At 55.3% G+C, this 85,481-nt stretch carries 79 protein-coding genes, 2 tRNA genes, 1 pseudogene and 1 riboswitch; of the genes and pseudogenes, 57 read left to right on the plus strand and 25 right to left on the minus strand.

Translation table 11 applies throughout. The features are described 5' to 3' along the window. The 9 genes and pseudogenes from ACN0V1_RS17475 to ACN0V1_RS17515 all read left to right on the plus strand — a co-directional run. Positions 1-741, plus strand: a pseudogene (locus tag ACN0V1_RS17475) (NADH-quinone oxidoreductase subunit G); the annotation flags it as partial. An 11-nt stretch (positions 742-752) separates the two neighbouring features. Next, a complete protein-coding gene (nuoH, locus tag ACN0V1_RS17480; RefSeq protein ID WP_417546223.1) occupies positions 753-1,697 on the plus strand; it encodes an NADH-quinone oxidoreductase subunit NuoH in 945 nt (314 codons plus the stop codon). Positions 1,698-1,773: 76 nt separating this feature from the next. Beyond that, positions 1,774-2,313 carry an NADH-quinone oxidoreductase subunit NuoI gene (gene nuoI, locus ACN0V1_RS17485; protein ID WP_417546224.1) on the plus strand — a complete coding sequence of 180 codons (540 nt, stop codon included), beginning with the start codon at positions 1,774-1,776 and terminating at the stop codon, positions 2,311-2,313. Between the two features lie 28 nt (positions 2,314-2,341). Next, positions 2,342-2,866, plus strand: a complete 525-nt coding sequence (gene nuoJ / locus ACN0V1_RS17490) for an NADH-quinone oxidoreductase subunit J (RefSeq protein ID WP_417546225.1) — start codon at positions 2,342-2,344, stop codon at positions 2,864-2,866. Beyond that, complete coding sequence (nuoK, locus tag ACN0V1_RS17495) at positions 2,863-3,171, plus strand: NADH-quinone oxidoreductase subunit NuoK (protein WP_417546226.1); 309 nt, start codon at positions 2,863-2,865, stop codon at positions 3,169-3,171. The genes nuoJ and nuoK overlap by 4 nt, the downstream gene beginning before the upstream one ends. Then, complete coding sequence (gene nuoL, locus ACN0V1_RS17500) at positions 3,171-5,072, plus strand: NADH-quinone oxidoreductase subunit L (protein WP_417546227.1); 1,902 nt, start codon at positions 3,171-3,173, stop codon at positions 5,070-5,072. The genes nuoK and nuoL overlap by 1 nt, the downstream gene beginning before the upstream one ends. Positions 5,073-5,109: 37 nt before the next feature. Then, the gene (gene nuoM / locus ACN0V1_RS17505) at positions 5,110-6,681 is read left to right on the plus strand and encodes an NADH-quinone oxidoreductase subunit M (RefSeq protein ID WP_417546228.1); all 1,572 of its coding nucleotides are present in this window, start codon (positions 5,110-5,112) and stop codon (positions 6,679-6,681) included. Then, a complete protein-coding gene (gene nuoN, locus ACN0V1_RS17510; protein ID WP_417546229.1) occupies positions 6,681-8,111 on the plus strand; it encodes an NADH-quinone oxidoreductase subunit NuoN in 1,431 nt (476 codons plus the stop codon). The genes nuoM and nuoN overlap by 1 nt, the downstream gene beginning before the upstream one ends. A gap of 74 nt (positions 8,112-8,185) precedes the next feature. Next, the gene (locus tag ACN0V1_RS17515; protein WP_417546230.1) at positions 8,186-8,737 is read left to right on the plus strand and encodes a hemerythrin domain-containing protein; all 552 of its coding nucleotides are present in this window, start codon (positions 8,186-8,188) and stop codon (positions 8,735-8,737) included. Positions 8,738-8,745: 8 nt separating this feature from the next. Here ACN0V1_RS17515 and ACN0V1_RS17520 read toward each other — a convergent pair whose 3' ends face one another. After that, a complete protein-coding gene (locus tag ACN0V1_RS17520; RefSeq protein ID WP_417546231.1) occupies positions 8,746-9,636 on the minus strand; it encodes a LysR substrate-binding domain-containing protein in 891 nt (296 codons plus the stop codon). A 114-nt stretch (positions 9,637-9,750) separates the two neighbouring features. On the opposite strand from ACN0V1_RS17520, the gene ACN0V1_RS17525 reads away from it, so the two are divergent. Continuing rightward, positions 9,751-10,677 (plus strand): DMT family transporter, encoded by a 927-nt coding sequence (locus tag ACN0V1_RS17525; RefSeq protein WP_417546232.1) that lies wholly within the window; start codon positions 9,751-9,753, stop codon positions 10,675-10,677. An 84-nt stretch (positions 10,678-10,761) separates the two neighbouring features. Then, the gene (locus ACN0V1_RS17530; protein ID WP_417546291.1) at positions 10,762-11,949 is read left to right on the plus strand and encodes an MFS transporter; all 1,188 of its coding nucleotides are present in this window, start codon (positions 10,762-10,764) and stop codon (positions 11,947-11,949) included. On the opposite strand, the gene ACN0V1_RS17535 is transcribed toward ACN0V1_RS17530, so the two are convergent. Continuing rightward, positions 11,942-12,421 carry an Lrp/AsnC family transcriptional regulator gene (locus ACN0V1_RS17535; RefSeq protein ID WP_417546233.1) on the minus strand — a complete coding sequence of 160 codons (480 nt, stop codon included), beginning with the start codon at positions 12,419-12,421 and terminating at the stop codon, positions 11,942-11,944. The genes ACN0V1_RS17530 and ACN0V1_RS17535 overlap by 8 nt on opposite strands. Positions 12,422-12,579: 158 nt before the next feature. Here ACN0V1_RS17535 and ACN0V1_RS17540 point away from each other — a divergent pair, with 158 nt between their 5' ends. The 3 genes from ACN0V1_RS17540 to ACN0V1_RS17550 all read left to right on the plus strand — a co-directional run bounded on the left by ACN0V1_RS17540 (position 12,580) and on the right by ACN0V1_RS17550 (position 18,754). Continuing rightward, the gene (locus ACN0V1_RS17540; RefSeq protein WP_417546234.1) at positions 12,580-16,101 is read left to right on the plus strand and encodes an indolepyruvate ferredoxin oxidoreductase family protein; all 3,522 of its coding nucleotides are present in this window, start codon (positions 12,580-12,582) and stop codon (positions 16,099-16,101) included. Next, positions 16,094-17,275 carry an aromatic amino acid transaminase gene (locus ACN0V1_RS17545; RefSeq protein WP_417546235.1) on the plus strand — a complete coding sequence of 394 codons (1,182 nt, stop codon included), beginning with the start codon at positions 16,094-16,096 and terminating at the stop codon, positions 17,273-17,275. The genes ACN0V1_RS17540 and ACN0V1_RS17545 overlap by 8 nt, the downstream gene beginning before the upstream one ends. A 96-nt stretch (positions 17,276-17,371) precedes the next feature. Beyond that, entirely contained in the window at positions 17,372-18,754 is a 1,383-nt protein-coding gene (locus tag ACN0V1_RS17550; protein WP_417546236.1) for a sodium-dependent transporter, read from the plus strand. Here the strand turns inward: ACN0V1_RS17550 and ACN0V1_RS17555 are convergent. Together ACN0V1_RS17555 and ACN0V1_RS17560 are read right to left on the minus strand one after the other, a co-directional pair. After that, positions 18,739-19,578, minus strand: a complete 840-nt coding sequence (locus ACN0V1_RS17555) for an SDR family oxidoreductase (RefSeq protein ID WP_417546237.1) — start codon at positions 19,576-19,578, stop codon at positions 18,739-18,741. The two genes, ACN0V1_RS17550 and ACN0V1_RS17555, sit on opposite strands and share 16 nt — an antisense overlap. 161 nt (positions 19,579-19,739) lie before the next feature. Continuing rightward, on the minus strand, positions 19,740-20,144 hold the full coding sequence (locus tag ACN0V1_RS17560; protein ID WP_291952092.1) for a hypothetical protein: 405 nt from the start codon (positions 20,142-20,144) through the stop codon (positions 19,740-19,742). Positions 20,145-20,339: 195 nt separating this feature from the next. On the opposite strand from ACN0V1_RS17560, the gene ACN0V1_RS17565 reads away from it, so the two are divergent. Beyond that, on the plus strand, positions 20,340-20,648 hold the full coding sequence (locus ACN0V1_RS17565; protein ID WP_417546238.1) for a hypothetical protein: 309 nt from the start codon (positions 20,340-20,342) through the stop codon (positions 20,646-20,648). 272 nt (positions 20,649-20,920) lie between these two features. On the opposite strand, the gene ACN0V1_RS17570 is transcribed toward ACN0V1_RS17565, so the two are convergent. Continuing rightward, positions 20,921-21,121 carry a CsbD family protein gene (locus ACN0V1_RS17570; RefSeq protein ID WP_144776218.1) on the minus strand — a complete coding sequence of 67 codons (201 nt, stop codon included), beginning with the start codon at positions 21,119-21,121 and terminating at the stop codon, positions 20,921-20,923. Positions 21,122-21,314: 193 nt separating this feature from the next. Here ACN0V1_RS17570 and ACN0V1_RS17575 point away from each other — a divergent pair, with 193 nt between their 5' ends. The 3 genes from ACN0V1_RS17575 (at position 21,315) to ACN0V1_RS17585 (ending at position 24,239) form a co-directional block, all read left to right on the plus strand. Next, on the plus strand, positions 21,315-21,833 hold the full coding sequence (locus ACN0V1_RS17575) for a hypothetical protein (RefSeq protein ID WP_417546239.1): 519 nt from the start codon (positions 21,315-21,317) through the stop codon (positions 21,831-21,833). 589 nt (positions 21,834-22,422) lie between these two features. Continuing rightward, positions 22,423-23,760, plus strand: a complete 1,338-nt coding sequence (locus tag ACN0V1_RS17580; RefSeq protein WP_417546240.1) for a sigma-54-dependent transcriptional regulator — start codon at positions 22,423-22,425, stop codon at positions 23,758-23,760. A 188-nt stretch (positions 23,761-23,948) separates the two neighbouring features. Continuing rightward, the gene (locus ACN0V1_RS17585; protein WP_417546241.1) at positions 23,949-24,239 is read left to right on the plus strand and encodes a PRC-barrel domain-containing protein; all 291 of its coding nucleotides are present in this window, start codon (positions 23,949-23,951) and stop codon (positions 24,237-24,239) included. 71 nt (positions 24,240-24,310) lie between these two features. Here the strand turns inward: ACN0V1_RS17585 and ACN0V1_RS17590 are convergent, their stop codons facing one another. After that, positions 24,311-24,580, minus strand: coding sequence for a hypothetical protein (locus ACN0V1_RS17590; RefSeq protein WP_417546242.1), 270 nt, complete (start codon positions 24,578-24,580; stop codon positions 24,311-24,313). A gap of 192 nt (positions 24,581-24,772) precedes the next feature. On the opposite strand from ACN0V1_RS17590, the gene ACN0V1_RS17595 reads away from it, so the two are divergent. The 4 genes from ACN0V1_RS17595 (at position 24,773) to ACN0V1_RS17610 (ending at position 28,797) form a co-directional block, all read left to right on the plus strand. Continuing rightward, on the plus strand, positions 24,773-27,517 hold the full coding sequence (locus ACN0V1_RS17595) for an intermembrane phospholipid transport protein YdbH family protein (RefSeq protein WP_417546243.1): 2,745 nt from the start codon (positions 24,773-24,775) through the stop codon (positions 27,515-27,517). A 24-nt stretch (positions 27,518-27,541) separates the two neighbouring features. Beyond that, positions 27,542-27,757, plus strand: a complete 216-nt coding sequence (locus tag ACN0V1_RS17600) for a YnbE family lipoprotein (RefSeq protein WP_417546244.1) — start codon at positions 27,542-27,544, stop codon at positions 27,755-27,757. Positions 27,758-27,801: 44 nt separating this feature from the next. Continuing rightward, on the plus strand, positions 27,802-28,146 hold the full coding sequence (locus tag ACN0V1_RS17605) for a YdbL family protein (RefSeq protein ID WP_417546245.1): 345 nt from the start codon (positions 27,802-27,804) through the stop codon (positions 28,144-28,146). A 105-nt stretch (positions 28,147-28,251) separates the two neighbouring features. Further along, positions 28,252-28,797 carry a DUF5610 domain-containing protein gene (locus tag ACN0V1_RS17610; RefSeq protein ID WP_417546246.1) on the plus strand — a complete coding sequence of 182 codons (546 nt, stop codon included), beginning with the start codon at positions 28,252-28,254 and terminating at the stop codon, positions 28,795-28,797. On the opposite strand, the gene ACN0V1_RS17615 is transcribed toward ACN0V1_RS17610, so the two are convergent. The 4 genes from ACN0V1_RS17615 to ACN0V1_RS17630 all read right to left on the minus strand — a co-directional run bounded on the left by ACN0V1_RS17615 (position 28,794) and on the right by ACN0V1_RS17630 (position 31,311). Next, positions 28,794-29,639 (minus strand): PA2778 family cysteine peptidase, encoded by an 846-nt coding sequence (locus ACN0V1_RS17615; protein ID WP_417546247.1) that lies wholly within the window; start codon positions 29,637-29,639, stop codon positions 28,794-28,796. The two genes, ACN0V1_RS17610 and ACN0V1_RS17615, sit on opposite strands and share 4 nt — an antisense overlap. Before the next feature lie 11 nt (positions 29,640-29,650). After that, positions 29,651-30,052: a PA2779 family protein gene (locus tag ACN0V1_RS17620; protein ID WP_417546248.1), complete on the minus strand. Its 402-nt coding sequence runs from the start codon at positions 30,050-30,052 to the stop codon at positions 29,651-29,653. Between the two features lie 118 nt (positions 30,053-30,170). Then, positions 30,171-30,884 carry a succinate dehydrogenase iron-sulfur subunit gene (locus ACN0V1_RS17625; RefSeq protein ID WP_417546249.1) on the minus strand — a complete coding sequence of 238 codons (714 nt, stop codon included), beginning with the start codon at positions 30,882-30,884 and terminating at the stop codon, positions 30,171-30,173. A 154-nt stretch (positions 30,885-31,038) separates the two neighbouring features. Then, positions 31,039-31,311 carry a hypothetical protein gene (locus ACN0V1_RS17630; protein ID WP_417546250.1) on the minus strand — a complete coding sequence of 91 codons (273 nt, stop codon included), beginning with the start codon at positions 31,309-31,311 and terminating at the stop codon, positions 31,039-31,041. 817 nt (positions 31,312-32,128) lie between these two features. On the opposite strand from ACN0V1_RS17630, the gene ACN0V1_RS17635 reads away from it, so the two are divergent. The 4 genes from ACN0V1_RS17635 (at position 32,129) to ACN0V1_RS17650 (ending at position 35,995) form a co-directional block, all read left to right on the plus strand. Beyond that, on the plus strand, positions 32,129-32,407 hold the full coding sequence (locus ACN0V1_RS17635; protein ID WP_417546292.1) for a helix-turn-helix transcriptional regulator: 279 nt from the start codon (positions 32,129-32,131) through the stop codon (positions 32,405-32,407). 78 nt (positions 32,408-32,485) lie between these two features. Next, positions 32,486-34,471 (plus strand): putative bifunctional diguanylate cyclase/phosphodiesterase, encoded by a 1,986-nt coding sequence (locus ACN0V1_RS17640; protein WP_417546251.1) that lies wholly within the window; start codon positions 32,486-32,488, stop codon positions 34,469-34,471. Then, positions 34,468-35,610 (plus strand): L-lactate dehydrogenase, encoded by a 1,143-nt coding sequence (locus ACN0V1_RS17645; protein ID WP_417546252.1) that lies wholly within the window; start codon positions 34,468-34,470, stop codon positions 35,608-35,610. The genes ACN0V1_RS17640 and ACN0V1_RS17645 overlap by 4 nt, the downstream gene beginning before the upstream one ends. Before the next feature lie 19 nt (positions 35,611-35,629). Continuing rightward, positions 35,630-35,995: a DUF488 domain-containing protein gene (locus ACN0V1_RS17650; RefSeq protein WP_417546253.1), complete on the plus strand. Its 366-nt coding sequence runs from the start codon at positions 35,630-35,632 to the stop codon at positions 35,993-35,995. Here ACN0V1_RS17650 and ACN0V1_RS17655 read toward each other — a convergent pair. Then, positions 35,990-37,186 (minus strand): trans-sulfuration enzyme family protein, encoded by a 1,197-nt coding sequence (locus ACN0V1_RS17655; protein ID WP_417546254.1) that lies wholly within the window; start codon positions 37,184-37,186, stop codon positions 35,990-35,992. The two genes, ACN0V1_RS17650 and ACN0V1_RS17655, sit on opposite strands and share 6 nt — an antisense overlap. A 233-nt stretch (positions 37,187-37,419) precedes the next feature. On the opposite strand from ACN0V1_RS17655, the gene ACN0V1_RS17660 reads away from it, so the two are divergent. Continuing rightward, entirely contained in the window at positions 37,420-38,334 is a 915-nt protein-coding gene (locus ACN0V1_RS17660) for an AEC family transporter (RefSeq protein WP_417546255.1), read from the plus strand. On the opposite strand, the gene ACN0V1_RS17665 is transcribed toward ACN0V1_RS17660, so the two are convergent. Continuing rightward, positions 38,311-39,258 (minus strand): zinc ABC transporter substrate-binding protein, encoded by a 948-nt coding sequence (locus ACN0V1_RS17665; protein WP_417546256.1) that lies wholly within the window; start codon positions 39,256-39,258, stop codon positions 38,311-38,313. The two genes, ACN0V1_RS17660 and ACN0V1_RS17665, sit on opposite strands and share 24 nt — an antisense overlap. A 183-nt stretch (positions 39,259-39,441) precedes the next feature. Between ACN0V1_RS17665 and gltX the strand changes: the two genes are divergently transcribed. From gltX to ACN0V1_RS17680, 3 genes are all read left to right on the plus strand, one after another. Further along, positions 39,442-40,923, plus strand: a complete 1,482-nt coding sequence (gltX, locus tag ACN0V1_RS17670) for a glutamate--tRNA ligase (protein WP_417546257.1) — start codon at positions 39,442-39,444, stop codon at positions 40,921-40,923. A 114-nt stretch (positions 40,924-41,037) separates the two neighbouring features. Beyond that, a tRNA-Ala gene (locus ACN0V1_RS17675) sits at positions 41,038-41,113 on the plus strand. A gap of 8 nt (positions 41,114-41,121) precedes the next feature. Next, a tRNA-Glu gene (locus ACN0V1_RS17680) sits at positions 41,122-41,197 on the plus strand. Between the two features lie 231 nt (positions 41,198-41,428). Here the strand turns inward: ACN0V1_RS17680 and ACN0V1_RS17685 are convergent. Further along, entirely contained in the window at positions 41,429-42,280 is an 852-nt protein-coding gene (locus tag ACN0V1_RS17685; protein WP_417546258.1) for a 6-carboxytetrahydropterin synthase, read from the minus strand. A gap of 74 nt (positions 42,281-42,354) precedes the next feature. Between ACN0V1_RS17685 and ACN0V1_RS17690 the strand changes: the two genes are divergently transcribed. Next, on the plus strand, positions 42,355-43,065 hold the full coding sequence (locus ACN0V1_RS17690) for a nucleotidyltransferase family protein (protein ID WP_417546259.1): 711 nt from the start codon (positions 42,355-42,357) through the stop codon (positions 43,063-43,065). Here ACN0V1_RS17690 and ACN0V1_RS17695 read toward each other — a convergent pair. Both ACN0V1_RS17695 and ACN0V1_RS17700 read right to left on the minus strand, forming a co-directional pair. Next, positions 43,025-44,122, minus strand: a complete 1,098-nt coding sequence (locus ACN0V1_RS17695; RefSeq protein WP_417546260.1) for a response regulator — start codon at positions 44,120-44,122, stop codon at positions 43,025-43,027. The genes ACN0V1_RS17690 and ACN0V1_RS17695 overlap by 41 nt on opposite strands. Positions 44,123-44,328: 206 nt before the next feature. Then, complete coding sequence (locus tag ACN0V1_RS17700; protein ID WP_417546261.1) at positions 44,329-44,790, minus strand: hypothetical protein; 462 nt, start codon at positions 44,788-44,790, stop codon at positions 44,329-44,331. Positions 44,791-44,890: 100 nt separating this feature from the next. Here ACN0V1_RS17700 and ACN0V1_RS17705 point away from each other — a divergent pair, with 100 nt between their 5' ends. Beyond that, entirely contained in the window at positions 44,891-47,815 is a 2,925-nt protein-coding gene (locus tag ACN0V1_RS17705) for an insulinase family protein (RefSeq protein ID WP_417546262.1), read from the plus strand. A gap of 53 nt (positions 47,816-47,868) precedes the next feature. Here ACN0V1_RS17705 and ACN0V1_RS17710 read toward each other — a convergent pair whose 3' ends face one another. Beyond that, the gene (locus ACN0V1_RS17710; RefSeq protein WP_417546263.1) at positions 47,869-48,684 is read right to left on the minus strand and encodes a pyruvate, water dikinase regulatory protein; all 816 of its coding nucleotides are present in this window, start codon (positions 48,682-48,684) and stop codon (positions 47,869-47,871) included. A gap of 152 nt (positions 48,685-48,836) precedes the next feature. Here ACN0V1_RS17710 and ppsA point away from each other — a divergent pair, with 152 nt between their 5' ends. Both ppsA and rraA read left to right on the plus strand, forming a co-directional pair. Further along, complete coding sequence (ppsA, locus tag ACN0V1_RS17715) at positions 48,837-51,209, plus strand: phosphoenolpyruvate synthase (RefSeq protein WP_417546264.1); 2,373 nt, start codon at positions 48,837-48,839, stop codon at positions 51,207-51,209. Between the two features lie 31 nt (positions 51,210-51,240). Continuing rightward, entirely contained in the window at positions 51,241-51,720 is a 480-nt protein-coding gene (rraA, locus tag ACN0V1_RS17720; RefSeq protein ID WP_291945442.1) for a ribonuclease E activity regulator RraA, read from the plus strand. Between the two features lie 32 nt (positions 51,721-51,752). On the opposite strand, the gene ACN0V1_RS17725 is transcribed toward rraA, so the two are convergent. From ACN0V1_RS17725 to ACN0V1_RS17735, 3 genes are all read right to left on the minus strand, one after another. Further along, positions 51,753-52,043, minus strand: a complete 291-nt coding sequence (locus ACN0V1_RS17725) for a PilZ domain-containing protein (protein WP_417546265.1) — start codon at positions 52,041-52,043, stop codon at positions 51,753-51,755. Between the two features lie 5 nt (positions 52,044-52,048). Next, entirely contained in the window at positions 52,049-52,720 is a 672-nt protein-coding gene (locus ACN0V1_RS17730; protein WP_417546266.1) for a TIGR04211 family SH3 domain-containing protein, read from the minus strand. Positions 52,721-52,858: 138 nt separating this feature from the next. Continuing rightward, positions 52,859-53,158, minus strand: a complete 300-nt coding sequence (locus ACN0V1_RS17735) for a YciI family protein (protein ID WP_417546267.1) — start codon at positions 53,156-53,158, stop codon at positions 52,859-52,861. Between the two features lie 128 nt (positions 53,159-53,286). On the opposite strand from ACN0V1_RS17735, the gene ACN0V1_RS17740 reads away from it, so the two are divergent. Then, positions 53,287-54,165: a PHP domain-containing protein gene (locus ACN0V1_RS17740; protein WP_417546268.1), complete on the plus strand. Its 879-nt coding sequence runs from the start codon at positions 53,287-53,289 to the stop codon at positions 54,163-54,165. Here ACN0V1_RS17740 and ACN0V1_RS17745 read toward each other — a convergent pair. Then, complete coding sequence (locus ACN0V1_RS17745) at positions 54,162-54,704, minus strand: YecA family protein (RefSeq protein ID WP_417546269.1); 543 nt, start codon at positions 54,702-54,704, stop codon at positions 54,162-54,164. The genes ACN0V1_RS17740 and ACN0V1_RS17745 overlap by 4 nt on opposite strands. Positions 54,705-54,707: 3 nt before the next feature. Beyond that, a complete protein-coding gene (gene rne / locus ACN0V1_RS17750) occupies positions 54,708-57,974 on the minus strand; it encodes a ribonuclease E (protein ID WP_417546270.1) in 3,267 nt (1,088 codons plus the stop codon). Between the two features lie 607 nt (positions 57,975-58,581). On the opposite strand from rne, the gene rluC reads away from it, so the two are divergent. The 3 genes from rluC to ACN0V1_RS17765 are packed head-to-tail and all read left to right on the plus strand — an operon-like array spanning position 58,582 to position 61,358. Continuing rightward, the gene (gene rluC / locus ACN0V1_RS17755; protein WP_417546271.1) at positions 58,582-59,646 is read left to right on the plus strand and encodes a 23S rRNA pseudouridine(955/2504/2580) synthase RluC; all 1,065 of its coding nucleotides are present in this window, start codon (positions 58,582-58,584) and stop codon (positions 59,644-59,646) included. Then, positions 59,646-60,293, plus strand: coding sequence for an HAD family hydrolase (locus ACN0V1_RS17760; RefSeq protein WP_417546272.1), 648 nt, complete (start codon positions 59,646-59,648; stop codon positions 60,291-60,293). Before rluC ends, ACN0V1_RS17760 begins: the two co-directional genes overlap by 1 nt. Before the next feature lie 39 nt (positions 60,294-60,332). After that, a complete protein-coding gene (locus ACN0V1_RS17765) occupies positions 60,333-61,358 on the plus strand; it encodes a S49 family peptidase (protein WP_417546273.1) in 1,026 nt (341 codons plus the stop codon). Between the two features lie 21 nt (positions 61,359-61,379). Here ACN0V1_RS17765 and ACN0V1_RS17770 read toward each other — a convergent pair whose 3' ends face one another. Further along, positions 61,380-61,976, minus strand: a complete 597-nt coding sequence (locus ACN0V1_RS17770) for a Maf family protein (RefSeq protein ID WP_417546274.1) — start codon at positions 61,974-61,976, stop codon at positions 61,380-61,382. Positions 61,977-62,104: 128 nt separating this feature from the next. Here ACN0V1_RS17770 and ACN0V1_RS17775 point away from each other — a divergent pair, with 128 nt between their 5' ends. The 16 genes from ACN0V1_RS17775 to ACN0V1_RS17850 all read left to right on the plus strand — a co-directional run bounded on the left by ACN0V1_RS17775 (position 62,105) and on the right by ACN0V1_RS17850 (position 77,856). Next, positions 62,105-62,659 (plus strand): YceD family protein, encoded by a 555-nt coding sequence (locus ACN0V1_RS17775; RefSeq protein ID WP_291945410.1) that lies wholly within the window; start codon positions 62,105-62,107, stop codon positions 62,657-62,659. Positions 62,660-62,762: 103 nt separating this feature from the next. Then, positions 62,763-62,942, plus strand: a complete 180-nt coding sequence (rpmF, locus tag ACN0V1_RS17780; protein ID WP_417546275.1) for a 50S ribosomal protein L32 — start codon at positions 62,763-62,765, stop codon at positions 62,940-62,942. Between the two features lie 43 nt (positions 62,943-62,985). Beyond that, positions 62,986-63,987: a phosphate acyltransferase PlsX gene (plsX, locus tag ACN0V1_RS17785; RefSeq protein ID WP_291945405.1), complete on the plus strand. Its 1,002-nt coding sequence runs from the start codon at positions 62,986-62,988 to the stop codon at positions 63,985-63,987. A gap of 112 nt (positions 63,988-64,099) precedes the next feature. After that, a complete protein-coding gene (gene fabD / locus ACN0V1_RS17790; RefSeq protein WP_417546276.1) occupies positions 64,100-65,038 on the plus strand; it encodes an ACP S-malonyltransferase in 939 nt (312 codons plus the stop codon). A 27-nt stretch (positions 65,039-65,065) separates the two neighbouring features. Beyond that, positions 65,066-65,809 (plus strand): 3-oxoacyl-ACP reductase FabG, encoded by a 744-nt coding sequence (fabG, locus tag ACN0V1_RS17795; RefSeq protein ID WP_417546277.1) that lies wholly within the window; start codon positions 65,066-65,068, stop codon positions 65,807-65,809. Positions 65,810-65,944: 135 nt separating this feature from the next. Continuing rightward, on the plus strand, positions 65,945-66,178 hold the full coding sequence (acpP, locus tag ACN0V1_RS17800) for an acyl carrier protein (protein WP_012136033.1): 234 nt from the start codon (positions 65,945-65,947) through the stop codon (positions 66,176-66,178). A gap of 140 nt (positions 66,179-66,318) precedes the next feature. Continuing rightward, positions 66,319-67,566, plus strand: coding sequence for a beta-ketoacyl-ACP synthase II (gene fabF / locus ACN0V1_RS17805; protein ID WP_417546278.1), 1,248 nt, complete (start codon positions 66,319-66,321; stop codon positions 67,564-67,566). 6 nt (positions 67,567-67,572) lie between these two features. Continuing rightward, positions 67,573-68,403 carry an aminotransferase class IV gene (locus ACN0V1_RS17810; RefSeq protein ID WP_417546279.1) on the plus strand — a complete coding sequence of 277 codons (831 nt, stop codon included), beginning with the start codon at positions 67,573-67,575 and terminating at the stop codon, positions 68,401-68,403. Between the two features lie 5 nt (positions 68,404-68,408). Then, complete coding sequence (gene mltG / locus ACN0V1_RS17815; RefSeq protein ID WP_417546280.1) at positions 68,409-69,461, plus strand: endolytic transglycosylase MltG; 1,053 nt, start codon at positions 68,409-68,411, stop codon at positions 69,459-69,461. After that, positions 69,458-70,093, plus strand: a complete 636-nt coding sequence (gene tmk, locus ACN0V1_RS17820) for a dTMP kinase (RefSeq protein WP_417546281.1) — start codon at positions 69,458-69,460, stop codon at positions 70,091-70,093. Before mltG ends, tmk begins: the two co-directional genes overlap by 4 nt. Before the next feature lie 38 nt (positions 70,094-70,131). Beyond that, positions 70,132-70,911: an AraC family transcriptional regulator gene (locus ACN0V1_RS17825; protein ID WP_417546293.1), complete on the plus strand. Its 780-nt coding sequence runs from the start codon at positions 70,132-70,134 to the stop codon at positions 70,909-70,911. A 340-nt stretch (positions 70,912-71,251) separates the two neighbouring features. Beyond that, positions 71,252-72,748 (plus strand): sodium/proline symporter PutP, encoded by a 1,497-nt coding sequence (gene putP / locus ACN0V1_RS17830; protein ID WP_417546282.1) that lies wholly within the window; start codon positions 71,252-71,254, stop codon positions 72,746-72,748. A 164-nt stretch (positions 72,749-72,912) separates the two neighbouring features. Further along, entirely contained in the window at positions 72,913-73,920 is a 1,008-nt protein-coding gene (locus ACN0V1_RS17835) for a TAXI family TRAP transporter solute-binding subunit (RefSeq protein ID WP_417546283.1), read from the plus strand. A gap of 2 nt (positions 73,921-73,922) precedes the next feature. Next, positions 73,923-76,097, plus strand: coding sequence for a TRAP transporter permease (locus tag ACN0V1_RS17840; RefSeq protein WP_417546284.1), 2,175 nt, complete (start codon positions 73,923-73,925; stop codon positions 76,095-76,097). Further along, a complete protein-coding gene (locus tag ACN0V1_RS17845; protein WP_417546285.1) occupies positions 76,094-76,840 on the plus strand; it encodes a sulfite exporter TauE/SafE family protein in 747 nt (248 codons plus the stop codon). The genes ACN0V1_RS17840 and ACN0V1_RS17845 overlap by 4 nt, the downstream gene beginning before the upstream one ends. 23 nt (positions 76,841-76,863) lie before the next feature. Further along, a complete protein-coding gene (locus ACN0V1_RS17850) occupies positions 76,864-77,856 on the plus strand; it encodes a zinc-dependent alcohol dehydrogenase family protein (RefSeq protein WP_417546286.1) in 993 nt (330 codons plus the stop codon). Between the two features lie 85 nt (positions 77,857-77,941). Here ACN0V1_RS17850 and acnB read toward each other — a convergent pair whose 3' ends face one another. After that, a complete protein-coding gene (gene acnB / locus ACN0V1_RS17855; RefSeq protein ID WP_417546287.1) occupies positions 77,942-80,536 on the minus strand; it encodes a bifunctional aconitate hydratase 2/2-methylisocitrate dehydratase in 2,595 nt (864 codons plus the stop codon). Positions 80,537-80,751: 215 nt separating this feature from the next. On the opposite strand from acnB, the gene ACN0V1_RS17860 reads away from it, so the two are divergent. Beyond that, the gene (locus ACN0V1_RS17860) at positions 80,752-81,357 is read left to right on the plus strand and encodes a tRNA-(ms[2]io[6]A)-hydroxylase (protein ID WP_417546294.1); all 606 of its coding nucleotides are present in this window, start codon (positions 80,752-80,754) and stop codon (positions 81,355-81,357) included. Between the two features lie 12 nt (positions 81,358-81,369). Here the strand turns inward: ACN0V1_RS17860 and ACN0V1_RS17865 are convergent, their stop codons facing one another. Continuing rightward, positions 81,370-82,254 (minus strand): LysR substrate-binding domain-containing protein, encoded by an 885-nt coding sequence (locus ACN0V1_RS17865; RefSeq protein ID WP_417546295.1) that lies wholly within the window; start codon positions 82,252-82,254, stop codon positions 81,370-81,372. Positions 82,255-82,392: 138 nt separating this feature from the next. On the opposite strand from ACN0V1_RS17865, the gene ACN0V1_RS17870 reads away from it, so the two are divergent. Both ACN0V1_RS17870 and ACN0V1_RS17875 read left to right on the plus strand, forming a co-directional pair. Further along, positions 82,393-83,163, plus strand: a complete 771-nt coding sequence (locus ACN0V1_RS17870; protein WP_417546288.1) for a ferredoxin--NADP reductase — start codon at positions 82,393-82,395, stop codon at positions 83,161-83,163. Positions 83,164-83,281: 118 nt separating this feature from the next. Then, positions 83,282-83,554, plus strand: coding sequence for a hypothetical protein (locus ACN0V1_RS17875; protein ID WP_417546289.1), 273 nt, complete (start codon positions 83,282-83,284; stop codon positions 83,552-83,554). A gap of 277 nt (positions 83,555-83,831) precedes the next feature. Here the strand turns inward: ACN0V1_RS17875 and ACN0V1_RS17880 are convergent, their stop codons facing one another. Next, a complete protein-coding gene (locus tag ACN0V1_RS17880; protein WP_417546290.1) occupies positions 83,832-85,271 on the minus strand; it encodes a sodium:solute symporter family transporter in 1,440 nt (479 codons plus the stop codon). A gap of 101 nt (positions 85,272-85,372) precedes the next feature. Beyond that, positions 85,373-85,481: riboswitch (TPP riboswitch) on the minus strand.

Below are 85,481 nucleotides of genomic sequence, written 5' to 3' on the forward strand. Positions count from 1 at the left end.
CGTGTCGGGGATGTCCCGGCCCTGCCAGCCACCGTTCCCCCCGCCCGGGGGGCGGACTTCCGGGCTGAAGGCGTGAAGCTGGCCCGGGCACCGCACCGCTACAGCGGACGCACCTCAATGCGCGCCAACATCGCGGTGAGCGAACCACGTACTCCCCAAGACCCGGATACAGCCTTCACCTTTTCAATGGAGGGCTACAGCGGCTTCGATCGGCCGCTTCAGGAAGTGCCGTTCGCCTGGGCGCCGGGCTGGAACTCGCATCAGGCCTGGAACAAGTTTACTGATGAAGTGGGCGGACACCTGCGGGCCGGCGATCCTGGTGTGCGTCTGGTTATGCCGCGTCCCGGCGCCTACGATTACGGCCACGATATTCCCGCGGCCTTCGAGCCACGCCAAGACAGCTGGCAATTACTGGTGTTGCCCCGGCTGTTTGGTGGCGAGGAAACGTCTGCCCGCTCTACGCCCATCCAAGAACGGGCGGGCGTGCCAAGTGAGGCGCCGAGTATTGGTTTATCCAGCGACGCTGCCACGCGGCTGGGGCTTGAGTCCGGCGCGTCGCTGACGCTGGTGACCGCCACGGCGCGTCTAACCCTGCCGCTGCGCTGCGACCAGTGCCTGCCGAGCGGCGTGGTGACCCTGCCGGCCGGGCTTTCCAGCGAGGTCAGCAGCGGCGACTGGGCGCGCTTCGAAGTACCGGGTGCAGTGTTGGGCGCTACATCGAGCCATGAGGAGATGCGCTGATGGATATCATCATGGCCATGCTGCAGGCGCTGGTGATTCTGCTGGTAGCGGTGCTGGTAGGTGCGATTCTTACCGTGGTGGAGCGCCGCTTGCTGGGTTGGTGGCAGGATCGCTACGGCCCCAACAGGGTCGGTCCCTTCGGCTCCATGCAATTGATGGCCGACATGATCAAGATCTTCTTCAAGGAAGACTGGATGCCGCCCTTTGCCGATCGGACGATTTTCGTGCTGGCGCCGGCGATTGCCATGGCCTCGCTGCTGCTGTCGTTCATGATTATCCCCATCACTCCGGGCTGGGGCGTGGCGGACTGGAATGTCGGCCTGCTGTTCTTCCTGGCCATGGCCGGCATCAATATCTATTCGGTGCTGCTGGGAGGCTGGTCCAGCGGCAACAAGTACGCGTTGATCGGCGCCATGCGCTCTTCGGCTCAGACCATCTCTTATGAAGTGTTCATGGGCCTGTCGCTGATGGGCGTTGTCGCCATGGCCGGCTCCTTCAACCTGCGCGAGATCGTCAACGCCCAGCAGGAGCTATGGTACATCGTGCCCCAGTTTCTGGGCTTCTGTAACTTTCTTATCGCCGGATTCGCGGTGACTCACCGGCATCCCTTTGATCAGCCGGAGGCAGAGCAGGAGTTGGCGGATGGCTACCACGTAGAATATTCCAGCATGAAATTCGGCATGTTTTTTATCGGCGAATACGTTGGCATGCTGCTGGTTTCGGCGCTGATCGTCACCTTGTTTTTTGGTGGCTGGCACGGGCCAATGCTACCGCCGATTGTCTGGTTTGTCCTGAAAACGTCTTTCTTTTTGATGCTGTTTATTCTGGTGCGGGCCTCACTGCCCCGGCCGCGTTACGACCGGGTGATGACCTTTGGCTGGGTTGTCTGTCTACCGCTGACGCTGATCAACCTGCTGGTGACCGGCGCAGCGATATTGCTTGCCGCGCCGGGCTGAGCGTACTGATCCAGGATACCGGACTGAAACACGGGCAGAGAGCGTTTGAACGGATCGCCAACAAGGAGCAACTGTCATGTACAAGGGGCTTTTGAAAGGTACCTGGTCGCAATTGCGCACCCTGGGCTTGGTTTTTATGCACGGCTTTCGCAAGCGCGAAACCGTCAACTACCCCGAAGAAGACGTCTATCTGTCACCGCGCTATCGCGGGCGCATTGTGCTGACCCGGGATCCGGACGGCGAGGAACGCTGCGTGGCCTGCAACCTGTGCGCCGTGGCCTGTCCAGTGGGTTGTATCTCGCTGCAGAAAGGCGAACGGGAAGACGGCCGTTGGTACCCGGAATTCTTTCGCATCAACTTCTCGCGCTGCATCTTCTGCGGCATGTGCGAAGAGGCGTGCCCGACCTCGGCGATCCAGCTGACTCCGGACTTCGAGATGGGCGAATACCGCCGCCAGGAGTTGGTCTATGAAAAGGATGACCTGCTGATTAGCGGCCCGGGCAAGGACCACAACTACAACTACTACAAAGTGGCGGGCCTGGCCATCGCCGGCAAGGACAAAGGCAAGGGAGAGGTCGAGGAAGCGCCCATCGAGGTCACGACACTGCTTCCCTGACGTTGCTTTTCCGGAAAAGGAGAGGGCTATGGAGTTTGCGTTTTACCTGAGTGGTCTGGTCGCGGTGCTGGCGACTCTGGGCGTTATCTGCAATACCAACCCGGTGCATGGGGTGCTGTATCTGGTGGTGTCGTTGCTGGCAGTGGCCTTGGTGTTCGTTGCTCTGGGCGCGCCCTTTGCTGGGGCACTCGAGGTCATCGTTTACGCTGGAGCGATCATGGTGCTGTTCGTATTTGTGGTGATGATGCTTAACCTGGGCCAGGCGGCGGTCGCGCAAGAGCGCATCTGGCTGCAGCCACGCACCTGGCTGGGGCCATCGCTGCTCGCGGCCGCCTTGCTACTGACGCTGATCGCTACACTGTGGCGCGGTGATGCGGGTATGCTGATGCAGGGTGACATGCTGAGCGCCAAGCAGGTCGGCACGGTTCTGTTCGGCCCTTGGCTGCTGGTGGTAGAACTGAGCGCCATGCTATTGCTGGCGGCGCTGGTTACCGCCACCCATGTAGGGCGCCAGCCAAGGTCTGATTCAAAGACTGGCAAGGAGGCTTCATGAACGGTGTACCCATGGAACACGGCCTGGTGCTGGCGGCGATCCTGTTCACGCTGGGGCTGGCGGGGCTGATGTTCAGGCGCAACATGATCTTCGTGCTGATGAGTCTTGAGATCATGCTCAACGCCGCCGGACTTGCCTTTATCGTTGCCGGTGCGGGTTGGCAGCAGCCGGAAGGTCAGGTCATGTATCTGTTGGTGATCACTCTGGCAGCGGCAGAGGCCAGCGTCGGCCTGGCGCTGTTGATTCAGCTTCAGCGGCGCTCCAAATCGCTGGATATCGATGCGGTCAGCAGGATGCGTGGATAATGGAAATCATGGCGTCACTACCTTCGACGGCGCTGCTGCTGCCGCTAACGTTCCTGCTGCCCTTGGCAGGAACGTTGATTCTGGCCTTTTCCCGGGGCACGTTTGGCTACCGTACCAGTGCCTTGGTGGGGGTAGGCAGCGTGGGGCTCGCGGCTCTGGTCACGGCGTTGCTGGCAATGGGTTTTGTCGATAGCGCTGCTGATGGTCGCCAGACCGCCCCTCAAATCGTCACACTGTGGACCTGGATATCCGTGGGCGAGTTTCAGCCCAGCATCGGGTTGGCCCTGGACGGGCTGTCCCTGACCATGCTCGGCATCATCACCGGCGTGGGCTTTCTGATTCACCTGTTTGCCGCCTGGTACATGCGCGGTGATGAAGGCATCACGCGCTTTTATACCTACATGAACCTGTTCGTGTTCAGCATGGTGCTGCTGGTGCTTGGCGACAATCTGCTGCTGTTGTTTCTGGGCTGGGAAGGGGTCGGCATGTGCAGCTATCTGCTGATCGGCTACTACTATCAAAACAGCGCCAACGGCTGGGCGGGGTTCAAGGCCTTCATTATCACCCGCATCGGCGATGTGTTCCTGGCCATCGGCATATTTCTGCTGTTCGCTAAGCTCGGCACCCTCGACATTGCCGAAATCCTTTCTCTGGCACCGCAGATGTGGCGCGCCGGTGATCCGACGGTAGAGCTTGCGGCATTGTTACTGCTCGGCGGAGCGGTGGGCAAGTCCGCCCAGCTGCCACTGCATACCTGGCTTGCCGACGCCATGGCCGGCCCTACGCCGGTGTCGGCGCTGATCCACGCTGCGACCATGGTTACCGCCGGGGTTTATTTGATCGCGCGCATGCACGGGGTGTTTGAGTTGGCGCCCACGGCGCTTTACCTGACGGGTCTGATCGGCGCTGTGACGCTGCTGATGGCCGGCTTCGCGGCCCTGGCCCAGACCGACATCAAGCGGGTGCTGGCTTATTCCACCATGAGCCAGATTGGCTATATGTTTCTGGCACTGGGCGTTGGCGCCTTCGACGCAGCGATCTTCCACTTGATGATCCATGCTTTCTTCAAGGCATTGCTGTTCCTGTCTGCCGGGGCTGTTATCGTCAGTTGTCATCACGAACAGGACATGCGTCGCCTGGGTGGGCTGTGGCGCACGCTGCCTCTGGCCTACCTGGGTTTTATCGTCGGCGGTGCGGCCCTGATGGCCTTGCCGCTGGTCACTGCGGGCTTCTACAGCAAGGATGAGATTCTCTGGCAGGCGCTGGCGGCAGACCGTCAAGGCTTGATGATCGCCGGTCTGGTTGGCGCTTTCCTGACCTCGTTGTACACCGTGCGGCTGATCATTGGCATTTTCCATGGTGAGATGAAAAGTGATGGCGCCCGTCAGGCGAAGGCGGGGCGAGGCCTGGCCCACGGCCTGCCACTGGTGATCCTCGCGCTGCTCTCGACGCTGTTAGGCGCCTGGATTACGCCGCCGCTGAGCGGGGTGCTGCCTGCCGGCCCCGGCGAGGGCGTGGAAGTGGGACATACCACGCTTGAACTGATCGCTTCGGCCACGGCGTTGATCGGTCTTGGTCTGGGGGCCTGGTTGTTTGTGGTCAGACGCGACTGGCTGGCGCAGATCACTCGGCAGGGAGTTGGTGCCGGGCTGTGGGCCTGGTGGCATCTGGCCTGGGGCTTCGACATGGCTTTCGACTGGCTGCTGGTGCGGCCCTATCGTGGCCTGGTGCGTGTGCTGAAAGGCGATCTGTTCGACGCTTTCTTTCGATTGATTGCCCAAACCCTGCGCGCCATGCATTTCGGGCTTTCCCGAACTCAGACCGGCAAGCTGCGCGACTATGCTGCCACCATGGTGGTAGGGGCTACGCTGATTCTGCTGAGCCTGGTGCTGATGTTTTAGGGAATATGCGAAACCCGGACAAGGAGTTACAACGTTTATGATACTGGTGTGGCTAATTGTGATCCCTTTCATCGGGGGGCTCTTGTGCTGGCAAATGGAGCGGCTTGGCGACAGGCCGACGCGCTGGATCGCACTTGCCACTATGCTGATCGAGTTGTTGATCTCGCTGTGGCTGTGGGTGCGGCTCGATTTCCAGTTGCCGGCGCTCGATGGCACTGCGACCCAGTGGGCGCTGGAGTATCGGGTGACCTGGATCGAGCGTTTTGGTATCGACTTTCATCTTGCCCTGGATGGCCTGTCGCTGGTACTGATCGCCCTGACCGCCTTTCTCGGCGTATTGGCGGTGCTGTGTTCATGGAACGAAATCGTGCGAAGAATTGGCTTCTTCCACCTCAACCTGCTATGGATTCTCGCTGGCGTCACGGGGGTGTTTCTGGCCATCGATCTGTTTCTGTTCTTCTTCTTCTGGGAGCTGATGCTGGTGCCAATGTACTTCCTGATAGCCCTGTGGGGCCATAGCGGTTCAAAGGGCAGAACCCGCATCGGCGCGGCTACCAAGTTCTTCATCTATACCCAGGCCAGCGGGCTGCTGATGCTGGTCTCTATTCTGGGGCTGGTGTTCGCCCACCACGCCAGCACCGGTGAGTATTCTTTCAGTTATCAAGTGCTGTTGGAGACGACGCTGTCGCCCACGCTTTCCCACTGGTTGATGCTGGGGTTCTTTATCGCCTTTGCGGTCAAGTTGCCGGTGGTGCCGCTGCACGGCTGGCTGCCGGATGCCCATGCTCAGGCACCGACTGCCGGCAGTGTGGATCTGGCGGGCATTCTGCTCAAGACCGCCGCCTACGGCATGATGCGTTTTGCCTTGCCGCTGTTTCCAGAAGCCTCTCAAGCATTCGCGCCCATCGCCATGGGGCTTGGGCTAGTCGGTATCTATTACGGTGCGGTGCTGGCCTGCGGGCAGCAGAACGTCAAGCGCTTCATCGCCTATACCAGTATCGCCCACATGGGATTTGTGCTGATCGGAATCTATTCCGGCTCTGCGTTGGCCTTGCAGGGTGTGGTGGTGTTGATGCTGGCTCATGCCTTTTCCGCTGCGGGTTTGTTTATCCTCAGCGGACAGTTGTACGAGCGCCTGCATACCCGGGAGCTTGGCAAGATGGGCGGTCTGTGGAGTCGATTAGGTAGTCTGCCCGGGTTCTGGCTGTTCTTTATAGCCGCATCGCTGGGCATACCGATTACGGCCAACTTCGTCGGTGAGTTCATGGTGCTGTTCGGCACTTTTGCCACGGCACCCTGGGTGGTGGTGATCGCCAGCTTTGGCCTGGTGCTGGCGGCGGTTTATTCGCTGATCCTGATGCAGCGCGTACACTATGGCCCGCCAAGCAGCGAGACACCCCTGAAGGGGCTTGATACCCGCGAGTTTGCCATGATGCTGAGCATCGTTGTCCTGCTGATATGGCTTGGCGTATACCCGCAACCGCTACTTGATACCACAGAAGCCACGATGAGTGAGGTGCATCGGTTGTTTGAGCCCTCCGGCACCGCAGTGTCGGAAGTTCATGCCGGGTCGGATGCAGCCAACACACTCGCGCAGGAGGCCCGCTGATGCCCTTTGCAGCGCTTGTCGCCTATCTGCCCATGATTCTGGTGGCCGCGACGGCGATTGCGGTGATGCTTGGCATCGCCTGGCGCCGCGAACACACCGTAACGGTTGCCGCCAGCACACTGGGTCTGGTGTTGGCGCTGATCGCTCAGGCATTTGCCTGGCGCGTGATTCCCGTCCAGACGCCGCTGCTCGACTTCGATGGCCTCGCAGTATTGGCCGGGCTTTTGATCCTGGCGTCGACCCTGGTCTGCGCAATCCTGTCCCATGCTTACCTCGAGTCCTTTCACGGCGCCCGCGAAGAGTTCTATGTGCTGCTGCTGTGTGCGGCGGTGGGGGGGCTGGTACTGGCGGCGAGTCGGCACCTGGCCAGTCTGTTTATTGGTCTGGAGCTGTTATCCATGCCGCTCTATGGAATGCTGGCCTACGCTTTTCATGAACAACGCTCTTTGGAGGCCGGCATCAAGTATCTGGTTCTTTCCGCCGTTGCCAGCGCTTTTTTATTGTTTGGTATGGCGCTGCTCTATGCGCAGACCGGTGAGTTACGGATCGATGTTCTGATGGCAGGTCTGAATGAGGGTCTGGGCATCTGGGGCCTGGCGGGCATTGGCTTGATGCTGGTGGGGCTGGGTTTCAAGCTTTCGGTGGTGCCGTTTCATTTATGGACTCCGGACGTTTACGAGGGTGGCCCTGGGCCGGCCACGACCTTTCTGGCCACTGCCAGCAAGGTGGCGGTATTCGCATTGTTGCTGCGGCTGATGCTGTCGACGCCAATCGCGCAGGGTGATTGGCTGCGTTGGGTGCTCACCGGGTTGGCGTTGGCCAGCATGCTGGTGGGCAATTTGCTGGCGCTGACCCAGTCTAACCTCAAGCGTATTCTCGGTTACTCGTCTATTGCTCACTTCGGTTATCTCCTTATTGTGTTGGTGGTCGCGGACGGTCTGGCGGCGGAAACGACAGGGGTTTATCTGATAACCTATGTGTTGAGCACACTGGCAGCATTTGGCGTGGTCATCCTGATTTCGAGTAGTGCCGGTGGCGAAGACGCGGCCGCGCTGCACTATTATCGCGGTCTTTTCTGGCGGCGCCCTTATCTGACCGCCGTGCTGACCGTTGCAATGCTATCGCTGGCCGGTATTCCCGCGACCGTAGGCTTCATCGGCAAGTTCTATCTCATTGCCCTGGGGGTTGACGCACAGCGCTGGTGGCTGGTGGGCGGTATTATTCTTGGTAGCGCCATTGGGCTTTACTATTACCTGAGAGTCACAATTACGCTGTTTCTGGTTGCACCGGGAATGCAGCGTCGTGACGCATCGGATGACTGGGGCACGCGGGCCGGGGGACTGGTGGTGCTTGTTGTTGCCGGGTTGGTGATACTGCTGGGGCTTTATCCGATGCCGGTGATCGAGCTTGCCCGAGCTCTGGTATTCTAGTAATGAACGATTCAATATAAAGCCAGGCGGGATAACCACGATATGGTCCATCCACTCGTACAGGAGGTTTTCACATGGCTACACTCAACCAAGTGCGCCACGATCACGCCAATATGGCGCGGTTGCTGCACGTACTCTTGCTCAGGCACGAGTCCCTGGCGCAGGGCGAGCGACCGGACTTTCATCTGATACGCGAGGTTGTGGACTACATCCTCGATTACATGAATGCTTTCGTCAAGCCGCTGGAGCGCCTTTACAGCGAGCATCAGGTGGCCAAAAATTTCAAGGCCGGCGAAGTGGGTCAACAGCTGGCCGAGGATTACCAGGCCTTGCGAGAGCGTTTGGACCTGCTTTCCGAAAATATTGATATGATTTTGCTGGATGCCGTGGTGCCCATGGATCGTTTTGCAGACGATCTCAAAGCTTATCTCGATGCCCATCTCGCTTACTTGCGCGCGGAGCGTGAACTGCTGTTTCCGTTCTTTCGTGAACAGCTGACCGAAGAAGAACAGAACCGACTGCTCAAGATGCTGCCGGATGGCGCACAAGCCAACCTGGCGCGACTTAAAGAGGACTATCCACAGCTGTATGAGGAGTTCAAGGCCGCACCTTCACCTTTTGCCTGAGTGCCTTGTCACGGGCGCCAGGATAGGTCTGGCCGTTCCTCCTCCGTCGACAAATGGCTACGAATCAGCTCGGCCAATTGCTTCGCAGGCTCTGAAGGCCGGCCGGGGGGGCGGTGCAGAGCTATCTCGACGTACTGCAGTGCGGGCATACCGTTGCGCTCATCCAGCACTCTCAATTGGGGTGTGAGCATATTGCGAGTAATGACAGCCACCGCCAACCCTGCTGCGACCACTGGCATCAGGCCGGTCATGGACTGGCTCGAATAGGCCATTCGCCAATCCCGCCCGGCGTTTGTTAATGCCTGTTCGGCAACGTCGCGGAATACATCTGCCCCCGGTGAGTAGAACGCCAGAGGAATCGGGTCGGTCAACGATGGCTGGGCATTGGCGCCGACAGCCCACATCAGAGGCTCACGCCGGATGACTTCACCACCAGGTGAACGCGCCTGGCGTGTCACCACGGCCAGGTCCATGTTTCCTGCCTGCACTTGCTTTACCAACTCAACGCTTGATCGGCAGGTAACCTGCAACTGCACCGCCGGGAACTGCCGGTTGAAGTGAGACAGCACTGAGGTCAGCAAGAAGGCATAATCCTCAGGGATGCCAAGGTTCAGTTCTCCGGAAACCTGGCGTTGTTGCACGTCATCAACAGCTTCGTTGTTGAGTTTCAGTATTTTTCTGGCGTAACCCACCAGCTTCTGGCCTTCGGCCGTAAACCGGATGCGACGCCCATCTTTTTCATGCAGTGGAACGCCGAGCGCTGCTTCCAGACGGTTTAACTGCATGCTCACTGTGGACTGTGTGTAGGCCAGCCTCTCCGCTGCTGCTGTTACAGTTCCGGTATCTGCAATAGTCACCAGGGTCAGGAGCATGTTCAGATCGAGTATCCGGTTTCTCAATGCATCAATCCTTGTGATGTTTACTATCAAAAACAATTGATTTTGTGATGAGTGATTAGTGTATAGCCTGTAGCTGTCGAATCCAATTCACCCACAGCAACAGGAGTTACGACGGTGCGCACATTAACAAGCCCCTCCCGCCCACTTTTTATCAGTATTATCGCCGCGCTTTTTGCCGTTGTGCTCTGGGCAGGTGCGCCCCTGCTGGTGGATATTGCCAGTTCGGTACCGCCGTTCCAGCTCACCACCATTGCGTTAATCAGTGGCGCCATAGTGGCCTTGCCGATGAGCATTCGTAAGCGGCGTAATCGTGGTGACCAAGCGATTCAGGCATCGGTTTCCCTGAAGTGGAAACTGACGATTTATGGTCTGGTGCCGGCTCTGATACTCGGAGCCATCGGTGGCTATCTTTCGGGTGTTGGCATGGCTCCGACTGCAGAAGCCGCACTGATAACTTACACTTGGCCGGTAATGTTTATTGTCATCAGTCAGTGGCTTTTTCATCGGCGGCTCCCGCTTCCTGTTTTGTGTGGCGCCCTCATCGCGTTTTCTGGCGCAGTGGTCTTGCTGTCTCCGGAGGCGGGAGGTGAGGCGTTTTCGCAATACATGGCAGGTTACGCGTTGGCGCTGATGGCGGGTTGCTGCTGGGCTTTGTATTCGTGGATCTGCCAGGCTGCGCCTGTCGCGATTGCACCCTTGATGCCCGGGCTTTTTTTGCTGGCGGCAGTGGGCGCTGCAATTGCTGATATTCTTTCTGGCAGCGCTTTCGGGTTGCCATCAAGCCTTGCGCTTATTGCCGGTGTTGCGCTTGGTGTAGGGCCTTATGGGCTTGCCATGGTGGCATGGGACCTGGCACTCCGTACCGGGCCGGCAGCGCTGGTGGGCAGTCTGGCCTATGGCGTGCCCGTTCTGGCAGCCACCTTTCTGGTGATTGCCGGCGTTGCGGCTCCGGACTGGCGCTTGCCCCTTGCTGCGCTTCTGGTGGTTGCTGGTTCGGTTGTGGCGACCATGAAGCGGAGCAACGACGCTCTGAAATATTGATCCAGAAGTAATAAACTGCGGGTTGGTGGATTCCTCACAGCTGCTGCCCGGTGACCTATTAAACGACCGACCCTGAAAAACGCCCTGAGACGACCGGCTGATGAAGCCGGTCAGAACTTCGTAGCCGTTTGTGTATCGCTCACATTTTGCTTCGTCGTCTACTCGATGCTGCTCGTAACCGTGCCGGTATACGGGCTTGAACTCGGTGCTTCACCGCTGATGCTGGGTGTCATTCTTAGCTCCCAGTATCTGCTTCCCTTTTTACTGGCCATTCCTCTGGGCGGCGTGGTGGCGCGCCACGGAGGCCGGATTACACTGGTGGCCGGCGCGTTCGTGATGACTGCAGGCCTGCTGCTTATGCAGGTGTTGCCCGGCTATTACGGGCTTATCGGCGGCCAGCTTTTAATTGGCCTGGCACACCTTCAGATGGTGTTGTCGGCCCAGACTATCATCTCGTCGTTGGCGACCGGACCTAAACTGGAAAGCTATTTTGGCTGGTATGCCACCTGGTTGTCTGGAGGGCAGGTGGTTGGCCCCTTGCTGGCGGGCGGCTGGATTCATTGGGCAGGCGGCGTCGACAACCTGTTTCTGGTTATGGCCGGCATTGCTTTGCTGGGAGGGCTGTCCGGGATGGCACTGACGGGTGATGCAACGTTAGGCATGTCGGTTACCGGCAAGCAGACCGGGTTTCGGGCTCAGGCTTCGCTGATACGCCACAATAACGGCGTTCAGGTATCCATCGCCATTACCGTGGCGGGTATGTTTGCTCTGGGCGTTTACGGCAGTTACCTGCCCGTTTACCTGGACAGTCTGGAAATGAGCGCGGTGATGATCGGCGTGCTGGTCAGTCTGAGATCGGGCGTTTCCATGGTGATACGGCCGTTTATTCCCCGGATTATTCATACCGTTGGCGGGCGCGAAAAGGCAACAACTCTGGCCCTGTGTACTGTGTCGGTAGGCTTGGCCTGCATGGGGTTCGCAGGCAATGCGCCTGTGATTGCTCTCTTGTCGATTCTGGTGGGGTTGGGAGGTGGGCTCACGCAACCCCTGTCAATGGTGGTTCTGGCTGAGAGTGTGGAGCGGGAACAGAGGTCCGGGGCGCTGGGTATGCGCCTGATGGCCAATCGGGCTGTTCACTTCGTGGCACCGCTTATGTTCGGTGCAATTCTCAGTGTGAGTGGCTTTGGTTTGTCGTTTGGGCTTTCGGGGTTGTTCATAGCCCTCGTTGCCGCTGTACTACTTCGGCTTCAGCGCCAACGCGGAGTTATGTAGCGCCTCCCAGAGGGATTGACTGGGTATTCTTGATCTCCCGCAGCACGAAGTTGGAGTTCACTTGTGCGATGCCTTGCAAGGTGAATATCTTTTGGTTGAGAAAACGGTCGTAGCTGGCCATATTTGGCACAATCACTCGTAATACAAAATCGGCATTGCCGGTCACCGCGAAGCATTGCAGCACCTCCGGGTAACTGCTCACCTGCTGCTCGATCTCCGCAGTGCTGTCTATGGTGTGCCGCTGAAGGGACAGGTTGATCAGTACGCACAACCCCTGGCCGATGCGTTCCGGGGCAAGTTGCGCGCTATAGCCTGTGACGATGCCGGTGTCCTCAAGCGATCTTACCCGCCGCCAGCAGGCTGCTGGTGATAAACCAACCTGCTCTGCCAGATGCTGGTTACTGATTCGGCCATCCCGTTGCAGTATCGCAAGAATGCGCTGGTCGAGTTTATCGAGTCCTACCTGTTTCATTTAGTAACACCTGCTTTTTATCAAAGAATCTTCAGTTCTATTGTCATTTATCAAAGATTCGTGTGCAAACAGTAAAAACTCCCATCCAATAAGCAAGCACCTTGTGCGAACTAACCTCTAGAATTTCGGTCATAAAATCGACAAAAAAGGAGGGCGTCATGTCCACCGACATCTCACAACTCGACAATTACAAGCTTGAAGATCGCTACCTACGGGATTCAGGGCGGGTGTTTCTCACGGGAACCCAGGCGCTGGTGCGCATACCTCTGATGCAGGCTGCGCTGGATCGCAAGCTGGGGCTCAACACGGCCGGGATGGTGAGTGGCTACCGGGGCTCGCCTTTGGGAGCTTACGACCTAGCCCTGTGGCAGGCGCAAAAATATCTTGATGAAAACCGTATTGATTTCGTGCCTGCCATTAACGAGGACCTCGCGGCGACCATCATGCTGGGAACCCAGCAGGTAGAAACCGATGAAGACCGCCAGGTGGATGGCGTATTCGGGATCTGGTACGGCAAAGGCCCTGGTGTTGATCGTGCTGGCGATGCGCTGAAGCATGGCACCACATACGGCAGTTCCCCCCACGGAGGCGTGCTGGTTGTTGCTGGCGACGACCATGGCTGTGTGTCGTCCTCCATGCCCCACCAGTCTGATGTGGCGTTCATGAGCTTTTTCATGCCCACAATCAACCCGGCCAACATTGCTGAGTATCTGGAGTTTGGTCTCTGGGGCATTGCATTGTCTCGTTACAGCGGCTGTTGGGTGGGCTTTAAAGCAGTTTCTGAAACGGTGGAAAGTGCTGCGTCGGTGGAGTTGCCGCCGCTGCCGGATTTCGTCACCCCCGATGATTTCACGCCACCGGAAACCGGCCTTCATTATCGATGGCCGGATCTGCCTGGCCCGCAGCTGGAAACCCGTATTGAACACAAGCTGGCGGCTGTGCAGGCCTTTGCACGCGCCAATCCCATTGATCGCTGCCTGTTCAATAATACCGAGGCGCGCTTCGGCATTGTCACCACCGGTAAGGGCCACCTGGACCTGCTCGAAGCGCTTGATCTGCTGGGCATTGATGAAGATCGGGCCCGTGAGATGGGGCTGGATATCTACAAAGTGGGCCTGGTGTGGCCGATTGAGCGTCGGGGCATTCTGAACTTTGTTCACAACAAGGAAGAAGTGCTGGTTATCGAAGAAAAGCGGGGCATTATCGAGAGCCAGATCAAGGAAGCCATGTCGGAGCCGGATCACCCCGGCGAGGTTCTGATTACCGGTAAACAGGATGAGCTGGGCCGGCCCCTGATTCCCTACGTAGGTGAACTGAGCCCAAAATTAGTAGCCGGTTTTCTGGCCGCTCGCCTTGGTCGCTTCTTCGGTGAGGACTACAACGAACGCCTGATGGCCATCAACAGTATGAGCAATGCTCAGGATCCGGGTGGCGTAAAGCGCCTGCCGTATTTCTGTTCGGGTTGCCCTCACAATACCTCCACCAAAGTGCCGGAAGGCAGTAAAGCTCTGGCCGGGATCGGTTGTCACTTTATGGCGTCCTGGATGGGCCGCAATACGGAATCGCTGATCCAGATGGGTGGTGAAGGGGTCAACTGGATTGGCAAGAGCCGTTACACCGGTAATCCCCACGTGTTCCAGAACCTGGGGGAGGGCACCTATTTCCATTCCGGGTCCATGGCGATTCGCCAGGCGGTCGCGGCCGGCATCAATATTACCTACAAGATTCTGTTCAATGACGCGGTGGCCATGACCGGCGGTCAGCCGGTGGATGGCCAGATTACCGTGCCCATGATTGCGCAGCAGGTCGCAGCCGAGGGCGTGCGCCGGGTTGTGGTGCTCAGTGATGAGCCGGAAAAGTATGATGGCCATAAGAAATTGTTCCCGGATGATGTGAGCTTCCACGACCGCACGGAGCTGGACAAGGTGCAAAGAGAACTGCGCGATATTCCTGGCTGCACGGTACTGATTTATGACCAGACCTGTGCCGCTGAGAAGCGTCGTAGGCGCAAGCGCAACCTGTACCCGGATCCCGCCAAGCGGGCGTTTATCAACCATCATGTATGCGAAGGTTGCGGCGACTGTTCCGTGCAGTCGAACTGCCTTTCTGTGGTGCCACGCCAGACCGAGCTGGGCCGCAAGCGCAAGATTGACCAGTCTTCCTGTAACAAGGATTTCTCCTGCGTCAACGGCTTTTGCCCAAGCTTTGTCACCATTGAGGGTGGCCAGCTGCGCAAATCCCGGGGTATGGATACCGGCTCTGTGCTCACGGGCAAACTGACGGATATTCCGGACCCAGCTCTGCCAGAACTCACAGGCTCATACGATGTGCTGGTGGGTGGCGTTGGTGGCACAGGCGTAGTAACCGTGGGTCAGCTTATTACCATGGCGGCGCACCTTGAGGCTAAAGGTACATCAGTTCTGGATTTCACCGGCTTCGCCCAGAAGGGCGGTACGGTTCTCAGTTACGTTCGCATGGCGCCCTCTCCGGACAAACTGCACCAGGTTCGTATCAGTAACGGCCAGGCAGATGCAGTGATCGCCTGCGATCTGGTGGTTGCGTCCTCCCAGAAGGCGTTGAGCGTTCTGCGCCCGGATCACACTCGCGTGGTCGCCAACGAGGCCGAGCTGCCCACCGGGGATTATGTGCTTTTCCGAGACGCGGACATGCAGTCAGAAAAGCGTCTTGATCTGATCCGTAACGCCGTTGGCGACACCAACTTTGCACGAATGGATGCCAACGGCATTGCCGAGAAGCTGTTGGGCGATACCGTGTTTTCCAACGTGATGATGCTGGGCTTTGCCTGGCAGCGAGGGCTGTTGCCGCTTTCACTGGCTGCGCTGATGAAAGCCATTGAGCTGAATGGTGTTGCAGTCGAGCGCAACAAGGAGGCCTTCGGTTGGGGGCGCATCGCGGCGACTGACGTGAAGGTGATCACCGACCTGCTGAATACCGGCGAGGCGAGAGTAGAAGAAGTGAAAGTGGAACCGGGTCTGGACGAGCTGATTAACGTTCGTCACAAGCATCTGGTGAACTATCAGAACCGTCGCTGGGCCGATCGCTATACGGACATGGTTAAGCAGGTGCGTAAAGCAGAGGACAGTCTGGGTGAGACCAACCAGTTACTGACTCGCGCTGTGGCGCAGCAGTTATACCGGTTTATGGCGTTCAAGGACGAATACGAAGTGGCTCGCCTGTTCGCGGAAACCGACTTCATGAAGGAAGTGAACAACACCTTCGAAGGCGATTTCAAGGTTCACTTCCATCTGGCGCCGCCCATCATGAACCGTGGCACAGACGCCCAGGGACGGCCCAGGAAGCGTCAGTTTGGCCCCTGGATGTTCCGGGTATTCAAGCTGCTGGCAAAATTCCGGGTGCTGCGTGGCACGCCTGTCGATCCGTTCAGCTATTCCGCCGACAGGAAAATGGACCGCGCCCAGCTGAAAGACTACCAGCAACTGGTGGAGCGCATTGTCAGTGAGCTGGATGCCAGCAATTACGACACCTTCCTGCAGCTGGCGGAACTGGCCAGTGAGGTTCGGGGTTATGGTCCGGTGCGTGAGCAGGCTGCCGAAGCTGTTCAGGACAAACATTCACAGCTGATCAAAGCTCTGGATACGGGCCGGCCGACACTGATTCGAACCAGTCAGGCAGAAAACAAGGAGGCAGATCATGTTTGAGGCGCTAAAACAGTTACCTCAGGACCCGATCCTTCACCTGATGCAAGCGTTCCGCGACGATAATCGGCCAGACAAGGTTGATCTAGGGGTTGGGGTCTACAAGGATGGCGCCGGTCATACACCCATCATGGCTGCGGTGCATGAAGCCGAACGGCGCCTGCTTGAAGGTGAAACTTCCAAGAGTTATGTGGGGCCAGCCGGGGCCGCAGGCTTCAATGAGTCCATGGCGCGCCTTATTCTGGGCGACAGCAACAGTCTGATCCGCGATGGCCGCACCTCGGTAATTCAGACACCGGGTGGTTGTGGGGCACTGCGCATGGCAGCTGAGTTTTTGCGGCTGTGCCAGCCGGAGACGACAGTCTGGGTCAGTACCCCCACATGGGCAAACCACATGCCATTGCTGGGCGGCGCCGGCCTGAGCATACGCGAATATCCCTATCTCAATCGCGAGACCTTGACGGTAGATTTCTCCGCCATGCTCGACACCCTGGAAAGTGCCAAAACGGGGGATGTCGTGCTGCTTCACGGATGCTGCCACAACCCCTCCGGCGCTGACCTTACGTTCGATCAATGGCAGGCCGTTACCCAATTGATCCAGCGCAAAGGGCTGTTGCCCTTTGTGGACATGGCGTATCAGGGCCTCGGCGAGGGCCTCGAGGAAGATGCCGCTGGCCTGCGCTATCTGGCAAGCGAGGTGCCAGAGATGATTGTTGCTGCGTCCTGTTCCAAGAATTTTGGCCTGTACCGGGAGCGCACGGGAGCCCTGATGTTGATCTCGGCCACCGAGGCCATTAATAAGGCGGCAACCAGCCAGTTACTGAGCGTTGTTCGTTCTCACTATTCCATGCCGCCGGCACATGGTGCCGCCATCGTCGAAATCATTCTGGGTGACGACGTATTGCGCGCCGAATGGCAGCTTGAGCTGGGCGGCATGTGCGCGCGAATCCTCAGCCTGCGGCATGCTTTTGCAGATGCGCTGGCGCCTGTGGGCGACTTCAGCTTTATCGCACGGCAGCGGGGTATGTTCTCGTTTCTGGGCATAACGCCGGAACAGGTTCGCCGGCTGCGTGAAGAGCACGGAATTTACATGCTGGAAAGCAGCCGGGTGAACGTGGCAGGCCTGAATGACCGTGTATTGCCGCAAGTTGCCAGCGCGATACACAGCGTTATGTAGCGGCCAGTTATCCCTTGAATAGCATTAAATCAGAGCCTCTTTTACAGAGGCTTTACATTATGACGATCCGACAAAAACAACTATTCGGAGAACGCAATGAGTGAGACGGTTCATCCCCACCAGCAGGCCAGTAGCCTCTGGACCTCCAAAATGGCCTTTATTCTGGCCGCAGCCGGCTCGGCCGTCGGGCTTGGCAACATCTGGAAATTCCCCTACATCACCGGTGAAAACGGTGGCGGTGCTTTTGTACTGGTGTACCTCGCCTGTATTTTCCTGATCGGAGTGCCGGTTCTTATTGCAGAGATAATGATTGGTCGCCGGGGTGGTCAAAGCCCCATTGCAACCATGCGCACACTCACCAAAACCGAGGGCACATCCAAAGGCTGGCGTATCATCGGATGGAACGGTGTAGTGGCTTCTTTTCTGGTGCTTTCCTTCTATGCTGTGATCGGGGGCTGGGCGCTGGTTTACATTGGCAAGGCGGCGATCGGGATGTTCGTTGGCGCTGATGCAGAAGCCATCGGTGGGCAGTTCAACAATCTGCTGGCGAATCCCTGGGAATTGCTGCTCTGGCACACGGTCTTTATGGCCATTGTTGTGTTTATCGTTGGCCGTGGCATTCGTTCTGGCCTGGAAAAAGCAGTCAACATGCTAATGCCATTGCTGTTTTTGCTGCTCATAGTAATGGTGTTCTATGCCATGAACAGCGGCAGCTTTGGCCGTGCTGTGAGCTTCATGTTTTCACCGGATTTCAGCCGCCTGACAACCGAAGGCGTTCTGGTCGCACTTGGTCATGCGGCGTTTACGCTCAGTATTGGTATCGGCGTACTGATGGCCTACGGTTCCTACCTGCCCAAAAACATCAACATTGCCAAAACTGCCATGACCATTGCGGTGCTGGACACCAGTGTGGCATTGCTTGCGGGGCTGGCAATTTTCCCTCTGGTGTTTGCCAACGGCCTTGAAGCCGGAGCAGGGCCGGGGTTAATTTTTGTGACCCTGCCGCTGGCCTTCGGTCAGATGGGCGGCGGTATTGTGTTTGGCGCTATCTTCTTTGCGTTGCTGCTGGTGGCGGCCATTACGTCGGCCATCTCCATGTTGGAGCCGGTTGTCGAATGGCTGGAGGAGCACAAGGGCGCAAGCCGCGTCAAAAGCGCCGTGGGCGGCGGGCTTGCTGCCTGGTTTATTGGTATTGGCACAGTGCTGTCCTTCAACCTGTGGAGCGATGTGCATCCCTTGGGCTTCATCGGTTTTTTTGAAGGCAAAACAGTATTCGACCTGCTCGACTTTCTGGTTTCCAACGTCATGATGCCTTTAGGTGGTCTTGCGATTGCACTGTTTGCAGGTTGGGTAATCCGACGCGAAGGGCTTGCTGAGGATATAGGTTTGAAAAGCGGTGCGTTCAAAGCCTTTATGGTGGTGCTGAAGTTTGTAACGCCAGCGGGTATCGCGATTGTGTTCCTTTATAATTTGGTCTGAAACCTGCGGGCTATATTCCTCGAAAGGGTCAGGCTCTTACGGAATTGGTCACGGGTCATGTCATATATTTCACCAGTAAAGAAACTGGCGGCCCTGTAGGCAAGGAGCACGAAAATCGGCGCCACTTCCGCCGGCTGAGCAGTTCGGTCGAAAAGAGTGTTTGCGCCAAAATGTGGGACGTTATCGGTCGGGAAATTGGAAGGTATTAATGGTTTCTTTGCCAGATAAGGCGCAACACCGTTCACTTTAACGCCTCTTCCAAGAGCTTCTTTTGCAAGGGTCGCAGTGAAGTTGGCAAGAGTAGCTTTGGCCGCAGCATACGGCGCGAGACTATTGCTTGGTTTGACGGCCTCAATAGACGTCGTGTTGATGATGCTGCCACCCGGAGGAAGGTGCTTTAATGCTGCGCGACAGAACTCAACTGTATCGGCAATACTGGTGTTTGAAATGCGTTCCAGTTCATCGTCCGCAAGCTCTTCAAGTGCGCTGTAGGTTTGCTGGTAGGCCGTATTGTTTACGAGGATATCGATGTGACCGAAGGTTTCAACGACTTGGCGTATGACATCCTCACAGGCATGGCGCTTGGTTTGATCCATTTTAAGAGCCATCATTGAGGTTCGCGAGTCGCGGATCATGTCCGCCGTCACTGCGGCGTCTGTATATCCCTTCTGGTACGTAAAGGCGATATTTGCGCCTTCTCTTGCGTAAGCTACGGCGATCGCACGCCCTATACCGTTGTCTGCGCCCGTTATAAGAGCGACGCAACCCCTCAGTTTGCCTGAACGTTTGCAGGCGGATTTGCTGTAACCGAATGATGGCTCCATTTTGCCCCCCTGCTATGGAATAGCCTGGCTCTGACTTGGGAGATCAGGCCTGCCGTATCTGCGCAGGCCCTGTGTTTCGTGTCGATAAACCGCGCCATCCAAATACAGGAATTCTGTCGACGCGGGGTAACCGGGACCTACTGACGTGCGAAGACGTTCACTCAATCATCTGCGCTTTCCATATCCATGGGGTCGTAATCCGGCAGCGCCAGCAATTCCTCCTGGCTCATACTGGTGGTTAACGTTTCGCCGTCACTGGACATTGAAAGCGTATCCAGTGGCACGGCCACTTCTTTCATACTGTTTTTGAGGCCGATGACGGCCATGTGCCGACCAGACTTATCTTTTACGATTTCGTCAATATCTCCGATTTCTTCTTTCGAGTCGTTGTGAATGTTCATGCCCTCAAGTTTATCCGGATCCATGGAACTCAACTTACCTTGTGAGCTGTGCTGCTCGCTGGTGGTTGCTTTGTCGTCGGACTTCATCTTTTCGTCATCAGCTGCATATACAACCGAAGCTCCTGCCAAGGCGAGTCCTGCGATTAGTGCTATATAGCTTTTCATAGCTGATCTCCCAAATGGTGTCTGTTTCGTCAGCTGCTTTTGCAAGTTGACGTTATTGGGTAGCAGCAACTTTTGTGCCACACAAATACGGGTCCCGGTATGTTAATAACGTGAAGCGTCGTCGTGGGTGGTACACATCTTGCGCTCAACTTTATGATACCTACGACCAGGACGTTAGCGGAGGTGCAGCTATGTATGAATGTGATGCTTGGGCTATTGGGCTTGATGGTCGGGTTGGCGATCGCTGCGATGCTGGTTACCATCGGTCTGGCCGTGGTTCGATCGAGCCCTATGATGACTTTTATCGCTTTGGGCTTCACATATCCGCTAGTTGCTGTTCTTCTGGCCGGTGCAGTAACCCTGCGGCCGGACCATGGACTATTAATAGAAAAAACGCGTACCACTGCGGATTCAGACTGTTGGGGTGTTGTGGCGCATTGCTCTACCCGGGCGCAACGGCAGCTGGCAAAAACCACTCTCGACCGCTGCCTACAAACGCTTTGAATACAGTAGAAACTGACGGAAATATATCTTCATTTTCATGTTTTGATACAGGTGATTTTGTAAAACTTACAAAGCACCGGGTTATTTTTACACAGAGTAACGATTTGTTGCGCTGATGCTCGCTCTTATATTTACTGTCAGATATTTAAAAGGCGAGAGACGATTTTGATTACTGGGGCGTTAAATAGTGCAGTTTTGCAGTACTTTGAATGCTGCTGTTGCTGGGAGCGATTGCATTTTCGCAATGCCCCCAGCAGCTAGCTGACTGGCAATCAGATATCGCTATCACGCAATTTGTCGAATTCCTGGTCAGCCTCTTCCTTGCTTTTACCGTAGCGTTCCTTCATAACGCCGGCAAACTCCTCCCGTTGGCCGTTTATCCTATCCAGATCATCGTCGGTAAGGTCGCCCCACTTTTGTTGTATCTTTCCTTTCATCTGTTGCCATTTCCCATCTGCAATGTCTTTGTTCATGTCGGTCTCCTGACTTACGATTTACGATCGCCGGCCATATATGCCCGACCGGCTTACTTACACCGAAAGCACTGCCCGTGCCAACTGCTTGCGAGGGTTATGCACCTGGCTGAACTGGTCAATCGCAGCGCGGTACATATTTTGCTGGTCACTTCATATCAGTCACGAATAAAACGTTGATGGAGGTATCCCCATGTTTGAAGACGATGCAGTGTCGGGAGAGCACTATTCCCATAAAATCAGTTCAGAATTCGACAGCCAGGTGGCGGCGTACCGTGCGGCTGAGTCGCTGGAACTCGCTGGGATACCGCATGGGCAAATCCGGGTTATCCAGCCAAACGACCCGGATTTGGCCCGCAAGATTGAGCCTGAAACAAAGGGGATCGCGCAGTCTCTGGTTAAAGCACATGTGACGTTCGGCTTGGCAGGCTTGGTAGCTGGGTTAGTGATCGCCGCGGTGCTGGTTATGGTGGGGCCAGCATTGACGCGATCAAGTCCTGTAATGACGTTTATCGCATTGGGTTTCTTGGGCCCGATACTGGCTCTGCTTCTAGCGGGCGCAGTAGCCCTGCGACCGGATCATGACCGTTTAATAGAAAAAACACGTATGGCCACGGATTCGGGGAAGTGGAGCGTTGTGGCACATTGCTCCACGCGCGAGCAACAGGAGTTGGTAAAAGCCACCATTGGTCATGGTACTCAAACTCTATGACTACGGCAGAGCCCCCCCCCCGACGCAGGTGGCTCTTTTTTTGGTTTTGGCAAAGGTGTTTGTGTAAAAGCTACAAAGTGTCATGTCATTTTTACCGAAACAAGGATCTTTTGCGTTCATGCGCAAAAATATATCCCTCATGCTTTTTTGTAATGTTTTTTCCTGCCCATATCAGCGCGATCTCGCTAATACCTACTATGGTTTGAATGTAGGCATGGTAAGGGCCAAGTCTGGAAGGGCTTAATCTTAACTTGTGAATATGGGGAGGAGCAGTTATGGCTAACGTAAAGGCCGATGGCACCGATCAATGCGCCCATAATGATTGCAGCTGCAAAGTTGCCGATGATAAAAACCACGTAAAAACTGCAGCTGGAATATTTTGTTGCCAGAAATGTTCGGAAGGAAAAGGCTGTAATCATCCAGGGTGTAGCTGTGGCTCGAAAATTGGAAGTTGATTGTCCGCAGTACTGAGCGGGAGCTGTGTCGGCTGGTGAAACATTGGCACTGCTCCTGACCTGCCACTTCGTAAAGTTTGCGAGCGATGGTCTGGTGCTCTCCTTTATCAGGCCACTGGGATAAGGAAAAACCTGTGCCTCATGCATTGGTGGTTGATAATAATCCGGAAAGGCTCACGCAGACTAGTGAGATCTTCAGAGCCCATGACTTTTCCGTTGAATCGGTTAGTGACACCGAGCAAGCGCGAGACATAATTCTCAGCGCGCGTCCCGAAGTGTTGTTGATCAATCTGGATGGAGAAGACGTTAGTAGCCGGGCCAGGCTTCTTACGTTTTTGGCTCACTCCAATGTTGCCGACGTTACCCAGATATTTCTCATGAGCAGCGCTCCTTCTTATGTTCAGGCCGCTGAAGGCATGCGCGTGGGGGCTCGGGATATTTTCGTGTACCCGAGTCAGCTAAATAGGCTGGCGGCGGCGCTCCAACAATATAAACAGGAGATTAGTTGCGAAAATAGCCGCGACAAAACCGTACACCAAAGTGGGCGCGGACTTTTGATCGGAGAGTCTCCGCCGATGGAACACCTGTACAAAACCTTGCGCAAGGTTGCGCCGGCCGACATTTCCGTTTTTTTGAGTGGTGAAAGCGGTACGGGTAAAGATCTGGTTGCCCGTACCATTCATGCACTTTCTCCGCGAAGTCATTGTCCTTTTGTTGCGGTCAACTGTGGAGCAATTGCGCCTGATCTGGCTGAAAGTGAACTGTTTGGCCACGTAAAAGGTGCTTTCACCGGGGCTGCCAGCGCCCATAATGGGCTTTTTAAACAAGCCGAGGGTGGCACGCTGTTTCTCGATGAATTAACTGAGATGAAACAGGATTTGCAGGTAAAATTGTTGCGAGTGCTGGAGTCCCAGACATTTCAGCCTGTGGGCGCAGAGCGGTCGCAATCATGCGATGTCCGCATCATTGCCTCAAGCAACAGAGACCTGAAGGAAGCTATACAGGAAGGTCTGCTTCGCCAGGATCTTTATTATCGCGCAGCCCAGTTTTCATTGGAGGTTCCTCCTTTGCGTGCGCGTGGCGAAGATGTCGTACGTCTGGCTAAGGCATTCCTTTACGAGCAGTGTGAAATCACTAAGATCAAAAAGGAATTTTCTGACGAAGTGTTGGATGTATTCCGCATCTACGGCTGGCCCGGAAACGTACGTGAGTTGCGAAATGTTGTAATAAGAGCTTTTTTGCTGGCGGGTAACGAAATCTCGGTGGACGATTTGCCCGACAATTTTATATCTGAACAGCCCATAGGCATGGACTATCTGCGACTTCCGGTCGGTCGGACACTTGATGATGTGGAGCGGAATATAATAATAGCGACGCTGCGCTACCATAACGGTAACAAGACAATCGCTGCCAAAGAGCTTGGGATCAGTTTGAAAACACTTTACAACCGGCTCAAGGAATACGACATGTAGAGCCGGTCATCCCGGAAAACTGGGCAAAAAATCGTACTTTCCCTCGTTTCGATGTTTAAGCGCGCCGCTTTCTCGTAAGGCCTGTTAGCCCTTGGCTCATAATCTGCATGAAATTTTACACGCAGGGTAGCTGGTGCTGAATAGGGTAGCTGCTGCCGAAAAGTGTCAGAAACAAGCGCGGGAGTGTTATGCCACACAAACTTGCAAGTGTTGAGTTGAGCCGGTTACTCAATAGCGCCGTCAAAAATTGTGAAGGCGAGGTTTTGGGGTACATCCACGACATTGTGCTCAATCCTCATAACGGTCGTATAGAGTACGTCAGGTTGGCGCTTGTTACCCATGAGGTGGATACGGAGAGCTCATCGATAGCAGTTCCCTGGAGCCAGTTCAAATTGGTAAACATCGCAGCGGACATTGAGCTGGATATCAGCCCTGAAGTGTTAAGAGTGTGCGCTAAAGGGCCCGAGGGTACTAATTGACCAGGGTAGTGAGCGTGGACGTTTAAACAGCCCGTTCAAACGTTTCGTAGGAGCGCCGTGTTTCCACGATGTCATGATTTCACGCTTTTTTTCGATGGCCGGGATGGCCGTTCGAACTCGTCCGCCAGTTCCTGCATGGCCTGTTCAAAACTGAACACGGGTTTATTGCCCGGCAATCTTTCGCATTTTTCTGTCGAGAACTCATTAGGGCCACCCATGAGCCGGTATGACTGCCGGGTTGGCAGCCTGGCGGCTTTGAGCATGGTGGCGGAATCCAGCCCGGTTTGCTGGCAATACTCGTTAAACAGCGCGAGTAAGGAGGCTCGGGAGAAGTCCGTCATTGTCCGTGTTCCATGAAATATGTTCTTTCCTTTCTCATAAAGAACATAACGTAAATCAATCCTCCTGCAGAGGCGGTAGACCAAAGGCTAGTCCGGGCGGATGGATGCAGATACTGTAACTGTTTCAGTTATATCAACCAATGTACGGTAGAGCTCACTTAACATCGGTAACGGGTCAGGAGATAGCCCGCAATGCGCATTGCATGGAAACCACTTGGATGGGGCCTGTTTACGGTATTGGTGCTCTCCATACTATTCGGCATTCTGGCTGCCCGCTATCTCTGGAGCGAGGCACTGCAACAGAACGGAATAGAGACACTGGAGTGGCGGGGGCTGGAACTATCGTTCAGTGGCGTGTCTGTGCGTGAACTAAGGCTTACCCAGTCACTGCCGACGAGAGAAATTGCGTTGCATGGCAAGGCGCTGGGCTTTGGGTGGCGGAGCCCTGAATGGGGGGAAGGATGGCTGCCGAAGCTAACGGCATTGACGGCTGGATACCTGGAGCTGGATTGGTACAGAAAACCCGGAGAACAAGCTGCAGGGGAGCAACAACAAGTGAAACCGTGGCCGCCTGAAATTCCCGACTGGCTGCCTTACGAAATGACCATCCAGCAGTTCAAGGTTACTCTGCCGTGTGAGACAGGGCGCTGCCCTCTGGCAGGAAGCTTGTCGATTGCCAGCTCGGAATCTGATTCGGTGCTGGAATCTGGTTCTGCTTCTTCGTCGCTCGCGGTTGCAAATGCCCGCCTTCCCATCAATGCCAATGTGCAGCTTCATCATGAAGACCATCAGATAGGTGTGTTGGCTAACCTTGATGGGGCCTGGGATGGCGATCTGGATTTCTCCGCAGAGCTGGCGATTGATGGTACGCGGTACTTGTCTGTGGAGTCGGGCTACAGCAAACACGGAGCGAATGGCCTGGTGTCTTGGCGCGGCTCAGTGAATATGCCCGATTTGCCCCGGACAGACTGGTTACTGGCCTGGCTGCAAACATGGCAGAGCATTCCCTCCGAGCAGTGGCCGGAGCAGCCGGAGACGGGTTCTGTGGAAGTCAGCTGGCAGTTACAGGGCCCCGGAAATGCAAACTTTCTGGTGCAGGTAGCGGGGAATGTGAAGGTTCAGGCACGAGTGCCTCAGCCCTGGCCTGCGCCCGGGCTGGGAACGATCAGCGGCAATGTGGAGGTCGCTCTGCAAGCCGATCAGGGCCAGTGGCAACCCGAAACCCTGCGGACTGATCTGGAGTTGAGCCATCCGGCGGCGTGGGTCAGGAAGGTGCCGGAGCTGATGCGGCCAAGCTCGCTTATGCTGTCTGTCCGGCCTGCTCAAGCCTTGGCGCCTCTTTCCGCCAGTTCTCCTGCCGTTCAAACAGGCTCAGGGGACGCTCTGCTGCCGCTCAACGTGGAATTGAGCAGCCGCGGCGGCGCAAATGTGTCCATGCGCTCACATCTCGCGGTAACCACCAAAGCGCCATGGATGGTGCAGCTGGGGAAAACCCAATTAACCGCAGCTCTGCCGAAACTGGAGGCGGCCGGCTGGCGACTGACCAAGCCTCGGGTACAGATTGCGCTGACGGGTTCGTTAAACACCACCACTGCGGCACTGAAATTTGGTGAGTCCACGTTTCTTGAGGTTGAAAGGTTAGAGCCGCTTTCCGGGATGACAGCCGGAACGGCAACGGCGAACGAAACGCTGCTCAAAGGCCTGCATGCAGATCTCGGAAAAACGACGTTGAACGCAAACTACAGGGTGGAACAGGGCGAACTCGATAAGTTAAGCCTTGAAGGACCGGTTAGCGTGAAAGCAAAACAGGTCAGGCATCCGCAGTTGTTGCCGCAACCCTGGCAGTTCAGCGGCAGGGTGAACAGCGACCTGGCTCACGCAGATGTTGCAGGTGTGCTCAGGGCCAACGCCGGAACAACGATGAACCTGGATTTGACGTTTCCATACCAGGGGCGTTTGACGCTTGAGGGGAAGATGCAGGTGAGTGGAGAGCGGGAAGCTGAGGCGCTGTCTCGTATTTTCTCAGCCTGGCCACCCCTACTCACGGTATCGGGCGGCACCCTCAGTGCAAACGCTACCTATAGACAACCGCGAAATGGGACGATGGCAGCGGCGGGCAAGCTGGCGTTTGTCGACTGGAGTGGCACCTACGATCGCACAGCATGGAGCAAGATGAACGCTTCCGCTGAGTTTCAACTGGACGGCGATCGCATCAGACTATCCACGCCGGAACTGACCGTAGAGGAAGTGAATCCCGGGCTGCCCGTCGGGCCAGTGCTTCTGGCTGGAACCTACGAAGCGCCCCTGGCGAAACTTGACGCCGGGAAGCTGATTCTGGAGCAGGCCAACTCTGATGCATTGGGAGGCGAGATACACATCCAGCCAGGAAGCTGGGATCTGGCACAGGCGCCGGTGACAATTCCTGTTGAACTCAGGCAGCTCAGTCTTGCGTATCTTTTACAGTTATACCCGACTGAGGGGCTTGCGGGCACCGGAATTCTCAGTGGCACGGTGCCTGTGTTGTTCGACCCGGCTACCGGTATAAGAGTGGAGCGAGGGCGTATTGACGCACTTGAGCCCGGGGGGCGATTGCAGCTGACGGCCGAACGGCTGAAGGCACTCGCCAGCCAGAACGAGTCCATGACGCTGGTGGCACAAGCGCTCGAGGATTTCCGTTACTCGGTTCTGGGTAGCGGTATTGACTATGATGAGAACGGCACTCTGGTGTTGACGCTTCACCTTAAGGGCAGCAGCCCAAAAGTCGGCAAAGGCCAACCCGTGGTGTTGAACATCAATCTGGAGGAGAACATCCCGGCGTTGCTCAGGAGCTTGCAGCTGAGCGGCAGAGTGAGCGATGCCGTGACGGAGAGAGTAAAAAAGCTGTTCAAGAAGCGCGAACGGAATCCTGACGATGAGTCAGGCGACCTGTTAGAGTGAAGGGTAACAAAGGAGTACACCGATATGACGCAATTTGGTTCCAGGTTTTCCCGGCGCGTGTCCGCCCTGTTTGCGGGCCTGGTTATGGGTGGCTTGCTTGTAGCTTGTACCCCGACGGTTCAGGTGGCTGCGCCCAAGGAGCCGATTACCGTGAACCTGAACGTCAAAATTCAGCATGAAATTTACGTGAAGGTTGATAAAGACGTGGACGAACTGTTCAGCGAAAAGGGCCTGTTCTGATTGCCTTGGTGTTTTGTAAATAGCGAATTATTAAGGAGTTGACCATGACATTATTTGCGCGATTCAGTGCCCTGATTTTAGCGTTCTGCCTGGCTCTTCCGGCAATGGCCATGAGCCTGGATGAAGCGAAGAATGCCCTCGAATCTGCCAAAAATCAGGGCCTGGTGGGTGAGACACCCACAGGTTATCTGGCTGCCGTAAGCTCTGATCAGAGAGCTAAAGATATCGTGAGTGCCATCAACGATGCACGCCGCGAAGCTTATAAAGCCATCGCTGAAAAACATGGCATTGCAGTAACCAAGGTAGAGACAGTAGCGGGCCAGAAAGCGGTTGAGAAGACGCCATCCGGCCAGTACATCCGGGTGGATGACCACTGGATCAAAAAGTAGGGCTAATCGGCAGCTGATTGATGGATTTATAACCAATCAATCTTAATGCCGGGTCACAACCCGCCGATAGCCATTACATATAAGCCCTTGCCGGAGGAGAAAGTTATGGTATCGCCAATCATTGGTCGCGGGCCGGGTGTGACAGGTCGAGTGAATATGGGCCCGGCTGAGGTTAGGCCTGCTGGCCGGATAACCGCTGAAGCGCGTGTTGACAAACAGGCTTCTATCCGCACACCAGCGGACGCCATTAATGTTATGCGTGCGCGCATGGAGCAGAGGCTTCAGGAAGCCATGGGCGGCCAAAGCAAAGCCGCATCAGGCGCCGATAAATACGCCACCCAGGCTCAGCCACCTACGGCGTCTGATGTTGCCAGCGTGATTTTGGGATTTGTGCAGAACCGCCTGCAGCAAGAGGCGGATGCCGGAGCAGATGTCGAGAAACTGGCCGGCTTAATGGAGCAGGCCCGAGCTGGAATCGAAAAAGGTTATGCAGAGGCGCGAGAACAGATTGTGGCTTTGGACATGATGAACGAAACCCTTGATGCGGAAATCGACGAAGGCTTCAATCTTATCCAGGATGGCCTTCTGAATCTGGAGAGGCTGTTTTCAGGTAAAGAACCTGAAGTGGATAACCCAACCGAAAACAGTTAATCAGATTCCTTGTGGAGGCCTTGTTTCGATAAGGCCTCTGCCAGGTTGTTCCAGCCGGCATTGATGTCTGGAAACTTCTCTGTCATCGCACGATAGTACGCTTCCGCTTCAGACCACTGGCCTTGTTGATAGGCAATGTTCCCCAAACCGAGTAATGCTGCAGGCTGGTCTGGCCAAGCCTCTGCTGCCGCGCTGTAAGCGGATTTTGCCGCATCTGTCTGCCGAGTTGTTTCCAGGTCGTGGGCAGCCATCAAAAAAGTGAGAGGCTCGGCCGTTGCCGGAATCTGGCCTGGCGGCAGAATAACCCGCGCCCATCGTTTAGAGCGATCCCAGGTTGCCATGAAAACGCTGGCAGGCTGGCGATTACTCTCTTGGGTGCCGGTGTGAAGTATCAGTGTTCCTTTCGCGCTGTCATAGCCAATAACCACTGCAAAATGCCATTGTGGCCACCAGCCAAAACGCAGGTTCTGCAGAACGAGAACCGGGTGACCTGCTCGAACCTCTTTTAAAACGTGCTCCAGTTCGGGCTCCAGCGGATAAACCAGCATCCCGTATTGGCGCGCCGCCGCAACCATTTCAACTTGCAGGGCCCCCTTTCGCTGGGGTAGGTAAACGCGGTCGACCAACTCGTCTGGCGTAGCCTCAACATCCTGTGCATTCAGCATCATGGCCAGTGAAGCCGGACCACACTGATATTGCTCTTGTGGATGAAAGGGTATCTGGTTGAGAGTGGTCGCGTTGAAAGATTCGGGCCAGGGCGGCTGGCTGGCGCAGCCTGAGAGTAGAACTCCCAGGAGCGCGGCCAAACCGGGGCGGTTTGGCTTCAGCCAGAATCCGAGCATGGCGATGCTGTTCAGCGTATGCAGTTAATGAATGGGAAAATATTCGTCGCGCACAGCATGTCAGTAACAATGAAAACCAACAGGAACAGCACGATTATGCCTACAACACCCTCGCCGGCAGGCGCTTGTGCAAGCTGTTGCTTGAAATCAGCCAGTTCGGCGGGTGTAAGGCTTTGGATCCGGTCTTGAACCTCCTGCTCGCCCACGCCCATGTTCGCCAGAGCTGTTTTAACGTCTTCCCGTTCCAGCATGCTCATCAGTGCTTCGCGGTCGATGTCTGCACGCTGTTCAGTCAGTAGCTCGCCGGTGCCGACGATACTTGCAGAGGCCGGAATCGCCCACATTGAACTCAAGATCATAATCAGTGTCATGATCGCTGAAACGGATTGCGTATAGGATCGGATTGCTTGCATCAGGCTACTCCTATTGTTGACCTGTTCGGGTTTGTGTTTATGGGTCAGACGATGGCCAGTGTAGACGTTTGAGCACCAATTGCCGATAAAATCGGATTAATAACCCTTAATACCCTGTTCAGATTTGAGATCGAACCAGCATTGCCTTGATCCGGCCAATTTGTTTCATCGGATTGAGACCCTTGGGGCAATATGCTGTGCAGTTGCCAATTCCCCTGCAGCGGAACACGCTGAACGGGTCTTCCAGTTTAGCCAAACGTTCAGTCGTTGCTGTGTCACGTGAGTCAAGCAGAAATCGATGAGCTTGCAGCAGACCTGCCGGCCCCACGTATTTTTCCGGGTTCCACCACCAGGATGGGCAGGCAGAGGAGCAGCAGGCGCACAGAATGCACTCATACAAGCCATCCAGCTTTGCCCGGTCTTCCGGGCTCTGGAGTCGCTCGATGGCGGGCCTTGGGCTGTCATTGATCAACCAGGGCTGAATGCTTTTGTACTGCTTGAAGAAAAGGGACTGATCGACCACCAGATCACGGATAACCGGCATGCCGGGCAATGGCCGGATGATTAGTGTGCCAGATTTACCAAGAGCGTCAGTCACCCGGGTGATGCAGCCGAGCCCGTTGCGCCCGTTAATGTTCAATCCATCTGAGCCGCAAACGCCCTCGCGGCAGGAGCGACGGAAGGAGAGGGTAGGGTCAAGTGTTTTCAGGTGCTCGAGAACATCCAGTACCATGCGATTGCGGAAACTCGAATCTACTTCTACATCCTGGTCGTGGGGAGCGTTGTCGGTTTCCGGATTGTAGCGATAAAGTCGGACGGTGATTGTAGCCATGGCGAAATCATCCTTTGCTGGTCACAGCCAGCCGCACAGATAATGTTAAGGCATGGGTTTTGATGGGCCCGACCCCTTTAAAGAAGCACTCGAAATAAATCTTCATCAGAAATTCTAGTACATACCGGGGTAGCGTCAAGGCGTAGCATGAGCTTCAGGCAACTTTTGCTCCGGCATTCAATCGCAGCTGCAAGCCATGGCTGTAAAAGACCAGCTTGGGCTTTTGCTCGTGAATCCCCAGGTCCCGCAGCCGCTGAGCCATAGCATGGGAACTTGCGCCAACCGAAGCACGAATGCTGCCCGGCAAGGACGCGCGGCCACCACCTTGAGTAACAACCAGAGTCCTTAGCAGATCTTCTTTGAGTTGGGGGTAAAGTAGGATATCCAGTTGGGGCCCAGGCAGGCGAGGACCGCGTGTTCCACTCACGGTGATAATGTCCTCTTCACCGCCCGGGTCTTTAACGGTGCTGGAGAAATGCAATCCGGACAGAGGTTTCCGCCAGCATGGTAGCAATGTGTTGCTGCACGGGCACACCCGACAGCCATTGAGGCTACCGGGATTCTTGATGTGTTCAGACTTGCCCGGTTCAACACCCAGCCTTTGCGCAAGCCGCCGATAACACATGGCTATCTAAGGGGCCAGGCAGAAAGTAGCTCAGCCATCCCTCGGGTGCGGCAATTTTTAGCATGTTGGTAAGTGCCGGCGACGACTGCCCCGGTGCTTTGTGGACGGCATGGAGCAACCGCGACTGTCGTCTTGTGAGTGGTTCGATCCAGCCAGTCGGCCAGCATGGGTTGATCATCGGTCGCAATCAGGGAGGGGATCATAAAAAAGTACCTGATTTGTTGTTTTTGTCTGTTCAGGTCCAGAGTATGCCTTTAATCACCTTGCGGAAATGCTGAACAGGGTCAATAATTTTAATTTACCGTTATTTCTCACCATGAAAAAAACAATATGGGAGTTCTGAAGTTTGGTGAGCCAGAGCTAGATAGAGCCTTCGATAAAACGATTTGTTCTTGCTCGTGACAGGGCGGCAGCGATTGTTTCGATGCAAGAGTTGGCAAGGGATGAGTTCGAGTTTTCGGAAGGTCCTTACAATACGTTTGAGTTCCCCTTGGAGCAGTGAAGTCGCAAATTGCCCCAGGCAAATCCGGTCACCGCGGCACTGTGTGAGCAGCAATGTTGTGCATTGATAGATCAGCGGCGGAGTTACGCCGGCATACAGACCGTCGTTACTCACTATTTGCAGAACTCCGGAGCGCGCATACTTACTCTGCCAATTATAGCCCGTCATTTCCACATGAGTGAACGAACGCTAAAGCGTCATTTGCAGGCCGAAGGGGTGAGCTTCCGGCAGTTGCTGGAAGACGTCCGAAAAAGCAGGGCTGAGAGTTTGTTGAAGGAAGGGGGAATGAGCATTTCGGAGACCGCAAGCAGCCTGGGGTTCAGCGACGCATCGACATTCTCGCAAGCATTCAAGCGCTGGACGGGAAAGGCGCCCAGCTACCGGGTCAGAAAATGAGATGCATCAAGTGTCGCTTTTGCGTTCATAACCTATGCTGCTAGCACTCTAAAACAATCTTTCGCTGGGCCTTTCAATATGTCTGATGATGACGCCACCGCTTTTGAAATCTTTCCGTGGAACCGGAATTTCGAAACGGGCATCGAGAAGATTGACGAGCAACACCGGGTGCTTGTTGAAATCCTGAACCGGCTCGCCTGGCACTTTGCTTCCAGCACCTCGGAGCTTGAATCTGGACATATTCTTGATGAGCTGCTGTCTTACGCTGCCTATCACTTCAAGGAGGAAGAGGATATCTGGAAAGCGGCGCTCGGTGAGCAGGAAATGGTGAGTAACCATCATGATAGCCATCAACTCTTCTTCGTTCAGATTCAGATGTACCGCTCCAGCGGTGAGCCGGAGGAGAAAGTTATTGGAGATCTGTTCAACTATCTGACCCGATGGCTTGCTTTTCATATTCTGGAATCTGATCGTCGAATGGCGCTTACGGTCAGTGCGGTAAAGCGTGGAACCCCCATTGCCGAAGCCAGAGAAGAAGTGGATGGCCAACTGAGCGGGTCGGTTTCTGTCATGGTTTCGGCTTTGCTGGAGATTTATGGCAAGTTCTCTGCCAGCACCATACAGTTGATGCGTGAAAAAATGGCAAGGCTGGGGGCTGAGGATGAGCTGGCGCGATTGCAGAATGAAAAACTTGATGCTGCACTGCAGCAACAGGCGTCAGACCATGAGAGGCAGCTTCAGTTTCTTGCGTATTCAGATCCTGTCACAGGCCTGATGAACCGTAACGGAATCCTCAGGGAGATCCGACATGTTATGCAACAAAACGATCTGACAGCCGGGTCCGCCGCACTGATCTCCATTGATCTGGATAATTTTCATGATGTAAATGCCCGTTTGGGTGAAGAGGCTGCCGACCGACTGCTTGGTTTACTTGCCAGGCGTTGGAAGGAAGCCATAGCCCATGGTGGGCAGCTCGCCCGGATCAGTGGAGACGAGTTTGTGGTGCTGTTGGCGGATGGCGGGAAAGTTGAGGCCCAGCTAAAGGCCCTGAGGCTAACGGCCGGGCAGCCGTTTACTCTGGGTGGTGGCAGCATTTCCGTAGACTTCACAGCCGGGGTCGTTCTGTTCCCTCATGATGGCGCTGGTGATGCAGATACGGTTCTGCGGCAGGCTGATCACACACTGTTTCGCGCCAAGCAGGAACAAAAGGGTGATTGGCTGTTTCTGGATGCAAACGAACAACGTCTCTCCGCGGAGCGCCAGCAGCTACTGGCTGACATCAGGACAGGGCTTGTAGACAATCAGTTCAGACTGGAGTATCAGCCCAAGGTGGGCATGCGTTCGGGGGACCTGGTTGGTGTGGAAGCGCTTATCCGCTGGGATCATCCGACAAGAGGTTTGCTAAGCCCGATACACTTTTTGCCGATGCTGGAGCATCATCCACTTATTATCGATATTGGTGAGTGGGTCATCGAGCAAGCATTCCGGCAGATGGCGGCCTGGGATACCGAAGGGCTGACTCTCGATGTGGGTGTGAATCTGGCCGCACTGCATCTTCAGCAACCGGGCTTTACGGAAAATCTTGCGGGGATTCTGGCACGCTATCCCCATGTTGCTCCACAACGGCTCGATCTCGAAATACTTGAAACGGCAGCTCTTGGCGAGCTTGATAAGGCAAGCAGAATCATCCGGGACTGCGGGAGCCTTGGCGTAACCTTTTCTCTGGATGATTTTGGAACGGGATACTCTTCGCTGTCATACCTGAAGCAGTTACCGGTGAAAACCCTGAAAATAGATCAGGGTTTTGTGAGGGGCGCACTCTCGAATGGGGATGACATTTCCATTCTCAAAGGTATTATCGGCTTGTCCCATGCATTTGACAGAAAATTGGTTGCGGAGGGTGTGGAGAGCAAGGAGCACGGAGAACTTCTGATCAACCTTGGCTGCTTCGATGCCCAAGGATATGCCATTGCCAAACCGATGAAACCGGAGAAGATAGCAGTCTGGAAAAATAAGTGGCAACCTTACCTTGAATGGTCTGCCCCAGAGCAAGATATCACATGATTACACCTGCCAATACATCCGATAACCGCAAACTTGCCAAAGCCCGATTACCCCGAATGATGTTTGACTACTTTGATGGTGGTGCCTTTTCCGAGCAGACTCTCAGAGAGAACACGGGGGACTTCCAGAACCTGCATTTTCGTCAGCGGGTTATGCGGGATGTCTCCAACGCTTCCGCCGCAACGCAGATACTGGGCCAGGATGCCGCACTGCCGCTGGTACTCGCACCTGTGGGCCTTGCTGGCATGCTTGCGCGGCGGGGCGAGATTCAGGCGGTCCTGGCAGCGCAGAAAAGCGGCGTGCCGTTTTGCCTGAGTACGGTCTCGATCTGTTCACTGGAGGAAGTTGCCCGGGCAACTGGCGCGGCCAACTGGTTTCAGCTTTATGTGCTTAAAGACAGAAGCTACTCCGAGGCCCTGCTCAACCGTGCTCACAAAGCCGGATACTCCACGCTGGTGTTTACGGTGGATCTTCCCAAACTGGGTGTGCGCTACCGGGACGTGCGTAACGGTATGAATGGTGGCCTCTCGCCCTGGGGCAAAATGCAAAAGCTGTCTGATCTTCTTTCCCACCCGCTCTGGCTCTGGGATGTTGCCATCAAGGGCAAACCTCTGACCTTCGGCAACCTCGCCGATGCGGTGCCTTCGGGCCGCAACCCTGAAGATTTCAAAGCCTGGGTGGACCAGCAGTTTGATGCGTCCGTTACCTGGAAGGATCTGGACTGGGTGCGGCAGCATTGGCCAGGCAAGCTGGTGATCAAGGGGATTATGGATCCAGACGACGCCCGTTCTGCGATGGATGTCGGGGCCGACGGCATTGTTGTCTCTAATCACGGCGGACGACAACTGGATGGCGCGCCTTCAACCATCTCGGCGCTGCCGGGCATTGTCGAAGCCGTATCAGGAAAAACCGAGATTCTGTTTGATGGCGGTGTGCAGTCTGGCCAGGACATTGTGCGAGCACTTTGCCTGGGTGCAAACGCTTGTCTGGTGGGACGTGCATGGGCCTATGCGTTGGCGGCAGGTGGCGAGGAGGCCGTCTCCCGAATGCTGGAAAACTTCCGTTACGAGGTAGAGTTGACTCTTGCACTGTTGGGTAAAAATTCGGTAGAACAGTTAACTCCGGATGACCTTATCTGAATGACAAGACGGAGGCTTGATGATGGAAATTCGAATCAAGAGAGCTTACGAGGACGCTGCGCGTTCTGATGGACCACGTATTCTGGTCGACAGAATATGGCCGCGTGGTGTTGCCAAGGAAGATGCCAAACTCGAAACCTGGCTAAAAGGGCTCGCTCCGTCTACCGAACTGCGAAAGTGGTTTGATCATGACCCGGAAAAATGGAACGAATTCCGGCAGCGGTACCTGAAGGAATTGAAAAAAAACGATGCAGCTGAAGATCTGAAAGCGCTGCAGTCGATTGTGAAAGAGCACAAGCGCATAACGCTGGTGTTTGCCGCGAAGGACGCCGAGCACAACAATGCGGCAGCCCTTCGCGACTTCCTCATTAATGGCGATCTATAGCTGGGCCAGAGCCTGCTTCAGGTCTGCGATCAGGTCTTTTGCATCTTCCAACCCAACCGACAGCCGCAGCATACTGTCAGTGATCCCGCGGCGCTCCCGCTCCTTTCGGCTGATGCCGTGGTGGCTGGTGGCGCAGGGTTGGGACACCAGGCTTTCCACGCCCCCCAGACTTGTGGCTAGCAGGAAAATCTGCAGGCTGTCCGCCACTTTCTCGGCCTGTTCCCGATCACCTTTGATCTCCAGAGTCAGCACGCCACCAAACCCATCCATTTGTTGCGCAGCCAAGCTGTGGCCGGGAAAATCAGGTAACCCCGGATAGAGCACTCGTTTGATGGCCGGGTGACTGGCCATTGCCTGGGCAACCGCCATGGCATTGTCGTTATGCTGCCGTACCCGCACCGGCAGGGTTCTGAGGCTGCGAGAGAGCAGGGCGGCGGTCTCCGGCGCCAGAATCTGACCAAGGTTTTTCCGCCATTGGGCAATGGGCTGAATCCGTTCTGCAGATGCCATCACGGCACCGGCGGTAAGGTCGCTGTGGCCTCCGAGATACTTGGTAGCGCTGTGAACGCTGATATCGGCACCCAGCGCCAGTGGACACTGATTTATCGGTGAGGCAAAAGTGTTGTCTACTGCGAAAAAGGCACCTTTGGTATGAGCCCGTTGCGCCAGTTCCCGGATATCCAGTATGCCCAACGTCGGATTGGCCGGTGTTTCACAGTACACCAGCATGCCGGGTTTGTTCAGAGCGTTGGTTAATTGATCGGATTCGTTCTGCAGCAGAAAAGTAACGGGAATGCCCAGAGGTTCCAGGTGCTTGGTCAGCAGTTCTTGCGTGCCACCATAAAGATCACCGACGCAGACAATGCCGTTCCGTCCATGAGCAAACAGGGTGGCCGAAATGGCTGCCATACCAGAGGCAAACGCCAGCGCACTCTCTGAATCTTCAAGGCCGGCCAAGCCTTGCTCAAGCTCTCGGATGGTCGGGTTGCTCCCCCAACGGGTATACAGGTTGCCCGGCGTGCGGCCTTCGATCACATCCTGCAGCGAGGCGGTGTTCGCGAAGCGGTAGGTAGTGGTGTTGTAAACCGGTGAGTAGGGGCTGCCGAGGCTATCCTTATGGCGGCGGTTATGGATGATTCGGGTCGCTTTCCCCTTCTCAGATTTGGGCTCTGGCTTGGGCTCGGATTGCATGGGGTTTCCCTGAGGATGAATGTAGCGTGATGACCGAAGGTGGCAGTGTCGAGGGAATTATTCTGGCAGGCTTGGCTCATCCTGACCACTGGGCGAGTTGATCATCGGCAAGAGGGGTTACGCCTGCGCCGGCCTCAAGACGGCCTATTGGCCATCTGATATGCTCCTCGGTTACCCGGTTAGTCGCCCGGGGCAGTTGTCCATATAGAGTCAATGATACTGGAGTGTTCGATATGCCGGTTATGGTTCAGGCGCTGGTGCCTATTTTTGCGCTGATTGTTTTAGGGTACCTGTTCAGGCGCTGGGAATTTCCTTCGGTTGACTTCTGGCCACAGGCGGAGCGCTTTACCTACTACGTGCTCTTTCCCGCCATGCTGGTGTTCAAGCTCGGCCAGGCCCGGTTGCCGGCTTCCGCCTATGGCGATACTGCCTTGCTTATTGGCTCCATGCTCTTGGCGATGACACTGGTATTAATCGCCGTGCAGTTGTTCTGGCACTGGAGTGGGCCGGTTTTTTCATCGGTTTATCAGGGAGCTATCCGGTTTAACTCATACGTGGGCCTTGCGGCGGGTGGAATGCTGTTGGGTGACGAGGGGTTGTCGCTGACCGCCATCGCTGTTGCGATTATGGTGCCGCTGATAAACCTGTTGTGCATTCTAATGTTTTCTCTCGTGGCAACGGACGGCCCGGTGCGGGTGGGGCCGGTGTTACGTACGATTGCGTCAAACCCTCTTATTATCGGGTCGATTCTCGGGGTTACCTGGAGCTTTTTCGAGATTGACTTCCATCCGCTCCTTGCAGGTACGTTGGAGCCCCTGAGCAACCTGGCGCTGCCGATGGGTTTGATGACAGTTGGCGCCGGGATTCAGCTTAAAGCCCTGCGGGGCGGCTCCGTGCCTTTTATGATGTCGTCTGTCTTGAAGTTGTTGCTGTTTCCGCTGATGGCTGCAGGGCTTGCCATTCTGTTAGGGCTTGATGGCACGCTGGTGCAGGTGTCGATACTTCTGGCCACGCTTCCAACGGCTACATCGGCCTACATCCTTGCCAGACAGTTAGGCGGTGATGCGCCGCTGATGGCGGGCATTATCAGTGGCCAGACGCTTCTGGCCATGGTGTCTATTCCATTAATGCTCAGCATTCTCTGGTAGGCATTTGAGTACGGCATCAGCGATGCTTTGTTGAAAGGCCGCGTAACCACCGTCCACCGTTGTATCAATATCTGTGGCCAGGGGATCCCAGGTGCTGAATGTCACATCCAGGCCCTCGGTTATGGAACGCCACCACTGCCGGTTGAATTGCGGTTCGGTCAACAGGCATGGCTGGTTTGCACCGCGAAGGCTGTTCTGAACCTCCGCAATGTGCCGTGCACCTGGCGACAGTTCCGGGTTGAGTGTCAGCACGCCCTCAACGTTCAGGCCGTAGTGCTCTGCGAATCGGGTGAAGGCGCTGTGATACGCGAACAGGCTGATACCCTGCACGGGCTCCAGTTGCCTGCGGATCTGATCTTCTTTGGCTGAAATGGATGCCCGGAATGTTTCCAGGTTGCGATCCAGAGCCGGCTTGTCTGCACCGCTCAGTTGAGCCAGGGTATCCCGAATGGTTTCTGCCATGGTAAGCGCCATGTGCGGGTCTACCCAGATGTGTGGATCTTCTCCATCTTCGTGATCGTGCCCGTCATCGTCATTGTTTGAGTCAGGTTGATCGTGCTCGTAACCCTCTTTTTCAGACTCTACGGCTTCGGCGTCTTTACGCATAAGTGCTACGGAGCGCTCGCCGAATTCGCTGCCGGTCAAGAGGCGGTTCAGAAATGTCTCCACCTCAGGGCCTACCCAGAAAATGATGTCGGCGCTTTCCAGCGCCCTGCGTTTTGAAGGTGTCATTGAATAATTATGAGGGCTGGAGCCCGGAGGTATCAGGGTACTTGTGTGCATGTCTTCCGTTGCAATCGCCTGCACCAGAAGCTCTAGCGGCTTGATGGAGGTCAGAATACGGGTGTCGGCAAGCGTATTGCTGGCATAGAGAAGGGTGCTGGCGCTCAGGGCTAGAGTGCAAGCTGTTTTGAGGGTGCGCATGGGGCTGAGTCCTGATGTTTGCTTGTAATGTTATAATATAACACTCAGGGCGGCAGAATCGCAAAATCTTGTGGTGCCTCAACGAGCCGGTGTAAATGATACGCTTTGCAATCATGCGAAATAATGCAGGGGCCGGTATAATGCCGGGTTTATCAAACGGCCACCGATTTTCAGGAAGGTTTCATGACTGTACGTACCCGAATTGCTCCATCACCTACCGGTGATCCACACGTTGGTACCGCCTACGTGGCCCTGTTCAACCTGTGTTTTGCCCGGCAGCACGGCGGGCAGTTCATCCTGCGGATTGAAGACACCGATCAGGTCCGCAGCACCGCGGAATCCGAGCAGGACATTCTCAAGGCGCTACGCTGGCTTGGTCTTAATTGGGATGAGGGTCCTGATGTCGGAGGGCCTCACGGGCCATATCGCCAGTCTGAGCGCAAGCATTCATACAGCCAGTACGCGGAAGATCTGGTCACCGCTGGCCACGCTTTTTATTGCTTCCGTACGCCCGAAGAGCTGGATGCCATTCGGGAAGAACGTAAGGCACAAGGTCTGAACCCCGGTATAAAAGGAAATCTGGAGCTTTCTCAAGAAGAGGTCAAGCGCCGTCTGGATGCGAGTGAGCCCTATGTGATTCGCATGAAGGTGCCGGAGGAAGGCACCTGCGAGATCAATGACATGCTTCGCGGCATCATTGAAATCGATTGGGCGCAGGTAGATTGTCAGATCCTGCTTAAATCTGACGGCATGCCCACTTACCACCTCGCTAACGTGGTTGACGACCATTTGATGGAAATCACCCACGTTCTGCGTGGCGAGGAGTGGATCAACTCCGCGCCCAAGCACAAGCTACTGTACGAGTATTTTGGATGGGAAATGCCGGTTCTTTGCCATCTGCCGCTGTTACGCAACCCGGACAAGAGCAAGCTGTCCAAACGCAAGAACCCTACCAGCATTAACTTTTACGAGCGCATGGGCTTTCTGCCGGAAGCGGTAACCAACTACCTTGGCCGTATGGGCTGGTCCATGCCGGATGAGCGTGAAAAGTTCACGCTGGATGAGATGATCTCCAACTTCGATATTCAGCGTGTATCCCTCGGTGGCCCGGTTTTTGATGTGGATAAGCTACGCTGGCTTAACGGCCTTTGGCTACGCGACGAACTCACGGAAGATCAGTTTATCGATCGCTTGCGCCAATGGAGGTTCAACGAAGACGCGCTCAAGGCGCTGGTTCCGCATATCAAGGGCAGGGCAGAGGTGTTCTCCGATGTGGCGCCCATGGCCCAGTTCATGTTCTCGGGCATGCTGGATCTGAAGCCGGAAGACTTTGCGCACAACAAACTGGAAGAAGGTCAGATCAAGCGGGTTCTCCAGTTCACCTTGTGGAAGCTTGAAGCCCAGCGCCACTGGAGCAAGGAAAGCATCTTCGCGGATATCAAGTTTCTGGCCAAAGCCATGGATCTTAAGATGGGCGACTTCATGTTTTCTGTATTTGTTGCTATTGCAGGTACTCCGAACTCCTGGTCGGTTATGGATTCCATGGATATGCTCGGCCCGGATATGACTCGCGCTCGTTTGCGGCAGGCTTTGGAGGTGCTTGGAGGTTTCTCCAAGAAAGAAACCAAGAAAGTGGAGAAAGAATACGCTGCACTGGGTGCTTAATAGCCACTTTGGTGAAGAAGTGAGCGGTCTGGACAGGGAAGTTCGGAAAACTGAAAAAAAGTGCCCCCAAAGGTTGACGCCCATGGGGCGGATCCTTAATATACGCAGCCGTTGGGGGCCATAGCTCAGCTGGGAGAGCGCAACACTGGCAGTGTTGAGGTCGACGGTTCGATCCCGTCTGGCTCCACCAATTTTCTAGTCCCCTTCGTCTAGTGGCCTAGGACTCCGCCCTTTCACGGCGGCAACAGGGGTTCGAACCCCCTAGGGGACGCCAATACGGCTTGACGGTTTAGTCCACCGGATAGCCATCAAAAAAACCGCCTTCGGGCGGTTTTTTTGTGTCTAAATGATTTTCACATCTAGTTGAGTGCCAGAGAGCGTGAGCAGGGCGCCACCTCCCAAAACACGCCGTAAACCCTTCCATGGGGGCTTGGTGTTGCCATCCTTGGCAACACACAGTTTTGGGAGGTGGCGCCCTGCTCACTTGGCCCTGGAGTGGCCGGCATCAACGAGAGGCTATGGCTCCTTTGCCGACACCTTCGTAGGCTTTTACCAGAATCGTGTCCGAAGGAAACTCTGCCTTGAGCTGGTTAGCTATGTGTGCGGCGATCAATTCAACCGTTGTGTCAGTACCCATCATATAAACGCGCTTTTCAGGCAAGGTCAGGGCGAACTCGCCTTGGTTGGCCTCGTACTCGAAGGTTATGTAAGGAACACCATCCTCTTCCACGTGACGGCGCGCTACGTCTTCCTCAGAACCCACATAGATATCCTGCCAAAGCTTGGACCAGGCGCTTTCCAGGTCATAGTCCCGGTGCCCATTTCGATCAATGCGAATAGGTGAACGGTGGCCATGCGCGATGCGCTGGCAGTTTCCCAAGTGCTTTTTCAGGCCGTGAACGTAGTGGTAGTAGGCGCCCTCTATCACGTCTTCACGAAGGTTGATTTCCACCGATGTCACATTTGCCGGCAGTACCGCCATCAGCTCGCGCTCCAGCAGTGCCGCAACCGCCGATGGAACAACCCGCTCTGCAGAAAGCCATACAACGGCTTCATCCGGTGAGCGGTGCACAATGTGGCTGCCGTCGGTCAGGCCCCAGGTGAACGTGTCGGGCGTGTCCTGGTTCCAGGAGAGGCCTTCGTAGCCACGGGGTATGACCAGCCGGTGATCCACGCGCTCATCTATAATGCGCTTGATGGTGCGCTTCACGTTGCTGAAATCGAATACCATGCCCTGGTCATCAAGTTCGCCTTCCAGCACAACGTCGGCAATCCAGCTTTCCCCGACTAACCCACGGGTGGGATCCAGGTAAGCAAAATCAATAACGGTGAGGTTGTCTACAAACAGCTGATTCATCAAATTTCCGGGCGGGTAGGGTTGAATGATGTGGGGATTCTAGCAAAAATCCTGAATGAGTGACCTGTCAGGTAATGGCCTGGGTCGATTCAGGCTATCATTTCTGTTTTCACCTCTTTATCAGGAGTGAAATCATAACCGCCTCTCGTTGTGACAGCGATCAGGAATTTCCGGCACTTGTTCTTGCGGCAGGTGCTTCCAGTCGGTTTGGGCGCCCAAAAGCGCTGTTAACCCTGAGAGCACAGAATGGGCAGAGCTGTACGTTGCTTGATCGTGCAATCGCTCAGGGCAGGCTGCTGAGCCGGGATGTGCGAGTTGTGTGTGGTGCCTGGTACTCGCTGATTCGTTTCCGTTGCCGCGCGCAGCCGGCCCGGTGGGTGCGTGTGGCAGATTGGCACGAGGGTATGGCGGCTTCGTTGGCCGCTGGTATTCGAAGCCTTGGGCCACGTGTGAAAGGTGTATTTGTGCTGGTGGCGGACCAGCCGCTGCTGGACACGGAGGCACTTGGGACTTTTGGCGAAGCGGCGCGATGTTTCCCGACGCAGCCGGCTGCAGCGGACTATGGCCGGCACCCGGGCGTACCGGCGTATCTGCCCCGGGGGCTATGGCCCGAAGCGCTGGCATTGGAAGGTGACCGGGGTGCAGGCCGCTTGCTGGCCAAAGCAGGTGCGACCCGGCTGAACATTCCGGGTGTCCATGACGACATAGACACACCAGAAGATTGGGAGAGGATTCGCCAGGCGGTTAGCCGAAAAGGCCCGCTAACCAGGCAATCCCAAGGCTGAATACTCCAAGACTGACAGCAAGCGCAACCGTATAGATTTTGGAAGACGCTGAGCGCTGCTGGGCCACGAACAGATCAATGGTCCGCTGCGCGATGTCTTCAGCCGTTTCACGGGAAATCTCATGGGCCTGCTGGATGGCTTCAGATTGCAGTGTCTGCCAGAAATCGGTATCGATGGTCTGTACGCTGGTAATGTGGTCTTTGAGTTCGTCCATATGGTTGCTGGTAAAGCCGGTGTTTTGTGATAGCTCCTTTTTCAGGTCTGCCAGCTCGCGGCCCATATGAAGGTTTACCTCAGCCGCCACTTCGTCATGCAGGTTCCGGGTGCGCTCCTCTATCATCCCGCTCATCGCACTTAGGCGCTCTTCAATCATGGTTGCCTGCTTGCCACGCGATTCATCCAGTGCGCGCTTCAGGTGATCGAACTGTTCGTCAAATAACGAACTGAGTAGCTCATGTAGACGATGGTTGACGTGGGTTTTGACGGCGGAACGGGAAATCTGCTCTATCAGGTCACTGGTCAACGGCACGACGCTCGGCGCCGTGCCACCGTTAAGCGCGGGTTCGCCGTCAGGCTGCTCTGGTGACATCTCCACCGCTGCGTTGTCGGGCATATCGGCCAGGTATTCGTCGGTATCCGGTGTCAGGCCGAATTGCGGCGCCTCTGGCAGGGTGCCTCCCTTAACGTCGATCGCCAATTGCTCCAGCGCCAGGCCAAGGCCCTCAGGCTGCGTTGGCTTGGTCAGGATGTTGTAAACCCCGAAATTTGTCGCTTCTTTCGTGAACGATAAGGACTTCTGGGACGTGCACATGATGATCGGTATGCTGGCGGTCTCCGGATTGCCCTTGATGGCCTTAGTGGCTTCCACGCCGTTCATTCCGGGCATCAGGTGGTCCATGAAGATGACGTCCGGATGCTCACGGCTGCCGAGAAACTCCAGGGCCTCTTCGGCAGAGCCGGCCATACTGACGTTCATGTCGAGGTTCTCCAGCAGCTTGCTCAGGGCAAACCGGGCTACCTTGGAGTCATCCACCAGAAGAGCGTTCTTGATCACCATCTAACTACCTCAAGCTGTTACTTCAATCGCGTTGGTTATCGGGTCAGCGTTACCAGCCTTTCAGTTTCGGGCATTGTGTTGCCCTGTAATTCTTGTCCCGATAACACATGCCGGGCTCTGTGGTGCGGGTAGCGGTTTTATCTTACCCAGCGAGAGCTGAGTTATGTATCCAAAAGTGCTTGAACTTGGTGAGAATGCAGGCCAAATCACACTTTAGCGGGAAGTTGATCATGATTGAGCTGCTCCCAGGCCCTCATGTAGACATCGGCCTCGTATTCATAGGGCGATTTGAACGGTGTTAGAACAAAATCAAAGATCAGAAAGAAAAAACCAACCGACGCCCAGGCAATGGCAAGTGTACTGAGTGTTGTAGCCTGCACTTCGGGGTTCGAGTTTACGAAATCCTGGAGTAAAGGAATCAGATCAGACGCGAGGACCACCGGATTGAAGCTGGCCAGCACCAAAGGCACCCAGAAGGCCATGAATACGGGGAAGAAGCCGAAAGACCAGAGCAGACGGCGCGCCAGATAGATAACGACCTCGCGCCGGAAGCGTTGCCGAACCTCCGGGGATTTACGTATGCGCTCAAGGTAACTCCGCCGCTCTGCCCAATAAGCGGCGACTTCGGGAGCCTGTAAGGCTCTTGCTGGGCCTGAAGATGTACTCATGATCCTGGGAGCTACCTTATCGCTGGGGGACGGATACAGGATAACTGATACTACGTGTTACCCTGTCATTCTCCAATTGTTTAACGACAGGATAGTTTGAATGGCTGCAGTGATCGATAACGCAACCCATCCGGCTTTTGAGAAGCTTCGCAGTCACCGGATCGATACGCTTAATCTCGATGTAGAAGAGTATCGCCATAAAAAAACCGGTGCCCGCCATCTCCATCTCGCGGCGGACAACGATGAAAACGTGTTTTTTGTGGCACTCAGAACCTTTCCGATGGATTCGACAGGCGTTGCCCATATTCTTGAACACACGGCTTTATGCGGCAGTGAACGCTACCCGGTTCGCGATCCGTTTTTCATGATGATTCGTCGCTCGTTGAACACGTTCATGAACGCGTTCACCAGCAGTGACTGGACGGCTTATCCCTTCGCGAGCATGAATCGCAAGGATTTTGACAACCTTTTGTCCGTCTATCTGGACTCCGTCTTTTTCTCCAAGCTGGATCCGCTGGATTTTGCTCAGGAAGGACATCGGCTGGAGTTTGAAACGCCGGACGATCCAGGCACCGACCTGGTCTATAAGGGTGTTGTTTACAATGAGATGAAAGGTGCCATGAGCTCGGCTACCTCGCAGCTCTGGCAGAACCTGAGCAGCCATCTGTTCCCGACCACTACCTACCACTACAACAGCGGCGGCGAGCCGGATCATATCGTTGACTTGGGTTACGATGATCTTATTCGTTTCTATCGACACCATTACCACCCCAGCAACGCGATCTTTGCCACCTACGGTAATATTCCGGCCCATGAACACCACGAGCGGTTTGAAGAGCTTGCTCTCAAGCGTTTCGACAAGCTGGATATTGAGCTCCCCGTGCGCGATGAAAAACGCATGTTTGCGCCGGTTCGTGTGGACCAGGGCTACGGCGTGAGTGAAGGTGAAGACATGACCAACAAAACCCACATTGTTGTGGGTTGGCTGCTGGGCCACAGCTTTGATCTTCAGGAAAACCTGGAGGGGCAGTTATTGTCGGCCATATTGCTTGAAAACAGCGCGTCTCCACTGATGCGGGCGCTGGAAACGACGGATATCGGCCAGGCGCCTTCACCCATGTGCGGGCTCGAAGATTCCAATCGGGAAATGACGTTTTTATGCGGTCTTGAGGGCAGTGAGCCAGAGAAACAGAACGATCTGGAAGTACTCATTGAGAGCACGCTTGAGAAAGTGGTCAAGGAGGGCGTCAGCGAGGAACGTCTGGAAGCTATTCTTCATCAGCTTGAACTGCACCAGCGCGAAATTGCCGGAGACAGCTTTCCCTATGGTCTTCAACTGATCATGAGTGCGATTGCTCCCATGGTTCACGGCGGCGACCCGGTTGAGTTGCTCGATCTGGACCCGGTTTTGGCAACCCTGCGGGAGAAAATTCGCGATCCAGAGTTCATCCCCGGCCTTATCCGTCGCAAGCTGCTGGATAACCCGCACCGGGTAACGCTTACGCTGCGTCCGGACGATAAACTGGATGCACGGCGTCAGCAGGCAATCCGCGAATCCCTCGCCAAACGCAAGGCAGAGCTCACCAGCGAAGAAATCGGGCAGATTGTCGATCGCGCCAAAGCGCTGGAAGAGCGCCAGATGCGCAAGGATGACGATTCCATCCTGCCAAAAGTGGACCTGACGGATGTACCGCTGCAAATGCCCGAGCCGGAAGCCCGTTTCGACGGCGATATCTCGGCAACGGTGTTTGCGCGAGGAACCAACGGTCTGATTTACGAGCAGGTGGTATTGCCACTGCCGGCACTAACAGAAGAGGAGCTGTTGTTGCTCCCGTATTACAGCGCGCTGATCTCGGAGGTGGGCTGTGGCGATCTGGACTACCTGCAGATGCAGGATCGAATCTCGGCAGAATCCGGTGGTATTGGCGCCTCGTTTACCGCCAAGGGTCGAATTGATGACGTTCATGATTTGTCTGGTTATATGATCTTCAGCGGCAAGTCGTTAGCACGTAATCGGACGGTGTTGACGAAACTGCTCAGGGACGTTTTCACCAGTGCCCGCTTCGATGAAAAAGATCGCATCCGCGAGATTGTTGCCCAGATCCGCGCCCGCCGTGAGCAGGCTGTAACGGGCAGTGGTCATGCGCTGGCCATGGGTGCCGCGGCTCAGGGTATGAGCCCGGGTGCCTGGTTAACCTTCCGCCTTGGTGGCCTCGCGGGAATTCGCGGCACCAAGGAGCTGGATCAGTCGCTGAAGGATCCGGCAGCGCTTGATGCATTCTGCCAACAACTGGCAAGCCTGCACGGCAGAATTCGCGAACAGGCTCGGGAGTTCCTGATTATCGGTGAGGAAGAGCAACTTCCGGCATTGATTGACGACCTCAAGTTCTGCTGGCAGGGCGATACCGGCGTTGACGCATCCCGCTGGAAGATGGAACCGGTGAGTTTCGCAACCCACGAAGCCTGGCTGACGTCCACACAGGTCAACTTCTGCGCCCGCGCATACAGCACGGTGCCGGTTGACCACCCGGATGCGGCGGCGCTCAGCGTGCTGGGTGGTTTTCTGCGTAACGGTTATCTGCACAGGGCCATCCGTGAGAAGGGCGGTGCCTACGGTGGTGGGGCAGCGCAGGATAGTGTGAATGGCAACTTCCGCTTTTTCTCATACCGGGATCCACGCCTGGCTGAAACTCTTGAAGATTTCGACAAAGCGCTGGTATGGCTCCAGGAAACGGACCATGAGTATCAGGAGCTGGAAGAGTCCATTCTTGGCGTTATTGGGCAGATGGATCGCCCGCGCTCGCCAGCCGGAGCCGCGCGTCACGCTTTCCACAACAAGTTGTTCGGGCGTAGTCCTGAGCAACGGGCGCGTTTTCGTGAGCGCGTGTTGTCAGTAACGCTTGATGACCTTAAACGGGTTGCTGCAACCTGGCTGGTGCCCGATAAAGCCAGCACTGCCGTAGTGACAGGCCCGGATAACCGCGCTCTTGTTAAGGAGCTTGGGCTGAACATTCAGGAGTTGTAGGTAGTAACAAGGCAGGCCGTTGTTACCGGCCTGCCTGTTCAGTAACAGGCCTTTTAGCGGTTCCGCTTCAAACCGGTGGCAACTATGATACGCGTCGCTATTTCTTCTACGGAATAGGCTGTCGTATTCAGAAACGGAATGCGCTCCCTTCGATACATCAGCTCAATCTCTTCGATTTCGTGCATGCACTGCTGAATGGACGAGTAGCGGGAGTTGGGGCGCCGCTCATTGCGGATGGTGGCCAGCCTTTCGGGCTCAATAGTCAGGCCAAAGATCTTTTCCTTGTGCGGCCGCAGTGCCTTGGGCATTTGCTGGTCTGACAGATCCTCTTCGGTAATCGGGTAGTTGGCAGCTTTAACACCATACTGGAGTGCGAGGTACAGGCAGGTTGGGGTTTTGCCGCTGCGTGACGCTCCCACCAGGATAAGATCCGCTTCATCGTAATACCGCGTGCGCGCACCATCATCGTTATCCAGTGCAAAGTTCACCGCGTGGATGCGACGCTCGTAAACGCCTTCGTTGTTGATCGCATGGGATTTGCCCACGGAGTAGGATGAGGACGATTGCAATTCCTTTTCCAGTGGGTTCAGGAATGTTCCGAAGATATCCACCATAAAACCTTGGGCATTCGAGATAATGTCACGGATAGAGCTATCCACAATGGTGTCGAAGATCAGCGGTCTGGCATCATCGGCTTCCGCCGCATTGTTTATGCGTTTAACCATGTCCCGGGCTTTTTCAACGTCGTCGATATAGGGTACGGTTATGCGCTCAAATTCAATTTTTTCGAATTGGGCCAATAGGCTATGCCCGAGAGCCTCAGCGGTCAGGCCAGTGCCATCGGAAATAAAGAAGGCTGTACGTTTCATGGTGTTGTCCCGGCTCCCTAGGTAAAACCCGAAGGTTACAGTATCATACACGCCAAGTTAGAGACTCCGCAGTGGTTGTTATCCGCTTTTTACGCTTGCTACCGCTGGCCCGGTTTAATTCTTAGCCTTACAGATTTTAAGGGAGACACGCTTTGGAAGATTACATAATCTGGTTTGATCACCTGGGAATGTCCGATGTTGACCGGGTAGGCGGCAAAAACGCTTCCCTCGGTGAAATGATCAGTAATCTCGCCAATGCAGGTGTAACGGTCCCAGGTGGTTTTGCCACCACTGCGCACGCCTACCGTGAGTTTTTGGCCAAAGATGGCCTGAAAGACAAGATCGATAAACTCCTCGACGCACTCGATATTAATGACGTGAACGAGCTTGCCCGTGTAGGCGCGAAGATACGCCAGTGGATTATTGATACGCCCTTCCCGGACGCCCTGGAAGTGGCGCTCAAGGAGGCCTACGGCCAAATACTCAACGGCAATGACAAGATGGCCGTTGCCGTGCGCTCTTCAGCTACGGCTGAAGATCTCCCGGATGCTTCGTTTGCTGGCCAACAGGAAACCTTTCTGAACGTAGTCGGGCTTGAACAAGTGCGCACGTCAGTAAAAGAGGTGTTTGCCTCCCTGTTTAATGACCGCGCGATTTCCTACCGCGTTCACCATGGCTTTGATCACAAGCTTGTGGCCTTGTCTGCAGGCATCCAGAAGATGGTACGCAGCGAAACCGCTTCAAGCGGCGTTATGTTTACGCTGGATACGGAATCGGGCTTCCGGGACGTTGTGTTCATCACCGGCTCTTATGGCCTTGGGGAGACGGTTGTTCAGGGCGCCGTTAACCCTGATGAGTTCTACGTTCACAAACCCACTCTTGATGCCGGCCGGCCCGCTGTGTTGCGCAGAAATCTCGGTAGCAAAGCCATTAAAATGATTTACCACACAGAGCCTGGTGAAGGCCAACTTGTGGAAACCGTTAAAGTGGACCCGGAAGAGCGCGGTCGGTTCTGTATTTCAGACGCCGAAGTGGAAGAGCTGGCCAGGCAAGCCGTGATCATTGAGAAGCACTATCAGCGCCCCATGGACATTGAGTGGGCCAAAGATGGTGATGACGGCAACATCTACATCGTTCAGGCCCGTCCGGAAACCGTTAAAAGCCGGGCGTCTGCCAACGTAATGGAGCGTTACCTGCTGAACGAAACCGGCACTGTGCTGGTGGAAGGTCGCAGTATTGGTCACAAAATTGGTGCCGGCCCGGTCAAGATTATTACCAGCATTAAGGAAATGGATCGCGTACAGGATGGCGATGTACTGGTTACGGATATGACGGACCCGGACTGGGAGCCCGTTATGAAGCGTGCTTCCGCGATTATTACGGACCGTGGGGGCCGTACCTGTCACGCCGCTATCATTGCTCGCGAGCTGGGCATTCCGGCGGTCGTGGGCTGTGGTGACGCAACAGAGGTACTGAAAGACGGCCAGGAAGTTACCGTATCCTGTGCGGAAGGTGACACCGGCCTGATTTACGAAGGTGCGTTGGACTTTGAGCTGCGTGAAAACACGGTAGATTCCATGCCCAATATCCCGTTCAAGATCATGATGAACGTGGGTAACCCGGACCGTGCTTTTGATTTCCAGTCGCTGCCCAATGAAGGCGTTGGCCTGGCGCGCCTTGAATTCATTATTAACCGCATGATTGGTGTTCACCCCAAGGCCCTTCTGAATTTTGAAGGCCTGCCCCGTGATATCAAGCAGACCGTCGAGAAGCGTATCTCCGGTTACAGCTCGCCGGTCGATTTTTATGTGGATAAGCTGGTCGAAGGCATTTCTACCCTGGCCGCCGCGTTTTGGCCCAAGAAGGTCATCGTGCGCCTGTCTGATTTCAAATCCAATGAGTACGCCAACCTGATCGGCGGCACTTTGTATGAGCCCGATGAAGAAAACCCGATGCTGGGCTTCCGGGGCGCGTCGCGTTATATCTCGGAAACTTTTCGCGACTGTTTCGAGCTGGAATGCCGTGCGCTCAAAAAAGTACGCGATGTGATGGGCCTGACCAACGTAGAAGTTATGGTGCCTTTTGTTCGCACCGTTGGTGAAGCCGAGCAGGTGGTCAAGTTGTTGGCTGAGAATGGTCTCAAGCGCGGCGAGAATGGCCTGCGTGTGATCATGATGTGTGAACTGCCAGGCAACGCTTTGCTGGCAGAACAGTTCCTCGAACATTTTGACGGCTTTTCCATCGGTTCAAACGATTTGACTCAGCTGACCCTGGGGCTGGATCGAGATTCAGGCATTATTGCGCACCTGTTCGACGAACGGGACGATGCCGTTAAAATACTTCTGTCCAGCGCCATTCAGGCATGCAAAAAGGCAGGTAAGTACATCGGTATCTGTGGCCAAGGTCCGTCTGACCATCCCGATCTTGCCAAATGGCTGATGAATCAGGGTATCGACACTGTATCCCTTAACCCGGATTCGGTGCTGGATACCTGGTTCTTCCTGGCTGACGAAAAAATCGACTGAGTTTACTTCTGTGCGTAAGGAGAGCGATAAGGTGACAACGATTATTACCCCGGATTTGTGTGATGAGTTTCCGGAAGTTGAAGTGGTCGCACCCGGCTTTAATAACTATGGCGGAGTAAAAGCCTTCGGTGGCGAGATGGTTACCGTCAAGTGCTTTGAAGACAACTCCGTGGTGAAGGAGCAGGTTGGCTTGCCCGGCAAAGGTCGGGTGATGGTGGTTGATGGTGGCGGTTCGATGCGCCACGCTCTGTTGGGCGACATGCTCGCTGAAAAAGCGGCCAGCAATGGTTGGGCGGGTTTGATCATCTATGGCTGCGTGCGGGATGTTGATGAGATCGGCAAAACAGATTTGGGGGTTCAGGCGCTGGCTACCTATCCTCGGAAAAGCGAAAAGCGCGGCCTTGGCGACCTGGATGTGCCGGTAACCTTCCACGGCGTGACTTTCCGCCCTGGCCACTATGTGTACGCTGACAACAACGGCATCGTTGTGTCAGAAAAGCCCCTGGTTTAACTGTTGGCTAATTAATGCCAAGGGGCTGGAGACTAGCGGGTGACTTCGCTGATGTTGGTTCCCAGCAAGAAGCCTTCGCCCTCCGGTTCACATCGGATTACCTCACAGATTGTCTCCAACGGAGGGAACTGATCACTGCTCGGGTGCAGCACCGTGGTCAGTTCTTCTCCAACCATCACAGGGTTTCTCACAAGCATCTGCATTCCCGTTGCACTGAGATCTTTACAGGTACCGGAAAACGTATTCCCTTTGCTGTCGGTAATCTCGATTTCTGACTCAACCTGCATGCGATGAAAATCGCGCTTCTCCGAATAGTCCTTCATAACATTCACGCCCAGTTATCGGTTTTTCTTGAGGGTTTAAGCATCGGAATAACCAAAGCGAGAAGTACCCCTCCGAGTACAAGGCCAGCACCTACAAGCATGAAATCAGACTCTTTGCTGGCTTCCAGTCGCTCGTTCTCTGCGGTCAGCACTTCCAGATCATTGTGCAGTTTCTGGTTTTCACCCAGCAACTCATCGTTCCGCCGCTTCAGATTAATTGAATCTGAAGCAATATTCTTGATACGTCTGAGCTCCTGCTGCAACTCTTCTGAGCGGGTAGACAGCGAAGATTCCGCGTTACTCAGTGAATCTCTTTCGCTGGAGACTTCGTTCAACTGCGCTTTCAAAGAGGATAGCTCAGTTTGGGCCTGCTCAAGCTGCCGGCTTACGGTTTTCAGCCGATCTGCTGCAATCGGCGTATCACTCAGATACTGACTGGAAACCCAGCCGTCATTGCCTTTTGGTGTGCGTACACGAGTATAGCCGGAATCTGACGTTTCAATAACTTCCAGTGCGGTGCCGCTGGGGACCGCGTTCTCAATGATACGATACTGGGAGCCGGCGCCAGATCGCACGGGAAGATAGAGCTGATCATCAACCCAAGCGGTTTTTGCCTGAGCCGTAGCAATGGAAGACAGTATAAAAAGCGTACTGATGGCAAGGCGAAAAAGCGTCACTGGCAAGATTCCTACGGTGTTCAAGTTAAAAGGCGGTTTCAAAAGCATGTTGTTATCAAAGCCGCAATTTTGTCACAGATCTTCGACCGTTCAAGCGAGCTGTCATTACAATAAGCTCATGGAGCAATTCCGGATGTTTCAGGGCAACACGACTTTGAACGGTTTAACGATAACTTTTTGATAAACACCGGCATCCATATAGGGGTCACTGTCAGCCCAGGCCTGAGCCACGGCCAAGGAATCGAACTCGGCAATCACGAGGCTACCCGAAAAGCCTGCATCTCCCGGGTCATTCGTATCGACAGCGGGGTGAGGTCCTGCGACCAGCAGCCGGCCTTCCGCCTTCAGTTGCTGCAGCCTCTCAATGTGTGCGGACCTCGCTGTCTGGCGCAGGGGCAGGCTGTTATCGACATCTTCACTGATAATGGCGTAGTACATACAGGTCTCCGGTTCCATGAAGGAACTTGTAAATAATGCATGAAGTGGAATGGCTGGTACACTGTGTTGCATGACCAGCGCAGCCTGATTCAGGCTTGTATTGCCACTTACTTAATCCGGGAATTTTTGTGACTATACCGCAAGACCCTTTTTTGTGCATTGATCTGCATTGCCACAGCACCGCTTCGGATGGGGCGCTCACGCCAACGGAGCTGGTTGTCCGTGCCGCAGAAAAAAAGGTTACGCATCTTGCCCTGACAGATCACGATACGGTCAGCGGTTTTGCCGAGGCCGAGAGTGCCGCGAAAGCGAACGATATCGTGCTGATTCCGGGAATTGAGCTTTCCTGTTTATGGCGCAGCCACACCATACACATTGTAGGTCTGGATTTTGACATCGATCACGCGGATTTCCTTGCCGCATTGGAGCAGCAGAACCGCAACCGTTGGGCGAGGGCGGGCATGATCGCCGACCGCCTGAGTAAACTTGCTATTCCGGATCTTCTTGAGCGCGCTACGGCAGAATCCGGAGGCGATGTTCCCGGGCGACCGCACTTTGCGAAGGTACTGGTTGAAGCTGGTATCGTTAAGAATACCGCACAGGCATTCAAACGCTACCTTGGTAGCGGAAAGGCCGGTGATGTTAAGGCGTTTTGGCCGGAGTTGCAGGAAGTCGTGCAGTGGATCAATTCCGCCGGCGGGCTTGCGGTGTTGGCTCATCCCCGGAAATATCAGCTAACTGCAACAAAACTTCGCGACCTTACGGCTGACTTCCGCCGTGCTGGCGGTCAAGCTATCGAGGTGTCTACATCTGGGCAATCCAGTGGGGATCTGGGGTTTCTCGCTGAGCTTTGTGTGCGGGAGAAGCTGCTGGCGTCGCAGGGCAGTGATTTTCATTTTCCCGGTGCGCCCTGGTGTGAGCTGGGCCGTATTATGAAAATGCCAGACGGGCTGGAGCCGGTCTGGCATCGTTTCAGGCAGGTGCCTGGTGTTGGCGCACCGGTTTAATCCGGTGCGTGGAACAGTAGGTAGAGGTCTGTCAGGGAGTCGGGGATAGCGTCGGCCATCTGACGTGACAGTTTTTCGCTGTTGCGAACGTTCTGGAAGTCTTCGTCGTCAAACAGGCCCGATAGCGTCAGCATGGGCACCATCAGATCGGCGGTCTCATCCTCGCTGGCGGCGTCCAGCCACTCATCTTCATTCTCCAAAAACGTATCCACGAAGCCCGCACACCAATTCTCAAGCGCGTTCATGGGATCGCCGTCTTCCGGCTCTGGAAGTTCCAGAGCCTGGCCCATATCGAGTGCCCTGGCCATATCTCCCGCCAGTTGCGTGACGCACTGGCGGAAGGTTTCCGGAATTCCACCGCCAGGTGTTTCATCGGTCCCGGTAACAAGGCGGAAGACAGTCTCTACGCTCAGTCTGGCCGGCCCGACGACGCTGGCGCACACGGCGCCATGAAAGCCGAAAAAGTCGAGAGCATCGTCGCCCCAGGGGTCGGCGAACAGGATATCTTCCAGCGCTTCAACGTCGGCATTGGACAGCATGTATTAGTTACCCCCGGATTTTTTGGCTTCTTCGGCTGCTCGCTGGCGTTTACGCACTTCGCGGGGGTCGTTGTAAGCGCGCCCGGGTGTTACCGAAACGCCTGTTCCTTCTGCGGGTTCTTCTGCAGACACGGGCGCTGCTTTACCTGATGCGGCTTCGGCATTCTCCGCGGGCGCTTGTGCTGCGGTCTTTTCCGCTGCTGGGGACTTGCTTCGGCTCCTGGCGGGTGTGGCTCTGGGCTTCTTTGCAGGAGGTGTTTTGTTCTCATCGTCAGATGAGCCCATCTCTGCGCCTGCGTTTGCCGCCGGTTTTTCATCTTCTTTGGCCGAGGGCGCGCGCTCTGCTTTTACTGCTGGCTTGTCAGCTGCAGCTGAGGGTTCTTTAGCTTCTGTCGCTGGGGACTTTCCAACCTCTGCTGCTGAGGGCTCTTTAGTCGCTGCGGCTGATGGCTCTTTAACTTCTGGAGCCGAGGGCTCTTTAGCGGCTGAGGGCTCTTTAACCTCTGTTGCGGACGGCTCACTATCTTTTGAAGCAGATTCTGCTTTGTTCGCTTCGGCGGATGGCTTGCTGCCTGTAACGGTCTCGCTGGCTTGTGCAGCCGGCTTCGGGCTGGCATCCGCTGTGGTTTTTTTGGCTGGCTGGGCCGGCGCAGTGGCTGCTTCGCCCTGTGCTGCTTTGGGCTTGGCTTTGGCTGCGGGAGCTTCTGCCGTTGCAGACGCCTCTGTGGTAGCCGGGCCTGCGGGCTTATGAGCCTGCGGATCTGTCTGCTCTTCAGATTCAGGTACCGGGGCAGTGTCAGCGACGGTTTGCGGCTTTTGAACGGGCTTGGCTTCATAAGCTGCGTTTTGCTCTGACTGCTTCGGCTCGCTTCGCTGCGCCACAGCTGCCTTGGTTATGGCCTTATCCGCACTCTTGTCAGTTGCAGTCGCTGATTTCAGATCCGTGTTGTCGCTGCCGGCTTCCGGCTGAGTATCCTTCTGATGCTTCTCATTGCGGGCGCTCTTGCGAGCCGCCGGGCTGGAAGCAGGAGCCTCGGAAGAGGAGCCGTCCCGGTTACGTGGGCGGCGCGGTTTGCGGCGGCTGTCATCAGAGCCGGATTTTTCAGCAGCAGGCGCCTTTTGTGGAGATTCCTGCTGATTCGCATCCTTCTGATCACCGCTATTTTTTGCGTCACGCTGAGGTCGGCTTCGGTTCTGGCCGCGGCTCTGGCTGTCTCTGCGACTATCCCGACGGCTATCGTCATTGCGGCTGTCTGCACCTTTATTTTCGGTGCTCTTGTCCGCACTCCTGTCAGCAGCCTGACGGCTCTGGTTAGGACGATTCTGGTCGTCATTACGGTTGCGGCCCCGTGAACGGGTATCGTCACCGCTATTCTTCTGGTTGTTGCTCTGGCGCCGCTCATTGCCGTTGCGGTTGTTGCTACCGGAGCTCTGGCCATCGCGCGCAACGCGGGTTTTACGGCGATCCTGGCGTACCTGGTTGCGCTGGTCACCGCGGCTGGTCGCCTCTGTGCTTGCGTTGTCGCGGGTTTTGCCCGGCTGCGCTTCTTCGTCACTGAAGAAGCAGGCAATCTTGCGGCCGATTCTACGGAACAGGCCATCGTCTTGTTCTGCGGGTTCAGCTTCTGTGGTGTCGGCAGCATTTGCGGTTGGCGCCGATGCGCTTGGGCGAATAGCCCGGACGGCTGCCTGCTCTCGAACCGGCTTTTCAGCTGCGGGCGCTTCAAACACATCTTCTTCACGCTCGCTGTATTCTTGCGCTACCTGATGGCTTGAGACGTGTTCGGGCGTTGTTTCGTCATCCCGCATGCGCAGGATTTCGAAGTGCGGCGTTTCCATGTGGGGTACCGGCACGACAACAACGCTGACTTCCTGGCGCGCTTCAATGTCGGCCAGCTGTTTACGCTTTTCGTTCAGCAGGAAAGTGGCGACTGATACAGGTACGATGGCACGCACTTCGCCAGTCTTTTCCTTGGACGACTCTTCGTAGATCAGGCGCATGATACTCAGCGCCAAGGACTCGATACCACGGATGGTGCCCTGGCCTTCACAGCGCGGGCACACTTCGCTGCGGGTTTCACCCAGCGAGGGCCTTAGCCGCTGACGGGACATTTCGAGCAAGCCGAAACGTGAGATCTTGCCAACCTGAACCCGTGCCCGGTCAATTTCCAGAGCTTCGCGCATTTTCTGTTCGACTTCGCGCTGGTGTCTGGCGGGAGTCATGTCGATAAAGTCGATTACAATCAGGCCGCCCATGTCACGCAGGCGCAGCTGCCGAGCGATTTCTTCTGCTGCTTCCAGGTTGGTCTGGAACGCAGTTTCCTCGATATCCTGGCCCTTGGTGGCGCGGGATGAGTTGATGTCTATGGACACCAGCGCTTCGGTCGGATCGATAACGATAGAGCCGCCAGAGGGGAGTCTGACTTCCCGCTCGAAAGCCGTTTCGATCTGGCCTTCAATCTGGTATCGACTGAACAGCGGAATCTCGTCTTTATACAGCTTGATCTTGTTCTCAAACGTCGGCATTACAGCGCGGACGAAGTTCAGTACGTCCTCATAAACGCCTTCCGAGTCGATCAGTACCTCTCCGATATCCTGGCGCAGGTAGTCACGAACGGCACGAATGATAACGTTGCTTTCCTGATGGATCAGGAAGGGGGCTTTGCGCTCGCCGGCTGCCTGGGTAATCGCTTCCCAGAACTGAACCAGGTAGTCGAGATCCCATTGCAATTCTTCTGTGGTGCGACCAATACCAGCGGTGCGAACGATGATGCCCATGGACTTGGGCACCTGAACGCTGTTCATGGCTTCTTTAAGCTGGGCCCGTTCTTCGCCTTCAATGCGGCGTGAAATACCGCCTGCACGGGGGTTGTTGGGCATCAGAACGAGGTAGCGACCGGCAAGGGAAATGAACGTTGTGAGTGCGGCGCCTTTGTTGCCGCGCTCTTCCTTGTCGACCTGGACGATGACCTCCTGGCCTTCCGCAACGACTTCCTTGATGTTGACTTTGCCTTCGATCTGGCCCGGCGACTTTTTGAAATAGTCTCTGGAAATCTCCTTCAGAGGGAGAAAGCCATGGCGATCGGCACCGAAATCAACAAAGGCTGCTTCCAGGCTCGGCTCTACACGGGTAATGCGCCCTTTGTAGATGTTGGCTTTTTTCTGCTCGCGGGAGCTGGATTCGATATCGAGGTCGAACAGGCGCTGGCCGTCAACCAGGGCGACGCGCAACTCTTCAGGGTGAGTTGCATTGATAAGCATTCTTTTCATGGAAAGGGGATTTTCCTGTCGTTTGATTTTGACAGAAAACCGGAGGGCGTCGCATCTGCGAAGCAGGATGTGCGTGCCGCAGGCCCCGTTAAATCAGGGGCAGAGCGGCGGACAGACAAATCATGCCCTGTCGGGGTATGATCCTGTTGATCTGAGACCACCGCCGACATCCCGTCGGCCTTCCGGCAGAGAGGTGTCGTTTAGGGTTCGTGTCTGTTGGCGCATATAATCCGTTTTCAGGTTCACACAAGCGCCTGGGTCTCACGTCTTATTCGTAAGCTGGACGGCCCGGCCTTGCATGGCAGTGATTCTTCGCGATTTCGCCCGGCGGTTTTCCGCGCGGTTTCAGTTTTTCCGGTGTCAGTTCGCCGTTTTTAACGGGTTTACCCTGGCACTGCGGAGGCATTTCTTGCGCCGGGCCCGATAGTGATTGGGCGTTCGGCGTTCAAACTCTTGAATAGTGTCGGTATACTTCTGCCGCTCCGGCTTCTGACTCAAGTTGGTCAGGCCGTAGACAAACGACAGATCACGCCGGAATATAACAGCATTCAGGGAGTCGTTCAATCCCGCTCGCATTGCAAGCTACACCACCCGTTAAAGGAACCTTATGTCCCGCAAATCTGCTACCGGAAAGCCCACCAGTGCCAGGGTCAGAAAACCGGTGTCACGCCCAGGCAACAGCGCCGATTCAAGGCAGGCGAGTGGCGGACGAGAAGCTGTCCGGCAGGGGGTTCTCTGGGTAACCGTTGATGAAGATAATCATGGGCAGCGGCTGGATAATTTTCTGCTGGCGCAGCTTCGCGGTGTGCCCAGGAGTATTATCTATCGCATTGTCCGGAAGGGTGAAGTGCGGGTGAATAAGGGTAGGGTGAAGCCCGACACTCGTCTTGCGACGGGCGACCAGGTGCGCATTCCGCCGGTTGTCCGGAAGGAGAAAGCCCCCCAAGCTGCGCCCGGTAGCAGGGTTCAGGGCGTGGTGGAGGCGTCGGTCGTATTCGAAAACGACCAGATGTTGGTGGTCAACAAACCCTCTGGCATTGCGGTGCATGGCGGCAGCGGCCTCAGCTTTGGTCTGATTGAAGTGCTGCGTGCGGCCCGCCCGGAGGCCAGATTCCTTGAATTGGTGCACCGCCTGGACAGAGATACCTCGGGGCTTGTCATGATTGCCAAGAAGCGGTCGGCGCTACGCTATCTGCAGGATGAGCTCAGGCAGAGGCGCATTCGCAAACAGTATCATGCCTTGGTGGCGGGGAACTGGCCCGATAAGCTTGGGCGGGTTGATGAGCCGTTGCTGCGCTATGAAATGCCCAATGGAGAGCGCAGAGTAAAGGTTGATGGGGCCGGCAAAGCCTCGCTTACAACGTTTCGCTGCCTTGCGCGCTACAGCGGCTACAGCCTGGTGGAGGCGTCACCGGTTACAGGTCGCACCCATCAGATTCGCGTTCATAGTGCCTGCGCCGGTCATCCGATAGCGGGGGATGATAAGTATATGGATGATGCAAGTCTGAAAGCATTCCGGTCTGTTGGTGGTCAGCGTCTGATGCTGCACGCCAGGGCTCTGGAACTCTTGCTGCCAGTGACCGGGGAGGCGGTTCGGTTCGAAGCCCCTTATGATGATGTGTTCAGCCAGGTGCTGAGCAGGCTCGAAGTGCGTGCAACGGGAGCAGGTTGATGGACGTTAAAATCGTAATTTTTGATTGGGACGGAACGCTCGTGGATTCCGTCGAACACATAGCGGACAGCCTGCATCAGGCTGCCACCGATCTCGGCTATCCCGCGCTGGAGAGGGAGGCATACCGTGACATCATTGGCCTGGGTATGGTCGAAGCGCTGGAAAGGCTTTATCCGGGTATCAGTCGCGAGGAAATGACGACCATCCGGGAGGGGTACGGGAATTATTTCTTCCGTAAGGTTACAACACCCCAGAATATATTCGAGGGTATGGCTGATGTTGTAGCAGATCTTCGAGGTGCTGGCCGCGGATGCTCTGTGGCAACTGGCAAGAGCCGGAGAGGTCTTGAGTCAGCGCTTGTTTCGAGCGGGCTCGGCGCGCACTTTGATATTACCCGCTGTGCCGATGAGACCCGATCCAAGCCGGACCCGCGTATGCTTGAAGAGATATTGCAGTTTTATGGGGTTGAGCCTTCAGAGGCCGTTATGATTGGCGATACCCGTTATGACCTGGAAATGGCACAGCGCATTGGTATGCCTTCAATAGGTGTTGAATGGGGGGTGCATAAGCGTGATGTGCTCAGGGACTACGCACCCCATGCCATCGTTGATTCTGTTCCGGATCTTCGTAGCGTGCTCGGTCTGTAAAACAAATTTTGGTGCTTTCATTTCTGACAGGATAGATGCATGAGTGACTGGGATTCCGATAAGACTCCAGAATGGGGTGATAAACCTGCAGAGCCTCGTTCAGGGCGAAATCAACCGCGTTTGCCGCCGGAATCGGGTCGCGACTGGCGACTGATTGAAAAAGTGGTCATGTCTTTGCAGTCTGAGCAGCGAAAGAGCCGCCGCTGGGGGATTTTTTTCAAGCTTCTCACGTTCGTCTACCTGTTCGCGCTGCTGGCGATCGTCTGGACTCCGTTTGGAGACAGTCTTGAAGCAACGACCGGGAAGCATACTGCGGTGGTGGAAGTAAACGGCCCGATTGCTGCAGATGAGCTTGCCAGCGCCGACAATATTGTGGGCTCTCTGCGCTCAGCGTTCGAGCAAGAGAATGCTGTAGCGATTATCCTGCGCATCAACAGTCCAGGTGGCAGTCCGGTTCAGTCTGGTTATATCTATGATGAGATCAAGCGACTGAGGAGCGAGTACCCGGAAAAGAAAGTTTATGCTGTGATCTCGGACATTGGAGCATCAGGCGCCTACTACATAGCGGCTGCGGCCGATGAGATTTATGCAAACCGGGCCAGCCTGGTGGGTTCTATCGGTGTTGTGGCCGGCGGTTTCGGGTTTACCGGTGCCATGGACAAGCTGGGCGTTGATCGCAGGCTTTATACGGCCGGTGACAACAAGGCGTTCCTGGATCCGTTCTCGCCCGAGCAGGAGCAAGAAGTAGCGTTCTGGCAAGGCGTGCTGGAGAGTACTCATCAGCAGTTTATAGAAGCTGTAAAGAGAGGTCGTGGCGATCGCCTGGCAGACGACGAGCGTTTGTTCAGCGGCCTGGTGTGGAGCGGGGAGCAGGCGCTGGAGCTGGGGCTTATTGACGGGCTTGGCAGTACCTCGCATGTTGCCAGGCAGGTTATCGGACAGGAAGATCTGATTGATTATAGCCAGCGCAAAGGCGCGCTGCGCGATCTTGTTGATCAGCTTGGGGTGTCCGTTGGTCAGGGCGTTGTCGGGCAGCTGGTTGAGTCTCGCCTGGAGTTGCGATAGCGGCAGGGTTTGCAGAGTCCGCTAAGGCTCAAGAAGCGGATTTCTGCCCCAGGCCGTGAGCATGTCGGTCAGGGCGATCAGAGGCAGGCCGATCAGGCTGTTCGGGTCCCGGCCCTGCAACTCCCGGAAAAGCGTGATACCCAGGCCTTCCATCCTGAAGCTGCCGGCGCAGTCATAAGGCTCTTCTTTGCGGATATAGGCATCGATTTCCCCGGCGGACAGGTTCCGGAAATGAGCAGTAAATTGCTCGCAGTGGGTTTGCAGCGTTCCAGAACTGGCGTCCAGCAGAGCGAGTCCGGTCAGAAAGATAACGCTTTGTCCGCTGCTTCGGGCCAGTTGTTCGCAGGCATTTGAGTAGTTTCCGGGTTTGCTTAACAGCGTGCCGTCAGGCAAGGCGGCCACCTGGTCGGAGCCGATAATCCAGTGTTCGGGGTACAGGGATGCCAAGGCTCTCGCTTTCGACTCTGCCAGGCGTAAGGCGAGGTCGTCCGGAGACTCTCCTGTGAGGGGTGTTTCGTTAATGTCGGGGCTGGCATTGGAGAATGGCAGCCCGAGCCTTGCCAGCAATTCGTGGCGATACCTTGATGACGAGGCCAGTAACAGGGGGTTCCGGTGCACGAAGTTGTTCCTTTCGGGATATTTCAGTGCCTGTATCGTAGAATACACCTACGGAAACCGGAACCCCCTGGCCAAAACCCTACGAAGTCTTTGACAGCGGCGAGCTTGGCCCCTAGAATTGCGCGCCTATGTCAAACGCGTCCAATGTAGAATTACCAAAAATCGTCGACCCTTACCGGTTGGCGGAGCATGACAGCGTGCTGGAGGGAGAAATTCCTCTCAGTGGTTTGTCTCGTTTCCGTGAAGCTGTTTTAGGGTTCGAAGATGGTGCCGTGTGTCGCGTGAAGTTGTCCTTTTATCAGGATGGCGAGCGTCGCCGCATCGTCTCTGGTGAGCTGGAGGCTCCGGTTAAACTGGAGTGTCAGCGTTGCATGGAGTCCATGGATTCTGTGCTGACCTCCCGGTTTGTACTCGGGCTGGTCACCAGCGATGCGCAGGCCGAGCGGTTGCCAAAGGATCTTGAGCCGTTTCAAACTGATGATTTCAGTGCGAATCTCTGGTCCATGGCGGAGGATGAGCTGTTGCTGGTTTTGCCTCCCTATCCGCTACATGACCGGAGTGAATGCCCGGCCAAAGAAGAACTGGAAGCTTACGAGCCAGGCAGTTCTTCGGCAGTATCAGAGGAAAAGTCGGGTGATAACCCGTTCAGCGTGCTGGCGGGCCTCGGAAAAACAAAGCATTAATGCGAGCGTGGGCATCTATATTGAAGCCGGCGCAATCAAATGAACACATGTTACGTGTAACGATATTCAAGTCAGTTTACGTTAACAGGTCAGGAGTATAACCATGGCTGTACAGAAGAACCGCAAGACCCGTTCCAAGCGTGGCATGCGCCGTGCCCACGATGCCCTGAGCCCTGCAGCTCTGAGCACTGATTCAACAACTGGTGAGGTTCATCGCCGCCACCACGTGTCTCCGGACGGGTTCTATCGTGGTAAGCAGGTAATTGAAGCCGGCGACGAGTAAGCTCTTTGCACAGTCGCGCCAACCTCAATCGAGTGGACGAACGGTGAAGCCGGTCACCATAGCGATTGACGCCATGAGTGGCGATCGGGGGCCTTCGGTGGTGGTCGCCGCAGCCCTCGAAGCGGTGCGCGAAAACAAAGCCTTGAGTTTCATTCTGGTGGGAATCCGGAGTGAGCTTGAGGCTTTTTTGCGTGATGGACATCCTCGAATTCACATTGCGGAGGCTGCGGACGTTGTTCGCATGAACGAACGCCCCTCTCATGCGTTGCGCCACAAGAAAAGCTCTTCCATGGCCATTGCTCTGGCCCTGGTTCGTGATGGGGAGGCTCAAGGTTGTGTCAGCGCGGGAAATACCGGAGCCCTTATGGCCTTTGGGCGCTCCATTATCCGTATGTATCCCGGCATAGAGCGACCCGCAATTGCCAAGCTGATTCCCTCTCTCCGAGGGAGGTGTCACGTTCTTGATCTTGGCGCCAATGTCGATTCCAGCGCGGAAAATCTTTACCAGTACGCTCTGATGGGATCACTCATGGCCTCGGCGATCTGCAGCCAGGGTGAGCCGCGAGTCGCGTTGCTGAATGTGGGTGAAGAAGAAATAAAGGGCAATGAGCAGGTGCGTCTGGCGTCCCACATGCTCGCACAGTGTGACTCCATTAATTATATCGGCTACGTGGAAGGCAGCGATCTGTTTCGGGATGTTGCCGATGTGGTAGTGTGCGACGGTTTTGTGGGCAACATAGCGCTGAAAACTGGCGAAGGTGTCGCAGGGCTACTTATTGAGCTCTTGGAGCAGGCGTTCACCCGCACGCTTTATGGTCGTTTTGTGGGCCTTCTTGCCCGCCCTATTATCGGGCGGCTCCTTCGCCTGATGGACCCTTCGCGTCACAATGGTGCCAGCTTGCTCGGGCTGCAGGGCGTGGTTATCAAAAGCCATGGCAATGCCAATGAGCGCGCCATGCTTGCTGCTATTCGCCAGGCTGTGCGTGAGGTTGAGCTGGAAGTGCCAAGACGCATCAATGAACGCCTTGACGACCTGATGCTCTGACCGCTCAAGGCAGGAGTCGCTTCGCATTTGTACGGCTTGCTCGCGCAAAATCCGTCCAGCTTGTACTATTGGCTAATCTCCTGAAACTTCCAATGACGATAAGATCCCGCTTATGAAATCAGCCTTTATATTTCCCGGACAGGGTTCCCAGTCAATTGGCATGCTTTCCGAGGCTGCTGTGACTTGGCCCATGATCAACAAAACCTTCGCCGAGGCCTCCAACGTGCTTGGTTACGACCTCTGGCATTTGTGTCAGAAAGGTCCGGCAGAAGAGCTTAATCAGACGATGGTCACTCAGCCGGCAATGCTGACCGCCAGTATCGCCCTATGGCGCCAGTGGTTGGTAACAGACGGCCCGAAGCCCGATTATCTGGCTGGGCACAGCCTGGGTGAGTACAGTGCGCTGGTTGCTGCTGAAAGCCTTGATTTCGTTGAAGCCGTAAAGCTTGTTCGCCTGCGTGGCGAGCTGATGCAGGAAGCCGTGCCCTCCGGAGAGGGGAAGATGGCTGCCATTCTTGGTCTTGAAGATGCTGACGTTGTGGCCGCCTGTGAAGAGGCTGCGAATGGTGACGTTGTTGCAGCGGTGAATTTCAACGCCCCTGGTCAGGTAGTGATTGCAGGGTCTGGTGCTGCTGTTGACCGCGCTATCGAGGCCTGCAAGGCAAAAGGTGCGCGTAAAGCCATGCTTCTGCCTGTCAGTGTTCCCTCCCACTGCGCCCTGATGAAAGGTGCTGCTGAGGAACTGGGTCAGGCGCTCGACGAAGTTCGCTTTAGCGATGCGCTCACTCCGGTTATACAGAATGTTAACGCTGCAGCGGAGACAGATTCGGCTACACTGAAAGCCAACCTTCTCAAACAGCTTTATTCGCCGGTATTATGGGCGGACTCAGTACGTGCTCTGGTTGGCCGCGACGTTACTGTTGCTGTCGAGTGTGGCACGGGTAAAGTACTTGCCGGGCTGGCCAAGCGGATCGATCGGGGACTTTCAGTTCACGGGATAGAAGATCCGCAGGCACTAAAAGCAGCCATTGCGGCATTTGAACCGTCTTGAAGACGTCTTGAAGAAAGGGAGTTGCGCATGTCTTTGGAAGGCAAAACAGCACTGGTAACCGGTGCGACCCGAGGAATCGGAAAAGCCATCGCGCTGGCCCTGGCAGAGCAGGGTGCAGAGGTTGTGGGTACCGCGACCAGTGCGGATGGTGCGGCAACCATCACGGACAGCCTTCAGGCCGCGGGCGTGAGCGGTTATGGCATTGTGATGAACGTGGCCGATCCTGAAAGCATCGAAGCGGGTCTGAAAGAGATAACGGAGAAATCCGGAGCGCCTCTGATTCTGGTCAATAACGCTGGCATAACCCGTGATAACCTGCTGATGCGCTTAAAAGATGATGATTGGGCTTCTGTGCTCGAAACCAACCTTTCAAGCGTGTACCGTACGAGCAAGGCTGTTTTGCGAGGTATGGCAAAGGCTCGGTGGGGTCGCGTTATAAACGTCAGCTCCGTGGTTGCCAGTATGGGCAATCCCGGTCAGGCGAACTATTGCGCTGCCAAGGCCGGTGTAGAGGGCTTTACTCGCAGCCTGGCCAAGGAAATGTCGAATCGGGGTATCACAGCGAACTGTGTTGCACCCGGGTTTATCGACACAGATATGACAAAAAAACTGGACGACAGACAGCGTGAAGCTATGCTGGGAATAATACCTGCGGGTCGTCTGGGGCAGCCGGAAGAAGTGGCGGCTCTGGTTGCTTTTCTGGCGTCGGATATTGCCGGCTATGTGACTGGAGAAACCATTCATGTAAACGGCGGAATGTACATGGGATAAGCCCCGGTTGCGGGGCTCGTGCGCAACCCCTTGTCGCACAACATGTTTAACCGGATCCCTGCTTGTTTGCAGGTAGGGTTTACACTAAACTGGCAGCACTTGAGTTGCTTGGTCGATACACAAAGTGAGGACATTATGAGTACAGTTGAAGAGCGCGTGAAGAAGATTGTTTGTGAACAGTTGGGCGTAAAAGAGTCCGAAGTTCAGAACTCATCTTCTTTTGTAGAGGATCTTGGCGCTGACTCACTGGACACCGTTGAGCTGGTCATGGCACTGGAAGAGGAATTTGAAACCGAGATTCCTGACGAAGAAGCCGAAAAGCTTGCCAGTGTTCAGGACGCGATCGACTACATCGTCGCGCATACCTGATACTCTGCATTTAAGTAAGCCAGGCAAAAAGCCGTCCTTGTCATTGCACGAGGGACGGCTTTTTTATTGCCTGAGAGTTACCCATGCTTCGGGTGCAGTCAGTAACAACGACATATGAAAAAGATCAGGTGAACGTGTTTATGAGTAAACGACGGGTTGTTATCACTGGTATGGGAATGTTGTCCCCTCTGGGAAACGATGTTGCGTCTTCCTGGGAGGGTGTCTGCGCGGGCCGCAGTGGAATCGGTATGATCGATCGCTTTGATGCATCCGAGTACAGCACCCGCATTGGTGGAGCGATCAAGGATCTGGACCTCGAGTCTTATCTTTCCCCGAAAGAGTCCAGAAAACTGGACGCGTTTATTCACTACGGTTTGATTGCGGCTCAGCAAGCGGTAGATGACAGCGGGCTCGCAGAATACGGCGAGCTGGACCGTGATCGCGCCGGTATCGCAATAGGCTCAGGCATTGGTGGGCTCGAGTATATTGAGAAAAGCGTGCTGACGATGGATAAGTCCGGCCCGCGCAAGGTGTCACCGTTCTTTGTCCCGGCCTCGGTGATTAACATGATCTCCGGCAATGCCGCGATTCGGTTTGGTTATCGAGGGCCAAATATTGCGATTGTTACGGCCTGCACGACAGGCACCCATAATATAGGTTATGCCGCCCGCACTATTGCCTATGGCGATGCGGATGTGATGCTTGCCGGTGGCTCCGAAATGGCGACAACGCGAACGGGTATTGCTGCGTTTGCATCAGCCCGTGCGCTTTCAACCCGCAATGACGAACCCGAGAAAGCCAGTCGCCCGTGGGATCGGGACAGGGACGGTTTTGTACTCAGCGACGGTGCCGGAGTTGTGGTGCTGGAAGAGCTGGAACACGCAATAAAGCGTGGTGCCACCATCTACGGTGAGTTGGTCGGCTTTGGCATGAGTGATGACGCCCATCACATAACAGCGCCGCCAGAAGATGGGGAGGGCGCTGCGCGCTCCATGATCAACGCGCTGCGTGACGCAGGCCTGCAGCCGGAAGAGGTTGATTATATCAATGCCCATGGAACCTCAACACAGGTAGGCGATGTAGCGGAGATTGCGGCGGCCAAGCGAGTCTTTGGCAGTCATGCGAGCCAGTTAGCCATGAGCAGTACAAAATCCATGACTGGGCACTTGCTGGGTGCTGCCGGTGCAGTTGAGGCCATCTTTTCGCTGCTGGCCATTCGCGACGGTGTGCTGCCTCCAACGATTAATCTGGATAATCCTGACGAAGGCTGCGATCTGGATCTTGTTCCGAACACCTGCCGCAAGTCTGATGTTCGCGTGGCCTTGTCTAACTCATTCGGCTTTGGTGGAACCAACGGCACCCTGATTGTGCGCCGCTACGAAGGCTGAGGCGCTATGTTCAATCTGTATTGGGCTGATGAAAGTGGTTTGCCGGCGGGTGACCGGGGTGTCGCTTACGGTGACGGCCTGTTCGAAACCATAAGGATGCACGGTGACCGTGGAGTCCTATTATCTCGCCACCTGGCTCGAATGGGTCGTGATGCTGGCAGGCTGGGCATTCCGGTTGCTCTTACAGATCTTCGCAAAGCCTGCACCGCGGCGGTAAGTCGTTACGCAGACCGTTTTGCCAATAAAGAGAATGATTGCGGCTGGGTGCTCAAGTTAACGCTCACCCGCGGAGAAGGTGGTCGTGGGTATCAGCCAGGCTCCGGAATCCGGCCCAACCTCTTGGTGTCTGCCAGTCCTATGGCTGCAGCGCCCTTCACCTCCGGTGTTGCCGCTGATGTCTCCCGCGTTCCGCTGACGGTGAACCCCCTTCTTGCAGGTATCAAGTCGCTCAACCGGCTGGAGCAGGTTATGGCGGCCCGAGAGATTACCGGCGAACTGTTTGAAGTGGTCATGTCTGACAGCGCCGGCAACCTGGTTGAGGGGACTCGCACCAACCTGTTGCTCCGAGTCCCCGGAGCCTGGGTAACGCCTCCGGCCAAAAGCCTTGCGGTTGCTGGTATATTGCGCCAGTGGATGCTGGAGAAGCTCAGGGCAAAAGGCGAAGTGGTCGAAGAACGTGCTGTGAGCTTAGGGGACGTGTTGGGGCCTCATTGCGAGGGTTTCTATCTATTGAACAGCGTTATCGGCGTTGTTCCCGTGCGCAGGTTTGCCGGGCAGGATTTGCCTGCCGATGATGGACTTGCGACAATCTTCAATCCTCTCGATCTGCTGGAATAATTCGTTTGTTCAAGAAACTTTTGATTGCAGGTATTTGTGCGGCCGCACTGGTGGGTGCAGGCACAGGTTTATGGGTCTGGCAAGGGCTGGGTTCACTTTCAAAGCCGGTTTTTATGGCCGAACCGGTGCTGTTTGATGTGCCTGGTGGCACTGCATTCAGTGAAGTCGCCAGGCAGTTGGAGACTCGCGAACTGGTTGAAAAGAGCTTGTGGGTGCGTGTTTACGGTCGCTTGTTTCCGGATCAGGCCAAAATCAAGGCCGGAGAGTATGAATTCACCGATGGAATGACTGCTGAAGCCATGCTCGGCATGATGGTGGTGGGCGATACCAAACACTGGTCTGTGCAGTTTATTGAAGGTTGGATGTTCAGCGACATGCGCGCAGCCCTTGCAGCATCAGAGCGTCTTGAGAAGCTTACCTCAGAGTGGACGGATGCCCAGATAATGGAGGCTGTTGGTGCACCGGGTGAACACCCTGAGGGGCGTTTCTTCCCGGATACCTATTTGTTCACCAGTAGCGAGTCAGACCTCGACCTGCTCCGGCGCTCGTTCCGGCGCATGGGAACGGTTCTTGCTGAGGAGTGGGAGAATCGTGACGAAGGCCTGCCATACGCCAGTGCCTATGAAGCGCTGATTATGGCATCCATTGTTGAGCGGGAAACCGGTGCCCCCCACGAGCGGGATCAGGTAGCCGGCGTGTTTGTGCGCCGGCTGCAAAAAGGTATGAGGTTACAAACAGACCCCACCGTGATTTATGGCATGGGAGACAAGTACAAGGGGCGCATAGGCAGCCGGGATCTGCGTACTCACACGCCGTATAACACCTACCGTATTAACGGGTTGCCGCCTACGCCTATTGCTTTGCCGGGCCGCGAGGCCATCCACGCATCCTTGCACCCGGGCTCTGGTAAAGCCTTGTACTTCGTAGCCCGGGGTGATGGCACCCATAAGTTTTCGAACACGCTGGCAGAGCACCAGAAGGCAGTCCGGGCGTTCCAACTGAATCGCCGGTCAGATTACCGTTCTTCACCTGCTCCCGACAAGGACGATAAAGAATGACTGTTCGTGGCCGGTTTATCACCTTCGAGGGAACCGAAGGCGTGGGGAAGTCCACCCAAATCGCCAATGCTGCCGAAGCTCTGAAAGCGCTGGGGGTCGATTGCATCGTAACCCGCGAGCCAGGGGGGACGCCCATGGCCGAAGCGATCCGTGAGTTGCTTCTGGCGCCACGGGACGAACCGGTGAACGATCTTACCGAGCTGCTCCTGATGTTTGCCGCTCGGGCGCAGCACCTGCACACGCTTATTCTTCCTGCGCTCGAGAAGGGACAGTGGGTACTTTGTGATCGCTTTACCGATGCGACCTTTGCCTATCAAGGTGGAGGGCGTGGTGTTCCGGGCGAGCGGATTGCGCTGCTGGAAAACCTGGTTCAAGGCGAGGTGCGCCCCGATCACGTGGTGTTACTGGACGCACCCGTCGAAACCGGGATGACTCGGGCGAGGCATCGGGGGCAGTTGGATCGCTTTGAGCAGGAAGCAGTGTCTTTTTTTCAGCGTATTCGCGATACCTATCTGGCTCGCGCTGCGGCTGCGCCCAATCGCTATAATATCGTCGACGCAGCCGCTCCGTTGGAGCAGGTAAGCGCCCGAGTCACCGATCTTATGTGCAAGTTCCAATCAGATCTGCTTTAATTGAGTTATATTCTCAATTAAAGGTTCCGGTTTTGTCTATGCTGGATGCGCGATTACTCAAGCTTCCAACAGCCTCTCACCAACATTGTCATGAGCATCACCAGATCGTGGTCGGCGTTCAAGGCGAGGCCGAGCTGAGTATTGATGGAACCGGCTCTCGCCTGGACACTTGGAAAGCCTGCTTGGTACCAACGGAGGCTCGTCACGATTACTGTGGTGATCTTCAGAATCACATGATGGTGATTAACCTCGATCCCTCAAGCCCCGCTATTTCTACGCCGAGTCACGCCGATTACGAGCGGATGGTGCGTGTGTTTGAAAAGCCACGCACCATCCATATGGATAGCCGCTTGCAAGGCTTGGTTCAGTTTGCTGCTGGCGAGTTCGATCGGTCGCCCGGGAACCTCGCGATGCACAGCCATCTGGCGTCAAGTATTCTTTATTGTATGGCCGATAGGATAGCTGATCGAACAGCAAGCACATCGAACCGGCACAGTCTCAGCCCGGACGCGATACAGCGCTATATAAAGGCGAACCTTCACCGGAAGATTACGGTACAGGATCTGGCCAGTGAAGCCTGCCTGAGTGTCAGCCGATTCCATGAAGTGTTTCGAGAGGTGGTTGGAACAACGCCGCACCAGTTCCTTTTGCAGGCTCGCCTCAATCAGGCCATAAATCTTCTGGCCTCGACACCCCTGTCGGTATCGGAAATCAGTTACCGGGTCGGCTTTTCCTCGCAGAGCGCTCTGACAAATGCCTTGCGCAAATATAGGGGAACTACTCCTGCGAGATTGCAACTTCGTGATAACGTTGCCTAATCTGGTCTGAATTAACCTTTGTTCCGTATAAGCTATGCAGAAGTCCCATAGAATTCTGCAAAAGAATCGTAGGATTTTGTAAGCCGGTAATACGTAGTAATACTAATCTAGTGCGTGTTGATTCTCATCCTGCTCGCTTGGTGCATCTTAATGGCTTGGCTATCGTTGCGGTCGCAAATTCGCGGCAGTTAACTATAGTTAAGCGCGAACGTGCGATTGTTGCGGTCAGGTTCGGAAAGGCTTTTAGTAAATAAGAAAAATGACACAGCAAGCTGGCACCCGTGTCAGCCCTGTGCTTTGAGATCGGATTGAGTCCGACTCATTAAACCGGAGGAATTCCATGGCTATTGGTGTTTGGATCAGTCTGATTGGTTATTTCGCACTCATGATCGCCATTGGCGTTTATGCGATGCGTACATCTACGTCTTCATCTGAAGATTACATGCTTGGCGGCAGGGGACTCAGCCCCAAGGTAGCGGCTTTGTCTGCGGGCGCTTCCGATATGAGTGGTTGGTTGCTTCTGGGTCTTCCGGGAGCGATGTATGTGTCGGGTCTGGCTTCGGCCTGGATCGGCGTTGGTCTGTTTGTGGGTGCGTTCATTAACTGGGTCCTTGTTGCGCCCAGGCTGCGTGCTCAAACCGTCCATTACGGTAATGCCCTGACTATTCCGGCCTTCCTGGCGAACCGTTTTCCCACCCAGGCCTTACCGCTGCGAACAGTATCGGCAATCGTTATTGTTGTGTTCTTCGCGGTTTATACGGCTTCAGGGCTGGTAGCCGGCGGCAAGCTGTTTGAAAGTGCATTCGCCGGAATTTTCAACTTCGGTGGTCTGAGTGATTACGGCGTGGGCATCGTCATAACCCTGGGCGTTGTGCTGGCCTACACGGTTGTTGGCGGGTTCCTGGCAGTGAGCATGACTGACTTTGTTCAGGGTTGCATCATGATGGTGGCGCTCGTCCTCATGCCGGCGGTTGTTCTGTTTGGCGAAGGCGGTGGTGGTTTCGCTCAGGCGACACAGACTTTGAACGAAATTGACCCGACGCTGCTCTCCTGGACAGAAGGGCTGACCTTCATAGGATGGCTCTCAGCCGTAACCTGGGGTCTGGGTTATTTTGGTCAACCGCACATCATCGTTCGCTTCATGGCAATTCGTTCAGTGAAAGAAGTTCCGGCGGCTCGAAACATTGGCATGTCCTGGATGGCTATTTCCCTGATCGGCGCGATTGGTCTGGGTGTTTTCGGCCGTGCCTACGCAGTGCGCAACGGCATTCAAGTTGACGATCCGGAAACCATCTTTATCATTCTTGCGGATTTGCTGTTTCATCCGCTGATCACTGGCTTTCTGTACGCAGCCCTGTTAGCCGCGGTAATGAGCACGATTTCCAGCCAGTTGCTGGTGTCCTCGTCGTCCCTGACAGAAGACTTTTACCGCTTGTTCCTGCGCAAGGAAGCAGGTGACCGCGAGTGCGTAAACGTTGGTCGTGTGTGCGTGGTGCTTGTTGGTCTTGTTGCCGCCGTCATCGCCTCAGATCCCACCTCACAAGTTCTGGCGCTGGTAGGTAATGCCTGGGCAGGCTTTGGTTCCGCGTTTGGTCCGCTGATCATTCTGTCTTTGATGTGGTCGCGTACGAACGGCGCCGGTGCACTGGCGGGCCTGATTGTTGGTGCCGTTACTGCAATGATATGGGTTTCCCTGGGTTGGAACGCTGAATTTATGGGCGGCCCTGGCGTCTATGAGATCATTCCAGGTTTCGTTGCCTCCTTCATTGCTATCGTGGTGGTGACCCTGGCCACTGCCGACGCCAGTGAGTATCAGGCCGTTAGCCATACCGAATAACTGAGCGTAAGGCGCTTAAAGCCAGAAAGGGCTCCTGCGGGAGCCCTTTTTTTGTCTGGATACCCAGTGTGATACTCAACTGGTAGATCCGAGGCAGGGCAGCTATCTTTACAAGGTTACACTTTCGGATATGAGCCGGAACAATGATAAAAAGGAGTCACTTCATGAGTCAGAAAAGAATGCTGAAATGCGCCTCGGGTCTGTTGGCGGCCGCTGTGGTCTCTCTTTCCAGCGGTGTCCAGGCGGAAGGCAATTACGTGATGGGCACTGCCACAACTGGGGGCACCTATTATCCCGTGGGTGTCGCTATTTCAACGCTGATCAAAGTAAAACTTGAGCCTTCTACCAATATATCCGTTTCAGCCATCAGCTCTGCCGGCTCTGGTGAGAATCTGAAGCTTATGGACGAAGACCAGATTCAGTTTGGCATTCTTCAGGGGCTTTATGGAGCTTATGCCTGGAATGGTTCAGGGCCGGTCCCCAAGGCCTACAAAAATCTACGTTCGGTTTCAATGCTGTGGCAGAACGTTGAGCATTTTGTGGTGACCAGGAAGGTCACGAAAACCGGCACGATCGAAGATATGAGCAACCTGTATGGCGAGAGCTTTTCCATCGGGGCCAGAAACTCAGGCACAGAAGGCTCCGGCCGCTTTATTCTTGGCAAGGTTGGCATCGACCTGGAAAAGGTAAACCTTGCATACCTGGGCTATGGTCCAAGTGCTGATGCTCTGCAGAACGGTAATATTGATGGTATGAACATACCGGCCGGCGTGCCTGCTGCTGCGGTAACAAGAGCCTACGCCAATATGGGTGACAAGGTCACCACGCTGAACTTCACCCCGGAGCAGATTGCTCGGGTGAACAGCGATTTCGAGCTCTGGACCGCTTACACCATTCCTGCGGGGACCTATCCGCAGCAGGCTGAGGATATCCACACCATTGCGCAGCCCAATATCCTGGCTGTGCGTGACGATGTCCCGGAGAACGATGTTTACGAGATCACCAAAACTATCTACGAAAACCTACCGTTCCTGAACAATATCCATCCGGCAACCAAAGCGATGGCGCTTGAGAAAGCGATTGCCGGCCTGCCAATGCCGCTTCATCCCGGAGCCGCGCGCTTCTATCAGGAGCAGGGTCTGAAAATTCCCGATCGATTGATTGCGGAGTAATGATGCGAGATAAAACAGAAAGCGAACCGGCTATTGCGGTTCGCGATGAGAGTGTCAGCGAGGCGAGCGAGCGTCTGGAGCACCGGCTGATTGGGCCGGTGGTCTTCTGGCTCGCCATCGTCACAGCACTCGTTCACCTCTATTTCAATACTATCTCTACCCTGTCGGAGCTGTGGAGTTCTGCTCTGCACTTCGGCCTTTTTGGCTTGATCTGCACACTTACGACCCCGATGTTCAAAGTACGCTCAACCGGCGGCCAACGGATTGTACTGGGCGTTGATGTGATGCTCGGGTTTACCGCGCTTGCCTGTGCTTTTTATCTGATCTTCTTTGAAGATGAGCTGTATCAGCGCGGATTCAACTTCGATACGAGTGACTGGATTGTCTCGATTGTGTCGGTAGTGTTGGTACTGGAGTTGGCCCGCCGCACAGTTGGCTGGTTTATTCCCGTGCTTTGTGTGGTTGCACTGACGTATGTGGCCTGGTGGGGCCAGTTTGTTGATGGCATTTTCAATTTCCCCGGCCTGTCATGGGAAACCGTTCTGTATCGCTCCTATATTGGCGGACAGGGAATGCTGGGATCCATTGCCCGGATTTCCTGGACCTACGTGTTCATGTTTATTCTGTTTGGCGCCTTCCTGGTCAAGTCCGGGGCAGGTGACTTCATTATCGAACTGGCGCGCTGTGCTGCAGGGCGGTTTGTAGGCGGTCCCGGGTTCGTGGCGGTGTTCGCCTCCGGCCTTATGGGGTCGGTCTCAGGCTCCAGCGTTGCCAATACGGTTTCTACCGGAGTCATTACCATACCGTTGATGCGCAAGGCGGGCTTTCCGGCACGTTTTGCCGCCGGTGTCGAAGCTGCGGCCTCAACCGGGGGCCAATTGATGCCACCGGTGATGGGGGCAGGCGCGTTTATCATGGCCTCCTATACCCAGGTTTCCTACCTCACCATCATTGGCGTGGCAACGCTGCCGGCCCTCCTTTATTTTATCTCGGTCGCCATGTTTGTACGCATTGAGGCCAAGCGCAGCCATGCCGTCAAACTGGAAGACGAGGCGGCGCCCTCCCTCAAACAAGTGCTTAAAGGCGGCTGGCATTTCCTGTTGCCTCTTGTCGTTCTGGTCGCTGCGCTTGTCTATGGGTACACGCCAACGTATGCGGCGGGTATTGCGATTCTGTCTGTGGTTGTGGCGTCCTGGCTCTCGAAGAATCCGATGGGTTTTCGGGATATTCTCGATGCGCTTGCGATGGGGACACGAAACATCACAACCACGGCGATTCTGTTGATTACCGTTGGTCTCATTGTGATGGTTGTATCCACCACCGGTATCGGCAACACCTTCTCACTGATGATTACCGACTGGGCCGGCGGGAGCTTGCTGATAACGATTTTGCTCGTCGCGTTGGCATCCCTGATTCTCGGTATGGGGTTGCCGGTAACGGCCGCCTATATCGTACTTGCCACACTCTCTGCCCCTGCGATATACAATTTGATTGCGCAAAGTCAGTTGGTTGAACTGATGGTTAACGGCAACCTGCCAGAACAGGCCAAAGCCATCTTCATGCTTGCCGCGCCTGACAAACTGTCGTTGCTCAACGGGCCCATGGATGCGGCAACCGCTCAGCAGATGCTCTCTCTGGTGCCGGATACCTTCAGCAGTCAACTCCTGGAGCAGGCATTATCACCTGCATCGCTTTCCATGTTGCTGGTGGCAGCGCACATGGTTATCTTCTGGCTATCCCAGGATTCGAACGTCACCCCTCCCGTTTGTCTGACTGCTTTCGCTGCAGCCGCTATTGCGGGCACACCGCAAATGCGCACCGGATTTACAGCCTGGAAGCTCGCCAAGGGTCTTTATATAGTGCCGCTTCTGTTCGCATATTCGCCCTTGATAACCGGAGATTTCACGGAAATGATCCGTGTATTCTGCTTTGCCCTGTTCGGCATTTACGCCATCATCGCGGGCCTTGAAGGCTATCTCGAACATAAGCTTAATTTTTTGGTGCGTGCGCTGATGTTTCCGCTCGGCGCACTGATGCTCTGGCCCCACGGGCAGATACTGGTAGACGGAGCCGGGCTGATAATTTTCGTCGCTGTTCTGGTATGGAGCAGTCGTTGTGGAAAGCGTCAGGGTGGCGACCATCCGGGTAGCAAGCCGGGCACTTCGAGCGTTGCATGACAGCAATTGAGATAACAGGATTGCTGGCGCTGGGCGGTATTGCCGGATTTATCAACGTACTCTCGGCAGGCGGTTCGATGCTGACCCTGCCTCTTTTGATGTTTCTGGGGTTGCCGCCACAGGTTGCGAACGGCACAAACCGGGTTGCGATTATTCTACAGAGCACAACCGCTGTAGCGAGTTTCAGGCGCCTTGGCCATGGCAACCTTCGGGTCAGCATTCATCTGGCGGTGCCAGCGGTTCTTGGGTCGCTACTGGGGGCCTGGGTAGCGACCTGGGTGGCAGATGCAGTATTCGAGTTGGTGCTGATCATCGCCATGATCGGCGCCTCGGTGTTTATGCTGTTGCCCCAGCCCAAACTGGACACCAACCCGCTTACGTCGGACCGGCTTGGGCCGGTGATCTATATCGCCATGTTTATGATCGGCGTGTATGGCGGTTTTATTCAGGTAGGCGTAGGCGCGCTTTTTATTGTGGTTTTGTACCGCATGCTGCGCATTGATCTGCGCCAGGTTAACGTGTTCAAAGTCTCGATTATCCTGTTGTACACCTTGCCGGCGTTGCTGATTTTTGCCCTGAACGGGCAGGTGCGCTGGGGTATGGGGCTGATTCTCGCGGTCGGTAATATCACGGGCGCATTTGTTGCGGTGAAAGTGAATCTGAGTGAGAAGGGCGCGCAGTGGGTTAAGTGGATTACCCTGGTTATGGCAGGTGCGATACTGATCCGGCTTATGGTCTATTAATCGGAACGTGGAGAGAAGCTGCAATGAAAGCAATGGTTATTGAGGCGTTTGGTGGCCCCGATGTCTTCGTGGAGCGGGAAGTAAAGACTCCGGAGCCGGCTGCCGGGCAGGTACGTATCAAAGTCGTGGCGTCCAGCGTTAATCCGATTGAAACCAAAATTCGCTCAGGTCTGGTCAAAGCCGGGCCTGCTATGCCTGCTATCCTGAACGGGGATGTAGCGGGCATTGTGGACAAGGTGGGTGCGGGCGTTACGTCGTTTTCCAAGGGCGACGAGGTATTCGGATGCGCGGGTGGCACCAAAGGCTGGCCGGGGGCGCTGGCAGACTTCATGATCGCAGATGCCCGTCTATTGGCGAAGCGTACATCGTCGATGACCCTTCCTTTGGCTGAGTGTGCGGCGCTGCCTCTGGTATTTCTTACGGCATGGTCGGCTCTTGTGGAGCGGGCCAATATTCAGGCCGGTGAGCATGTACTGATTCACGCAGGTACCGGGGGTGTAGGCCATGCCGCAATTCAGATCGCAAAACATCTGGGCGCTCGGGTAGCAACTACGGTGTCCACGCCGGAAAAAGCCGAGCTCGCTGGGCGATCAGGCGCAGACGATATTATTTTCTATCGCGACGAGTCGGTTGAAGCCTACAAGGAACGACTGACTGCCGGGAAGGGCTTCAGCCTGGTATTCGATACGGTAGGAAGAGAGAATCTGGATCGATCCATTGAGGCAACAGCGATCTCCGGGCGGCTGTGTTCCATCAACACCCGTTCAACCCATGACCTTAGCCTGATGCATGCAAAAGGACTGACTCTTCATGTGATTTTTCGCTCGATCCCGTTGCTTCATGGCATCGGCATGGAAGACCAGCCGCGTCTGGTGTCGGCAATGTGTGAGATGCTGGAGCAGGGCGCCATTCGGCCATTGCTGGATCCCAGGCGTTTCTCCTTTGCGCGCGTTGCCGATGCTCATCGACATCTTGAGTCCGGTCTCGCCGTTGGTAAAATTCTTTTGGAGCGTTAGCAACCGCAGAACTGACGTACAGCCATAAAAAACGCCAACCCGGAGGTTGGCGTTTTTTATGGAACTAAACCGGTAAGGTCAGAACTTAAGCAATATTCGCTTCAGCTGCCTTGCTGGTGTAGCTGTCCATCCGGTCAAAGTTGAGATACTTGTAGATCTCTTTTGACATGCTATCCAGATCTTTGGCGTATTCCATGTATTCTGCCGGAGTTGGCAGTTTACCCAGAATTGCACCCACCGATGCGAGTTCCGCAGAGGTCAGGTACACGTTTGCACCATCGCCCAGACGGTTCGGGAAGTTACGGGTAGACGTGGATAGCACGGTGCTCTTTGCAGCAACGCGTGCCTGGTTACCCATACACAGTGAGCAGCCCGGCATTTCGGTGCGTACACCAGCGGTACCGTAGATATTGTAATAGCCTTCTTCCATCAGCTGCGATTCGTCCATCTTGGTTGGCGGCGCCATCCACAGACGGGTTTTCAGCGGTGCCTTGTTCTGCTCCAGCAGCTTACCAGCCGCACGGAAGTGACCGATGTTGGTCATGCAGGAACCGATGAACACTTCGTCTACCTTGTCGCCAGCCACTTCAGACAGGAAACGGGCATCGTCAGGATCGTTCGGGCAGCAGACGATCGGCTCTTTGATGTCAGCCAGATCGATCTCAATCACGTGCGCGTACTCTGCGTCTTTGTCAGCACGCATCAGGCTCGGGTTTGCCAGCCACTCTTCCATACTCTGAGCACGACGCTCAAGAGTACGAGGATCGCCGTAACCTTCTGCAATCATCCAGCGCAGCATGGTGATGTTGGATCGCAGGTACTCTGCAACAGACTCTTCAGACAGGTTGATGGTACAGCCCGCTGCGGAGCGCTCGGCAGAAGCGTCAGACAGCTCGAACGCTTGCTCAACAGTCAGCTGTTCCAGGCCTTCAATTTCCAGGATGCGGCCTGAGAACTCGTTGATCTTGCCTTTCTTCTCAACGTTCAGTATGCCGTTTTTGATGCCGTACAGCGGGATGGCATGAACCAGATCACGCAGGGTGATACCTGGCTGCATCTCGCCTTTAAAGCGCACCAGAACCGATTCTGGCATGTCCAATGGCATAACGCCGGTGGCAGCTGCGAACGCAACCAGGCCAGAGCCAGCCGGGAAGGAAATACCCATCGGGAAACGGGTGTGGGAGTCACCACCGGTACCGACAGTGTCTGGCAGAAGCATGCGGTTCAGCCAGGAGTGGATGATGCCGTCACCCGGACGCAGGGCAACACCGCCACGAGTCTGGATAAAATCGGGCATGGTGTGCTGCATTTCAACGTCAATCGGCTTGGGGTAAGCCGCGGTGTGACAGAACGACTGCATCACCAGGTCCGCCTGGAAGCCCAGGCATGCCAGATCTTTCAGCTCGTCGCGTGTCATCGGGCCGGTGGTGTCCTGGGAGCCGACGGTGGTCATGTGTGGCTCGCAGTATGTGCCTGGACGAACGCCTTGACCTTCTTCCAGACCACAGGCTTTACCGACCATTTTTTGGCCCAGGGTGAAGCCCTTGGTGCCGGCTTCCGGGTCATTCGGCAGACGGAACATATCCGTGGCACCTAAATTCAGCGCGGCACGGGCCTTGGCGGTCAGGCCACGACCGATGATCAGGGGGATACGGCCGCCGGCCTGAACTTCGTCCAGGATAACGTCAGACTTGAATTCGAACTCGGAGATGGTTTCACCCGCTTCGTTCAGAATTTTGCCTTCATACGGGCGAATTTCAATGACATCGCCCATGTTCATGTTGTCGACAGGCGCTTCGAATACCAGGGCGCCGGCATCTTCCATGGTGTTGAAGAAGATAGGAGCAACCTTGCTACCGATACAGACACCACCGGCACGCTTGTTCGGTACGCCCGGGATATCGTCACCGAAGAACCACAAAACAGAGTTAGTGGCAGACTTACGGGAAGAGCCGGTACCCACCACGTCGCCAACGAAGGCAACGGGCAGACCTTTGGCCTTGATTTCGTCAATCTGGCTCATGGGGCCAGTTACGCCAGGCTCTTCCGGCTTCAGGCCGTCACGTTCCATTTTGTAGGCAGCCCGCGCGTGCAGCGGGATATCCGGACGGGACCAGGCGTCTGGCGCCGGGGACAGGTCGTCGGTGTTGGTTTCGCCGGTTACCTTGAAAACAACCATCTTGGTGCTTTCGGGAACCTTGTTCTTTTTGGTGAACCATTCACCGTTGGCCCAGGATTCAACAACGGATTTGGCAATGGCGTTGCCAGCGTCCATTTTATCTTTCACATCGTTGAAGGCGTCGAACATCAACAGGGTGCGCTTGAGCTGCTCACCGGCCAGCTCAGCCAGTTCGCTGTCATCCAGCAGATCAACCAGAGTTTCGATGTTGTAGCCGCCCTGCATCATGCCCAGCAGCTGTACAGCTTTTTGCTTGTTAAGCAGCGGCGATTTCGCCTCACCTTTAACGATAGCGGTCAGGAACGCAGCTTTCACGTAGGCGGCTTCATCCACGCCCGGCGGGATACGGTTTTCCAGCAGGTCAACCAGCGTTTCCTCTTCGCCGGCTGGCGGGTTCTTCAGCAGCTCAACCAGAGCAGCAGCCTGTTCAGCGTTCAGTGGCTGGGGCGGAATACTCAGAGCCGCACGTTCTGCAACGTGTTTACGGTAGGCTTCTAACACGATATGGACCCTCATCAGTTGGTATGCCCCGCGCTCTGGCAATGTGCCTGGCGGGAGTATTATGGTGGAAAGACCTTAAGTTGGCGCAGTAGTCTATAGGAAACCCCTTATAAAGTTAAGTTGGACAGAGGTCGGAGAAGTCTGTTAGCTGCGTTATAATCCCGGCTCCATTTCGATTGACGTTGCTGCTCATCATGAACCACAAAACAGGCCGGATGGCTCAGGCCCTGCAAGAGATTCACGATTTCCTGCCGTGTGCTACGCCGCAGCAGTGGATTGATAATGCACTGGCCAATCAGGATTTGATGCTGATAGATCACGCCCACTGCGAGAAAAAAGCGGCGTCTACCGCGCTCAGCCTGATGTACCGCTATGTAGATAACTCCGATCTGCTTAACAAGATGTCTCGCCTGGCCCGGGAGGAGCTGCGCCATTTCGAGCAGGTACTCGCTATTATCGACAAGCGCGGTGTGTCTTATTGTCATTTGACCCCTGCGCGCTACGCCGCAGGCCTGCGGGCGGGCGTGCGCACTGATGATCCGGGCCGCCTGGTGGACGTTATGGTAGTGGGAGCCATCATTGAGGCTCGCTCATGTGAACGGTTCGCCGCATTGACTCCGTTTCTCGATGAGGAGCTGGCGGAGTTCTACAGCAGCTTGCTGAAGTCTGAGGCCCGCCATTACCGTGACTATCTTGCTCTGGCTGAGCAGGCCAACGGGGGGCCTGTGGATGAGAGGGTTGCGGAGTTCATAGCTACTGAAAAGCAGCTGATTCTGGAACCGGATAGTGAGTTCCGGTTTCACAGTGGGCCAGTTGCATAGTGCGCACCCGGCTCAGGTAAGGGCGCGGCACAGACCTATCCAAGTGTCTATTCCTGCGCTTCGATATTTTTGTTTGTGCAAAATAAAATAGAACTGTCGCTCGAAATTTCGATGTTCGGGGGGCTCAAGGCGAATCAGACTGCCACGGTTGAAGGCGTCGGCGAGTGCCACTTCTGACAGGCACCCGATGCCCAAGCCCGTTTCTACGGCCCGTTTGATCGCTTCCGTATGCTCTAGCTCCAATAATACGTTCAAATCCGGGAGTAAGCCTTGCATGCCGCGATCAAAGCTTTGCCTGGTGCCAGAGCCCTCTTCCCTCATGATCCAGGTAGCGTTCCGAAGATCTGCGTCTGACAGTTTTTTCTTGGCTGCCAGTGGGTGTGTGGGTGAACAGAAGATAACCAGCTGATCGCCGCGCCAAGGCAAGACATCCAGTTCCGAAGGTTGCAGTTCGCCTTCAATGAGGCCGATATCGAGTTCGAAATCTTTGACTCTGCGTGCGATGGTGCTGGTGTTGGCCACTTCCAGTGATACTCGAGGCTTGGTAGGGGTATTCATGTATTGGGCCATTACGCCAACCGCTAGATAGTTGCCTATAGTTAAGGTGGCTCCAACTTTTAGAGCGCCTACTTCAGAGTGTTTGCTAAAGGCCTGCTCCAGCTCTGTTGCTTGGGCGAGTACGGCTTCTACTTTTGGGCGATAAAGACGCCCAAGCTCATTCAGTTGCAAGCGCTTGCCAACACGATCGAATAATTGAATGTTGAATTGGTTTTCCAGTTCCTTGAGAGCGCTGCTTGCGGCAGACTGAGACATAGCAAGCGATTCTGCAGCGCGAGTAATGTTTTGGAAGCGTGCGGCCGCTAAAAAGACTTCAAGTTGTCTGAAACTGTACTTCATAACAAAACGCTCTAAATCGACGCATCCGAATAAGGTTATGGGAATATACCATTTCATCGATAGGTTAGTGGTGCGGTAGACTCTAGGCAATTCATATTTTAAACGTTCGCCGCCGAATCGGACAGGTAAGAGGTTTACATGAGTAACTTGATTAAAGAAACCGTCACCAGCGTACATCACTGGAACGATACCCTGTTTAGTTTCAAGACCAGCCGTGATCCAGGGTTTCGGTTCAAGAATGGCCATTTCGTGATGATTGGTCTGGAAACTGAAGGCAAGCCTTTAATGCGTGCCTACAGCATTGCCAGTGCAAATTACGAAGAGGAGTTGGAGTTCTTTTCTATCAAGGTACAGAATGGCCCTCTTACTTCCCGGTTGCAAAAAATTCAGGTGGGCGATGAGATTTTGGTGAGTCGAAAGCCTACCGGAACCCTTATTTTGGATAACCTTCTGCCGGGCAAAAAACTGTGGCTGATTAGCACGGGTACTGGGCTTGCGCCATTTATGAGCATCATCAAAGATCCCGAGGTTTATGAGGCGTTTGATAAGGTGATTTTGACTCACGGCGTACGCTACGCATCAGAACTGGCGTATCAGCAAGAGATTGAAGAACTGCCGGAAAACGAGTTCTTTGGTGAGATGGTTAAAGGTAAGCTTGAATACTACCCCACGGTCACCCGCGAGCCTTTCCGTAATGAAGGTCGGCTTACAGTGGCAATGGAAAGTGGAAAAATAACCAGAGATATGGGCCTTTCAGATTTTGACCTGGAAAATGACCGCTTCATGGTCTGCGGCAGCCCGAGCATGCTCAAGGATACCTGTGCAATACTTGATAACATGGGCTTCAAAGAGGCCCGGGGTGGCGACATGGGGCATTACGTGATTGAGCGGGCCTTTGTTGAGAAGTAGCTTGGGTTTCAAAATTGAGCGCAAGTAGACTGACCTTGATCCGACGCTGGCCGCTTTGACGAGATTTGTCTCTACGATCAGGAGAACCACTTCTACCCAGCCCCGTGATCAATCGCGAATGGACGAATTGGCGAGCAGCCTTAGCCACGGTTTAAAGCTGCTCGCATTGTTGGCCGGCACCTTGTTTTTGATCATCAATGCGTTGAAGGCTGGGGCCTCGGGTTTCTTTGTCGGCAGCGTGATTTTCGCCGCAACTGCCATACTGCTTTATTTTTTCCCTACGGTGTACCACCCATTAACGCCGGGCAAAGCCAAAAAACTTTTTTTCGGATTATCGACCGGTCCGCAATACTCCTGCGCATCGTTGGCACCTACACGACCTTTACCTTAGGAGTGCTTAAAGGCGCATTGGGTTGGACGCTGTTTGGCCTTACCCGGGGCCTGCGACTATCGGCGTGGTGCTGAACGCTTTTCAGTGGATATCTCCTCCGTTTACCTCTACAGGCCTTTAATTGTTGATGGGCTGGCTGGTGGTTATTGCAGCTGATCCACTAATAACCACCAGCCAGGCCTGCTGTGGTTGCTTTCGGGCGGCTTGTCGTACACCTTGGGCGTGGTTTTCCTTGCAATCGATTCGAAGCTGAAATTCGGCCATTTTGCCTGACCTTTTACCCCTCCAAATTCCGCACCCGCTGCGCCAGTATGGAAAAATCAAACAGCTTTTCTTTGGGTAGAAGCAGTAGTAGCAAAGACACCGCAATGGGCACCAGCGATGCCAACAGGAAGGATTCCAGCAAATAGTTAGTGGGTGCGCCCGGTGCCGGGAACACCAGCAGCCCGGCAACCAGGCCGGCAAAGGTGCTGAGTGCGGCATTATAGCTTTGGTAGCGGGCGTTGTAGAAACCAAAAAACACCGGGAAAGCAGCGGCGCAGCAGAGTAGGTCGGCCAGTAGGAACAGATAAAGCACGCTGTAACCTTGGGCAGCAACGAACAGCACCGGCACCGACAGCAACACAATCAGCCAGCGCGACAGTGACAGCAGGCTATGGTTGCTCAGCTTTGGTAGCAGCCGGCGCAAATCCACTACCATGATGCTTGATAACCCACTGATGGTGGAGTCGGCGCTGCTCATAATCAGCGCCAGGCCGAACGGCAGCAGGCCAATGGCAAACCACAGTGGCACGTCTGCCAATAGCACGCTAAACAGGGCCACCGAACCATCGCCGGGCAAACCCAGCCCCACAAAAGCCAGCCCGAACAAACCCATGGTGAAAATAATGGGGAAGCTGAGCAGGCCGCTGATAATAAATCCGTTGCGAATTACCTTGTTATCGCGCGCGGCAAAAATACGTTGCCAGGTTCCCTGATAAAACAGCCCGGTCAGCACCACGGCGATAAAGAAAGTGAGGCCGGATTTCAGACCGTTGATGTCGAACGGCTCCAGCAGGTGGGGCGCTTTTGCCTGCAATCCCTGCAGTGCCGGGGCCAGACCACCGGTAGCTTGCCAGCCGAAGGCGATCAGCAGAACCAGAAAGGGCAGAATGACGAGCATCTGTACCCGGTCGGTAAAGATGGTGACCCGCAGGCCGCCGTAAAGGGTGTACAGCAGGGTGGCCGCCATCACGATGGTGGCGGTTAGCCACAGGGGAACCGGCGCCAGCAGGGACACCATTTTAGCGATAGCGGTCAGGCCCGCTGTCAGGCTGATAAACAAATAGAAAATCATGATCACCAGCACGAAACCGTACATCACCCGGCCATAGCGGCCGAGCACAAATTCGGTAAGGGTGTGGCCTTCGGGCATCAGTGTGCGAATGCGATGGCCCAGGGGAATCATGATGAGCCGCGGCGCCAGTGCGCCCAGAGCGTAGCCGGTAACCGCACCAATGCCGCCCCAAGTGGCCGCTTGTGCCGGGCCGAACAGAATCCAGGTGCCCATGGTGGTGGCCAGCAATGTTAACAGAGTGGCGGAGCTGTTCTGGCTGTTACGAGCGACCAGAAAGTCGTCCAGTTTGTCCTGCTTGTGGCGGGCGTAACTCAGACCGGGTATGGCGAACAGCGCCGCGAATAAAACCAGCCACACAAGGGCGGTAGAGAAGCTTAACATCGGTTGTCTTCCTTGCCGGGGCAGACGGCGGGTAGCAGAGTCGCCAAAGATGGTGTACCACCGGGACAGCCGCGAAAAAGGAAGGAGCATATAGGCACGCGTAAAGCAGGCGTTTCCTTCCCTTCGCCGGCACTACCCGGATCAGGTTCGAAGGGTTACCGCACAGCATGCGGAGTCTCAGCCGGTACGCCGGCCCCCCCAGGAGTGTCT

The organism is Marinobacter sp. (assembly GCF_048266785.1).
Lineage (GTDB): Bacteria > Pseudomonadota > Gammaproteobacteria > Pseudomonadales > Oleiphilaceae > Marinobacter.

Bases quoted from the DNA above. Each gene is read 5' to 3' on its own strand.
- ACN0V1_RS17875 (WP_417546289.1), top strand. From the start codon at position 83,282: ATGGACGAATTGGCGAGCAGCCTTAGCCACGGTTTAAAGCTGCTCGCA.
- ACN0V1_RS17550 (WP_417546236.1), top strand. From the start codon at position 17,372: ATGAGTGAGACGGTTCATCCCCACCAGCAGGCCAGTAGCCTCTGGACC.
- ACN0V1_RS17570 (WP_144776218.1), bottom strand. From the start codon at position 21,121: ATGAACAAAGACATTGCAGATGGGAAATGGCAACAGATGAAAGGAAAG.
- ACN0V1_RS17620 (WP_417546248.1), bottom strand. From the start codon at position 30,052: ATGCAAGCAATCCGATCCTATACGCAATCCGTTTCAGCGATCATGACA.
- nuoN (WP_417546229.1), top strand. From the start codon at position 6,681: ATGCCCTTTGCAGCGCTTGTCGCCTATCTGCCCATGATTCTGGTGGCC.
- ACN0V1_RS17560 (WP_291952092.1), bottom strand. From the start codon at position 20,144: ATGAAAAGCTATATAGCACTAATCGCAGGACTCGCCTTGGCAGGAGCT.
- ACN0V1_RS17865 (WP_417546295.1), bottom strand. From the start codon at position 82,254: ATGAAGTACAGTTTCAGACAACTTGAAGTCTTTTTAGCGGCCGCACGC.
- ACN0V1_RS17775 (WP_291945410.1), top strand. From the start codon at position 62,105: ATGTCAAACGCGTCCAATGTAGAATTACCAAAAATCGTCGACCCTTAC.
- ACN0V1_RS17845 (WP_417546285.1), top strand. From the start codon at position 76,094: ATGACAGCAATTGAGATAACAGGATTGCTGGCGCTGGGCGGTATTGCC.
- ACN0V1_RS17665 (WP_417546256.1), bottom strand. From the start codon at position 39,258: ATGCGCACCCTCAAAACAGCTTGCACTCTAGCCCTGAGCGCCAGCACC.
- nuoK (WP_417546226.1), top strand. From the start codon at position 2,863: ATGAACGGTGTACCCATGGAACACGGCCTGGTGCTGGCGGCGATCCTG.
- ACN0V1_RS17625 (WP_417546249.1), bottom strand. From the start codon at position 30,884: ATGGCTACAATCACCGTCCGACTTTATCGCTACAATCCGGAAACCGAC.
- ACN0V1_RS17710 (WP_417546263.1), bottom strand. From the start codon at position 48,684: ATGAAACGTACAGCCTTCTTTATTTCCGATGGCACTGGCCTGACCGCT.
- ACN0V1_RS17660 (WP_417546255.1), top strand. From the start codon at position 37,420: ATGCCGGTTATGGTTCAGGCGCTGGTGCCTATTTTTGCGCTGATTGTT.
- fabF (WP_417546278.1), top strand. From the start codon at position 66,319: ATGAGTAAACGACGGGTTGTTATCACTGGTATGGGAATGTTGTCCCCT.
- ACN0V1_RS17595 (WP_417546243.1), top strand. From the start codon at position 24,773: ATGCGCATTGCATGGAAACCACTTGGATGGGGCCTGTTTACGGTATTG.
- rpmF (WP_417546275.1), top strand. From the start codon at position 62,763: ATGGCTGTACAGAAGAACCGCAAGACCCGTTCCAAGCGTGGCATGCGC.
- ACN0V1_RS17850 (WP_417546286.1), top strand. From the start codon at position 76,864: ATGAAAGCAATGGTTATTGAGGCGTTTGGTGGCCCCGATGTCTTCGTG.
- tmk (WP_417546281.1), top strand. From the start codon at position 69,458: ATGACTGTTCGTGGCCGGTTTATCACCTTCGAGGGAACCGAAGGCGTG.
- ACN0V1_RS17590 (WP_417546242.1), bottom strand. From the start codon at position 24,580: ATGACGGACTTCTCCCGAGCCTCCTTACTCGCGCTGTTTAACGAGTAT.
- ACN0V1_RS17835 (WP_417546283.1), top strand. From the start codon at position 72,913: ATGAGTCAGAAAAGAATGCTGAAATGCGCCTCGGGTCTGTTGGCGGCC.
- ACN0V1_RS17700 (WP_417546261.1), bottom strand. From the start codon at position 44,790: ATGAGTACATCTTCAGGCCCAGCAAGAGCCTTACAGGCTCCCGAAGTC.
- nuoH (WP_417546223.1), top strand. From the start codon at position 753: ATGGCCATGCTGCAGGCGCTGGTGATTCTGCTGGTAGCGGTGCTGGTA.
- ACN0V1_RS17645 (WP_417546252.1), top strand. From the start codon at position 34,468: ATGATTACACCTGCCAATACATCCGATAACCGCAAACTTGCCAAAGCC.
- fabG (WP_417546277.1), top strand. From the start codon at position 65,066: ATGTCTTTGGAAGGCAAAACAGCACTGGTAACCGGTGCGACCCGAGGA.
- ACN0V1_RS17605 (WP_417546245.1), top strand. From the start codon at position 27,802: ATGACATTATTTGCGCGATTCAGTGCCCTGATTTTAGCGTTCTGCCTG.
- ACN0V1_RS17765 (WP_417546273.1), top strand. From the start codon at position 60,333: ATGAGTGACTGGGATTCCGATAAGACTCCAGAATGGGGTGATAAACCT.
- ACN0V1_RS17640 (WP_417546251.1), top strand. From the start codon at position 32,486: ATGTCTGATGATGACGCCACCGCTTTTGAAATCTTTCCGTGGAACCGG.
- ACN0V1_RS17540 (WP_417546234.1), top strand. From the start codon at position 12,580: ATGTCCACCGACATCTCACAACTCGACAATTACAAGCTTGAAGATCGC.
- ACN0V1_RS17600 (WP_417546244.1), top strand. From the start codon at position 27,542: ATGACGCAATTTGGTTCCAGGTTTTCCCGGCGCGTGTCCGCCCTGTTT.
- ACN0V1_RS17870 (WP_417546288.1), top strand. From the start codon at position 82,393: ATGAGTAACTTGATTAAAGAAACCGTCACCAGCGTACATCACTGGAAC.
- ACN0V1_RS17555 (WP_417546237.1), bottom strand. From the start codon at position 19,578: ATGGAGCCATCATTCGGTTACAGCAAATCCGCCTGCAAACGTTCAGGC.
- nuoI (WP_417546224.1), top strand. From the start codon at position 1,774: ATGTACAAGGGGCTTTTGAAAGGTACCTGGTCGCAATTGCGCACCCTG.
- ACN0V1_RS17810 (WP_417546279.1), top strand. From the start codon at position 67,573: ATGTTCAATCTGTATTGGGCTGATGAAAGTGGTTTGCCGGCGGGTGAC.
- ACN0V1_RS17840 (WP_417546284.1), top strand. From the start codon at position 73,923: ATGCGAGATAAAACAGAAAGCGAACCGGCTATTGCGGTTCGCGATGAG.
- ACN0V1_RS17860 (WP_417546294.1), top strand. From the start codon at position 80,752: ATGGCTCAGGCCCTGCAAGAGATTCACGATTTCCTGCCGTGTGCTACG.
- ACN0V1_RS17655 (WP_417546254.1), bottom strand. From the start codon at position 37,186: ATGCAATCCGAGCCCAAGCCAGAGCCCAAATCTGAGAAGGGGAAAGCG.
- nuoJ (WP_417546225.1), top strand. From the start codon at position 2,342: ATGGAGTTTGCGTTTTACCTGAGTGGTCTGGTCGCGGTGCTGGCGACT.
- fabD (WP_417546276.1), top strand. From the start codon at position 64,100: ATGAAATCAGCCTTTATATTTCCCGGACAGGGTTCCCAGTCAATTGGC.
- ACN0V1_RS17745 (WP_417546269.1), bottom strand. From the start codon at position 54,704: ATGCTGTCCAATGCCGACGTTGAAGCGCTGGAAGATATCCTGTTCGCC.
- ACN0V1_RS17545 (WP_417546235.1), top strand. From the start codon at position 16,094: ATGTTTGAGGCGCTAAAACAGTTACCTCAGGACCCGATCCTTCACCTG.
- ACN0V1_RS17515 (WP_417546230.1), top strand. From the start codon at position 8,186: ATGGCTACACTCAACCAAGTGCGCCACGATCACGCCAATATGGCGCGG.
- nuoM (WP_417546228.1), top strand. From the start codon at position 5,110: ATGATACTGGTGTGGCTAATTGTGATCCCTTTCATCGGGGGGCTCTTG.
- gltX (WP_417546257.1), top strand. From the start codon at position 39,442: ATGACTGTACGTACCCGAATTGCTCCATCACCTACCGGTGATCCACAC.
- ACN0V1_RS17585 (WP_417546241.1), top strand. From the start codon at position 23,949: ATGCCACACAAACTTGCAAGTGTTGAGTTGAGCCGGTTACTCAATAGC.
- ACN0V1_RS17725 (WP_417546265.1), bottom strand. From the start codon at position 52,043: ATGAAGGACTATTCGGAGAAGCGCGATTTTCATCGCATGCAGGTTGAG.
- ACN0V1_RS17615 (WP_417546247.1), bottom strand. From the start codon at position 29,639: ATGCTCGGATTCTGGCTGAAGCCAAACCGCCCCGGTTTGGCCGCGCTC.
- ACN0V1_RS17695 (WP_417546260.1), bottom strand. From the start codon at position 44,122: ATGGTGATCAAGAACGCTCTTCTGGTGGATGACTCCAAGGTAGCCCGG.
- putP (WP_417546282.1), top strand. From the start codon at position 71,252: ATGGCTATTGGTGTTTGGATCAGTCTGATTGGTTATTTCGCACTCATG.
- rne (WP_417546270.1), bottom strand. From the start codon at position 57,974: ATGAAAAGAATGCTTATCAATGCAACTCACCCTGAAGAGTTGCGCGTC.
- ACN0V1_RS17575 (WP_417546239.1), top strand. From the start codon at position 21,315: ATGTTTGAAGACGATGCAGTGTCGGGAGAGCACTATTCCCATAAAATC.
- ACN0V1_RS17825 (WP_417546293.1), top strand. From the start codon at position 70,132: ATGCTGGATGCGCGATTACTCAAGCTTCCAACAGCCTCTCACCAACAT.
- rluC (WP_417546271.1), top strand. From the start codon at position 58,582: ATGTCCCGCAAATCTGCTACCGGAAAGCCCACCAGTGCCAGGGTCAGA.
- ACN0V1_RS17565 (WP_417546238.1), top strand. From the start codon at position 20,340: ATGAATGTGATGCTTGGGCTATTGGGCTTGATGGTCGGGTTGGCGATC.
- ACN0V1_RS17705 (WP_417546262.1), top strand. From the start codon at position 44,891: ATGGCTGCAGTGATCGATAACGCAACCCATCCGGCTTTTGAGAAGCTT.
- ACN0V1_RS17690 (WP_417546259.1), top strand. From the start codon at position 42,355: ATGGCCTGGGTCGATTCAGGCTATCATTTCTGTTTTCACCTCTTTATC.
- ACN0V1_RS17535 (WP_417546233.1), bottom strand. From the start codon at position 12,421: ATGAAACAGGTAGGACTCGATAAACTCGACCAGCGCATTCTTGCGATA.
- ACN0V1_RS17760 (WP_417546272.1), top strand. From the start codon at position 59,646: ATGGACGTTAAAATCGTAATTTTTGATTGGGACGGAACGCTCGTGGAT.
- ACN0V1_RS17880 (WP_417546290.1), bottom strand. From the start codon at position 85,271: ATGTTAAGCTTCTCTACCGCCCTTGTGTGGCTGGTTTTATTCGCGGCG.
- nuoL (WP_417546227.1), top strand. From the start codon at position 3,171: ATGGAAATCATGGCGTCACTACCTTCGACGGCGCTGCTGCTGCCGCTA.
- ACN0V1_RS17610 (WP_417546246.1), top strand. From the start codon at position 28,252: ATGGTATCGCCAATCATTGGTCGCGGGCCGGGTGTGACAGGTCGAGTG.
- acpP (WP_012136033.1), top strand. From the start codon at position 65,945: ATGAGTACAGTTGAAGAGCGCGTGAAGAAGATTGTTTGTGAACAGTTG.
- ACN0V1_RS17650 (WP_417546253.1), top strand. From the start codon at position 35,630: ATGATGGAAATTCGAATCAAGAGAGCTTACGAGGACGCTGCGCGTTCT.
- ACN0V1_RS17685 (WP_417546258.1), bottom strand. From the start codon at position 42,280: ATGAATCAGCTGTTTGTAGACAACCTCACCGTTATTGATTTTGCTTAC.
- ACN0V1_RS17735 (WP_417546267.1), bottom strand. From the start codon at position 53,158: ATGTACTACGCCATTATCAGTGAAGATGTCGATAACAGCCTGCCCCTG.